The organism is Gillisella vitis, from assembly GCF_021559775.1.
Taxonomy (GTDB): Bacteria; Pseudomonadota; Alphaproteobacteria; order Rhizobiales; family Rhizobiaceae; genus Allorhizobium; species Allorhizobium ampelinum.
Genome location: NZ_CP056047.1, coordinates 689072 through 802761, shown reverse-complemented (window position 1 = coordinate 802761; position 113690 = coordinate 689072). Strand labels below are relative to the sequence as shown.

At 58.3% G+C, this 113690-nt stretch carries 106 protein-coding genes and 1 tRNA gene; 55 read left to right on the top strand and 52 right to left on the bottom strand.

All coding sequences use genetic code 11. The features are described 5' to 3' along the window. Positions 1 to 18 precede the first annotated feature (18 nt). From AVCG78_RS03660 to AVCG78_RS03650, 3 genes are all read left to right on the top strand, one after another. Positions 19 to 717 carry a phosphatidylserine decarboxylase gene (locus AVCG78_RS03660; RefSeq protein ID WP_015915474.1) on the top strand — a complete coding sequence of 233 codons (699 nt, stop codon included), beginning with the start codon at positions 19 to 21 and terminating at the stop codon, positions 715 to 717. Between the two features lie 37 nt (positions 718 to 754). Next, a complete protein-coding gene (locus AVCG78_RS03655) occupies positions 755 to 1663 on the top strand; it encodes a CDP-alcohol phosphatidyltransferase family protein (protein WP_071204719.1) in 909 nt (302 codons plus the stop codon). A gap of 258 nt (positions 1664 to 1921) precedes the next feature. Beyond that, positions 1922 to 2080, top strand: coding sequence for a hypothetical protein (locus AVCG78_RS03650; RefSeq protein WP_174089654.1), 159 nt, complete (start codon positions 1922 to 1924; stop codon positions 2078 to 2080). A gap of 23 nt (positions 2081 to 2103) precedes the next feature. Here the strand turns inward: AVCG78_RS03650 and AVCG78_RS03645 are convergent, their stop codons facing one another. Then, entirely contained in the window at positions 2104 to 2859 is a 756-nt protein-coding gene (locus AVCG78_RS03645) for an SOS response-associated peptidase (protein WP_071204780.1), read from the bottom strand. A gap of 90 nt (positions 2860 to 2949) precedes the next feature. Between AVCG78_RS03645 and AVCG78_RS03640 the strand changes: the two genes are divergently transcribed. The 7 genes from AVCG78_RS03640 to AVCG78_RS03610 all read left to right on the top strand — a co-directional run bounded on the left by AVCG78_RS03640 (position 2950) and on the right by AVCG78_RS03610 (position 7250). Then, positions 2950 to 3390 (top strand): NUDIX hydrolase, encoded by a 441-nt coding sequence (locus tag AVCG78_RS03640; RefSeq protein WP_071204720.1) that lies wholly within the window; start codon positions 2950 to 2952, stop codon positions 3388 to 3390. A gap of 69 nt (positions 3391 to 3459) precedes the next feature. Beyond that, on the top strand, positions 3460 to 3894 hold the full coding sequence (locus AVCG78_RS03635; RefSeq protein ID WP_071204353.1) for a TIGR02301 family protein: 435 nt from the start codon (positions 3460 to 3462) through the stop codon (positions 3892 to 3894). Between the two features lie 99 nt (positions 3895 to 3993). After that, complete coding sequence (locus AVCG78_RS03630; RefSeq protein WP_015915468.1) at positions 3994 to 4251, top strand: hypothetical protein; 258 nt, start codon at positions 3994 to 3996, stop codon at positions 4249 to 4251. 17 nt (positions 4252 to 4268) lie between these two features. Continuing rightward, entirely contained in the window at positions 4269 to 5045 is a 777-nt protein-coding gene (locus AVCG78_RS03625) for a hypothetical protein (RefSeq protein WP_015915467.1), read from the top strand. Between the two features lie 177 nt (positions 5046 to 5222). Next, positions 5223 to 6062 carry a CAF17-like 4Fe-4S cluster assembly/insertion protein YgfZ gene (gene ygfZ / locus AVCG78_RS03620; protein WP_071585318.1) on the top strand — a complete coding sequence of 280 codons (840 nt, stop codon included), beginning with the start codon at positions 5223 to 5225 and terminating at the stop codon, positions 6060 to 6062. Position 6063: 1 nt separating this feature from the next. After that, positions 6064 to 6711, top strand: a complete 648-nt coding sequence (locus AVCG78_RS03615; protein ID WP_071204723.1) for a YfbR-like 5'-deoxynucleotidase — start codon at positions 6064 to 6066, stop codon at positions 6709 to 6711. Further along, complete coding sequence (locus AVCG78_RS03610) at positions 6708 to 7250, top strand: tyrosine phosphatase family protein (RefSeq protein ID WP_071204724.1); 543 nt, start codon at positions 6708 to 6710, stop codon at positions 7248 to 7250. Before AVCG78_RS03615 ends, AVCG78_RS03610 begins: the two co-directional genes overlap by 4 nt. A gap of 249 nt (positions 7251 to 7499) precedes the next feature. On the opposite strand, the gene AVCG78_RS03605 is transcribed toward AVCG78_RS03610, so the two are convergent. Continuing rightward, the gene (locus AVCG78_RS03605; protein ID WP_139191421.1) at positions 7500 to 8120 is read right to left on the bottom strand and encodes an EF-hand domain-containing protein; all 621 of its coding nucleotides are present in this window, start codon (positions 8118 to 8120) and stop codon (positions 7500 to 7502) included. 362 nt (positions 8121 to 8482) lie between these two features. Here AVCG78_RS03605 and AVCG78_RS03600 point away from each other — a divergent pair, with 362 nt between their 5' ends. The 3 genes from AVCG78_RS03600 (at position 8483) to AVCG78_RS03590 (ending at position 10777) form a co-directional block, all read left to right on the top strand. Beyond that, a complete protein-coding gene (locus AVCG78_RS03600; protein WP_071204782.1) occupies positions 8483 to 9127 on the top strand; it encodes an HD domain-containing protein in 645 nt (214 codons plus the stop codon). Between the two features lie 4 nt (positions 9128 to 9131). After that, complete coding sequence (locus AVCG78_RS03595; protein ID WP_071204727.1) at positions 9132 to 9983, top strand: MOSC domain-containing protein; 852 nt, start codon at positions 9132 to 9134, stop codon at positions 9981 to 9983. Positions 9984 to 10513: 530 nt separating this feature from the next. Beyond that, positions 10514 to 10777 (top strand): hypothetical protein, encoded by a 264-nt coding sequence (locus tag AVCG78_RS03590; protein ID WP_071204728.1) that lies wholly within the window; start codon positions 10514 to 10516, stop codon positions 10775 to 10777. Here the strand turns inward: AVCG78_RS03590 and recO are convergent. Beyond that, on the bottom strand, positions 10696 to 11490 hold the full coding sequence (gene recO, locus AVCG78_RS03585; RefSeq protein ID WP_071204729.1) for a DNA repair protein RecO: 795 nt from the start codon (positions 11488 to 11490) through the stop codon (positions 10696 to 10698). The genes AVCG78_RS03590 and recO overlap by 82 nt on opposite strands. Positions 11491 to 11736: 246 nt before the next feature. Here recO and AVCG78_RS03580 point away from each other — a divergent pair, with 246 nt between their 5' ends. Further along, a complete protein-coding gene (locus AVCG78_RS03580) occupies positions 11737 to 12837 on the top strand; it encodes an AbrB family transcriptional regulator (protein ID WP_234665079.1) in 1101 nt (366 codons plus the stop codon). 12 nt (positions 12838 to 12849) lie between these two features. On the opposite strand, the gene era is transcribed toward AVCG78_RS03580, so the two are convergent. From era to rpoZ, 6 genes are all read right to left on the bottom strand, one after another. After that, positions 12850 to 13833 (bottom strand): GTPase Era, encoded by a 984-nt coding sequence (era, locus tag AVCG78_RS03575; protein WP_071204731.1) that lies wholly within the window; start codon positions 13831 to 13833, stop codon positions 12850 to 12852. Positions 13834 to 13843: 10 nt separating this feature from the next. Next, complete coding sequence (gene rnc, locus AVCG78_RS03570) at positions 13844 to 14563, bottom strand: ribonuclease III (protein ID WP_015915456.1); 720 nt, start codon at positions 14561 to 14563, stop codon at positions 13844 to 13846. Next, entirely contained in the window at positions 14560 to 15303 is a 744-nt protein-coding gene (lepB, locus tag AVCG78_RS03565; RefSeq protein WP_015915455.1) for a signal peptidase I, read from the bottom strand. Before lepB ends, rnc begins: the two co-directional genes overlap by 4 nt. A 570-nt stretch (positions 15304 to 15873) precedes the next feature. Continuing rightward, complete coding sequence (locus tag AVCG78_RS03560) at positions 15874 to 16026, bottom strand: DUF3563 family protein (RefSeq protein ID WP_015915454.1); 153 nt, start codon at positions 16024 to 16026, stop codon at positions 15874 to 15876. Positions 16027 to 16327: 301 nt separating this feature from the next. Then, a complete protein-coding gene (locus tag AVCG78_RS03555) occupies positions 16328 to 18568 on the bottom strand; it encodes a RelA/SpoT family protein (protein WP_071204732.1) in 2241 nt (746 codons plus the stop codon). Positions 18569 to 18726: 158 nt separating this feature from the next. Then, positions 18727 to 19125 (bottom strand): DNA-directed RNA polymerase subunit omega, encoded by a 399-nt coding sequence (gene rpoZ / locus AVCG78_RS03550; RefSeq protein WP_015915452.1) that lies wholly within the window; start codon positions 19123 to 19125, stop codon positions 18727 to 18729. A gap of 311 nt (positions 19126 to 19436) precedes the next feature. Between rpoZ and AVCG78_RS03545 the strand changes: the two genes are divergently transcribed. The 4 genes from AVCG78_RS03545 to AVCG78_RS03530 all read left to right on the top strand — a co-directional run bounded on the left by AVCG78_RS03545 (position 19437) and on the right by AVCG78_RS03530 (position 23878). Then, positions 19437 to 20015 (top strand): LabA-like NYN domain-containing protein, encoded by a 579-nt coding sequence (locus AVCG78_RS03545; protein WP_015915451.1) that lies wholly within the window; start codon positions 19437 to 19439, stop codon positions 20013 to 20015. A gap of 653 nt (positions 20016 to 20668) precedes the next feature. After that, positions 20669 to 22183: a methyl-accepting chemotaxis protein gene (locus AVCG78_RS03540; protein WP_071204733.1), complete on the top strand. Its 1515-nt coding sequence runs from the start codon at positions 20669 to 20671 to the stop codon at positions 22181 to 22183. 110 nt (positions 22184 to 22293) lie between these two features. Further along, positions 22294 to 23367, top strand: coding sequence for a bifunctional transcriptional activator/DNA repair enzyme AdaA (locus AVCG78_RS03535; RefSeq protein ID WP_071204734.1), 1074 nt, complete (start codon positions 22294 to 22296; stop codon positions 23365 to 23367). Between the two features lie 232 nt (positions 23368 to 23599). After that, entirely contained in the window at positions 23600 to 23878 is a 279-nt protein-coding gene (locus tag AVCG78_RS03530) for a hypothetical protein (protein ID WP_071204735.1), read from the top strand. A gap of 162 nt (positions 23879 to 24040) precedes the next feature. On the opposite strand, the gene smpB is transcribed toward AVCG78_RS03530, so the two are convergent. Together smpB and dapA are read right to left on the bottom strand one after the other, a co-directional pair. Then, positions 24041 to 24517 (bottom strand): SsrA-binding protein SmpB, encoded by a 477-nt coding sequence (smpB, locus tag AVCG78_RS03525; RefSeq protein WP_015915448.1) that lies wholly within the window; start codon positions 24515 to 24517, stop codon positions 24041 to 24043. Positions 24518 to 24669: 152 nt separating this feature from the next. Then, positions 24670 to 25554, bottom strand: a complete 885-nt coding sequence (gene dapA, locus AVCG78_RS03520; RefSeq protein ID WP_071204736.1) for a 4-hydroxy-tetrahydrodipicolinate synthase — start codon at positions 25552 to 25554, stop codon at positions 24670 to 24672. A gap of 223 nt (positions 25555 to 25777) precedes the next feature. On the opposite strand from dapA, the gene AVCG78_RS03515 reads away from it, so the two are divergent. Both AVCG78_RS03515 and AVCG78_RS03510 read left to right on the top strand, forming a co-directional pair. Beyond that, entirely contained in the window at positions 25778 to 27871 is a 2094-nt protein-coding gene (locus tag AVCG78_RS03515) for a lytic transglycosylase domain-containing protein (protein ID WP_071585353.1), read from the top strand. Between the two features lie 42 nt (positions 27872 to 27913). Continuing rightward, on the top strand, positions 27914 to 28801 hold the full coding sequence (locus AVCG78_RS03510) for an alpha/beta fold hydrolase (protein ID WP_071204737.1): 888 nt from the start codon (positions 27914 to 27916) through the stop codon (positions 28799 to 28801). Positions 28802 to 28874: 73 nt separating this feature from the next. On the opposite strand, the gene AVCG78_RS03505 is transcribed toward AVCG78_RS03510, so the two are convergent. Next, a tRNA-Ser gene (locus tag AVCG78_RS03505) sits at positions 28875 to 28964 on the bottom strand. 776 nt (positions 28965 to 29740) lie between these two features. Here AVCG78_RS03505 and AVCG78_RS03500 point away from each other — a divergent pair. Together AVCG78_RS03500 and AVCG78_RS03495 are read left to right on the top strand one after the other, a co-directional pair. After that, a complete protein-coding gene (locus tag AVCG78_RS03500) occupies positions 29741 to 30787 on the top strand; it encodes a porin (RefSeq protein ID WP_071585321.1) in 1047 nt (348 codons plus the stop codon). Between the two features lie 136 nt (positions 30788 to 30923). Further along, positions 30924 to 31958, top strand: a complete 1035-nt coding sequence (locus tag AVCG78_RS03495; RefSeq protein ID WP_071204739.1) for a porin — start codon at positions 30924 to 30926, stop codon at positions 31956 to 31958. Between the two features lie 395 nt (positions 31959 to 32353). Here AVCG78_RS03495 and AVCG78_RS03490 read toward each other — a convergent pair whose 3' ends face one another. Further along, complete coding sequence (locus AVCG78_RS03490) at positions 32354 to 33571, bottom strand: NAD(P)/FAD-dependent oxidoreductase (RefSeq protein ID WP_071204740.1); 1218 nt, start codon at positions 33569 to 33571, stop codon at positions 32354 to 32356. 287 nt (positions 33572 to 33858) lie between these two features. Between AVCG78_RS03490 and AVCG78_RS03485 the strand changes: the two genes are divergently transcribed. From AVCG78_RS03485 to AVCG78_RS03475, 3 genes are all read left to right on the top strand, one after another. Next, positions 33859 to 34212, top strand: a complete 354-nt coding sequence (locus AVCG78_RS03485; protein WP_060715919.1) for a hypothetical protein — start codon at positions 33859 to 33861, stop codon at positions 34210 to 34212. A 170-nt stretch (positions 34213 to 34382) separates the two neighbouring features. Then, positions 34383 to 34796, top strand: coding sequence for a PilZ domain-containing protein (locus AVCG78_RS03480; protein WP_070149443.1), 414 nt, complete (start codon positions 34383 to 34385; stop codon positions 34794 to 34796). Positions 34797 to 34953: 157 nt separating this feature from the next. Further along, positions 34954 to 36066, top strand: coding sequence for a pyridoxal phosphate-dependent aminotransferase (locus AVCG78_RS03475; protein WP_071585322.1), 1113 nt, complete (start codon positions 34954 to 34956; stop codon positions 36064 to 36066). A 115-nt stretch (positions 36067 to 36181) separates the two neighbouring features. On the opposite strand, the gene AVCG78_RS03470 is transcribed toward AVCG78_RS03475, so the two are convergent. Beyond that, positions 36182 to 36448 (bottom strand): SEL1-like repeat protein, encoded by a 267-nt coding sequence (locus AVCG78_RS03470; RefSeq protein WP_015915438.1) that lies wholly within the window; start codon positions 36446 to 36448, stop codon positions 36182 to 36184. 530 nt (positions 36449 to 36978) lie between these two features. On the opposite strand from AVCG78_RS03470, the gene AVCG78_RS03465 reads away from it, so the two are divergent. Continuing rightward, positions 36979 to 37317, top strand: coding sequence for a DUF2147 domain-containing protein (locus tag AVCG78_RS03465; protein WP_015915437.1), 339 nt, complete (start codon positions 36979 to 36981; stop codon positions 37315 to 37317). A gap of 57 nt (positions 37318 to 37374) precedes the next feature. Here AVCG78_RS03465 and AVCG78_RS03460 read toward each other — a convergent pair whose 3' ends face one another. Continuing rightward, the gene (locus AVCG78_RS03460; RefSeq protein WP_071585323.1) at positions 37375 to 38067 is read right to left on the bottom strand and encodes a glutathione S-transferase N-terminal domain-containing protein; all 693 of its coding nucleotides are present in this window, start codon (positions 38065 to 38067) and stop codon (positions 37375 to 37377) included. A 160-nt stretch (positions 38068 to 38227) separates the two neighbouring features. Between AVCG78_RS03460 and AVCG78_RS03455 the strand changes: the two genes are divergently transcribed. Together AVCG78_RS03455 and AVCG78_RS03450 are read left to right on the top strand one after the other, a co-directional pair. Further along, on the top strand, positions 38228 to 38422 hold the full coding sequence (locus AVCG78_RS03455; protein WP_071204743.1) for a hypothetical protein: 195 nt from the start codon (positions 38228 to 38230) through the stop codon (positions 38420 to 38422). A gap of 59 nt (positions 38423 to 38481) precedes the next feature. Next, positions 38482 to 39996: an AMP nucleosidase gene (locus AVCG78_RS03450; protein ID WP_015915435.1), complete on the top strand. Its 1515-nt coding sequence runs from the start codon at positions 38482 to 38484 to the stop codon at positions 39994 to 39996. A 37-nt stretch (positions 39997 to 40033) separates the two neighbouring features. On the opposite strand, the gene AVCG78_RS03445 is transcribed toward AVCG78_RS03450, so the two are convergent. Next, entirely contained in the window at positions 40034 to 41005 is a 972-nt protein-coding gene (locus AVCG78_RS03445; protein WP_071585324.1) for a lysylphosphatidylglycerol synthase domain-containing protein, read from the bottom strand. 176 nt (positions 41006 to 41181) lie between these two features. On the opposite strand from AVCG78_RS03445, the gene AVCG78_RS03440 reads away from it, so the two are divergent. From AVCG78_RS03440 to AVCG78_RS03425, 4 genes are all read left to right on the top strand, one after another. Beyond that, entirely contained in the window at positions 41182 to 42117 is a 936-nt protein-coding gene (locus tag AVCG78_RS03440) for a glycosyltransferase family 2 protein (protein ID WP_234626834.1), read from the top strand. A gap of 1 nt (position 42118) precedes the next feature. Beyond that, a complete protein-coding gene (locus tag AVCG78_RS03435) occupies positions 42119 to 43645 on the top strand; it encodes a glycosyltransferase family 39 protein (RefSeq protein ID WP_071204745.1) in 1527 nt (508 codons plus the stop codon). A 92-nt stretch (positions 43646 to 43737) separates the two neighbouring features. Beyond that, positions 43738 to 44352 (top strand): PadR family transcriptional regulator, encoded by a 615-nt coding sequence (locus AVCG78_RS03430; RefSeq protein WP_071204746.1) that lies wholly within the window; start codon positions 43738 to 43740, stop codon positions 44350 to 44352. A gap of 2 nt (positions 44353 to 44354) precedes the next feature. Then, complete coding sequence (locus AVCG78_RS03425; RefSeq protein ID WP_071204747.1) at positions 44355 to 44642, top strand: DUF2218 domain-containing protein; 288 nt, start codon at positions 44355 to 44357, stop codon at positions 44640 to 44642. A gap of 130 nt (positions 44643 to 44772) precedes the next feature. Here the strand turns inward: AVCG78_RS03425 and AVCG78_RS03420 are convergent, their stop codons facing one another. Continuing rightward, positions 44773 to 46143, bottom strand: a complete 1371-nt coding sequence (locus AVCG78_RS03420) for an aspartate aminotransferase family protein (protein WP_071585325.1) — start codon at positions 46141 to 46143, stop codon at positions 44773 to 44775. A gap of 125 nt (positions 46144 to 46268) precedes the next feature. Between AVCG78_RS03420 and AVCG78_RS03415 the strand changes: the two genes are divergently transcribed. From AVCG78_RS03415 to AVCG78_RS03395, 5 genes are all read left to right on the top strand, one after another. Further along, complete coding sequence (locus AVCG78_RS03415) at positions 46269 to 47624, top strand: glutamine synthetase family protein (protein WP_071204785.1); 1356 nt, start codon at positions 46269 to 46271, stop codon at positions 47622 to 47624. Between the two features lie 304 nt (positions 47625 to 47928). Next, positions 47929 to 49527 carry a peptide ABC transporter substrate-binding protein gene (locus tag AVCG78_RS03410; protein ID WP_071204749.1) on the top strand — a complete coding sequence of 533 codons (1599 nt, stop codon included), beginning with the start codon at positions 47929 to 47931 and terminating at the stop codon, positions 49525 to 49527. 60 nt (positions 49528 to 49587) lie between these two features. Continuing rightward, entirely contained in the window at positions 49588 to 50511 is a 924-nt protein-coding gene (gene oppB / locus AVCG78_RS03405; protein WP_060715931.1) for an oligopeptide ABC transporter permease OppB, read from the top strand. After that, positions 50504 to 51625, top strand: a complete 1122-nt coding sequence (locus AVCG78_RS03400; protein ID WP_071204750.1) for an ABC transporter permease — start codon at positions 50504 to 50506, stop codon at positions 51623 to 51625. Before oppB ends, AVCG78_RS03400 begins: the two co-directional genes overlap by 8 nt. A gap of 2 nt (positions 51626 to 51627) precedes the next feature. Then, positions 51628 to 53232: an ABC transporter ATP-binding protein gene (locus tag AVCG78_RS03395; protein WP_071204751.1), complete on the top strand. Its 1605-nt coding sequence runs from the start codon at positions 51628 to 51630 to the stop codon at positions 53230 to 53232. Positions 53233 to 53294: 62 nt separating this feature from the next. Here the strand turns inward: AVCG78_RS03395 and AVCG78_RS03390 are convergent, their stop codons facing one another. Then, positions 53295 to 54203: a diacylglycerol/lipid kinase family protein gene (locus AVCG78_RS03390; protein WP_071204752.1), complete on the bottom strand. Its 909-nt coding sequence runs from the start codon at positions 54201 to 54203 to the stop codon at positions 53295 to 53297. Between the two features lie 390 nt (positions 54204 to 54593). Here AVCG78_RS03390 and AVCG78_RS03385 point away from each other — a divergent pair, with 390 nt between their 5' ends. The 4 genes from AVCG78_RS03385 (at position 54594) to AVCG78_RS03370 (ending at position 59262) form a co-directional block, all read left to right on the top strand. Then, positions 54594 to 55823 carry an MFS transporter gene (locus tag AVCG78_RS03385; RefSeq protein WP_139191424.1) on the top strand — a complete coding sequence of 410 codons (1230 nt, stop codon included), beginning with the start codon at positions 54594 to 54596 and terminating at the stop codon, positions 55821 to 55823. A gap of 506 nt (positions 55824 to 56329) precedes the next feature. Then, a complete protein-coding gene (gene mgtE, locus AVCG78_RS03380) occupies positions 56330 to 57706 on the top strand; it encodes a magnesium transporter (RefSeq protein ID WP_071204753.1) in 1377 nt (458 codons plus the stop codon). A 548-nt stretch (positions 57707 to 58254) separates the two neighbouring features. After that, positions 58255 to 58917 carry an RNase A-like domain-containing protein gene (locus AVCG78_RS03375; RefSeq protein WP_143049433.1) on the top strand — a complete coding sequence of 221 codons (663 nt, stop codon included), beginning with the start codon at positions 58255 to 58257 and terminating at the stop codon, positions 58915 to 58917. 15 nt (positions 58918 to 58932) lie between these two features. Next, positions 58933 to 59262, top strand: a complete 330-nt coding sequence (locus tag AVCG78_RS03370; protein WP_071208118.1) for a contact-dependent growth inhibition system immunity protein — start codon at positions 58933 to 58935, stop codon at positions 59260 to 59262. 12 nt (positions 59263 to 59274) lie between these two features. On the opposite strand, the gene AVCG78_RS03365 is transcribed toward AVCG78_RS03370, so the two are convergent. The 3 genes from AVCG78_RS03365 to AVCG78_RS03355 all read right to left on the bottom strand — a co-directional run bounded on the left by AVCG78_RS03365 (position 59275) and on the right by AVCG78_RS03355 (position 63954). Further along, complete coding sequence (locus tag AVCG78_RS03365; RefSeq protein WP_071204754.1) at positions 59275 to 60567, bottom strand: SAM-dependent methyltransferase; 1293 nt, start codon at positions 60565 to 60567, stop codon at positions 59275 to 59277. A gap of 296 nt (positions 60568 to 60863) precedes the next feature. Beyond that, positions 60864 to 61967, bottom strand: coding sequence for a branched-chain amino acid aminotransferase (locus tag AVCG78_RS03360; protein WP_071204755.1), 1104 nt, complete (start codon positions 61965 to 61967; stop codon positions 60864 to 60866). A 325-nt stretch (positions 61968 to 62292) separates the two neighbouring features. Beyond that, on the bottom strand, positions 62293 to 63954 hold the full coding sequence (locus tag AVCG78_RS03355; RefSeq protein WP_156582634.1) for an electron transfer flavoprotein-ubiquinone oxidoreductase: 1662 nt from the start codon (positions 63952 to 63954) through the stop codon (positions 62293 to 62295). A 283-nt stretch (positions 63955 to 64237) separates the two neighbouring features. Here AVCG78_RS03355 and AVCG78_RS03350 point away from each other — a divergent pair, with 283 nt between their 5' ends. The 8 genes from AVCG78_RS03350 to AVCG78_RS03315 all read left to right on the top strand — a co-directional run bounded on the left by AVCG78_RS03350 (position 64238) and on the right by AVCG78_RS03315 (position 72857). Beyond that, a complete protein-coding gene (locus AVCG78_RS03350) occupies positions 64238 to 65023 on the top strand; it encodes an SDR family oxidoreductase (protein WP_071204788.1) in 786 nt (261 codons plus the stop codon). Between the two features lie 190 nt (positions 65024 to 65213). After that, entirely contained in the window at positions 65214 to 66509 is a 1296-nt protein-coding gene (locus AVCG78_RS03345; protein WP_071585329.1) for an efflux RND transporter periplasmic adaptor subunit, read from the top strand. Further along, positions 66506 to 69637, top strand: coding sequence for an efflux RND transporter permease subunit (locus tag AVCG78_RS03340; protein ID WP_015915413.1), 3132 nt, complete (start codon positions 66506 to 66508; stop codon positions 69635 to 69637). The genes AVCG78_RS03345 and AVCG78_RS03340 overlap by 4 nt, the downstream gene beginning before the upstream one ends. A 14-nt stretch (positions 69638 to 69651) precedes the next feature. Continuing rightward, on the top strand, positions 69652 to 69855 hold the full coding sequence (locus AVCG78_RS03335; RefSeq protein WP_015915412.1) for a hypothetical protein: 204 nt from the start codon (positions 69652 to 69654) through the stop codon (positions 69853 to 69855). A gap of 234 nt (positions 69856 to 70089) precedes the next feature. Continuing rightward, on the top strand, positions 70090 to 71382 hold the full coding sequence (locus AVCG78_RS03330; protein WP_071204758.1) for an Hsp70 family protein: 1293 nt from the start codon (positions 70090 to 70092) through the stop codon (positions 71380 to 71382). 58 nt (positions 71383 to 71440) lie between these two features. Then, entirely contained in the window at positions 71441 to 72337 is an 897-nt protein-coding gene (locus AVCG78_RS03325) for a uracil-DNA glycosylase (RefSeq protein ID WP_071204759.1), read from the top strand. Between the two features lie 197 nt (positions 72338 to 72534). Then, positions 72535 to 72699 carry a hypothetical protein gene (locus tag AVCG78_RS03320; protein ID WP_156535192.1) on the top strand — a complete coding sequence of 55 codons (165 nt, stop codon included), beginning with the start codon at positions 72535 to 72537 and terminating at the stop codon, positions 72697 to 72699. Next, positions 72696 to 72857 (top strand): hypothetical protein, encoded by a 162-nt coding sequence (locus AVCG78_RS03315; RefSeq protein ID WP_156582633.1) that lies wholly within the window; start codon positions 72696 to 72698, stop codon positions 72855 to 72857. The genes AVCG78_RS03320 and AVCG78_RS03315 overlap by 4 nt, the downstream gene beginning before the upstream one ends. An 81-nt stretch (positions 72858 to 72938) precedes the next feature. On the opposite strand, the gene AVCG78_RS03310 is transcribed toward AVCG78_RS03315, so the two are convergent. Continuing rightward, entirely contained in the window at positions 72939 to 73868 is a 930-nt protein-coding gene (locus tag AVCG78_RS03310) for a hypothetical protein (protein ID WP_071204760.1), read from the bottom strand. Between the two features lie 638 nt (positions 73869 to 74506). Between AVCG78_RS03310 and AVCG78_RS03305 the strand changes: the two genes are divergently transcribed. Continuing rightward, complete coding sequence (locus AVCG78_RS03305) at positions 74507 to 75739, top strand: MFS transporter (RefSeq protein ID WP_015915408.1); 1233 nt, start codon at positions 74507 to 74509, stop codon at positions 75737 to 75739. An 11-nt stretch (positions 75740 to 75750) separates the two neighbouring features. On the opposite strand, the gene AVCG78_RS03300 is transcribed toward AVCG78_RS03305, so the two are convergent. Further along, positions 75751 to 76704, bottom strand: a complete 954-nt coding sequence (locus AVCG78_RS03300; RefSeq protein ID WP_071204761.1) for a DMT family transporter — start codon at positions 76702 to 76704, stop codon at positions 75751 to 75753. 424 nt (positions 76705 to 77128) lie between these two features. Between AVCG78_RS03300 and AVCG78_RS03295 the strand changes: the two genes are divergently transcribed. From AVCG78_RS03295 to AVCG78_RS03285, 3 genes are all read left to right on the top strand, one after another. Beyond that, positions 77129 to 78241 carry a methyl-accepting chemotaxis protein gene (locus AVCG78_RS03295; protein WP_015915406.1) on the top strand — a complete coding sequence of 371 codons (1113 nt, stop codon included), beginning with the start codon at positions 77129 to 77131 and terminating at the stop codon, positions 78239 to 78241. Positions 78242 to 78565: 324 nt separating this feature from the next. Next, complete coding sequence (gene pepN / locus AVCG78_RS03290; RefSeq protein ID WP_071585331.1) at positions 78566 to 81244, top strand: aminopeptidase N; 2679 nt, start codon at positions 78566 to 78568, stop codon at positions 81242 to 81244. A gap of 285 nt (positions 81245 to 81529) precedes the next feature. Beyond that, a complete protein-coding gene (locus tag AVCG78_RS03285; protein WP_071585332.1) occupies positions 81530 to 83902 on the top strand; it encodes a PAS domain-containing sensor histidine kinase in 2373 nt (790 codons plus the stop codon). Here AVCG78_RS03285 and AVCG78_RS03280 read toward each other — a convergent pair. From AVCG78_RS03280 to AVCG78_RS03265, 4 genes are all read right to left on the bottom strand, one after another. After that, positions 83875 to 86886, bottom strand: coding sequence for a bifunctional [glutamine synthetase] adenylyltransferase/[glutamine synthetase]-adenylyl-L-tyrosine phosphorylase (locus AVCG78_RS03280; protein ID WP_409065470.1), 3012 nt, complete (start codon positions 86884 to 86886; stop codon positions 83875 to 83877). The two genes, AVCG78_RS03285 and AVCG78_RS03280, sit on opposite strands and share 28 nt — an antisense overlap. Positions 86887 to 86952: 66 nt before the next feature. Next, on the bottom strand, positions 86953 to 88359 hold the full coding sequence (locus AVCG78_RS03275) for a sensor histidine kinase (RefSeq protein ID WP_071204560.1): 1407 nt from the start codon (positions 88357 to 88359) through the stop codon (positions 86953 to 86955). A gap of 9 nt (positions 88360 to 88368) precedes the next feature. Further along, on the bottom strand, positions 88369 to 89103 hold the full coding sequence (locus tag AVCG78_RS03270) for a response regulator transcription factor (protein ID WP_085946615.1): 735 nt from the start codon (positions 89101 to 89103) through the stop codon (positions 88369 to 88371). A 113-nt stretch (positions 89104 to 89216) separates the two neighbouring features. Further along, entirely contained in the window at positions 89217 to 90767 is a 1551-nt protein-coding gene (locus tag AVCG78_RS03265; RefSeq protein ID WP_071204561.1) for a Do family serine endopeptidase, read from the bottom strand. Positions 90768 to 91007: 240 nt separating this feature from the next. Here AVCG78_RS03265 and AVCG78_RS03260 point away from each other — a divergent pair, with 240 nt between their 5' ends. Beyond that, the gene (locus AVCG78_RS03260; protein WP_139191411.1) at positions 91008 to 91298 is read left to right on the top strand and encodes a hypothetical protein; all 291 of its coding nucleotides are present in this window, start codon (positions 91008 to 91010) and stop codon (positions 91296 to 91298) included. A 57-nt stretch (positions 91299 to 91355) separates the two neighbouring features. On the opposite strand, the gene AVCG78_RS03255 is transcribed toward AVCG78_RS03260, so the two are convergent. The 17 genes from AVCG78_RS03255 to AVCG78_RS03175 all read right to left on the bottom strand — a co-directional run bounded on the left by AVCG78_RS03255 (position 91356) and on the right by AVCG78_RS03175 (position 106857). Continuing rightward, complete coding sequence (locus AVCG78_RS03255; protein WP_071204562.1) at positions 91356 to 91814, bottom strand: cytochrome c-type biogenesis protein; 459 nt, start codon at positions 91812 to 91814, stop codon at positions 91356 to 91358. Further along, complete coding sequence (locus AVCG78_RS03250) at positions 91811 to 93814, bottom strand: heme lyase CcmF/NrfE family subunit (protein ID WP_071204563.1); 2004 nt, start codon at positions 93812 to 93814, stop codon at positions 91811 to 91813. Before AVCG78_RS03250 ends, AVCG78_RS03255 begins: the two co-directional genes overlap by 4 nt. Continuing rightward, complete coding sequence (ccmE, locus tag AVCG78_RS03245; protein WP_015915397.1) at positions 93811 to 94260, bottom strand: cytochrome c maturation protein CcmE; 450 nt, start codon at positions 94258 to 94260, stop codon at positions 93811 to 93813. The genes AVCG78_RS03250 and ccmE overlap by 4 nt, the downstream gene beginning before the upstream one ends. Beyond that, entirely contained in the window at positions 94257 to 95405 is a 1149-nt protein-coding gene (gene ccmI, locus AVCG78_RS03240; protein WP_071585334.1) for a c-type cytochrome biogenesis protein CcmI, read from the bottom strand. Before ccmI ends, ccmE begins: the two co-directional genes overlap by 4 nt. Positions 95406 to 95642: 237 nt before the next feature. Further along, positions 95643 to 96062 (bottom strand): hypothetical protein, encoded by a 420-nt coding sequence (locus tag AVCG78_RS03235; protein ID WP_071204565.1) that lies wholly within the window; start codon positions 96060 to 96062, stop codon positions 95643 to 95645. Between the two features lie 231 nt (positions 96063 to 96293). Beyond that, on the bottom strand, positions 96294 to 97709 hold the full coding sequence (locus AVCG78_RS03230; protein WP_015915394.1) for a sensor histidine kinase: 1416 nt from the start codon (positions 97707 to 97709) through the stop codon (positions 96294 to 96296). Further along, positions 97710 to 98384, bottom strand: a complete 675-nt coding sequence (locus AVCG78_RS03225; RefSeq protein ID WP_060715959.1) for a response regulator transcription factor — start codon at positions 98382 to 98384, stop codon at positions 97710 to 97712. Between the two features lie 133 nt (positions 98385 to 98517). Further along, on the bottom strand, positions 98518 to 98886 hold the full coding sequence (locus tag AVCG78_RS03220) for a hypothetical protein (protein ID WP_015915392.1): 369 nt from the start codon (positions 98884 to 98886) through the stop codon (positions 98518 to 98520). Between the two features lie 179 nt (positions 98887 to 99065). Continuing rightward, positions 99066 to 99305 carry a hypothetical protein gene (locus AVCG78_RS03215; protein WP_071204566.1) on the bottom strand — a complete coding sequence of 80 codons (240 nt, stop codon included), beginning with the start codon at positions 99303 to 99305 and terminating at the stop codon, positions 99066 to 99068. A gap of 42 nt (positions 99306 to 99347) precedes the next feature. Next, positions 99348 to 103205 (bottom strand): baseplate multidomain protein megatron, encoded by a 3858-nt coding sequence (locus AVCG78_RS03210; protein WP_071204567.1) that lies wholly within the window; start codon positions 103203 to 103205, stop codon positions 99348 to 99350. A 3-nt stretch (positions 103206 to 103208) separates the two neighbouring features. Continuing rightward, positions 103209 to 103643 carry an NlpC/P60 family protein gene (locus tag AVCG78_RS03205; protein WP_071204568.1) on the bottom strand — a complete coding sequence of 145 codons (435 nt, stop codon included), beginning with the start codon at positions 103641 to 103643 and terminating at the stop codon, positions 103209 to 103211. A 10-nt stretch (positions 103644 to 103653) separates the two neighbouring features. Continuing rightward, positions 103654 to 104544: a DUF2163 domain-containing protein gene (locus tag AVCG78_RS03200; protein ID WP_071204569.1), complete on the bottom strand. Its 891-nt coding sequence runs from the start codon at positions 104542 to 104544 to the stop codon at positions 103654 to 103656. After that, positions 104541 to 105176: a DUF2460 domain-containing protein gene (locus tag AVCG78_RS03195; protein ID WP_071585337.1), complete on the bottom strand. Its 636-nt coding sequence runs from the start codon at positions 105174 to 105176 to the stop codon at positions 104541 to 104543. The genes AVCG78_RS03200 and AVCG78_RS03195 overlap by 4 nt, the downstream gene beginning before the upstream one ends. Positions 105177 to 105185: 9 nt before the next feature. Beyond that, positions 105186 to 105785 carry a phage tail tape measure protein gene (locus tag AVCG78_RS03190; protein WP_071585338.1) on the bottom strand — a complete coding sequence of 200 codons (600 nt, stop codon included), beginning with the start codon at positions 105783 to 105785 and terminating at the stop codon, positions 105186 to 105188. Between the two features lie 12 nt (positions 105786 to 105797). Next, positions 105798 to 105983, bottom strand: a complete 186-nt coding sequence (locus tag AVCG78_RS03185) for a rcc01693 family protein (protein ID WP_071204572.1) — start codon at positions 105981 to 105983, stop codon at positions 105798 to 105800. Positions 105984 to 106042: 59 nt separating this feature from the next. Continuing rightward, on the bottom strand, positions 106043 to 106450 hold the full coding sequence (locus AVCG78_RS03180) for a gene transfer agent family protein (protein ID WP_071204573.1): 408 nt from the start codon (positions 106448 to 106450) through the stop codon (positions 106043 to 106045). Then, positions 106447 to 106857, bottom strand: coding sequence for a phage major tail protein, TP901-1 family (locus tag AVCG78_RS03175; RefSeq protein ID WP_070149403.1), 411 nt, complete (start codon positions 106855 to 106857; stop codon positions 106447 to 106449). Before AVCG78_RS03175 ends, AVCG78_RS03180 begins: the two co-directional genes overlap by 4 nt. 352 nt (positions 106858 to 107209) lie before the next feature. On the opposite strand from AVCG78_RS03175, the gene AVCG78_RS03170 reads away from it, so the two are divergent. Then, positions 107210 to 108454, top strand: a complete 1245-nt coding sequence (locus AVCG78_RS03170; RefSeq protein ID WP_081355520.1) for an MFS transporter — start codon at positions 107210 to 107212, stop codon at positions 108452 to 108454. On the opposite strand, the gene AVCG78_RS03165 is transcribed toward AVCG78_RS03170, so the two are convergent. From AVCG78_RS03165 to AVCG78_RS03130, 8 genes are all read right to left on the bottom strand, one after another. Further along, positions 108444 to 108842, bottom strand: a complete 399-nt coding sequence (locus AVCG78_RS03165) for a DUF3168 domain-containing protein (protein WP_015915381.1) — start codon at positions 108840 to 108842, stop codon at positions 108444 to 108446. The two genes, AVCG78_RS03170 and AVCG78_RS03165, sit on opposite strands and share 11 nt — an antisense overlap. After that, positions 108823 to 108999: a hypothetical protein gene (locus tag AVCG78_RS03160; protein ID WP_156582631.1), complete on the bottom strand. Its 177-nt coding sequence runs from the start codon at positions 108997 to 108999 to the stop codon at positions 108823 to 108825. Before AVCG78_RS03160 ends, AVCG78_RS03165 begins: the two co-directional genes overlap by 20 nt. Next, entirely contained in the window at positions 108996 to 109334 is a 339-nt protein-coding gene (locus AVCG78_RS03155; protein WP_234665080.1) for a phage head closure protein, read from the bottom strand. The genes AVCG78_RS03160 and AVCG78_RS03155 overlap by 4 nt, the downstream gene beginning before the upstream one ends. Further along, positions 109334 to 109903 (bottom strand): head-tail connector protein, encoded by a 570-nt coding sequence (locus tag AVCG78_RS03150; protein ID WP_071204574.1) that lies wholly within the window; start codon positions 109901 to 109903, stop codon positions 109334 to 109336. The genes AVCG78_RS03155 and AVCG78_RS03150 overlap by 1 nt, the downstream gene beginning before the upstream one ends. A 102-nt stretch (positions 109904 to 110005) precedes the next feature. After that, positions 110006 to 111268, bottom strand: a complete 1263-nt coding sequence (locus AVCG78_RS03145) for a phage major capsid protein (RefSeq protein WP_015915378.1) — start codon at positions 111266 to 111268, stop codon at positions 110006 to 110008. A gap of 11 nt (positions 111269 to 111279) precedes the next feature. After that, positions 111280 to 111849 (bottom strand): HK97 family phage prohead protease, encoded by a 570-nt coding sequence (locus AVCG78_RS03140; protein ID WP_071204575.1) that lies wholly within the window; start codon positions 111847 to 111849, stop codon positions 111280 to 111282. A gap of 48 nt (positions 111850 to 111897) precedes the next feature. Continuing rightward, entirely contained in the window at positions 111898 to 112215 is a 318-nt protein-coding gene (locus tag AVCG78_RS03135) for a DUF6107 family protein (RefSeq protein ID WP_071585339.1), read from the bottom strand. Between the two features lie 189 nt (positions 112216 to 112404). Continuing rightward, positions 112405 to 113607: a phage portal protein gene (locus AVCG78_RS03130; protein ID WP_071585340.1), complete on the bottom strand. Its 1203-nt coding sequence runs from the start codon at positions 113605 to 113607 to the stop codon at positions 112405 to 112407. Between the last annotated feature and the right edge of the window lie 83 nt (positions 113608 to 113690).

Here is a 113690-nt window from a genome sequence, read left to right as displayed (position 1 = left end):
TCAGGAGAAGTCCTACCGATGTCCTTGTTCGATACGATCCGCAATACCCTCGTCCCCGTGCATAAGGAAGGCTATATTTTTGTCGGCGCTTTCTTCGTCGGGTCGCTGGTGCTCGGATGGATCTGGGAGCCGCTGTTCTGGGTCGGCCTGCTGCTGACACTATGGTGCGCCTATTTCTTCCGCGACCCGGAGCGCCTCACCCCGCAGGATGACGATCTGGTGGTCAGCCCTGCTGATGGCCGCGTGTCGATGATCCAGATGGTCATCCCGCCGGAAGAATTGCAGCTGTCGAGCGACCCGATGTTGCGCATCTCGATCTTCATGAATGTCTTCGATGTCCATATCAATCGCGCCCCGGTACGCGGCGCAATCCGCCAGGTTGTCTACCGCGAAGGCAGTTTCCTGAATGCCGAACTGGACAAGGCCAGCACCGACAATGAGCGCAATTCGCTGGTCATCGACGGCCCGCGCGGCGCTATCGGCGTGGTGCAGATCGCAGGCCTTGTCGCCCGCCGCATCCTGTGCTGGTCGGTGCCGGGCCAGGCACTCGGCGTGGGCGAGCGTTTCGGTCTGATCCGCTTCGGTTCGCGCCTGGATGTCTACCTCCCAGCCGGCGCCGAGCCCCGCGTTGCGGTTGGCCAGCGCTCAATTGGTGGTGAAACCGTGATCGCGGAATATGGTTCGGCAAAGGGCCCGGTCATCAGCCGCCGCAGCTGAGACGATTTTTGCAAGCCATAACGGAGACAGGTCAGCCATGAACAGCGACACGCCGCAGCATCAGGCACACCCTTCGCAAGAGCATGAGGGACCGAAAACTCAGGCGGATGAGAATCAGCCGGGCCAGCAGGAGGTCAACGAGGCTTCACGCGGGCCTCGGCTGCGGGAAATCCCCCTGCGGTTGATGATTCCGAACCTGATTACCGTTTTGGCCATATGCGCCGGTCTGACTGGCGTCCGCCTGGCCTTCGAAGGACGTTTCGAGCTTGCGGTCGGCATGGTGCTGGTCGCCGCTTTTCTTGATGGCATCGACGGACGTATCGCCCGCCTGATGAAAGCCACATCGAAATTCGGCGCACAGATGGATTCGCTCGCCGATATCGTCAATTTCGGCGTGGCGCCCGGTCTGGTTCTCTATGTCTATATTCTGGATCAGGCCCGATCCTTCGGCTGGATCGCGGCGCTGATCTTTGCGATATCAGCAGGCCTGCGGCTTGCCCGTTTCAATGTCATGGACGAACGTGCCATCAAGGCCCCTTGGCAAAACGCCTATTTCGTCGGCGTTCCCGCGCCTGCTGGTGCGCTTCTGGTCATGCTGCCGATCTATCTCGGCTTTCTGGGTGTGGAAGCTACGCCAGGTTTTGCCTTTGCGTCCTCAGCCTATACGATGCTGATCGCCTTCCTGCTGATCAGCCGCTTGCCGGTCTGGTCCGGCAAATCTGAAAAGAAAGTCCGCCGCGATCTGGTTCTGCCACTGACGATCGCCGTGGTGCTTTATGTCGCCCTGCTGATGAGCTTCACCTGGGAAGTGCTGTCGGTGACGGTCATTGTCTATGTGCTCTCCCTGCCCTTCGGCGCCCACGCCTGGAAGCGGAAATACGGCACCTTGACCGTCATGGAAGACCACGACGACCATCACGGCGCCGGAATGGATCGAGGCCTTTGAAACAGGCCTTTAAAACCGGAAATTGTAAAACAGACTCACGAAAAGTAGCAGTCTTTGATTTAAATTAATTTGCATTGTTCACGAAAGTGTCATGATCTCTCAACCTGAGCAGTCAGAAAAACGACTGTTCGGGAGTTTGTCACGGGAAAAACGCAATCCGTTTTTCTCGATAAGGACAGACTGAAACAAGGGAAATGCGTGTCCCTCAGGTTGCAAGCAAACCTGACAGGCCGCAATGGAAACACTTTGGAGAACATCATGCCCGCCCCCCTGCAAGCCCCCGCCTTCCTGCAAGCAAAAGAAGCGCCGCAACCGGCCAAGCCGGAATTGAGCGACAATTACCGCCCGATCGGTCTGAAAGCGGTGATTGCCGCCGCTCTGATGTTGAAGCGAGCGCCGATCAAGAAAGTCGCTTGAGGACGTCCTTTTTCCAATACCGTTCAAAACAGCGATAGCTGTTCCGAAGGCGATTGTGTCTCGGCTTTCGGCATCGGGTTTTCGACGCGGACCTGCACATCCGGGCCGGTATTGGCGACCTTATTGACCTTGTCGGAAACCGGAATGGCTTCGAACATGTCCTCGCCTGCCGGTTTCAACAGGTCAGCCACGTGGCGTGGCTCCTGGCGCTTGCAATCCAGCCAACGCTCGAAATCCTCCGGGCCGATCACGACAGGCATGCGGTCATGGATCGCTCGAATGGAGCGATTGGCACTGGTGGTCAGGATGGCGCCGGTATCGATTTCAGATCCATCAGCGGCGGCAAAGGTTTCGACCAGACCACCGAACGCGACAATACCGCCCTGGGTGGGGCGGATCCAGTAAGCCTGCGGTTTTTCACCGCTTTCCTTTGCTGGCCGATACCATTCGTAAAAGCCGGAGGCCGGGATCAAAACACGGCGATGGCGCATGGCACCGCGAAACGACGCCTTCGTTTGCGCCGTTTCAGAGCGCGCATTGATCAGCAGTGGAAAATCACTCGGGTCTTTCACCCAGCCGGGCAGAAAACCCCAGCGCACCAGCAGCGCCCGCCTGGTCGGCAGGTTGCTGCCCACCATCGGCACCTCCCCATTGCCAACCGTCAGAATCGGCTGGGTCGGAGCAATGTTGAACCGCGGCGGAAAGGCTTCAAGTTCGTGCAGACCAAAGGCCTCCACGATCTCGTCCGGTGTCACGGTCAGGGCAAAACGTCCACACATGGTCTTGTCTTCGCAGTCACAGAGCCTATCGTCAAGCGACCTTACAACGACTGCCTGGCGCGTCAGATCAGCAAACAGAACGAGCACCGCATGACCGAGCAACCCGTCCCGGTTTTTTTCGCCCCCGCCTCCTCTGCCATCGTCATCCGCCAGGGCAAGCTGCTGCTGGTCAAGCGGTCGAAGCCGCCAGCCGCCGATCTCTACGCTTTTCCTGGCGGACGGGGCGAACCCGGCGAAACACCGGAAGAGACTGCATTGCGCGAACTGAAAGAGGAGACCGGGCTATCGGCCCATGCACCCAGTCTGTTTGCCAGCTACGACCTCTACCCGGACCCGGGCGGCCCCAGTCACCATCACTTCCGGCTTTCCGTTTTCCTCGTCACCCTGGACGATCCGGCGGCGGCAGCGGTCGCCCAAAGCGACGCCGCTGCGCTGGGCTGGTACAGCCCGGCAGAAATCCTGGATCTGCCCGCGCCACCCAGCGTGCGTGACTGCGTGGAAAAGCTGGTGGCTTGCGGTAAAGCAGCGTAAACGAAGGCGGGAATAGTGATAACGTTGACGTTAATCCCGGCGACCCCGCCACATATGCCACGGATATGCATGACCCGACCAATCCTGCTTTTTCCTGCCCTCTGTACCGTGTCCGTCCTTATGGCGGGACTTGCGGCAGCGGCAAATGTCGCACCTCCAGCAAAGCTGCCCGGCGAGGCTGCAACGCCTGCGCAACAGGCAACACCCTATGACGGACAGTTAAACCGGCTCTCGGAAATCCTGGGAACCGTGACCTATCTGCGCAATCTCTGCGCGGGCCAGCCGGAGCAGCAATGGCGGGCTGTCGCCGAAAAGCTCATCGCACTCGATGCAGGCACTGAACCGGTCCGCAAGCAGATGCTGACAGCGGCCTATAACCGTGGTTATCGGGCCTTTGCCGCAGTCCATCCCTCTTGCACTTCCGCCGCTCGGGTGGCAGAAAGCCAGTATCGTGCTGAAGGCGCAACACTTGTTCGGGAAATGACGGCGCGCTTTGGAAATTAACCAATAATTCATCCGATTTAGCATTCGCCCGTGTCGTTTTGATAAAACACTGATAGAGTCGTTAACAACTGAGTAAGTACCGCTTCGAGGACATGCAGAATGGAACCACGCCGCAACGAGATTGACGACATGATCGTTCATGAAAAGATGCAGGCTGCCCTCGAATATCAGAACGAGGCATGGGCCGATGGCATGGCTGACGGTATCGAACCGGAAATCATTGCCGATGCGGCCATTGCACTGGCCATGCGCGAAACCATCCGCATTCATGGTGAAGATGGTGCGGAAGCCATGTTGGAGTCTTTGCGTGCCCGCATGCTGGCCGGTGAGTTTTCTCCCAAGCGAAGTGTTCAGTAAGTTTCAGAGGCAATAAGATGCGCAAGGCATGCCAGACCGGAGCAAAGGCGACCGGTCTCAAGAACAATGTAAAAACAATGTTGGTCTGCGGCTGGATGGCAAGCATTGCCGTTATCGCTCTGCCGGGCAGCAGTTTCGCTCTGTCAGAATTGCAGGGCGGCGCCAAGGATGCGGCGCAGCAGGGGCAGCAACCGCAAACCGGCCAGCAGCCGGGCCTGCCAACCGACAGCACCTCCGATCCGAAGAGCGCGCCCAGCGCCGAACCACAGCAGGCAACACCCGCCGACAAGGCGAAGGGTGCGGCTGCCGAAGCGGCCCCGCACACACCTGTTGAGGTGATCTACGATATCAGCAAAGCGCCTGAACCGGTGCGCAAACTGCGCGAAAAGCTGGTGGAAGCCGCAGCCTCCGGCGATCCGGAACGGTTGCGCGCGCTTCTGGCGGGCGGCAACGATCCGACGGCGCTGGCACTTGGCAATGACAATGGCGACCCGATCCAGACGATCAAGAGCGTTTCAGGCGACCCCGACGGGCTTGAAGTCTTGGCCATCATGCTGGACGTGCTGTCGACCGGCTTCGTCCATGTCAATGCCGGCACCCCGGAGGAAGCCTATGTCTGGCCCTATTTCGCCGAAAAGCCGCTGACAACGCTGACCCCACCGGAAAAGGTGGAATTGCTGCGGCTGGTGACAGCGGGCGATTTTGAAAACATGCTGGAAGTTGGCAATTACAATTTCTTCCGCATCGGCATTGCACCCGACGGCAAATGGAAATTCTTCACGGCAGGCGATTGATGGCCGAATGTTTGCCTTAAAGTTGTCAGGGAAAAGCCCAACCCGCTTTTCCCGACAAGGCAAACGGCGTCAAGGTATCTCACCTCGCGGCAATCGATTTTGCTGAAGAGAAAAATGTGCAATCCACGGCTTCGCCCAATGCCGCCGTGGTTTCGTAAGATGTGATTGGATCGTCTCATGCCAGCCGTTTTTCTTGAAAACCGGGCTTTTCTAAAGGTCACTGGAGCCGAGGCCGCGCATTTTCTCAACAATTTGCTGACAGCGGATCTCGGCCTTATCGAACCTGGGCAAGCCGCGCCCTCGGCCTTGCTGACACCCCAGGGCAAGATCCTGTTTGACATGCTGGTCTATCCGCTGGCCGATGGCTATCTGCTGGAGGTGCCATCTGACGAGCAGGAGGCCCTGCTGCGCCGCCTAACGCTCTACAAGCTGCGCGCCGCCGTGACCCTAACTCCCGCTGAATTTTCCGGAGTAACGGTTATCTGGGACAACGCGCCGACCGGAGCTTTTCAGGATCGTCGTTTCGCTGCTGCCGGTGAAACGGTCTGGCGCGTGCCGGGTCGCGTCAACTCGGCTGTGGATGATATCAGGCTTTATACAGCGTTGCGAATCAAGGCCGGGGTGGCCGAAGCGGGGCTCGACTATCCGCTTCAGGATGCCTATCCGCACGACATATTGTTTGACCTCAATGGCGGCGTCTCCTTCAAGAAAGGCTGCTATGTCGGCCAGGAAGTGGTGTCGCGTATGCATCACCGCAAGATGGCCCGCCGCCGGATCGCCATCGTTTCTGCTGACACAGCCCTGCCCGCAACCGGCACCGAGCTTCGTGCCGATGGTAAGCCGCTTGGCACACTCGGCACGGTTTTGGACACCATCGGATTGGCGATCCTGCGTATTGACCGCACTGGCGATGCGATGGCAAACGGCACGCCTATTCTGGCCGGTGATCAAGCCGTGCGTCTGCACCTGCCCGCCTGGACCGGCCTGGATTTTCCTGCCGCGTCAGACGAGGACTGACATGCCCGCCGCCCCTCCTCCGATATCGGCGCGGGCTTGGCAGCGGATGCTGTCGGGCCGTCGCCTCGATCTTCTCGATCCATCACCGCTTGATGTCGAGCTTTCCGATATTGCCCATGGCCTGGCCCGCGTCGCCCGCTGGAATGGCCAGACGGTTGGCGACCATGCCTTTTCCGTGGCCCAGCACAGCCTTGTGGTCGAAGAGATCTTTCGCCGCTGCAATAGCAAATACAATGCCAACGACCTACAAATGGCCTTGCTGCACGATGCCCCGGAATATGTGATCGGTGACATGATCTCGCCCTTCAAGGCGGTGGTAGGCGGCGGCTATAAGCTGGTCGAAAAGCGGCTGGAGGCGGCCATCCATCTGCGGTTTGGGTTGCCCTCGCATCCCACGGCCAGCCTGAAAAGCCTGATCAAGAAAGCCGATAGCATCGCCGCCTATTTCGAGGCCACCGAGCTTGCCGGATTTACCAGCGCGGAAGCCGTGCGGATCTTCGGCCAGCCGCGCCATATAACCGCCGACATGCTGCCGCTCAGCCCTATGCCAGCCATTGAAGCGCAGCGGCAGTTTGCGGAGCGTTTCGACGCCATCGAGCGGCTGCGGGAGGCTGAAAAGCACCCCAGGTCCAGCACGGTGACGCCATGAGCTATTTCGTGGTCAGCCCGCTGGCCCGCCTTGCTGAGATGGCGGTGCGCCACAAGGCGAAAGAAATGATCAGCCTGCTGGCCAAGGGGCAGGATTTTCATCGCCCCGCAGTGATTTCACCGGACCGCCACCTGACGCTTGCGCTGAACGATATTACCTTTGCCGGTAGAGGCGATCTCATCGCCCCGCAAGATGTGCATGTGGAACAGATCATCGATTTCGTGAAGGACTGGGACCAGACTGCGCCGCTGCTGATCCATTGCTGGATGGGGGTATCACGCTCTCCAGCTGCGGCCTTGATTGCCAGTCTCGCATTGCATCCCGAACAGGACGAGGAAGCCCTGGCGCTAGGCTTGCGGGCCGCGTCGCCTTTTGCGACGCCCAATATCCGGATGGTGGAGATTGCCGATACCTTGCTTTCACGCGGAGGACGCTTCGTTGCGGCGATGAAAAAACTAGGCCGTGGCCAGGATGCCGATGGCAATGCGCCGTTTGTGCTGCCAATTCTAGCAGCCGATCCGGTCTCCAGCTCCGCTTGATACGGACAGGCGCTCGATCCGAGGGATCAGTAAATCAGCGTTGAGGTTGAGAAATAAGGGATAGATTGGTAAAGTTTGATGCGGGTTCAATCGGCATAGGCATCATGTCTCCATGCCGTTTGTTTGCAAATAGCGGCCCTTCAGGGCAGCATTCAGCCTCATGGCTGATATAATGTTCTCCCAGTCTCAGTACTAGAACGATGAGCTCCAAAGTCCTGCACCGGGATGGCCGGGTGCCGTAGCAACCCGTCAGGCAGCGGCGGTTTGTCCGGTCGTATCGGTTTCGTCGGCAGTGCCGCCAGCGGAACGATAGGCATTGATAACCGAGCTCATCTGGCTGAACACATCATCCATGGACATGCTGTCTTCACTGCCACTGCTGTCACCGGACATCATACTGCTAAGGCTCTGCATGTCGCCCATACCACCCATACCGCCCATCATCATCGGAGGAGGCATTTTAGTCTCGGACTGCAGCTGGTCTTCGGTCACATAGCCAGCATCATCCGAGTCGATGGCCTCGAACATCTTGGTCGAATCTTCTTCCGACGCACCCTCTGGACGTGCGTTGACAAATTCTTCCTTGGTTACTTTTCCATCGCTATCAGTGTCGATGGACTTGGGTGAATTCTGGTCGGTAGAAGAGCTGTCGCCACGGGCCAGAACCATGGCCATCATATCACTGGAAAGCTGCGAGGATGTGCTGTTGGCGGCACTATCGCTCAAAACGGTTGGATCCTGGGTCCGGGTAGATCCCGCGGATTGTTCTTCCGCAGAAACGACACCATCACTATTGGTGTCCAGGCTGGATGTCGAGCCGACGTTGTAAGACGACACCGACGAAAGAGACGCTGAAGAAACGCTCGTCATTGAAAACCCCTGTCTAGGTTGTTTCTATTTTTATAGCGCCATTTAAACGCGAGACAGGTCGGCGCTACGCGATGCCTATCGTGATTTGGGGTCATTCGTCAAAAGGCAATTGTTATAGGTGATAATTTGTATGGGCTGGATGATTTCCCTAGAAATCCAGGGTTTTCTGGAGGTTGAGTTGAAAAACGCTCAGCTGTTGCCGCGCGGGATCACGGAAATATGCGTCCTTGCGTACCGCTTTTCCACCCTGCGAAGGCCAGGGCAAAATCATGCGATTTTGAGGGTGGATTTATCCTTCAATCTCAGTGGATTTGGGCAATGATACAGCAGAACCAAGTGATTCCCTGCAAGAAGATGCCCCGATGATCACCACAGCCTTCGCCCCTCATGACGACCTTGCCAAATGGCTCCTGCCGCATGCCACTGAGGGCAATGACGGTTCGCATGACGCTGCCCATATTTTGCGGGTGTTCAAAAATGCCATGCGCATTCACGCCGTCGAAGGCGGCGACAGTCAGGTTCTCGCCGCTGCGGTTCTACTGCACGATTGCGTTTCCATGGAAAAGAACGCGCCCAACCGAGCGGATGCGTCCCGCCTTGCCGCAAAGAAAGCTGAAGCAATCCTGGCTGACGACAGACAATGGCCAACGAGCAGCATCCAATCGGTCTCCCACGCAATCCTCACTCATAGTTTTTCGGCCAATCTTGCGCCCGAAACGCTGGAAGCAAAAATCCTGCAAGATGCCGACCGGCTGGATGCCATCGGAGTGGTCGGGGCAGCGCGTTGTTTTTATATTGCCGGGCGGCTCGGCTCCGGCCTTTACGATCCAGCCGATCCGAAGGCTTTGCATCGCCCACTGGACGACAAGCGCTTTGCCATCGACCATTTTCAGACCAAGCTTTTCAAGCTGGCGGATGGCTTCCAGACCCCGACCGGGCAACATATGGCGCACGAGCGCCATGCCCGCCTACAGGCAATTTTCAGCGATTTTCTTGAGGAGATCTGATTCGATGTTTCTCTCCGACCTTTGCATCTATCCTTTAAAAAGCGCGCGGGGCATCGCCCTGGGCCAAGCCGACATTCGTCCCGAGGGTATCAGCCGCGACCGCCAGTTGATGCTGGTGGAGCCCTCAGGGCATTTCGTCACCCAACGAGAGCTGCCGGAACTGGCGCAGTTGGACGTTCAGCTAGATGACACATTTTTACACCTGCGACTCGATGATAGCAGCAACATCAGCATGCCCCTGGAAAATTTTAGCACCCGCAAGCCGGTCACGGTCTGGCGGTCATTGGTTGATTCGGCCTTGGCTGATCCCACCGTCAACGACACCTTGTCGCAATGGTTCGGCAGGCCGCTCGAACTGGTGTTCTTCGATGAGCGGGCCTCGCGCCTGGCCAATGCAGACTGGGCCGGACCAGACACGCCCGTCACCTTTGCCGATGGCTATCAGGTGTTGATCACCACGACAGCCTCGCTCGACGCGCTGAATGCCGATATGGAATCCCATGGGGAAGGCATGGTTGCCATGGACCGCTTCCGGCCCAATATCGTCATCGACGGCGCACTGCCCTGGGAGGAAGACCAATGGGCCAGCATCGCCATCGGCGGATTACGCTTCGATCTCGTCAAGCCCTGCGCCCGCTGTATCATGACAACACAAGATCAAAAGACCGGATCGCGGTCCGGCCCTTCGCCGCTTGCTGCCATGGGACGGCTTCGAATGTCAGGCGATAAGCGCGTTCCCGGTCCGCTGTTCGGCTGGAACGCTGTTCCCCGCGCTATCGGCACACTGCGCCTTGGCGATATTGTCGAGGTGCTGGAAAGGCGACCGGAAGGCATTGAACTTAGGAAACGCCGGTAAACGGTTCTCTTAACCGACAGATATTTTGCATAAAAATCCAATATTTCAATTTTAACGGGAATTTTTTCTGACTTTTTGCGACTGCGCAGATTTTGCCGCAATGCGAACGCTATTTTCCGAAATGGGGCATGTGGGATTCATTTTGCCATGAAACCTTCATATTCAATCGATCACAAAAATATATTTTGTTTTTGATTGGAGCGCCATTGACGGATCGACCCATTGATCTTACCTTCAACGCTGTCGACAAGGTGGCAATACACGCTACCAGGATCTGTCAATCGGACAGGACATCCATCGACACGTGTTCAATCTAGAGCCGGTTCCATAACCGGCTCCCTGGCAAGGAGGTAAAGCATATGCGCAGACTATCGCACCATGCGGCGCGCTCCTCGCATCTATGCCCGCTTGGCGTGAGAGGCGTTATGATGATGTCTTTCATTTGCTGTCGAATGTGACGCGTTCTTAAAACAAGACACCACAATTGATCGACTATTGGCCTGCGTATCAAAGCGGGCGGGGATATGACTATGGAAAAACAAGTTATTGAATATGCCGGTGTTCCGGTTGGAATCAGCGTCCCGGAAGGCAACCGGGTCAAGTTTATCGCCGTGAAATTTCCAGTCATTGATCTGGATGGCGGCGTTTATAGCAATGTCACCGAACTGCAACGCGCCATCCGCACGCATATGAAAAAATCCGACGAGAATGCCTATGGCACCCTCACCGGTTTCGGGGCAGCTCCACCCAGCACACTCTCATCCGGCGTCTCCAAGGCTTTCAGCGCCGCCTGACAGAACGCATCGCGCGCGGCTCCAGCCGTGAGCCCGCGCGGTTCATAGACATGTCTTTGTAGAAAATAACCGGTCAGCCGGAAGGCCTGTTGCAGGGCCTGCGCATCGGCTTGTTTGTCTTTGCCGACGCACGGCTCCGGTTGCAGGAAAACCGGAAGAGTAAGAAGGCGATCCGCATAGGGCAGACCGGCGGCGTGGGAAACCGCCCTTCCCGTTTTCGGCGAAACGAAAACCAGATCCTGACGCCCACCGGTGGCCGCGCAGGCTGTCAAGTCCAAGCCGAAACCAAGATCGTTCAGGATTGCCAGTTCAAAGCGGATGAACAATTCACCTGCCGACGCGGGTTCATGCAGGTGATCGAGAATAATGTTCATCGCCTCATACAGATGCCCATGCGGCTCGCGCTCCGGCAGCAGCCGCAGCAGAGACGCAAGCGCCTGCACGCCATAGACCGCCGTGGCCGAACTCATCAGATGACCAGCCCGCAATTGCAAAGGCTCGACGCGGAAATCGCCCAGATGCTCTTCCAGCCGCGCCCGCCAGGTGACTTCCACGACATTGCCCGGCTGCAACACCGGCTGCATGGTGCGTGATCGCCCGCCCCGCACCAGACCGAGATGGCGGCCCCGCGCCAATGTCATCATTTCGGCAATGACGCTGGTTTCGCCATGCCTGCGCACACCCAACACAATTGCCTGATCGGTCCATTCCATAGATTGTTTTTATACCAGAGCGATGATGTTCGCCCGTAAAAAATCGGGATATTCCCCTTGATCTGGTTCCAAGCGCGCTATTCTTATGGCCGATGGAAGCATAGCAGCCATGCGATAGTCTTCGTGCCAGAATTTCACATGGCGCTGAGAAGAAGATCGCCCTATACAAAACCCGCCCTTTTCAACCTGCGGCATGCTTCACTTCAGCGCCGTATCCCTGGTTCAGATCCCGCAAGACGGCATGACATGACCCCAATGGACACGAAAAACACCGAACCCGCCTTGGGCGATGGCCGGCTGACAGCGCTTCCATCCGCGCTCAAATGGATACTGCTGCTGCTCTTGTCGCTGCTGGTCGCCGGGGCTTTGGAATATGTCCGCTTCCCGGCAGCGCTTCTGCTTGGGCCGATGATCGCCGCTATCGTGTTTGCCACCAATGGCGCAAGACTTTCTCTCCCGCGCCCGCCCTATATCGCCGCCCAGGCTCTGGTGGGCTGCATGATCGCCGAGTCGCTGAATGGCGATATCCTGCGACGGTTCCTGGAGGATTGGCCGCTGTTTATCGGCGCGACGCTGTCGGTAATCGCGCTCAGTTCACTGCTCGGCTATATCATGGCGAAGCGCCAGGTTCTGCCGGGGACCACAGCGGTTTGGGGCAGTTCCGCCGGAGCCGCCTCGGCCATGGTGCTGATGGCGGAGGCTTACGGCGCCGACACAAGGCTGGTTGCCTTCATGCAATATCTGCGGGTGGTCTGCGTGGCCTCGGCAGCTGCGGCCATGGCGGCCTTCGTTTTCAATATCGCCGGTGCCGAGCCGCCGCCCCTGGTATTTTTTCCTGAAACTGATTGGCAAGCGCTGGCCCTGACGCTGGCGATGACCGCTGCGGCCACTGCCGCTGGTCACCATCTGAAAATCCCCGCAGGCACGATGCTGGTGCCCATGCTGGTTATGGCTGTGCTCAATTCTTTCGGGCTGGTGAAGATCGAACTGCCGCTCTGGCTGCTCGCCGTGGCCTATGCCATGGTCGGATGGCGCATCGGGCTGGCCTTCAGCCGCCGTCTTTTGCTGCATGCAGCCAAGGCGGCACCACAGGTTGCCCTGTCGATCCTGATCCTGATTTCCTTTGGCGGCTGTTTGGCTTTTCTGCTGTGGTATCTTCTCGGCGTCGATCCGCTGACCGCCTATCTCGCCACCAGCCCGGGCGGGCTGGATTCGGTGGCGATCATTGCCGCCACCACCCATGTGGACCTGCCCTTCGTGCTGGCCCTGCAAACGGCACGCTTCCTGATGATCCTGGCGCTCGGCCCGTCGATTTCAAAGTTCATCGCCAACCGGATCAAGCAATAACCCGAAAAGCGGTCAGTCCCTCGGAAATTCCAGGCCCATTTCGCGGAATCGTTCGGGATCGTTGCCCCAGTTTTCACGGACTTTCACGAACAGGAACAGGTGAACCGTCTGTTCGAGAATTTCCGACATTTCCTTGCGCGAACTGGTGGAGATCGACTTGATGGCATCGCCATTCTTGCCAAGCACGATCTTCTTCTGGCTGTCGCGCTCGACATAGATCACCTGCTCGATCCTGACCGAGCCATCCTTGCGTTCTTCCCATTTCTCGGTTTCGACATGAGAAGAATAGGGCAATTCCTGATGCAGGCGCAGGAAGAGTTTTTCACGGGTGATTTCCGCCGCCAGCTGGCGCATCGGCAGATCGGAAATCTGATCCTCGGGATAGTACCAGGGGCCTTCCGGTAGGTAATCGGCCAGATAATCCATCACGTCCTGGCAACCGGAACCGTTGGTGGCGGAGATCATGAAGGTGCGCTCGAACTTCACTGCCTCGTTGGCCGTCGAGGCCAGTTTCAGCAGATCCTCGTGACGCACCTGGTCGATCTTGTTCAGCACCAGGATTTTCGGCTGATGCACATCTTTCAATGCTTCCAGAATGGCTTCGCCATCGCCGCGCAATCCGCGTTCACTGTCGATCAGCAACAGGATCACGTCAGCATCCTTGGCCCCGCCCCAGGCGGATGTCACCATGGCGCGGTCCAGCTTGCGGCGTGGCTTGAAAATGCCGGGCGTGTCCATGAAGACGATCTGTGCATTGTTATGGATCGCAATGCCGCGCATGACGGCGCGCGTCGTCTGCACTTTGTGGCTGACGATCGACACCTTGGCACCAACAAACCGGTTCACCAGGGTCGACTTGCCGGCATTGGTGGGACCGATCAAGGCAACGAAGCCAGAATGGGTCGGCCGAACCACAGCCGCATCTTCGGCCACGGTGCCAGCGACGGTGTCTGCGATCTGGCCATCGCCAGCCGGTTGGTTTTCATGCTCGGTCATTGTCATCCAATCAATCTGAGGCGGTGGATCTCGTCCACACGCCTTCTCTTTCCAGCAACCGGGTCGCCGCCGCTTGTTCTGCGGCGCGCTTCGACCGGTCAATTCCGGTTTCCGGCTCCAGCTTGCCGATTTCAACCGTGACCGTGAAGCTGGGATCATGATCCGGTCCAGAGCGGTCCGCAACCCGATAGACGGGTGTCACGGCAAATTTTGCGTGTGCCCATTCCTGTAGCTCGGTCTTTGCGTCACGCCGACCGGCATCCTGCCGGGAGGCACGCTCAGCCCAAAACTTCAACACGAAGGCACGCGCCGCTTCCAGCCCAGCATCAAGATAAATGGCGGCAATCAGGCTTTCCACCACATCGGCCCGCACATTCAGCATATTCTTGTCTGTCAGCTTTTTGACGTCGGCACCGGTGCGGATATAGCGATGCAGCTGAATTTCATCGGCCACCGCCGCACAGGTCTCCGCGCTGACCAATTGGTTCAACCGCACCGACAACTCGCCTTCGGTGGCAGCGCGAAACACCTTGAACAAATGCTCGGCCACGCAAAGGCCAAGCACCCGGTCGCCCAGGAATTCCAGGCGCTCATAATCGCTACCTTTAGCAGGCCTGGCACTGGAATGGGTCAGCGCCTTATCCAGCCGTTCCTTGCCGATAAAGTGGTAGCCGATCACGGCCTCCACTTTTTCGCGTTCTTCAGCAGTCAGGGCCTTGGGAGCCTTCATTGAACAACCTTGAACAAACGGTCCCACCGCATATTGGACGGCCATTTCCAAATTTCACGGAAGGACGTGTTGTTGCCAAGCGAGAAGAAGATCACCGACGCACGGCCGACCAGGTTTTCAGCTGGAACCATGCCCACGTCGAAGCGACTATCAGCGGAATTATCGCGGTTGTCGCCCATCATGAAGTAATGACCGGCGGGAACGGTGAATTCACGCGTATTATCGCCAGCCGAATTCTGGATTTCATCCAGCGTGTCGTAATTGACGCCATTATCCAGCGTTTCGCGGAAGACCGGCACGTCGCGCCCGGCATCCATCCGGTAATCGGAGGTGAAGGTTCCGTCCGGCACTTTCGGTATCGGCTTGCCGTTTACCAGCAACACGCCATCGGTCACCTGGATACGGTCGCCCGGCAGGCCAACAAGGCGCTTGATATAATCGATGTCAGGATTGGGCGGAAAGCGGAAGACAACGACATCGCCGCGCTTGGGCTCACTCGCCAGAATACGGCCGGAGAACAGATCGAGGGAAAAAGGCAGCGAATATTTCGAATAGCCGTAGGAGAACTTGTTGACGAAGATATAATCACCCACCAGCAGCGTCGGCATCATCGAGCCGGACGGAATGGTGAAAGGCTGGAACAGCACGGTGCGGATCACCATGGCAAGCACCAGCGCCTGAATGATGACCTTGATGTTCTCCCAAAGGGCATTCTGCTTCTTTTCGACTTTATCCGTCACGCCGGTCTCTTTCATAATTCGTCAGTCTGACGTTTCTCTAGTCGTTTCAGGCCGAACCGGCAACGGCAAAACCGTTGCATCACGCGCTTGCGTCCCGATAACACGACAGGAGCGCACACGGATCAGACAATTATCGTTGAGAAACGAGCCTTACGAGAAAAAGGCGGCATAGGTCGGGGTCGTCGGTCTTCATCACAGTGCTGCCGATGCGCAGCCGATAAACCAAGCAATCCAAGTTAAACACCTGGCCAAGTTAAACACCTGGCTAAGTGAAACACTTGGCCAAGATATATAACGGTTACGGAGGCGAGCCTATTCCCGGAAAAACATCAGGAATAAAAAATTTGATATGAGCTGATTTGATATCAAGCAGCACCCGAACGCATCTCGTTCGTCGGCGAGACCACCCAAAGATGATGGTCCCGTATCAGGAAACACGACGTGGCTGGATTTGCCTCGTCTTTCATTCACAAGCCCCGGCAAGACCGCGACCATCTTTTTCATTACCCAATTCCGCTTCACCCGGCATAGCTGATTTCACAGGTCAGCCATGCGCCCGGCGTATAGCGATTAACGGATGCGACGGAACAGGCCACCATCGATTTCGCGCTGGCGATATTCCAGGTCAAGGCGGTCATGGGCAGCGTTCAGGTAAGCCATTTCACGTTCCTGGGCAGTCGGGACGCGCAGGGCGCGGGCAAATTTGCGAATAGGACCAAACATTGTCTTATCTCTCTGTGTTTGTTTCGATGACCTCAATATACGAGTGCACTGCACAAAGAACCAGAGACAAGGCGCGTTGCCAGCCATGCGCATAATGCATGGCATCGTTAAAAACCGCGGAATTTAGCCAGAATCTGCACGAAATTTGATCAGAAACAAGGCTCCGATGTCAAAACATTGGCAGCACCGCCGAAGCGGACAGTAAGCATTTACAGCGCCGTGCGTGTTATAAAACGCAGCGATGACGCTGTACCGCTTTGTATCGGCAGCATAATTTCAATCGAAGTTGGCAATCCAAGCCTCAGTCATAGACCCGTTTGGCGGTTGCCACGCAATCCAGCTCCTTCAGCTGCGACAAAAGCTGGTTGAGCTGTCGTAGATCCCAGACATCCAGATCGAAGGCCATTTCGGTGAAATCGGCAGCGACGCGCATCATGGACAGGAGCCGGATATTGATGTCCAGCCCGGCAATCAGTTGCGCCACCTTGGCCAGAGTACCCGGCTCGTTGATGGCATTGATCAGAATGCGGGAATGGAAGCGCGATTTGTTGGCCTCATCCAGATCCCAGCGGACGTCGATCCAGCGTTCCGGCTCATCATCGTATTTCTGCAAGGCAGACGCCTGGATCGGATAGATGATGATCCCCTTGCCGTCTTCCATGATGCCGACAATCCGGTCGCCGGGAACGGCACCGGCTGCGGAGAAATGCACTTCGAGATTACCAGCGAGCCCTCGGATCGGCAGTGGATCCAACTCCTCCGCAATACTGCCATCGGCAGGCTTTGCGGCGTCAGTTGCCTTCTTGCCTTGCGGCAGCTTGAACATCATGCCGCTGGCCGAGCGCATATTGAACCAGCCATCGTCCATGGCAGGCTTTACCGTAACACGCTCGTCCTGGTAATCAGGGAATACGGCGCGCAGCACATCAAGCGAAGACACTTCGCCGCGACCGACTGCCGCGATGGCGTCCTCGACATCCTTATGGCCCAGTCGGTGCAGAACGGGTTTCAGGATCTCGCGGGAAAAGGTCTTAGCGGCACGCTCGAACGTGCGCTCGAGGATTCGGTAGCCGAGGCCGGAATATTGCTTGCGGATCGCCATGCGGGTGGCCCGGCGGATGGCGGCGCGGGCCTTGCCGGTGACGACGATCTCTTCCCAGGCCGCCGGCGGCACCTGCACGCCGGAGCGAATGATCTCCACCTCGTCGCCATTGGCCAGACGGGTGACCAGCGGCATGATCCGGCCATTGATCTTGGCGCCAACAGTGGTATCGCCGATATTGGTATGAACGGCATAGGCAAAGTCGATCGGGGTGGCGCCGCGCGGCAGGGCGATCAACTTGCCCTTCGGAGTGAAACAGAAGACCTGGTCCTGGAACAGTTCCAGCTTGGTGTGCTCAAGAAACTCTTCCGGATTGTTGGCTTCCGCCAGAGCCTCGATGGTATGACGCAGCCAGGAATAAGCATTGCTTTCGCGCGACAGCAGCTCGCCTTCGCCCCCCCCCTCGCCATCCTTGTAGAGCGCGTGGGCGGCGATGCCGTACTCGGCGATTTCATGCATGCGGTGGGTGCGGATCTGCAACTCGATACGCTGGCGCGACGGGCCGACGATGGTGGTGTGCAGCGACCGGTAATCGTTCTGCTTCGGCGTCGAGATATAGTCCTTGAACCGGCCAGGCACCACCCGCCAGCGGGTATGGACAATGCCGAGCGCCCGATAGCAGGCCGCAACGCCATCGACCAGAATGCGAAAGCCGTAGACATCCGAAAGCTGCTCGAAGGACAGCGATTTGGACTGCATCTTGCGAAACACCGAATAGGGTTTCTTCTGGCGCCCCTTCACCGAGGCCTGGAGCAGACCATTGGCGACCAGCAGGTCGCTCAATTCGTCTTCGATCTTCTTGATCAGCCCTTCATTGCGCCGGGAAAGCTCTTCCAGCCGCTTGGTAACAGTCTCGTAAGCTTCGGGATTGATATAGCGGAAGGACAGATCCTCCAGCTCGTCGCGCATGTCCTGCATGCCCATGCGGCCGGCCAGCGGCGCATAGATTTCCATGGTTTCCTCGGAAATCCGGGCGCGCTTGTCGGGGCGCATATGCTCCAGCGTGCGCATATTGTGCAGGCGGTCAGCCAGCTTGACCAGCAGAACCCGCACATCGTCGGAAATCGCCAGCAGCAGCTTGCGCAGGTTTTCGGCCTGCTTAGCTTTCTTGGTAACAAGGTCGAGTTTCTTGAGCTTGGTCAGGCCCTCGACGAGCCGGCCGATATCCTCGCCGAACAATTCGTCGATTTCGGCCCTGGTCGCCGTGGTATCCTCGATCGTGTCATGCAGGAGGGCAACCGCGATAGTCGACTCGTCCAGATGCATTTCGGTGAGGATGGCGGCCACTTCCAGCGGATGTGAAATATAGGGATCGCCGCTGGCTCGCTTCTGCTGGCCATGTTTCTGCATGGCGTAGACATAGGCCTTGTTGAGCAATGCTTCGTTGGCGTCGGGCTTGTACTTCTGTACCCGCTCCACGAGCTCATACTGCCGCATCATGCCAAGGCTACTCCATCAATCGAAAATCAGGCCACAACAACGCTGGTCGAAGACACACTCTCAAAAGAAAAAGCGCGCCAACCTTCCGATTGACGCACAGAGAGTTTGAAAGATCGGACCACCTCAAGACCGGTACGCCGATCTTGAGACTTCGGCAATCAGTAATCGTCGCTCTTTTCCGGCGGGACAAGGCCCTCGATGCCGGCCAGCAGCTCTTCTTCCGACATCTGGTCGAAGGCTACGGTTTCCGGCATTTCGTCCTCGTCTTGCGAGCCGCTGGTCAGCTGGCCTTCGGCAATGGAGGCAGCATCCTGTTCCGGCTCGTCGACTTCGACATGCTTTTGCAGGGAATGGATCAGATCTTCCTTCAGATCATCCGGCGACAGGGTCTCATCAGCGATTTCGCGCAGGGCAACGACGGGATTCTTGTCATTGTCGCGGTCGATGGTGATCTGGGCTCCCTGGGAGATCTGACGGGCGCGATGGCTTGCCAGCAGAACCAGTTCGAAACGGTTATCGACCTTGTCGATGCAATCTTCCACGGTGACGCGTGCCATGGTCTGTCCTTCTTTTTACTATTTAGTCCTGGGGCTTTTAATATTTATTCCTGAGGGATTGACAGACCGGATACATGTATTATCGCCGGAGTTCAAGTTTTTCCTGAGCGTCGTTTCAGCCAGACTCAACCTAGAAATTGTAAAAAAAATTGGAAACTCATAAAGATTCAATCAACAGGCGGTTGGAATATGCTCTATCGCTGGATACATAATTCATATATGATTAAATCATAATACATTGAGTCGGGTTGGAACCCGAGGCTGGCCATACATGATGCCGCGCTAATGTATATAACAAAGGATGTTGAAGGATGTTTGATCCGAGAGAAAAAATAGCGCTTTTCATAGATGGCGCAAATTTATATGCGGCTTCCAAAAGCCTTGGTTTCGATATCGACTACCGCAAGCTGCTCAAAGCATTTCAGAAGCGTGGCTATCTGCTGCGCGCTTACTATTACACCGCGTTGATCGAAGACCAGGAATATTCGTCGATCCGTCCGCTGATCGATTGGCTGGACTATAACGGCTACAAGGTCATTACCAAGCCGGCCAAGGAATTCACCGATTCCATGGGCCGCCGCAAGGTCAAGGGCAACATGGATATCGAACTGGCCATCGATGCGATGGAACAGTCCGAAACTGTGGATCATCTGGTGATCTTCTCCGGCGACGGCGATTTTACCACGCTGGTCGAAGCCCTTCAGCGCAAGGGCCGCAAGGTTTCCGTGGTTTCGACTATGTCGACCCAGCCGCCGATGATTGCCGATGACCTTCGCCGCCAAGCCGATCATTTCATCGATCTCGTATCGTTGAAGGCTGAAATCGGTCGCGATCCAAGCGAACGGCCGATGCGCCAGGTCGAACCCATGCTAGCAGAGCCGCAGATCTGATCGCCGATAGCGCCGTGCCAAATGTGGCGCACTCAGCTCCGCTGTAGCGCTTTTATTTGTTGCACAATGAGACGACCCTGGGTCAGCCAGGGTCCCCTCAACCACGGTCGGGCACATGTCTTTTCCTGCATTATTCAGGGACATAAACTGATGGTTGCCACGCAACCGCCCTGCCGTTTGCTTTCTTGATAAAAAATATTCCGGCTCAAATAAGACGCGATACACGCATAACGGATCGCGACACGACTGTATCTATTGGATATTCAGCAACGTAAGCTCTATGTATTTTAAGGGTTTTCGCGATAATATCTTGGTTTACCCACTCCTGCGGATAGACGCTGGCGACCGCCTTATTATCCTATTGTTAAATTTCTGGGCGTTAACATTTCCATGCGAGGTGAGATCCCAACAGATCCACACCCGGGAGAATGATGACCGACAACACAACCATAGCGCGCTTCTAGGCTGAGTATTTTTCCTCGGATAGCGACAGAAGGCTCGAGGCGCCACCTCTTGCATCCTGTCTTCAACACCTTGGACAAAATGGGATGTAGCGGAGACCTCGCGTTATGGCAAAGCGCAGCGCCGATCTCCGTGTTGAATGGCTGACGATCGTGCATTTGTAAAACAGGATAAGTGAACCAGGGTGTTTCATGACTAATGCAACCGATGACAATGGCGAACTTCACAAGCGAATGGCTTTCCTCAAGCTGACGGCAAGCGATCTGCAGGTCGTCGCCGGCTTGCAGCCGATCATTGCCCATTCCATCGGTCCGACGCTGGACATCTTCTACCAAACCGCCAAACAGCATCCGGAAGCGGCGAAGTTCTTTTCCAGCGACAGCCATATCGAACATGCCAAACAGAAACAGATCAAGCATTGGAGCCATCTGCTTTCCGGCCATCTGGATGGCGCTTATGTTGCCTCGGCAACCACGATTGGCCGCACCCATGCAAAGCTGGGCCTTGACCCGCGCTGGTATATCGACGGCTATGGCCTGATTCTCTCAGGCCTGGTCACCGGCGTGCTGGAAGCAGAGATGCGTGGAACGCTGTTCGGCAGCCGCATGAAAGGCGCCATTCCAAAAATCTCCGCGCTGATCCGCGCCACGATGCTGGATATGGATTTCGCCATTTCCACCTATGGTGAAGCATTGAGCGAGGAGCGCAGCAAAATTGCCGCGGAGCGCGCCAGAATCGAAGAAGAACAGCAACAGGCTCTGAGCGCCCTGGACAATGCATTGGCAGCGCTCAGCAACGGCAATTTGACCGCACAGATCACCACGCCGCTTGCGCCACAATACGAGGCCTTGCGCGGCAATTTCAACAAGGCCGTGGCCACCCTGGCGGGCGCTTTCGACGAAATCAGCCACGAGGCAGGCCAGGTCAATGCCAATACCCGTGAACTGACCCGGGCGACCGACGACATGGCCAAGCGCACCGAACAACAGGCCGCCGCCCTCGAAGAGACGGCTGCGGCGCTGGAGGAAATCAGCGTGATTGCCAAGCAATCGGCGCAGCGCAGCCGCGAAGCCCAGACGGTGGCCAGCCATGCCGCAGAGGCCGCCGGCAAATCCGGCGAGATCGTCGGCAATGCGGTCGCGGCCATGAGCGCCATCGAGGACAGCTCGACCAAGATTTCCTCGATCATCAGCGTCATCGACGAAATTTCCTTCCAGACCAACCTGCTGGCGCTGAATGCCGGGGTGGAAGCCGCACGGGCGGGCGAGGCAGGCAAGGGTTTCGCAGTCGTGGCCCAGGAAGTGCGTGAACTGGCACAGCGCTCCGCCAATGCCGCCAAGGAAATCAAAACGCTGATCGACCGCTCGTCGAAAGACGTCGCCAATGGCGTGGCTCTGGTCAACCAGACCGGCGACGTCTTGCGCACCATCAGCGATCAGGTTCGTGAAGTGGACGGACATATTGCAGCCATAGCCCAGGCCGCCCAGGAACAGGCATCCGGCATGAATGAAATCAATGCTGCTATCTCGAGCATGGATCAGTTGACCCAGCAGAATGCCTCGATGGTGGAGGAAACCAACGCCTCAACCCATACGCTGCAAGGCGTATCCGACCATCTGGCATCACTGCTGGCCCGTTTCCAGACGCAAGGGACGAAGGCGCATACGCCACGGTCCGGGGCCTATCACCAGAGCTACGCGGCCTGATGAACGGATAAAAATGAACCGAGTTATTCAGCCAGAACATTTTTGAAAACGGGCATATCCATGCCCGTTTTTCGGCGGCGGAGTCCGGTGGAATGACGTAAAACCTGTTCATGCTGTTCAAACAACCTTCCGAAGATATCCTTTACGCCGCGCTGGTCGCCAAAGATGCGTCCTATGACGGCTTCGCCTATGTCTGCGTCACCTCGACACGGATTTTCTGCCGTTTCACCTGCACGGCGCGCAAACCCAAACCGGAAAATTGCCGGTTCACAGACACCATCGCCGCCTGCCTTGAAGGCGGCTTTCGCCCTTGCAAGCGCTGCCGCCCGCTTCTTGCCTATGGCCACGCCGATCCACTGGTGAAAACCCTGCTAGATCTTCTGGATGCCGATCCTGGCCGCCGCTGGCAGGAAGCAGACGTCGTTGCACTCGGTCATGATCCATCCACGGTCCGGCGCGCGTTCAAGCGTCGGTTTGGGATCAGCTTTATCGAAATGGCGCGATTGCGCCGGATCAGTCTTGGCACCGAAGTCCTCGCCGCTGGCGAGACTGTGATCGAAGCGCAGATGGAGGCTGGATATGAATCCGGCAGCGGCTTTCGTGCCGCCATCACCCAATTGCTCGGCAATGCTCCGGCAAGGATGAAGGACCTCGACCTGCTCAAGGCTGACTGGATCGACACACCGATCGGGCCGATGCTGGCGATTGCCGACGATCACGCGCTGCATCTGCTCGAGTTTGCCGACCGGCCTGCCCTGCCCACGGAACTGAACCGTCTGAAGGAACGACAAGGCTGCGGAGTAACAATTGGGCGAACCGCCGTGACCGAACAGATCGCGGCTGAACTGGCTCGCTATTTCAGCGGTGATCCCAATGGATTCGAAACTCGGGGATTCCAAACCCGGCTTGCCGGACATGGAACGCCATTCGAGCGCGATGTGTGGCAAGCGCTGCGGCACATTCCGGTGGGGGAGACCTGTAGCTATTCAAAGCTGGCCACATCCCTTGGTCGTCCAAGCGCCGTGCGGGCTGTGGCGCGGGCAAATGGAGCAAACCAGATCGCTATCGTCATACCATGCCACCGCGTCATTGGCGCGGATGGCAGCCTCACCGGCTATGGCGGAGGGCTGTGGCGCAAACAGTGGTTGCTCAATCACGAACGACGCATAAAACACAACCCATAAGCGTTGCTGATCGTTGTCATTCAAAACATTCGCTGGACGATTTGACGCATCTCGGTCATTTTTCGCGCGTCCACTGGCAGCCAGAGTATTTCCAGGAAAAGGGAAAACCTCCCTGTTTCCATGATGGATAACAAGGTTCTCGGCCTGCCACCTTTTCACCCCTCACCCATCGCTTGTCTGCGTCGTCGAGACGTAGGCTCCTGTCCTCGTGCCCGCTTGAAAGGAAAAGATCATGCGCACGACAGAACCGACGAAAAACAGTGTTGTCCTGGCCCCCAGAGGCGGTTTCACCCGTCGCTTTGCGATGGCCTATCGCTGGATCGCTTCGGGACTGGCGCGCTATGCCTTACGCCGGGGCAATGGAAAGCCGAGCAACCACATAAGTGAGTTGAATGCGCATCAATTGCGCGATATCGGCCTCGACGAAAGGGACATCTCGTCCCGGGAGGAGCAGGAGCGGCACGCCCGGCTGGCGGCCTATGCCTTCCTGATCGGGATGCACGGGCGGTAAAACTCATGCCATGCCTGCCAAAACGCCGTACGAGAGTCTGTCAGGTTCAAATTGAACCAGACAGACTCTCGATTCTTTTGTTTTCGTTTGTCTTTTCGGGAAAACCGGGTTCCACTTTTCCCTGGCAAACTCTATGCGGCGCTTTGACAACTTACACGCATCTCAGCCCGTCTTCAGCAACCGGCTTTTCTGCCGGTTCCAGTCGCGTTCCTTCTCGGTCTCGCGCTTGTCATGCAATTTTTTGCCCTTGGCCAAGGCCAGTTCCAGCTTGGCGCGGCCTTTTTCGTTGAAATAGATTTTCAACGGCACCAGCGTCATGCCTTCGCGATTGATGGCCACGCGCAGCCGGTTGATCTCGCGCTTGTTGAGCAGCAATTTGCGGCGACGGCGCGGTTCATGGTTGAAACGGTTGGCCTGAAGATATTCCGGCAGATGCGAATTGATCAGCCAGATTTCCTCACCCTCGTCCGAAGCATAGGATTCGGCAATATTGGCCTTGCCTTCACGCAGAGACTTGACCTCCGTGCCGGTCAGCATGATGCCAGCCTCGTAGGTATCGATGATCTCATAGTTAAACCGCGCCTTGCGGTTTTCCGCGACGATCTTGTTTACGGTGCGCTGGCTGCCTCTGGGTGCCATGAACTCTGTCCAATCCGACCTATGCTTTTTGTTTTTTCTTACCGCCGGCGGGTTACTGCTCCGGTCTGTCAGGCCTTATGTAATACAGCAGTACCCGTAATGGAAGAAGCCGGAGCCAATGTGTACTCCGGCCCAGCCCCCAATTGATGATCTCAGTTCATCAGTCCCGCATGCTGAAGGGCCGCGTCGATTGCGGCTTCGGTAGAGGCTTCCAGCGTCGACAGCAGCGGCAGACGGGCGGTCCGGCCCATCCGACCAAGCCGCGACAGGGCATATTTCGCCCCGCAAAGACCTGGCTCCAGGAAGATCGCCTTATGCAGCGGCATCAGCCGGTCCTGATAATCAAGCGCCTTAGCGAAATCCCCGGCCAGCGTCGCTGCCTGGAACTCGGCGCACAGGCGCGGCGCGACATTGGCCGTCACCGATATGCAGCCAACCCCACCATGGGCGTTGAAGCCCAGCGCGGTCGCGTCCTCGCCGGACAGCTGGATGAACTCACGCCCGCAGGTGATCCGCTGTTCGGAAACCCGCTCCAGCTTGCCGGTAGCGTCCTTGACGCCGACAATAGTTTTATGGGCCTGGGCCAGCTTGCCCATGGTTTCCGGGCTCATGTCGATCACCGAGCGCGGCGGAATATTGTAGATGATGATCGGCAGGGAGACCGCCTGCGCAATCGCCGAGAAATGTGCGATCAGCCCCTTTTGAGTCGGCTTGTTATAATAGGGTGTCACCACCAGCACGGCATCAGCCCCGGCCTTTTCAGCGTGCTGGGCGAGATCGATGGCTTCCATCGTATTATTGGAGCCAGCGCCGGCAATCACCGGAACCCGCTTGGCGGCCACTTCGATGCACAGTTCCACCACCCGTTTGTGCTCGGCATGGGTCAGGGTTGGCGATTCGCCTGTGGTGCCGACCGGCACCAGGCCGGAACTGCCTTCGGCGATCTGCCATTCGACATGAGCGGCAAAGGCTTTCTCGTCAATCGCCCCGGTTTCGGTAAACGGCGTGACAAGCGCGGGCATGGAACCCTGGAACATGCATAGAACTCCCAACAGCCGCCAATCCCTGGTCAGCCGTAAATGTGCAATCAAACGCGGGCACATTACTGCTAGGCCCGCACCGGTACAAGCACGGTTCGGCCGGTTTTATGACAGTTTTTCAATGCGGAATTTTCGTCGCATTGACGCCATTTCATTAAGCATTCATTAATCGGGGTCAGAGTTAATGGGAGCTATGCGCATTTTCCGGACGAGTTTGCCGATGAAACGGACCATTTTGCTCAAGCTTGCCCTGTCCATAGGTGTGACGGCGCTGGCCCCTGCCGGTGTGTCATGGTCCCAGCCGATCCTGGGTGGCGGGGATGTACCAGCACCCGCCAACCGCCCGGCAGCGCTTTCGGCCTCTTCGGCCTCTTCCGCATCCTCTGTTTCTGGCGACATTACCGGCTCCATCCCGGTTGTCACGCCCATGCCGGTCGAACGGTCGCCGCTAAAATCCGGCCTCGACGCGCTGTCGGACCGCAACGGGGCGCTGGCGCTGTCGATTCGCGATGCCATGCCCCAGGGGCTGGACCGGCATATGCTGACATGGTCGATTGCCATGTCCGGCCTTGCCGGTATCCCTTCCTCAGAAATTGCCAATGCCCAGCGCGAGCTGAAAGGCTGGCCGGGGCTTTCCGCCTTCCGCGCCAATTCGGAAAAAGCGCTGTTGCGCGAAAACCCGCCAGCCCCGGATGTATTGGCAGCCTTCGGAGAGACCAAGCCGGAAACGGCAGAAGGCACGATCATCCTGACCCGAGCCCTGGTGGCAAGCGGCAACCGCAGCCGCGCCGTTTTTATCCTGAAAGACCTGTGGCGCAGCCAGCCGCTGGAGATCGCCACCGAAGACCGCATCCTGAGCGAATTCGGCGGCCTGCTGACCCGCGCCGATCACAAGCTGCGGATGGATTATCTGATGTATCGCGGCCGCACCGCCCAGGCCAAGCGCTTCGCCTCGCTTGGCGATGCGCAGGCTCTTTATACTGCATGGATGGCGGTAAACAGCCGTTCGCCCAAGGCCGTGACGCTGGTTCAGGCCGCCAGCGCACGGTTTGGCAATGATCCCGCATTGCTTTTCGTAAAAATCGAGTATCAGCGCCGTCAGGACAATTACCAGGAAGCGGCAAAGCTGCTGGCGCTTGTGCCCAGAGACGCGTCACGATTGGTCAATCCGGGCGAATGGTGGAATGAACGGCGCATCGTGGCGCGCGGCCTTGCCGATGACGGCAAATACCGGCTGGCCTATCAGGTTGCCGCTGGCTATACCGCCACCGACCCGGTCGATATCGTCGATGCCGAGTTTCATGCGGGCTGGTATGCCCTGCGCGGCCTCAATGATCCAAAAACCGCAGCCCAGCATTTTCGCCGGATTGTCGAGGCATCGAACCGGCCCCTCTCGGCCTCGCGCGCCTATTATTGGCTGGGACGTGCCGATGAAGCGCAAGGCAATCCGACCGCAGCCAGGCAGGATTTCGTCCGGGCCGCCGATTATCCCGGCACCTTCTATGGACAATTGGCAGGCGCCCGCCTGAAGCAGACACGGCTCGACATTCGCTATCCGACACCAACGGAGGAAGACCGCCGCCGTTTCGCCAGCCGGGAAGCCATTATCGCTATCGATCGCTACAAGGCCGCCGGCCACGAATGGCGCGGCGCAAGCCTTTACCGGGCCTTGGCCGAACAATTGCAAAGCCCTGGAGAACTGGCGCTTCTCGCCTCCAAAGCCGAACGCGCTGGCAATCACCAATTGTCGTTGCAAGTGGGCAAGACCGCCTATGGCCGCGGCATAAACGTGCCTGCCCTGGCCTTTCCCATCGGCGTCATTCCGGCTTCCGCCAATATTGCCGGCTCCGGCAAGGCCCTGGCCTATGCCATTGCCCGTCAGGAAAGCGCGTTCAACCCGGCCGCCGTGTCCGCCGCCAATGCCAAAGGCTTGCTGCAATTGATGCCCGCCACGGCAAAGGCCGTCGCCAAGCGTCATGACATGGCATTTTCACCGGACCGGTTGACCCAGGACGCCGCTTATAACGCCACGCTCGGCGCCCATTATCTGGGCGAGCAGATCGATGCTTTCGGCGGCTCCTATATATTGACGTTCATTGCCTATAATGCCGGACCGAAGCGGGTGCCGGAATGGATCAACCGCTATGGCGATCCCCGTGGCATGCCAATTGATGACGTGGTCGACTGGATCGAGCGCATCCCCTTCCCCGAAACGCGCGGCTATGTGCAGCGGGTCATGGAAAACTACCAGATCTACAAGACCCGGCTGGGGCAGACCGCAGATATCGAGCACGATCTTCGTTATGGCCGCTGACGGCCGATCGCGGATCAGGTGACGACAACAGGAGTTCACGGCATGCAACACCTGGAGAATGGGACCTTTCAAGACCGGACGATTACAGCCGCCGACGGCATCCAACTGTTCGTGCGCGATTACCAAGCCAGCTGCGATTCTCATCTGGCTTCCCTGCCCCCGGTCGTCTGCCTGCCCGGCCTGACCCGCAATCACCGTGATTTCACGCAACTGGCGCAGCGGCTTGCTGCGGGCGGAAGACGGGTGATCTGCATCGATTCGCGCGGTCGTGGCGGCTCCGGGCGAGATCCGGACCCGAAGAACTACAATCTTTTGACGGAAATGGGCGATGTGGTCGCAGCGCTGGATGAGCTGGCCATCGCTCAGGCGGATTTTATCGGCACATCCAGAGGCGGGCTTCTGCTGCATTTCCTGGCCGTCATGCACTCCAGCCGTATTCGCCGAGTGATTCTCAACGATGTGGGACCGGTTCTCGAAAAAGAGGGCCTGATCGCCATCAGGGATTACTTGGGCAGTGGTGGCGGACCAAAGACCTGGGCCGATTGCCCCGCCTATCTCAAATCCGTGCATGGTGTGACGTTTCCGGTGTTGGATCAGCAGGACTGGGAAGACATGGCGCAGGCACTCTACCGGGACGAGAACGGCATTCCCGTCGCCGACTACGATCCCGCGATTGCCGCGCAAATCTCCAGCATCGATTTCAGCAAGCACATCCCGGATCTATGGGTGCAATACGAGGCGCTGGCAGCCTTCCCCCTGCTGATCATTCGCGGTGAGCATTCGCAACTGCTATCGAAGCAGGCAAGCGAATCAATGATCGCTCGCCATCCATCGGCCAGCTTGGTCATCGCCAAGGGCCAGGGCCACGCGCCCTTGCTGCACCTCATGCCGCTTGCAGACGAGATCGAGCGGTTCCTGAGCGGCAGGTAAAACAATAACGCGTTCAACGACAACAGCACGCCGTTGCGATTGTTATGACATGACTGAATGGAAGTTTGTTTGATGGCGGAGAGGATGGGATTCGAACCCACGATACCATCTCTGGTATACTCCCTTAGCAGGGGAGCGCCTTCGACCACTCGGCCACCTCTCCGGTGCGGTCTGATTATGTCGTCGTAGATTCGATTGCAAGCGCTTTTCGCCAACTTCCACGATAAAGGCGCCATTTCCTCATGACAAACAAAGCAAACCGCGCACCACTGTGCCTGCCTGGACAATTCCGGCATGCTCGTCTCGTGCGGCCACGCTGCTCTGTCTCGTTTTGATCGCCTTTAATTGCCCTTATAAGAAGACGGGCATAACTCTCCCTGTAAGAAGTGGACTCATGCGCGAACCTCGCCAGGTAAAGAGCGACACCGCGATTGGTTGAGAGAATCGCTAGGCTCTAAAATAGAATCGCTATCGATTCTGGCTGTCCTCAGTCCGATTTTGCTACACTGCCTGCCGGAGAGGCTGTTGAAAACATCGTCTCACCTTGAAGCGACTCTGCTGCAGATCGCCTCCAAATAGCACTCGTGGGCATCGAATCGCCCGAATTTGCCGCATTTCGGATGAGGTCGGAATTCAAGCCGGTTTTCAGGTGGTTGGCGTTAGCCTTTGTTTTTCAAAGCGTTTCTTAACAAAGAGTAAACAAATGCCCCGGTTCAGCCATAGCTTTGTGTCCTTTCAGCAACATCAAACGGGGAAGGCTATGGCGAAACCGCCCCGTTTGCCGTTTGTCGATTGCAAGCGCGGCAGCGTTTTGTATTTTCAAATCCAGAAGCGAGGCGGTGGATCGTCCGTTTCATACGTTAACGGGAATGGGGGCAGGAAATGCTGTCCTTCAGCCAAACAAGCCCAGACCCTAATGAAACTTGACTGGAGGTCATTATGAACATCAAGAGCCTTCTTCTCGGCTCCGCTGCGGCTCTCGCAGCAGTATCCGGCGCCCAGGCAGCAGACGCTATCGTTGCTGCTGCTCCGGAACCAGCTGAATACGTCCGCGTTTGCGACGCCTTCGGCACTGGCTACTTCTACATCCCCGGCACCGAAACCTGCCTTCGCGTTAAGGGCTATGTCCGTTTCGAAGTTCAGGGAAACAGCAATGACGGCGACTCGTCCTGGTCGGGTAACCGCGACTGGAACGCTCGTACTCGTGGCCTCGTCACTTTCGACGCCAAGAACGACTCTGAAATCGGCACGATCGGTTCCACCATCACTGTCCGCACCTGGGCTGATGAAAACGGCGGCAGCCTCGAGCTCGACGAAGCCTTCATCACTGTTGCTGGCTTCCAGGTTGGTTCGTTCTACAACTACTTCGATACGGGTCTCTCCGGCGAAACCGATGACCTCGGCTCGAACCGTCTGAACTCGATCGCTTACAACTACAAGTCCGACACCTTCTTCGCTGGCATCGCTGTCGACGAACTGACCGGCTACTACAGCCGTTCGCGTGACCTCAGCCAGGCTGATGCTTACGGCCAGAACAAGCGCGTTGGCATTGAAGGCCAGGTTGGCGGTTCTTTCGGTCCAGTAACAGCAACCCTGCTGGGTGGCTGGGACGCAGTTGCTAACGACGGCGCTGTTCGTCTGCTCGCAACCGCAAACCTCGGTCCTGGCGTCCTCGGCGTCGCTGGCCTGTACTCGACCGGCGTTTCCGCTTACTACGACAAGGCTGAGTGGACTGTTGCTGCCGAATACGCAGCAAAGATCACTGACAAGCTGACCCTGACTCCTGGCGTTCAGTACTTCGCTAACACCCAGGTTGACGGCAGCGGCGATTACACCGGCCGTGACATCTGGAAGGGTGGCTTGACGCTGGACTATAAGCTGGCTGAAGGCTTGACAACCAAGGTTTCCGCTCAGTACCAGGATCATGCCTGGAGCAACAGCGACGACGTATGGTCTGGCTTCGTTCGCTTGCAGCGTTCGTTCTAATTATCTCTTAGGAGATAAGACTAAGACTAGGCCCCGTTGGAATTCGGGGCCTAGTCAGTATGCCGGGGGGCAAACAACAAGAGCGGTTCATAGAGAGCATATCTCTATTTCCTAAACGACAAACTGGAGATCAAAAATGAATATTAAGGGCCTTCTTCTCGGCTCCGCTGCGGCTCTCGCAGCAGTATCTGGCGCACAGGCTGCTGACGCCATTGTTGCCGCTGCCCCCGAACCTGCTGAATACGTCCGCGTTTGCGATGCTTTCGGCACTGGCTACTTCTACATCCCCGGCACTGAAACCTGCTTGAAAATGAGCGGCTACGTTCGTTTTGAAGTTCAGGGCGCAAGCAACAACAGCCTGGGCGATGATCGTAACTGGAACGCTCGTACGCGTGGCCTCGTTACTTTTGATGCCAAGAACGACTCCGAACTCGGCACGATCGGCTCCACCATCACGGTCCGCACCTGGGCTGATGAAAACGGCGGCAGCCTCGAACTCGACGAAGCCTTCATCACTGTTGCTGGCTTCCAGGTTGGTTCGTTCTACAATCCTTGGGATAGCGATCTGTCCGGCGAAACCGACGATATCGGTTCGAACCGTCTGAACTCGATTGCTTACAAGTACAAGGCTGACAATTTCTTCGTATACGGTTCGGTTGACGAACTGACGGGTTACTACAGCCGTACTCCGGCTGCTGGCTCGGATCCGTACAGCAAGAACAACCGCGTTGGTCTTGAAGCTCAGATCGGCACGACCTACGGTCCGGTCACCGCAAACCTGCTCGGTTCTTGGGACTTCGCAACCAGCAACGGTGCTGTCCGCGGCTTGGCAACAGCTGAAGTTGGTCCTGGCGAATTCGGTATCGCTGCGATCTACTCGACCGGCGCAAGCACCTATTACGACCTCAGCAAGTGGACTGTTGCTGCTCAGTACGCTGCAAAGATCACTGACAAGTTGAGCCTGACTCCTGGCGTTCAGTACTGGGGCGAAACTCAGGTTGACGCCGATGGCGATTACTTCGGTCGCGACATCTGGAGAGCTGGTCTGACGGTTGACTACAAGCTGGCTGAAGGCCTGACCACTAAGGTTTCGGCTCAGTACCAGGACCACGATTGGGATGGCAACGACGACGTTTGGACGGGCTTTGTTCGTCTGGAACGCAAGTTCTGATCTGATTGTTGATCTTCAGTTGACAATTGCCTCCGGGTTTACGCCCGGAGGTTTTTTATTGCCTTGATGCGAGGCGCAATCTCGCAAGCAGTGTTGGATATAAAGCGCGATTGCGCTTATTGCCTATAATCCCCTCTTATAGGACTGGGTTCGAAGGATTGGGTTCTAGGATTGTCTGGGGTCTTTCGGCTGAACCATACAAACTCTCCCGTCTTGTGTAGTCGTTTGTCTTTTCGGGAAAACCGGGTTCACTCTTCCTGAGAGAATTTGGCTTGCCTTCTATCAAGGCGCGGATACTCACGCATTGTCGCTTTGAACGAGATGCAGATGCTTCCACGCCTCAAGGGCCTGAGGTGCTTTAAAATGGCCCCGAGAGCTATTTCGTCAGCGCTGGATCAGGCCAGCAACTGCTTTAAATCTTCCTGCGGATTACCAATGATTGCCTTATCGGCGGACCGGCCGGCTTCCAGAAGCTTCTTGGCTGTCACATAGGCCTTGGCATCATTGATGGCATCGACCGCAAGGAAACGGTCCTGGCGATAATACCAGACGGAAAGGCTACCCTCGCGCGTGCCCGGTCTTATAATCGTCTCGTCATAGCCCAAGTTAAGCCCGGCGATTTGCAGTTTCAGATCGTATTGATCCGACCAGAACCATGGTTTTGGCATGTAGGGCGTTGTCCCACCTGCGAGCACCATGGCGATGGCTTCCCCTTGATCGACGGCATTCTGAACTGATTCCAGCCGGACAGTTCCCTCACCCCAAGGAAGCAGCGCGCAATCGCCAGCAGCGAATATGTCAGGATCAGATGTCCTGGCATAGCCGTCGACAATAATGCCATTCTGCACATGCAGTCCGGCGTTGCGCGCCAATCCGTCATTGGCGGTAGCGCCGATACCGACGATCACCAGATCGACATCGAGCCTGCTGCCATCTGAAAGCTCGGCAGCGGTCACGATATCATTTGTGCCGAGAAGGCGTTTCAAGCCCATATTTTCGCGAATCATCACGCCATGGCCCTGGTGAACGGCACGAATGAAATCGGCAGTCTCCTTTGCAGCAACACGCGCAAGAATGCGGTCGGCCATTTCGATCACAGTGACCTCAAGGCCGAGATGGCGCGCCACGGCAGCAGCCTCCAGGCCAATATAGCCGCCCCCTATGATCAACAGCCGCCGCCCTGGTTTCATCACCTCAGCCAGGCGGTCAGCATCGGCCTTGTTGCGGATCGTGTAGACACCAGCAAGATTGCCGCCAATTTCCTGCGGCAATCCGCGCGGCGTCGAACCGGTGGCAAGCACGAGCGTGTCATAGGAAAGTGATGAACCGTCCTGAAGCCGAAGCAGCTTTTTCGGTCGATCAATTTCCTCCACCCAACTGGAAAGGCGCATTGTGATCGCGTTTTCATCGTACCATTGGGCGGGCCGCAACAGCAGTCGATCAAAACTCATTTCACCGATCAGATATTTTTTTGAAAGCGGTGGGCGCTGATAGGGTAATTCCGGCGCAAGGCCAATCATGGTAATCGGTCGTTGGTCGTTCAGTGCCCGTAGTTTTGACGCAACAGAAAAACCGGCCTGCCCTGCGCCGACAATCACCAATGAATTTTCCACGCCATCCCTCCAGAAAAATCGCGAATTCTTTGCCGGAAAATGCGGCGGTCAGCGCGATAACCATTCTCATCAACGGGTAAATACCGGATGCCAACCCGTCAAGTTCGGTTGCCACGCCTGGATGTAATAATGCCGGATTCAGAAGTTCGGCCATATCCTCACCTTGGACGGATCAGAAGAGAGTTCGCAGTTCGTCAGGCTCGAAAATTTTACCGACAAGATGAGGCAAACAATTAGGAAAACTGCGTTAAACTGGGATACCAAGAAGGAGAAGAAGGACTGGTGTCATGCCCCTGCAGAACATTCCCGATGCAAAAAAGGACATTCCGCGGGACCTTGTCTATAAGAAGTTCGGCATTGACCGACCTGGCAAAATCATCTTTGTCGGCCACCATCTCAGCACCAAAACCACGGTACGCTGCCTGATCCGCAAAATCTCTCTGCAAGGTGCGGAACTCGAAGTCAGCCGCATGCTACCCGTGCCGAAAAACTTCTTTCTGGAAATTCTAGGCATTCGCGACGAGATCGGCTGCACCTTGATGCGCAGGGAGCAAGAGACCGCAGTGGTGAGCTTCAACATGCTGATCGATCCCGAATTCCTTCATCACGTCGTAAAGCTCTCATTCGAATTTGGGCCGTAATGGCACAGACTAACATAGGTTGAACTTGAGATTGAGTTGCGTTTCTTGATGTATTCTCGTTTTGGTTTTAAAATTAGTCCAATCGCTCAAATTTGATGGAATAGATTCAACGCTCTGAAATGCCATTGCGGCAAACTTCTCCTGACAACAAGGACAACCGAGGAGAGATCATGCTGCAAGGAACCCATTTAGCAACCGTCACTTCTGAAATGTATGAGCGGCGCTGGGACCGTTATCAGGTCCGTCGGCCGGCTCGTATCATGGCGGTCCGCGCTGGTTTGAGCGGCGTGACCATGCGCAGCGCCACGGTGCTGGATATTTCCCGCGGTGGCGCCGGTATAGAATTGGATACCGGGATCGGCCTTGGCAGTCACTATTATCTGGAGGTTTTAGGGATTGCCACACGTATCGGCTGTGCCGAAGCTTATCGAAACGGCACAAGGGCTGGCGTCAAATTCCTGATGCCGATTTCAGAAGTCTTGTTGCAACGGATTATCCGTACCGACTTCGTCATGAGCGCCGACCGCACCAAGGACAATGCTGGAAAGACCGTTGAGCCAGGAACAGGCAGACTTGCCCGGTGAGCAGGCGCTCAAACCTCATTGCGCACCATTTATTTTCAATCAACTGCCGTCGGCTGCAATAAAGAGGGCTAGCCGCTGTTGTTTGATCTAATGCCCCTTGGCGGCTCCTTACAGCCTTTCTATTCTCAGCGACACCGATTCGCCAGGAATAGCGTTCATGTCATCCTTTTCGCGGTTTACGCCGCTTATCTCCCGCCTGCCCGCCACCGTTCCCTTTGTCGGCCCCGAGGCTATCGAGCGCCAGCGTAGTCTGCCAGTCAAGGCCAGGATCGGCGCCAATGAAAGCGGCTTCGGCCCCTCGCCCAAAGTTCACCTGGCGTTGCAGGCCGCGTCATCCGACATCTGGAAATATGCCGATCCCGAAAATTTCGATCTGAAGGCCGCCCTGGCCGCCCATTATGGCCTTGCCGCCGATAATTTTGCGGTTGGCGAAGGCGTCGATGATCTTCTAGGCCTGACCGTGCGGCTGGTGATTGAACAGGGTTTGCCAGTCGTCACTTCGCTTGGCGGTTATCCGACCTTCAATTTTCACGTCAATGGCTTTGGCGGGCGACTGGTGACGGTGCCCTATCGGCAGGACCGCGAGGATCTCGACGGTTTGCTGGAGGCCGTGCGCCGCGAAAATGCGCCGCTGGCCTATCTCGCCAATCCCGACAATCCGATGGGAAGCTGGCATGAAAGCCACGACGTGGTTGCCTTTGCCCGCGCCTTGCCGGAGACATGCCTGCTCATTCTGGACGAAGCCTATAGCGAAACTGCCCCGGTTGGCAGCATCCCTGCTGTCGATGCGCTTATCGATCTGCCGAATGTGCTGCGGATGCGGACATTTTCCAAGGCTTACGGCCTGGCCGGGGCACGGATCGGCTATGCGATCGGCACGCCTGGAACGGTGTCTGCCTTCGACAAGATCCGCAATCATTTCGGCATGGTGCGAACATCCGTCGCCGCAGCTCTTGCCGCCCTCGCCGACCAGGATTATCTGACCGCAACCGTCGCGCGGATCATCGCGGCACGGGAGAGAATTTCGTCGATTGCGCGCCAGAATGGCCTGCAACCATTGGCCTCAGCGACAAATTTCGTGGCGGTGGACTGCGGTCGCGACCCGGCCTATGCCCGCGCTATTGTCGATGGATTGATGCAGCATGGCGTGTTTATCCGCATGCCGGGCGTGGCGCCGCTCAATCGCTGTATCCGCATCAGCGCTGGCTTGCCGGAGGATCTCGATTTGCTGGAACAGGCGCTGCCAGTCGTGCTGCGCGATATCGGCTAACACGGCGACAATACCGTTTGAAAACAAAAACCGCGCCAGCCTTGTTCCTGCTGGTCGCGGTTGAGTAGTTTGGTATTACCCTGTTTCGTTGATGCCCTGTTTGGATGGCGGTGGATCAGTGGGAGGTCATCCATTCACGGGCGTCACGCAACGCTTCGGCCAACTGGCTTTTGGTCATGGTCGAGGCCAGATCGGAGCGGAGGCCGACGGAGCGGTCACAGCCTTTGATCGCGGCGATATTCAGCCATTTATGGGCAGACACCAGATCCTGCTCGCAGCCACGACCGGTGGCATACATCAGGCCCATGATCCGAAAGATATCAGCCTGGGGCTGGCCACCAATCGTGGCCATATCGTCTGCCTGCATATCGAAACGTGCCATGGTCTAGTCCCTGTCCAATTTGGTTTCGGTTGGTCTTTTTTCAGTGTCATGGCGGGTTTCCGGCTTATCATTGCGCCGGAATACCCCACCAGGCTAAGTCCCTGTTTTCATGTCTGAACCGTCAACATCTTGGCGATCTTGCGTCGCTTTTCGGTGCTTGCGGTGCGGCAGGTTTTCCCTGCTCGTTTGATGGGTTCATTATGTCGGACGGGTTTCAAAATGCGCTTAAAATGCTTGCTTAACGGGTGGCAAACGGGCTCGAAACCCTTTGTCAACTTGTCTTTCCGTTAAGCATTACAGCGGCTGGTTTACCGGCAAATAGAGGTTAATTTTACCGATCTTTTACAGTTGTGATTTTACTCTTTGTTCACCATGATCAAGAGAGGCGCAGAAATGTTTCGAAATGTCAGCCTCGTCATGGCGCCCTTCACATCGCATCAGAGCCCTATTTACGTTTACGTGCGCGTCATTTAATTTGATGGTCTTGCTACCCGAAACCATATCGGGGGCGGAGGATCGTGGAGGAACGGATGAAAACTATTCTACTCGCAGCCGGACTACTGGCCTTAAGCCTGACAAGCGTCAGCGCGGCAGAGCCGATCGAAGGCAAATGGAAGACGGCGAGCGGTGAAACTGCCGAGATCGCCAGCTGTGGCACAGCCTTTTGCATCACCCTGAAGACGGGCAAGCATGCAGGCAAGCAAATCGGCAAGCTGAGTGGCGCAAGTGCCAGCTATACCGGCGAAGTCACCGATCCGGATAATGACAAGACCTATTCCGGCTCGGCAAATGTCCAGGGCAAATCCCTCAATTTGAAGGGCTGCGTGCTGGCCGTACTGTGCAAGAGCCAGACCTGGACCAGACTGTAATATTTCGCCGCGCCGGATCATACCGGCGCGGTATTGACCATTTTTGAAGACGCCCGCTTATCGCGCCTTTTGGCCAAACAGGACTTTCTTGGCTTCCTCATCGGTGGCGACATTGCTGCGCCGCTCGGCGCCAACAGCAATACCGGCCTTGACCGCCGGGCGTTCCATCATCGCCTCAAACCAGCGCTTCAGATGGGGGAAATCGTTGAGGTCCTGTCCCTGATTGGCATGGGGTACGACCCAGCCGATGCAGGCCATGTCGGCAATGGAATAATCGCCCGCCAGAAATTCCCGATCCGCCAGCCGCTTGTTCATCACGCCATAGAGCCGATTGACTTCATTGGTATAGCGATTGATGCCGTATTCGATCTTTTCCGGCGCATATTGGCGGAAATGATGCGCTTGTCCGGCCATCGGACCGAGGCCGCCCATCTGCCAGAACAGCCATTGATCCACCTCGACGCGCGCGCGCTCGTCCTTGGGATAAAATTTGCCGGTCTTGCGTCCGAGATATTGCAGGATGGCGCCGGATTCGAACACAGATATCGGCTCCCCGCCAGGACCATCCGGATCGATGATCGCTGGCATACGGTTATTGGGCGAAATTTTCAGGAAATCCGGCGCGAATTGCTCGCCCTTGCCGATATTGATGTAGGTCACCTCATAGGGCAGGCCGAGTTCTTCCAGCATAATGGAAATCTTCCAGCCATTCGGGGTAGGCCAGTAAAAAAGCTCGATAGGCGCTGTCATGGGCTCTCTCCTTTGAAGCATCACGCAATGTCTGCCTGCCCCTGAGGTAAAGATCATGGCGCCAAGTTCAAGGGACAAACGCAAAAGCGTCAGCCAGAATTCCAGCCTCGCGATAGCTTGATCGTTTCATATCAAAACCATCAAGCTATCGGGGGATATCATGAGAGACATTACACTACGGCTGACGGCAGTGACGGTTATCATGGCGGTGTTCGCGGCGCTGTTTTCCATACTGGTAATCAATTCTAACCGGATACCGCAAAACCTGCGCACGGGCCTGACGGGAGAGCGGCTCTATTCGCTGCAAAACGGGTCGGCGCCGACCATCCAAAGCATCGCGGCGCGCAGGGGATAAATTCAGCGGAAATGCATGGCTGTCGTTTGCTTGTTATTCAGACCGATATATAACGTCTCATGAGCAATAGAATCGTCAATTCCATCCCTGGGCCTATCCCTGTCACCATCATCAGCCCACCCGCTTACGAGGCAAGGCTGTTTGCCGACGCCCGCGAGGCCGTCGATGCGATTACAGAGATTTATGAGCGCAATACGGCGTTTCTCATCGATGCGTTTACAGCCCTTGCCAATGGCGCACCGATAGAGGGCCGTTATCGGGCCTTCTATCCGCAGGTCAGTATCGAGACCAATAGTTTCGGCCATCTGGATACCCGACTTTCCTATGGCCATGTCACCTCGCCGGGCATCTATACGACGACGCTGACCAATCCGAAATTGTTTCGCCATTACCTGAAGGAACAGCTGTCTCTGCTGATGCGCAATCATCAGGTGCCGGTCAAGGTCAGTGAATCGACAACGCCGATCCCGTTGCATTTTGCCTTCGGCGAAGGCGCCCATGTCGAGGCCTCGGCCACCGGCTTTTCCGATATCCAGTTGCGCGATATTTTCGACACGCCTGATCTGTCGACCACAGACGATGAAATCGCCAATGGCGAATATGAGCCGCCAGCCGGTGAACCGTTTCCACTGGCGCCTTTCACGGCGCAGCGGATCGATTATTCGCTGGCGCGGCTGTCGCATTATACCGCGACCAGCGCCAAGCATTTTCAGAACTTCGTGCTGTTCACCAACTACCAGTTTTACGTCGATGAATTCTGCGCCTATGCCCGCACCCTGATGGCCAATGGCGGCGAAGGCTATACGGCCTTTGTCGAGCCGGGCAATATCACTACTCTGGCCGGTGAAAATGCGCCCTCCTCCGGCGCGCCGCTTGGCCGCCTGCCACAAATGCCAGCCTATCACCTGAAAATGAAGGGTCATGCTGGCATTACCATGGTCAATATCGGCGTTGGCCCGTCCAACGCCAAGACAATCACCGACCACGTGGCCGTGCTGCGCCCACATGCCTGGCTGATGCTTGGCCACTGCGCCGGTCTGCGCAACAGCCAGCGGCTGGGTGATTATGTGTTGGCCCATGCCTATATGCGCGAAGACCACGTGCTGGACGACGACCTTCCGGTCTGGGTACCGATCCCGGCGCTGGCCGAAGTGCAGCTGGCACTGGAAGATGCGGTAGAGGAAATCACCGGTTATGAGGGCTTCGAGCTGAAGCGGATTATGCGCACTGGCACGGTAGCCACCATTGATAATCGCAATTGGGAACTGCGCGACCAGCGCGGTCCGGTGAAGCGCCTGTCACAATCGCGCGCCATTGCGCTCGACATGGAATCGGCAACGATTGCCGCCAATGGCTTCCGCTTCCGCGTTCCCTACGGCACCTTGCTCTGCGTGTCCGACAAGCCGCTGCATGGTGAATTGAAACTGCCGGGCATGGCGACGGCCTTCTACAAGACCCAGGTCAGCCAGCATTTGCAGATCGGTATTCGTGCCTTGCAGAAGCTCGGTGCGATGCCGACAGAAAAGCTGCATTCGCGCAAGCTGAGAAGCTTTTTCGAGACGGCCTTCCAGTAAGGCATCTTCGATGCCTTGCCGTTGATGCCTTGCCGTTTCAGGGCTTTCGCACAGGCGACGGGAAAACCGCGTGCAGCGCCAGCGAGAGCGCTGCACTGAGCAAAGCCGAGACAATGACGATCAGATGCAGGTTGACGGCGGCCTTGGCCAATCCGTCCATATCCTGCACGGCCGCTCCCAGAGCGGCTGCACCGGCGACGATGCCAGCCGGATAGGTACCGACACCAGCGGGCGCATGAAAGGGCAGGACGGAGGAAAGCTCTCCGCCCAGTGCTCCGCCAAAAGCCGCCGATAGCGGCGTTACCTGCATCAGGCTCAACACCCAGGCAAACACCAGAACCTTTGTACCCCAGGTGATGATGGTCATGGCCCAGGCCCGGAAAAACGCCCCTTTATGCGCAGGCAGGCCTGCCTCCACGCCTTCGACAATCTTCAGCAACCTGCCGGAAAATCGCGCCTTGGCAAACAGGATTGCCGGGCGTTTCAACACAAAACCGATCAGCGGCAGAATCAGAAACAGCAGCCAAGCCATTCCCCACACTTGCGGCTGCGGCCTTCCCAGCACCAGGCCGAGACCTGCGGCAGCCAGAAGCGCATGCAGATCCAGGAGCCGCATCACCAGTAGCGCCGAGGTACCTGACAACAGCGGCACGGAAAATTCCGAGCGCATCAGCAGCGGAAAGCTGGTCTCACCACTTCGAAACGGCAAAAGGATATTGAGGAGATTATGGACCTGTGCCAGATGAAACAGCGCGGTGAACCGGCCCGAGGTTTGGCGTGGGAAATAATCGTAGATCCGCCATGCCCGCACCAGAGAGGTGGACACCAACAGCCCCAGCGCCAGACTAACCGTTGACACGCCCAACGCCTGCCACTCTTGCAGCACCATGGACCAGCCCCAGACGGCTTCGACAAAAACCACGTAAGCGGCAATGGCGATAAAGGCGATGAGGGAAACGCCATGGCGCTTTATCCACGATTTGCGGTGACTTTGATCGATTGAGGTCATTGCCCTGACAGTTCCGAATTGCGTGGCCGCGCCGGTTCCTATAACACCCGGACTTATAAAGGCCAGCAATTTTCGGAGTTCCTCCCTTGCCGACAGACCGTTTCGCCGCCGTGACCGGCCCTGCTTCCTCTGATAATGCCGCATCCGCGATCGAACTGTCGGTCGTCGTGCCCTTCATGAACGAAGAAGACAATATTGGTCGCATGATCGAGCGGGTGATGGAAGCGCTGAAGGATTTCGGCAAGCCCTGGGAACTGATCGTCATCGATGACGGCTCCACCGACCGGACATTGAGCCGGGCGCAGGCCTATATCGGTCGGGAGGGCCTGGACCTGAAAATCATCGAATTCCAGCGCAATTTCGGCCAGGCAGCGGGCCTTCAGGCCGGTTTCGACGCCGCACGCGGACGGCTGATTGCCTCGCTGGACGGCGACCTGCAAAACGATCCGCATGACATTCCCGGCATGATCGTCGAGTTGGAAAGCCGTGATCTCGACCTGCTCTGCGGCTGGCGCAAGGCAAGGCAGGATGCCCTGGTGCTGCGCAAGATCCCCTCCTGGTGCGCCAACCGGCTAATCGGCAAGGTCACCGGCGTGCGCATCCATGATTATGGCTGCGGGCTGAAGCTGTACCGCGCCCATATCATCAAACAGATCAGCATCATGGGCGGCATGCACCGCTTCATCCCGGCCTGGGTCGCCAGCGTCATTCCATCGTCACGGATCGGCGAAACTGTGGTCAATCACCACGCCCGCCAGTTCGGCACCTCGAAATACGGCATTTCCCGCACCGCCCGCGTCGTGCTCGATCTGCTGGCCGTGCTGTTCTTCATGCGGTTTCGCCAGAGGCCCGGCCATTTCTTCGGGATGATCGGCTTCTTCATCGGCACGATCAGCGCGCTGATCCTGTTCTATCTGTTCGTCATCAAGCTGATGGGCGAGGATATCGGCACGCGCCCGCTGCTGCTGGTCGGCGTCATGCTGTTCCTGGCATCGATCCAGATGATCACCACTGGCATTGTCGCGGAAATGCTGACCCGTTCCTATGACGCGCCCCGCGCCTATGTGATCCGCAAGACCTACGACCAGGCACCGGATACCAAGGATATCTGAGATGATTTTGACGCTCCGGCAGAAGCCCGCTTCGCTCTTCCTTCTCCTGGGCGTCTATTTCATCGTTCAGGTGCTGGTGCGTCTGGCCTTACCCGCGTCGCTGGAACTGGACGAAGGCCAGCAGCTCTATTATGCGCAATGGCTTTCAATCGGCTACGACAGCCAGCCGCCGTTCTACAACTGGATCCAGTATGGCGTGGTGGAGCTACTCGGCCCCAACCGGTTGGCGCTGGCGCTATTGAAAAACCTGATGCTGTTTGCCAGCTACGTGTTGATCGCGCTGGCCGCAGCACAGGTGCTGAAAAGCCGGGATCTCGTCATCATCGCCTGCCTCAGCCTGTTGACCATGCCGCAGATCAGCTTTGAGGCACAGCGAGACCTGACCCATACCGTCGCGCTGATTTTCTGTACCGCGCTGCTGCTGTTCGGGGTGTTGCGGACCCTGAAATCTCCCTGTCTCTGGAGCTATGCCCTGACCGGGGCTGCCATCGGCTGCGGGTTTATTTCCAAATACAACTTCGTCCTACTGGTCAGCGCCGCCTTCCTCGCCATCCTGGCGGAGCCGAAATTCCGTCGTCGCCTGCTGGATTGGCGCATCCTGCTGACGGCTGGCGTGGCGCTGGCCATCGTGCTGCCACATGCCCTGTGGTTTTTCCAGCATATGCAGGAAGCGACGCGCAATACGCTGGGTAAAATGACCGATGACAATATTACCAGCCTACCGCAGCAAATCTTCAAGGGGCTGACCTCGCTCAGCACTGCGGTTCTGGCCAGCGCCGCGCCCACCATGGCGCTGCTATTGATACCCTTCGCTCGGACCTTGCCCTTCCCGCATCTGCCGCGTCCAGCCGCTTCCGTTTTGTCCGCCAGCAATGAATGGACCCGGTTGCTGGGTCGGATGATGCTGCTTGTGGTCGCGGTTTTGGCGTTGATGGTGATCTTCGGCGGGGTCAGCGCCATCAAGGACCGCTGGCTTGCGCCCTGTTTTCTGATGCTGCCGCTCTATCTCTGCCTGAAAGTCGAAGCGGCTGGCCTGGGCGAAGATGGCCAGTTGCGCCGCTTTCTGGTGGTAGCGCTTACCATCATGGTGCTGGTGCCTGTCATCCTCTATGGCCGCGTGGTTGGTGCCGGCATTATCGGCCATTATCAGAAGCAGAATGTACCCTATGGCCAAGCCGTTTCCACAGCACTCGCCTCTGCGCCAAACCGCCCGGTTCTGGTGCTGACCAGCGATCAGCAGATGGCTGGCAACATTCGCCTGCATGCACCCGATATTGCTGTCACCGTTCCCCCGACCAGCGGCGTACCTGTACCAGCACGTTTCGATGCGCAGCATCCGCTGCTGGTGATTTGGCGCAATTTCGGCAGGCCCAATCCGGAAATGCCGAAGGCAATGAAGGACTGGATCGCCACCTATCCCGGCCTTCAGGCGCAATCGGTCGGCGAAATCGCCCTGCCCTTCCTGCATGGACGGCCGCATTCGCTCTATTCCTTCGGCTACGCCCTCTATTATTCCACCACACCCTGACATTTCGATTTGGCAAAAAAAATCGCAATGCCTCTTGATAGATTTTATCTAAGATATATCTTAGACCTATAAAAACTTATCGGAGATACACAATGCGGTTTTCTCATTCACACGAATACCAAGGGGAACATGGTGGCAGACATGGCGGTCGAGGGGGCCATCCACTTGCCGACCTGATGCACGCGATGCGTGGCGGTCCTTTTGGACACAAGGGACCAGGCGGCAAGCACGGACGCGATGGCGAACGCCGCCGAATGTTTGAAACCGGCGAATTGCGGCTGGTGCTGCTAAAGCTGATTTCGGAACTGCCGCGCCATGGCTATGACCTGATCCGCGAAATCGAGCGGCTGTCGGGCGGCGCCTATGCGCCCAGCCCCGGCGTGATCTATCCGACCATGACCCTGTTGTTGGATATGGGGCTGGCCGAGGAACAACAGACCGAGGGTGCCCGCAAATTGCTGGGTATTACCGAGGCTGGAAAAATCCACCTCGACGACAATGCCGAAGCGGTAGAGATTGCCATCGCCCGGCTGACCGCCCTTGCCAAATTGACCGAACGCACCGATGCCGGGCCAGTGCGCCGAGCAATCCATAATCTGCGCGCCGTGATCCATGACCGGCTCGCCCAGGACGACGTATCGCGCGAGACACAATTGGACGTCGCCCGCATTCTCGATGAAGCAGCCAGCAAAATTGAAAGGCTTTGATCATGACCAAAACCATTGCCACCGTCCCAACCGAACACGGTTGGAAATATGTCCAGCAGCTCTGCAAGCATTGGAGCCATAAACTGGAGGTCGATCTCGGCGACCAAAAAGGTACCGTCAAATTCGACAATGCCATCGCTGTGATGACTTGCGACGAAGCAGGACTGACTGTCACCATCGAAGCCGCAAGCGATGACCTGCTGGAGCGCTTCAAAGGCGTGGTCTCCAGCCATCTCGACCGCTTCGCTTTCCGCGAAGCGCCCCTGCCCTTTGATTGGAAGCCTGCGTGATACCAAGGTCATTGAAAATGACCTTGTATTCCCTTTGCAAATATCTCAAGCCGTGCAAGCATTTGAGATATTTACAACGCCTTCAAGGCGAGGATGCGTGAGCATGTCAGAGACTTGGCAATAAAGTGACCTATTCGCGATAATTGTCGCGCAGCCAGTCCAGCGCCTTGCCCAAAACCTCCACCGCCTGATCGACCTCGGCGCGGGAGATAATAAATGGCGGTGAAAACAGCATGCGGTCGCCGGTGGCGCGGACAATCACGCCACTGGCAACGCACTGATTACGCACTTGCGCGCCAACATCGTCGGGCTTGGCGAAACGACGGCGCGACGCCTTGTCCGCCGTCAATTGCACCGCGCCGATCAGGCCAAGGCTGACCACTTCGCCCACGCACGGATGATCGGCAAGCGACGCCAGCGCCGTGGCGAAATAGGGGCCGATATCGTCGCGCACCCGCTCCACCAGCTTTTCCTCTTCGAGGATACGGATGTTTTCCAATGCCGCCGCCGCACAGACCGGATGGCCGGAATAGGTATAGCCGTGATTGAAATCGCCGACTTCATTGATCAGCACCTCGGCCACCCGATCCGAGACCAGCACGCCACCAACCGGCAGATAGCCTGACGATAGGCCCTTGGCAATCGGGGCCAGATCCGGCTCGAAACCGAAATGCTGATAGCCGAACCAGCTGCCCAACCGGCCAAAGCCACAGATCACTTCGTCGGAGACCAGCAGAACGTCATAGTGCTGGCAGATCCGGACGATCTCCGGCCAATAGGTCTGCGGCGGAATGATTACGCCGCCCGCCCCTTGCACTGGCTCGGCGACAAAGGCCGCGACGTTTTCCGCACCCAATTCCAAAATTTTCGCTTCCAGCTCCTGCGCGGCCTTCAGGCCAAACTCGTCAGGTGACAGGGTGCCACCCTCGCCATACCAATAGGGCTGGTTGATGTGGTGAATACCCTCAATCGGCAGATTGCCCTGTTCATGCATGTATTTCATGCCGCCCAGCGAAGCGCCCGCAACAGTCGAGCCATGATAGCCATTCTTGCGGGCAATCACCTGGGTTTTGGTGGGATGGCCGAGTGCCTTCCAATAGACCCGCGCCAGTCGAAACCATGTATCAGTCGCTTCCGAGCCTGAATTGGTGAAGAACACATGGTTCATCTGCTGCCCGGCCAGACTTGTGACCTTCTGGGCCAAGAGTGTCGCCGGTGGCGTGGTGGAGCCGAAAAACGTGTTGTAGTAGGGTAGTTCCTGCATTTGCGCATAGGCCGCATCCGCAATCGACTTGCGGCCATAGCCGACATTGACGCACCACAACCCGCCAAACGCATCCAGATATTTCTTGCCCGTCGCATCCCAGATATGGACGCCTTCAGCACGCTCAATAATGCGCACACCTGCCTCGTTCAGCTTTTTTGTGTCGTTGAACGGGTGCAGATGATGGGCGGCATCGATGGCGGCAAGATTGGAAAGGACGGCAGGTTTCTCGTTCATGGCAGGCATCCTCAGGCGGCGGAGTCGCATTGAAAGGCGGCAATTTATCCGCTACGACCATGACGATATGCACCAGCTTTGGCAAGAACCGCCAAGGGCTGGCAGACCTCTTTCGAAAGCCCGCCATGACCCAGATTGACGCCTCCACCAGCACCGCTCTCGACCCGCAGGCCCGGATCGAAATCCTGCTGGTCGGCATGAATGGCGATCTGCGCGGCAAGATGATCCCGCTCAACGCCGAGGACAAGGTCTGGAAAAACAGCGTCCGCCTGCCCGCCTCCACCCAGTCGCTGGATATCTGGGGTGATGACAATGACGACCTGACCGGCATTTCGCTGACCTTGGGCGATCCAGATGGCCTGTGCATTCCCGACAAGCGTTCGCTGTCCGCCATGCCCTGGGCTCCATCAGGCTCCAAACAGGTGCTTGCCACTATGCATACACTTGAGGGCCAGCCGCATTTCGTCTGCCCGCGCGCCATTCTGGCCCGGGTGCTGGAGCGGTTTGCGGCCTTGGGCCTGACGCCGGTCGTGGCGACCGAGCTGGAATTTTACGTGATGGAAGATGATTGGCGCGAGACCGGAAGGCCCATGCCGCCTAGGGCGCTGACCTATCGGGGCGAGCCGAACGGTTTCCAACTGTATGACATGCGGGCAACCGGAGCGATGGAGGATTACCTCGCCACCGTGCGCGCCTATGCCGATGCCATGGGCCTGCCCGCCGATGCGACGACGGCGGAATTCGGCCCCGGCCAGTTCGAGGTCAATCTTCTGCACCGGCCCGACGCTATGGCGGCGGCGGATGACTGCATCTACCTGAAGCGCGTCGCCGAATTTGCCGCCCGTCGCCATGGGCTGAAATCCACCTGCATGGCCAAGCCCTATGGCGACCAGGCCGGTTCCGGCCTGCATGTGCATGTCAGCATTATCGATGCTGAGGGCCGCAATATTCTTGATGCCAAAGGCGGCGAACCGGTCAAACTGAAATCGGTAACGGCGGGCCTGTTGCAGACCATGCGGGAAGCGCAGCTGATTTTTGCGCCCTTTGCCAATTCCTATCGCCGTTTCCAGCCCGGCTCCTTTGCACCGGACCGGATCGACTGGGGTTTCGGCCATCGCGGCACCGCGATCCGCATTCCGGACAAGGACGGCCCGGCAGCACGGATCGAGCACCGGGTGGCGGGTGCCGACGCCAATCCGCATCTGCTGCTCGCCGCCATTCTCGGCGGCATGTTGAAGGGGTTGGAGGCCGATCTCGATCCCGGCCCTGTAACGACGCCTGATGCGCCAGCCGCCAGCCCGGACCTGCTGACCCATGACTTCCTGACCGCCGTCGATGCCTTTCGCACGTCTGATTTCATCGCCGATGTTTTCGGAAAACAATATCGCCAACTCTACGGTGATACCAAGCGCAAGGAAGCGATCACCTATCTGCGCACCGTGTCGGATTTCGATTATCGGACCTATCTGCCGCGCTTGTAAACGCGCCTGCCATGTCCAGAACTGCCGCAGCATGAGAACCGTTCAGCGGAATGCGATCCCACGGACATCGCAATTTGAATAATAAAATACTAAAATAACTCCGATAGGCAGAATGGAGCACCAACTTTCCCTGAAATCATGGGGACGCGGGACCAAACTGTGGAAAACATTTTGCCTTTTGAGCACAAAGTGCCTGTTGTCAGAAACCGACAATGTTTTTTTGAAGGCAGGGCTTGTTTTTTGGGCAGTTTTACCATTTGGTCAACACCCGAACGAATTCCTTACGGGCGCGGAGACAACAAGAATGACCCAGATGAAAATCCGATTGGCAACGGCAGTGCTGGCAGGTTCCCTGCTGTTTGGTGCAAGCAGTGCATTGGCGGAAGCGGTGCTTCGGCGCGGCAATGGCGCAGAGCCCAAGTCGCTCGATCCGGCCCATATCTCGATCGACATTGAAGGTCATATCATGCAGGACCTCTACGAAGGTCTCGTGGTGTTCGACAATGCTGGCAAGATCCAGCCAGGCGTGGCCGAAAGCTGGAAAATCTCCACGGATGGCACGGTCTACACGTTCAACCTTCGCAAGGATGCCAAGTGGTCTGATGGCACACCTCTGACGGCAGGCGACTTCGTCTTCTCCCTTCAGCGTGAGGAAAATCCGAAGACAGCCGCCGAATACGCCAATATTCTTTATCCGATCAAAAATGCCCAGAAGGTCAACAAGGGTGAATTGCCGCCCGAACAGCTTGGTGTGAAGGCTGTGGATGACCACACGCTGGAAATCACCCTGGAACAGGCAACGCCATTCTTCCTGCAATTGATGACCCATTATACGTCCTTGCCAATCAGCAAGGCCAATTATGAAAAATTCGGCGACCAATTCGTCAAGCCGGGCAATATGGTCTCCAACGGTGCCTTCAAGCTGCAAGCCCATGTGCCGAATGACAGCCTGACCGTCGTTAAAAATGAAAACTACTGGGATGCGAAAAACGTCAAGCTCGACAAGGTGATCTTCTACCCGATCGACGATCAGGCCGCTGCCCAGCGCCGCTATGAAGCCAAGGAACTGGATGTCAGCTATGGTCTGCCGCTCGACCAGTTGAAGCGCCTCAAGGCGTCCTTCGGCGCACAGGTTCACGCAACGCCTGCACTCTCGACCGAATATTACGCTTTCGACACCCGCGAAGCACCCTATAGCGACGTGCGCGTCCGTCAGGCGCTGTCCATGGCCGTTGATCGTGATTTCGTCGCCAATGACATTCGCTCCGGCGCGGTGATCCCAGCCTATAGCTTCGTGCCGCCGGGCATGGAAGGCTACGGCACCGGCCCGCAGCCTGAATTCGCCAAGCTCTCGCAGATCGACCGCGAGGACAAGGCCATTGAATTGATGAAAGAGGCCGGTTACGGCAAGGGCGCTAAGCCGCTCAACATCGAAATCCGCTATAACACCAATGCCGACCACGAACGGCTGGCGACCGCCATTGCCGACATGTGGAAGACCACCTTTGGTGCTACGGTCAAGCTGACCAATCTCGATGTGGCCTCGCATTACTCCTACTTGCAGGAAGGCGGCAAGTTCAACGTTGCCCGTGCGGCCTGGGCCGCCGACTATGCCGACCCGGAAAATTTCCTGGCGCTGCAAATCAGCGACAACAAGACCTTCAATTATCCGCATTGGAATAACCCGGAATTCGACGCCTTGATGGCGAAATCCTACAAGGAAACCGATCCGGCCAAGCGCATGGAGCTGATGAAGCAGGCTGAAGCTATTCAGGTGAAGGACCAGCCGATCATGCCGCTGTATTTCCGGTCCAATCTGTGGATGGTCTCTGAAAACGTGCAGGGCTGGGGCGACAGTGGCGTTGATTGGCACCTCTCCAAGTATCTGAGCCTGTCCAAGTAACCTCAAAGGAGAGCGACGCGCGGGGACCGAAAGGTCTGGCCGCGCGTCTGCTATTTGACCATGATCAACTTTGTTCTGCGCCGACTGATGAGCGCGATACCGACGATCTTTATCGTCGTGACCATTTCATTTTTCCTGATGCGCTTTGCGCCGGGTGGTCCGTTCAGCCTTGAACGGCCATTGCCGCCGCAAACCATGGAAAACATCATCGCGACATTCCATCTCAACGATCCCTTGTGGAAGCAATATCTGCATTACCTCGCCAATGCCTTCCAAGGGGATTTTGGTCCGAGCTTCGTCTACAAGGACAATACCGTTGCGCAGTTGATTTCGCAGGCGCTCCCCTATTCCATCAAGCTTGGCGGCACGGCGCTGATTATCGCGCTGATTTTAGGTGTCATTCTGGGGACAATCGCAGCGCTTCGGCAAAACGGTTGGATCGATTTTACCGTCATGTCGTTTGCGACAATTGGCATTACCGTGCCGAATTTCGTAGTCGGGCCGGTGTTGACGCTAATTTTTGCCTTGATGCTGTCATGGCTTCCCGCCGGTGGCTGGGGTGATGGATCGCTCTATTATCTGGCGCTGCCAATTACCGTGCTGGCCCTGCCGCAGGTCGCGATTATCGCCCGCCTCACCCGCGGCTCGATGATCGAGGCCCTGCATACTGACCATATCCGCACGGCCCGCGCCTATGGTCTGCCTTCGCGCACGGTCATCATAACCCATGCCATGCGCGGAGCGCTGCTGCCGGTTATTTCCTATCTCGCTCCAGCAGCTGCGGCTCTTTTGACCGGATCTGCCGTGGTCGAGAGCATTTTCACCATTCCAGGCGTCGGACGTTTCTTTGTCATCGGTGCCCTGAACCGGGACTATCCGCTGGTGATGGCAACCGTTTTGCTGGTTTCGATCTTCGTGATCGTCTTCAATCTGCTTGTCGATATCGCCTACGGCCTGCTCGATCCGAGGGTCCGCCATGACTGATACCACCATCACCTCCCCTTCGATTGAAGGCCGCAGCCTGGGCCAATTGGCGCTCCTGCGGTTCCGCCGGAACAAGGCAGCCATGGGCGGCTGTGTGATCCTGCTGCTCATAGCCCTGTTCTCGTTTGTCGGACCTTTGTTCAGCAGCCACAGCTATGACCAGGTGTTTTCCTCCTATGTTTCTGTGCCACCAAGCCTGAAACCCTTTCCCGACCCTGCATCACTTCAGCAGGTCGCGGAAAGCGCTGCCACACGGGCGCGGCTGAAGCTGGACAGCTTTTCGGTGGAAAACGGCACGTTTACCGTCAAGATTTCCTCCGACAAGCCCGTCGATCCCCGCAGTATTCGCTATTTCGACCGGGTCAATGAGTTTCATGACACCCGGGTCAGCGAGACCACACCCGACCAGCTTTCCATGACGTTGAGCGGTCGTGTCAGCCAAGAATATTTCTTCTTCGGCACGGACAGCAATGGCCGCGATCTGATGGTTCGCGTCATGCTGGGCGGACAGATCTCGATTGCCGTCGGTATTGCCGCCAGCCTCGTTTCTCTCGGTATCGGGGTGATCTATGGAGCAACCTCCGGCTATCTTGGCGGACGGGTCGATAATGTGATGATGCGCATCGTCGAAATCCTCTACTCGCTGCCCTTCGTGTTTCTCGTTGTGGTCATGGTGGTGTTTTTCGGCCGCTCTATCCTGTTGATGTTCCTGGTGATCGGTGCCGTACAATGGCTGGAAATGGCCCGGATCGTCCGCGGTCAGACCTTGTCGTTGAAACGGCGTGAATTCGTCGGCGCGGCAGAGGCTTTGGGCTTGACGGATTGGCAGATCATTCGCCGCCATATCATTCCCAACACCATCGGCCCGGTCATCGTCTTCGTCACCGTCGTGGTGCCGCAGGTCATCCTTACCGAAAGCTTCCTTTCCTTCCTCGGTCTTGGCGTACAGGCACCGCTGGCCAGCTGGGGAACATTGATTTCGGATGGCGCGCAAAATATTCAAAACACGCCATGGCTGCTGATCTTCCCGGCCACTTTCTTCGTCGTCACCCTGTTTTCGCTCAATTTCGTGGGCGACGGGCTGCGCGATGCGCTTGATCCCAAGGACCGATAAGCATGGACAAGACCGAAAACCAGACGGTGCTGACCGTCAAGGACCTGAAGGTCACATTCACCACGCCCGATGGCGAGGTGAATGCCGTCAAAGGCATCTCCTTCGATGTCAAGAAAGGTGAGACGCTGGCCATTGTCGGTGAATCCGGCTCCGGCAAAAGCCAAACGATGATGGGCATTATGGGGCTGCTGGCCTCGAATGGACAGGTGGCAGGCTCGGCCCGCTACGGCGAAACCGAACTGGCAGGTGCCAGCATCTCGACGCTGAACGACGTGCGCGGCTCGAAGATCACCATGATTTTTCAGGAGCCCATGACCTCGCTCGATCCGCTTTATACGGTTGGCAAGCAGATTTCCGAGCCGTTGATTTTTCACCGCCGCATGAGCCGGTCGAAGGCGCGCGCCCGCGTGCTGGAATTGCTCAAGCTGGTCGGCATCACGGAACCGGAGCGGCGGATCGACAGCTACCCGCATGAATTGTCCGGCGGCCAGCGCCAGCGCGTGATGATCGCCATGGCGCTCGCCAACGAGCCGGACCTGCTGATCGCCGACGAGCCGACCACGGCGCTGGACGTGACGATCCAGGCGCAGATCCTCGATCTTCTCGCCGATCTGCAAAAGCGCTTCGGCATGGCCATCGTACTAATCACCCACGATCTCGGCGTGGTCCGCCACGTCGCCGACCGCGTGGCAGTGATGCGGCGCGGCGAGATAGTCGAACAGGGCAGCCGGGACGATATTTTTGAGCGCCCGCAGGCCGATTACACCAAAATGCTGCTGGCCGCCGAACCATCAGGCTCCAAAGTGGCACCGCCTTCGGATGCGCCAGTCATTCTCGAAGGCCGCAATGTCGTGGTGGATTTCAACATCAGCTCCGGCATCCTGTTCAAGGGCAATCGAAAATTCCGGGCCGTCGATCATGTCAATCTGAAGCTCCGAAAGGGCCAGACCATCGGCATTGTCGGCGAATCCGGTTCGGGTAAATCGACGCTGGGACGGGCGCTGCTGAAACTGCTTTCCGCCGATGGCCGGTTCAGCTTCGAAACCACGGATATTTCCGGCCTCGACCGCGCCGGAATGCGGCCGTTCCGCCGGCAATTGCAGCTGGTGTTTCAGGACCCCTACGGCTCGCTCTCGCCACGCCAGACGGTTGGCGAGATCATCACCGAAGGGCTTTACGTGCATGAGCCTGACCTGAGCAAGGCGGAGCGCGACAAGCGCGCCATTGCCGCCTTGAAGGAAGTCGGCCTCGATCCGGCCTCGCGCAATCGCTATCCGCATGAATTTTCCGGCGGCCAGCGTCAGCGTATCGCCATCGCCCGCTCGATGATCCTCAAGCCGAAAGTGGTGATCCTCGATGAACCAACCTCGGCGCTGGACCGTTCCGTGCAGCGGCAGGTGATCGAGTTGCTACGCGACCTGCAACAGAAACACGACCTGTCCTACGTGTTCATCAGCCACGATCTGTCGGTGATCAAGGCGATTTCCGACCATGTGATCGTGATGAAGAACGGAAAGATCGTTGAAGAAGGGCCGACGGAAGACATTTTCGAAAGCCCCGCCGAGGACTATACCAAGGCCCTGATTGCGGCTGCGTTTACGCATTGAAGCTTTTAGGAAAATGTCGCAGTTTAAACGCCCGGCTCGTCCGGGCGTTTTCATGACATGCTCTATGCTGAAAGGGCGGGCGCCAAGACTTTTAATTCGCCTGGATGGATTCTGATCTCCACATCGCGCGGCATCCGCAGCAGTTCTCCATCAATCACGCAGGCAACACCGTGGCGATGTTTTGGGAAATGGAGCTTGACGATTTGTGAGGTGGCCGACGTGACGGCCTGGTTTTCCGTGAGCTTGCCGCGCAGAATATCAATCGCCAACCCTGCCAATCCGACCGAATCGAGTGGGGCTGCAAGATAAATCCCAAGTTGGCCGGTGGTAATATCATCGGCATAAAACAACGGGTTGGTTCCAACCGGGTTGTTGCAAACCGAAACGGCTGACACTTCCTTGCTATCCTGCCGCCCATCGGCGTCGATATCGAAAACGACGTCAAAGCGGGGCGGATTGAACATCACGCTGATCGCAGCGCTGGTGCTGGCCCGCATCTTGCCGAAGCGCGAAGCATAGTCCATCCGGTTGCGCAGACGGACCATCCGGGCGTGCAGGCCAGCGGAAAACTGGTGCACATAAGGCTGACCATTGGCAGTGGCGATGTCAACAGACTGGACCTGCGCCGATGCCAGCACCTCCAGAACCTGCCAGATATCGAGCGGCAGTTTCAGTGAGCGTGCAAACAGGTTCATCGTCCCGGCGGGGACGACGCCGAGCGGCAGACCGGCTTTCCAGGCAATGCCGGCGGCTGTCGATATGGTTCCATCGCCGCCACCGGCGATCAGCGCGTCATATCCCTGCTTTGCAGCGGTCTCGAGGGTCTTGACGATATCACGGCCATCAACAGCCATAGTTTCGATCTCATGACCGGCATCGCGGAAGATTTGCTCGGCACGTGCGCAATAGGCATCCATGTCGGTGGTGCGAAAGGTCCCGCCCTCCCGGTTGAAAACGGCCATGATTTTCATTCCCGCGCTGCTCCTTTTGACCGCCGCCCAGCTCCAAGCTGGTGTGCCTTACGTTGAAACCGCACGACAACGCATTTTAACGATTCACCACCGATTATGTTGCATGCGTCTGCTGCAAATCGGGTTTGCAGCCGAAAAGATCAAGATCATCATTATCATTCTACCGCAACGCACACATGCATGCTAAGGGTAACGGCATCACGTTTGACCATCCCCGTCCGCAGGTTTGCGACTTTGACTGTCTTGCCTTGCGCATGACCGCACAAGGTTAGCGGCGGCATTGTGGATGCGCCAAATGGGTTATTTCGCGATTCAGCTGCGTCGAGCAGTTTTCCCTGCTGCATTTTCTATTGAACAGCACCAGCCTTGCTACGGTGCCGGGATGATTTTATGAACGATACGATCCGCTTCGCACCCTCGCCCGTCAGACCCAGTTCAGACCGGATCGAAGCCGCCCTGTCGCCGCGCACCGTCCTGTTAATTGAATTTGCGCTGGCCGTCGGTGGGTTTGGCATCGGCACCGGCGAATTCGCCATCATGGGCCTGTTGCCGGAGGTGGCGCAGACCTATTCCGTCAGCGTACCCGAAGCGGGCCGGGTTATCAGCGCCTATGCTTTGGGCGTGGTCGTCGGAGCACCGATCATTGCCGCGCTGGCGGCAAAGCTGCCACGCAAGACATTGCTGCTGATGCTGATGGGTCTGTTTGCTCTTGGCAATATCACCAGTGCCATGGCCCCAGGCTTTCTGAGTTTCACCGTCCTGCGTTTCATCACCGGTCTGCCGCATGGCGCCTATTTTGGCGTTGCCGCCCTTGTGGCGGCATCGATGGTGGAGCCACACAAGCGGGCGCGCGCCGTTGGCCGCGTCATGCTGGGCCTGACCATTGCGACGCTGATCGGCACGCCATTTGCCACCTTCCTTGGCCAGATGATGAGCTGGCGGGCCGCCTTCATGCTCGTCGGAGCAATTGCCGCGCTGACGGCTGTGCTGATTGCGTTCAACCTGCGCAAAGACACGGTAGCAGAAGGCGCCAGCATTCGCCGCGAACTCGGCGCTTTCGGCCGGTTACAAGTGTGGTTGGCGCTTGCCGTGGCTGCGGTTGGCTTTGGAGGCATGTTCTCAATCTTCAGCTATATCGCCAAGACCACCACCGACACCGCCGGGATGCCCGCATCGATGATTGCCGTGGTGCTGGCGCTGTTCGGCATCGGCATGAATGTCGGCAATGTAGTTGGCTCCCGCATGGCCGATTACTCGCTGAACGGCACAATCGGCGGCATGCTGGCCTTCAACGTTGTGCTGATGACGATCTTTTCGCTGACTGCCGCCAATCCGGTCATGCTGTGTATCTGCGTCTTTCTGACCGGCTGCGGTTTCGCCGCCTGTCCCGCCGTGCAGACGAGACTGATGGATGTCGCAGCCGACGCCCAGACACTGGCTGCCGCTTCCAATCATTCAGCCTTCAACATTGCCAATGCGCTCGGTGCCTGGCTGGGTGGCATGGTGATTTCCGCCGGCTATGGCTATGGCGCGACGGGCTATGTCGGTGCAGTCCTGTCGCTCCTCGGCCTCGTGGTCTTCCTGATCTCGGTTGCGCTACAGCGCCGATCAGCATCCTGAGCGGTCCTTAAACAAGCAAAAAAACACGTTACCGGCCCGCGTCAGCAGCGGACCTTGAGTGTGTTTTGTATGCATGGTTAACCGACCGTGAGTGCTGCGCCCACCGTTTTGCCACCTTTCCGACCGAGAAAGTCACGGTGGAATTTATTGAGCAAGTCCTTGCATAACCTCGGAAATTTCTGCGCGCGCCGGACAACGGGATAGCAAAATAACCATCGAGATGACGCCCACATCCAGACAGAGCCGGCAATCACCGATTTGTGTAGTGCGCCGCACGCTTTCGCCCTGGTTTGAGCCACCATCCCCCTCTTGACTTTGCGCAGGCAGAAGCGCAGCTAATATGAACGGGCGGGAGATTTCCGCACGGATATCAACGGAGTCATCGATAAGATGCCAAGCGACAGTAGCAGTCGATTGTCCATGCCGTACGTGGTCGCCCTGCTCTGACGGTTCCGTCAGCTTGCCGGTCGGTTGCGCTACGGCGGATCGACGGAAAGGCAAGCACAATGAACATCCAACGCCTTCCTCTGCGGGCCGGTCATGCTGCCCGCCACCTTCTCAACGACAGCCTCAATGTCGTTACCGTTACGGACCGGATCGAACAGCTAAATGCGCTGGACACCTCCGAGGCCGCCGCCATGCTGGCAAGCCTGCCGCAGCCAAAGGCGCTGCGCGTCATTGCCCGCCCCGAACTGGTGCATGCTGCCGACATTATTGCAGCTCTTCCGGTCGATACAGCCGTGCGCCTGCTAAAAGCCACTGCCCACGACCGGGTCGCCGACATTTTCCAGGCGATGGACGACCGCTGCCGGATGGTGATTTTTTCGCGGCTCGATGCGGCCACGGCCCATGCCGTCGAACATCTGATGGCCTATCCGCAGCGCACCGCCGGATCAATCATGACGACAGAATTCGTCAGCGTTCCCGATGATTTCACCGTGGCCGAAACACTGGCCCATGTGCGGATGGTGGAAAACGCCAGTGAGACCGTCTATGCGATTTATGTGCTGGATCGTATCACCCGGACGCTTATTGCCGTGGTCACGCTGCGTCGGCTGATCACCGTGGAGCCGGAGGCCTCCATCCTGTCCGTTGCCCAATGTCATGGCGTCGTGCATGCAAGCCCGTTGATGACACAGGAAGAAGTGGCTCGCCTGATCCGCCGCAACAACCTGCTGGCCCTGCCCGTCACCAACGATACCGGTCAGATGCTGGGCATTGTCACGGTTGATGACGTGATCGACACGATGATTGCAGATACGACTGAAGACGCCCAGAAATTCGGCGGCATGGAAGCGCTCGGCAAGCCCTATATGCAGATCGGCTTTGCCGGCATGATCAAGAAGCGGGCCGGCTGGCTCGCCGCCCTGTTCCTCGGCGAAATGCTGACCGCCAGCGCCATGCAATATTTTGAAGGCGAGCTGGAGAAGGCCGTGGTGCTGACCCTGTTCATCCCGCTGATCATGAGCTCAGGCGGCAATTCCGGCTCGCAGGCGACCTCGCTGATCATCCGGGCGCTGGCAGTCGGCGAATTGAAGCTTTCCGACTGGTGGCGGGTTGCCATCCGTGAATTGCCCACGGGCATGACGCTGGGGACCATTCTCGGCCTGGTTGGTTTCGTTCGCATCGCGCTGTGGCAGCATATGGGTCTCTATAATTACGGCGACCATTGGTTGCTGGTTGGCTTCACCGTGTTTGCCGCCCTTATCGGCATCGTCACCTTCGGCTCGATGGCAGGCTCAATGCTGCCCTTCCTGCTGCAACGCCTGCGCCTCGACCCCGCCAGCGCCTCGGCTCCTGCCGTGGCGACGCTGGTGGATGTGTCAGGGCTGGTGATCTATTTTACGGTTGCGCTGGTGATCTTGAGCGGGACGCTGTTGTAAACTTGGCATCGAGTGAGTGGCGGCTTGAATGGCGCACTCGTCCCTTACACTGCTATGTCTTATGCGAAGAGTAATTTTCAATGACTCTTCGCATTCCGTTTTCGAATATCTCAAGCCCTTCATGCATTTGAAATATTCGAAATCTCTTTAAAGTGAGGATGTTTCAGCATCTTCGAGCTTTGGTATTACAGTGGACATGGCTCTGTTGCGATTGAACGGAACATGAGTTCCATGTTTCAGCATAGGGTCTCCGGCAACCTTCTGGTTTATCCCTTGCGAGGGTTGTAAAATTTCACGAAAAATGAAACCTTCCCAACGCCGGAATGTTTGGGAGGTTATCCATGCCAACAGAAAATGAAAGCAATGCTCCGATAGACGGGGGATTGGTTATCGCAGTATCTGCCGTTCAGTTGGCGGCGGTCCTTGAAGGGGAAACGGTCGAACAAGGCGGAACGCTGGGCAACAGGGTCATAGGTGGATTACGCTTGCTCGGCTGCGCTGCGGAAGGCCTGACGGCCGGAGCACTTCTTGCCACACCAGAACCGACAATGTTGACCAAGGTCGGTGGAGGAGCTTTGGCGCTTCATGCCGCAGACCAATGCGCCACGGGCGGACGACAATTATGGACCGGGCAAAACGAACGCTCCTGGACGGAGACAGGTACGTCGTCCCTCGCAAAATCTCTTGGCGCATCGCCCCAGGCGGCAGACAACATCGGCATGGCGATGGACTTTGTGGTGCCAATTGGTGGGGCTGCAATGGCTGGCGCAGTTCGTGCGGCCGCCATTAGATCCGGACGTATCTCTTTGATGCAGCATGAAGCGCAGGCGGGAAGCCGCCTTGGCGGCCATACGATAGAGAGGCATATTGCCAAGGATGAGGCATTCCTACGCCAACGGATCGCACAAACAGCAACCAATCGCGCGCCCCCTCCCGTTATCTCGTCCTTCAGCAGTCTGCGCATCGCTGAAGATCAAATTTCCAGAGCATTGAGGTTGAACCAGGCACGGATCATGCAATGGTCACAGAATGCCGCCATTGGCTCCAAGCTGGAACCACCCATTGTGTTTGATGCAGGACGGGTGATCGGACAAGGTGTGGTCCGAGCATCAGGGCAGGTTCAACAAATGACGAGGCTCCGAATTATTTTGAAGAAAGAGACTTATAATGGAATGACCCATTATATTCTCACCTCCTATCCCGTTCCGTAAGAGTAACGATTGACCATGCAATCAATGACTGACGATTTCGACGCACTTTCAGGCCTGATTGGCAGCTATCTTCATCAGGATATGGATCTGGAATATCAAAGCGTGCCCGAGGCGATTGCTGGCTATGCCCGATTGACCGAGGACATCAGAAAGCAACAATTAGTGCAGGAAATGCACGAGTTCTTGCACCGTTACCACAATGATGTCGAAGGCGAATTTTCCAAACGGTACTGGTTTGATTTTTCACCCCAGACACTGGGCCAGACAGTTCCCGAATTCTTTGATATGGTGCGCGACATCGTCACCGACCCCGATAGCTATCACCGATTCTTGCCGACAAATTGATCACCGTGCGCCTTATACGGCGGCGACATGCTTTTCGTGATCGGTCAGAATATAATCCCGAGTCAGCGGTAAGACGTTGTTTTTCTTGGCTATCTGAATCTGAAAGACCACGAGATCCTCGTGATAGAATGCGGCTTCGGCGGTTGATAGATAATAGTCCCACATCCGGCAGAAGCGCTCGTCATAGAGGGCAGCCGCCTCTGCCCAGCGGGCGGTGAAGCGGTCTCGCCAGTGGCGCAAGGTCTTGGCATAGTGGATGCGCAGCACCTCGACATCCGTGATCGTCAGGCCAGCCTTTTCGATTTCAGGAACGATTTCAGACAGCGCCGGAATATAGCCGCCTGGGAAGATATATTTGTCGAGCCAAGGCGTGGTAAAGCCCGGCGTTGCGGAACAGCCGATCGTGTGCAGCACCATCACGCCATCATCGGCCAGCAGCGCGCTGCATTTGCTGAAAAACGTCCTGTAGGCCGCAAGACCGACATGCTCGAACATGCCGACCGAGACGATGCGGTCGAATTTGCCGTCCAGACTGCGATAATCCATCAGCCGGAAATCGACATTGGCTGCTTCTGTCGCAGGCTTGCGGGGCCGCTTGACCGCGTAGGCTAGCTGCTCTTCAGACAAGGTGACGCCCACCACCTCTCCGCCAACAGCCCTATTGGCCAGATGAAGGGCGAGACCGCCCCAGCCGCAGCCAATATCCAGCACACGGTTTCCCGGCTTGAGGCGCAGCTTGGCGGCAAGATGGTCTTTCTTGGCGCGCTGTGCGTCGTCCAGGCTCTGGGTGTCATGCTCGAAATAAGCGCAGGAATACTGTCGGTCTTCATCCAGAAACAGTTCGTAAAGCCGTGCATCCAGATCATAATGGTGCGCGACATTCTGCTTGGATCTGGCGGGAAGATTGCGGTGTCGAAAGATCCTGAACCGGGTCCTCACATCGTCGATGATCCGGGCGATCAGTGGATGGGTGGCGTTTTGCGCCTCCCGCAGGACCATAGAGACGAAATCGAACATGGTTCCCTGATCGACAAAGAACCGTTCATCCATATAAAGTTCGCCCAGCCGCATATCGGCATCAATCAGAAAAGCCCATTGCGCGCGCGTATCGGCGAAGCGAACCGTGACAGGTTCGCCCGTGCGGTCACCAAATGACAGCGTCTTGCCGCTGGCAGTGACAATGTCCAGCCATCCAACGGTGACGATGCGCGACAACGCCGAGGCCAAGGCCCAATCCGAAATGGCGTTAAAAATGGATCTTGGTGGTTGTTTCAAGCGGTCTGCATTTCCGGGATGCACAGCCATGATCTTCAACAGCCCTTACAGTCTGTCGGGGAAAAGTTAATACGATTTTCCCGAAAGACGAACGAGAATAAAGGAAGCGTGAGTTTGCTTGGCTTGCAAGGGAAACCTGCGTACCTAACCAGGCAATACATAAGAACAAATTATGCGCAAAATGTGAAATTCCCAGACAACCGTAGAATGCGTAGTTTTTTATATTACACGTCAGGCAGTAAATCACGCCGAAACATAGAAAAGAAAATCATATTTACTATTGAGAATATAATTAAAAAGGCCGGGATCACTCCCGGCCTTTTGTATCAGACGCCTTCGATCCGGCGGACCCAGCCATGCGGGTCATTGCTCTTGCCGCGCTGGATATTGACCAGTTGCTCGCGGATTTTCAGGGTGGCTGGCCCGGTTTCGCTATTGCCGATCACAAAGCCACCATCGGTGAATTTGACCTCGCCGATGCCAGCCACCACAGCGGCCGTGCCGCAGGCGAAGGCTTCTTTCAGCTTGCCGCTTTTGGCATCCGCCTGCCATTCCTCGAAAGAATACGGGCGTTCATGCACTGTCATGCCTTGGTCTTTGATGAGCGAGATCAACGAATTACGGGTAATGCCCGGCAGGATGGTACCGCCTAGAGGCGGCGTCACCAGTGAACCGTCGTCCATGACGAAAAACACGTTCATGCCACCCAGCTCTTCCAGCCACTTGTGCTCGGCGGCATCCAGGAAGGCCACCTGATCGCAGCCATGCTCAACCGCTTCCTGCTGGGCAATCAGGCTTGCCGCATAATTGCCGCCGCATTTGGCGGCACCGGTGCCGCCGGGAGCGGCGCGTGTGTAGTTTTCCGAAACCCAGATCTTCACCGCCTTGGCGCCGCCCTTGAAATAGGGGCCGACCGGCGAGGCGATGACGCAGAAAATATAATCTCGTGCCGGGCGCACCCCCAGAAAAGCTTCGCTGGCAAACATGAAAGGCCGCAGGTAAAGGCTACCCTCACCGTCTGGAATCCACTTCGCATCGGCCTTGACCAATTTATCGATGGCTTCGAGAAACAGCTCCTCGGGAATTTCCGGCATCGCCATGCGTCGTGCAGACTCGTTGAAACGGCGGGCATTTTCGTCCGGGCGAAACAGCACGACGCGACCTTCCGCCGTGCGGTAAGCTTTCATCCCCTCAAAAATTTCCTGGGCGTAATGCAGCACCGCGGCTGCCGGATCGATGGCAAATGGCCCACGCGCGGTAATCTCCGCCGAATGCCAGCCCTTCACCACATTCCACTGGATCACCGCCATATGGTCGCTGAACAGCGTACCAAAGCCCAGGCTCTGGAACGCTTCGAGGCGCTCTGCTTCCGGCATGGGGTTCGCATTCGGCTTGACGATGAATTCCGGCTTTGCAGTTGCGGCAGACATGACAGGTGATCTCCTCAAATCAGTCAATAGGTCAATATTACTGACCTATTGACGTTTCGTATAGACGATCACCAGCTTTCGCAAGTCATTTCAAGTGCAAACCGGTACGGTTGATAAAAATATCCAACCAACGGCCTTATGCAGGCAGTAAGGACGTGCGGACCGCCTTACCCGAACATTACATGTTCGGATAAACCGGCCCTTCGCCTGCTCCCCTTGACGGAGGTCCGTGCGGACCGCCTTACCCGAACATTACATGTTCGGGTAAACCGGTCCTTCGCCGCTCCCCTTGACGGAGGTCCGTGCGGACCGCCCTACCCGAACATTACATGTTCGGGTAAACCGGTCCTTCGCCTCCTTGTGGCGGCACCCAGGTGATGTTCTGGTTCGGGTCCTTGATGTCGCAGGTCTTGCAGTGGACGCAGTTCTGGGCGTTGATGACGAAACTCGGCTCGCCCTCCTTCTCCACCCATTCATAAACCCCGGCGGGACAGTAGCGGCTGGAAGGTCCGGCATAGACGCCAAGCTCGGAGGACTTTTGCAGCGCCATGTCCTTGACCTTCAGATGCACCGGCTGGTCTTCCTCGTGATTGGTGTTGGACAGAAACACCGAGGACAGGCGGTCGAAGGTCAGCACGCCATCCGGCTTGGGATAATCGATCTTCTTATGCTGTGCAGCCGGTTCAAGGCTCTCAGCATCGGTCTTGCCATGTTTCAGCGTGCCTAATACGGAAAAACCGAAAAGCTGGTTGGTCCACATATCCAGCCCACCCAGCGCCACGCCGAGCACCGTGCCAAGTTTCGACCACAGCGGCTTGACGTTTCGCACCCGCCGCAAATCCGTGCCGATTTCACTGCCGCGCCAGCTGTTTTCGATCTCAACCGGCTCATCATTGGCGCGACCCGCCGCAATTGCCTCGGCAATCTTTTCCGCCGCCATCATCCCCGACAAAACGGCATTATGGCTGCCCTTGATGCGCGGCACATTGACCATGCCCGCCGAACAGCCGAGCAGCGCCCCACCGGGGAAGGACAATTTCGGCACCGACTGATAACCGCCTTCGGTAATCGCCCGCGCTCCATAGGAAATCCGCTTAGCACCCTCAAAGGTTTCACGGATCGCCGGATGGGTCTTGAAGCGCTGGAACTCCTCGAACGGATAGAGATAGGGGTTCTTGTAGTTCAGATGCACGACGAAGCCGACCGCGACCTGATTATCCTCGAGATGATAGAGGAAGGAGCCGCCACCGGTTTTCATGTCCAGTGGCCAGCCGAACGAATGCTGCACCAGGCCGGGCTTATGGTGCTCAGGCTTGACCTGCCACAGTTCCTTGATGCCGAGGCCGAATTTCTGCACATCGCTCTCGCGTGACAGATCGAATTTGGCGATTAACTGCTTGGCAAGCGAGCCACGCACGCCTTCACCGATCAGCACATATTTGCCCAACAATTCCATGCCGCGCGTGTAACTGGAACCGGGTTCGCCGTTCTTTTCGACGCCCATATCACCGGTGGCAACACCAATCACCGCGCCAGCCTCGTTATAAAGCAGTTCGGTGGCGGCAAAGCCCGGGTAGATCTCGACACCCAGCGCCTCGGCATGGCCCGCCAGCCAGCGACAGACATTGCCGAGCGAGACGATATAATTGCCGTGATTGTTCATCAGCGGCGGCATCAGCGCGTTGGGCAGGCGAATGGAGCCTGCGGGACCGAGAAACAGGAAATGGTCGGCGGTGACTTCGGTCTTGAACGGATGATCGGCTTCCTGGCGCCAATCCGGGAGAAGCTTATCGACGCCGACCGGATCGACCACAGCCCCGGAGAGGATATGGGCGCCGACTTCCGCACCCTTTTCCAGCACGACAACCGTCAGATCGGGATTGACCTGCTTGAGGCGAATGGCAGCCGATAGGCCCGCAGGCCCTGCCCCAACAATCACCACGTCAAATTCCATGCTCTCGCGCTCGGGCAGCTCTTGTTCGCTCATCGTTGTTCTCCGCTCGGCTTTTTCCCCAGATGGACCTCTTCCTTGTCAAATCAAACCGGGCTTGTCGAGCCAGGTTGCGACAGGGCAAGGCGTGAAATCCCTGCTGGGTGCTATGAGGCGCAAGAATATCTTCCGTTTACGTGCACGTCAATTACTGCAAGAGCAGGAAATGTGTAACATCCTTGATCACCGAAGCTTATCGCTTTCTGCGCCTTTGATTTTGCATCCCCGCTTGTTAGGTTCGCGTGAAAATCGCATCGTCATTCACAAAAAGGAAGTCACAATGGATCTTGGCATTTCCGGCAAGCGGGCGGTTGTTCTCGCCGCATCTCGCGGACTTGGGCAAGGCATCGCCAATGCACTGGCCGCCGAAGGCGCGCACGTGCTGATCTGCGGACGCACAAAAGACAAGCTCGAGGCCAATTGCGCTGACATCGCCAAGGCTGGCGGCAAGGCGGACTATGTGTTGGCGGATCTCTCGGATACTGATTTCGTCGCCACCCTCGTTGAAGCGATCGCCGCAAAACTCGGCGGCATCGACATCCTCGTCAACAATACGGGTGGGCCGACCCCAGGCACGGTGGAAGACATGGACGATGAAAAGCTCCACACCTTCTTTCAGTCCATGGTAGTCCGGATCATCACGCTGACCAACGCGCTGGTTCCCCAGATGAAGGCACAGGGCTTCGGACGCATTCTCACCGTTGCTTCGTCTGGCGTGATTGAGCCAATCGCCAATCTGGCACTGTCCAACACGTTGCGCGGCGCGTTGGTCGGCTGGAACAAGACGCTGTCTTCCGAAATAGCCTCCTTCGGCATCACCGCCAATCTTCTCCTGCCCGGAAGGATCCATACCGACCGGATTGATGAACTGGACGGCGCCAATGCCAAACGCCAAGGTAAAACGCTGGAAGAGGTTCGCGAAAGCTCGATCAAAACCATCCCGATAGGACGGCTTGGCAAGGTGGAAGAATTTGCCGCCGCAGGTGCTTTTCTCTGCTCGGTCCCTGCCGCATACATCACCGGCACAATGCTGCGGGTCGATGGCGGCGCCGCCAAATCTCTTTGAACACAGTAGCCCAACCGCCGTATTTAGTGACGAACGCATGTTACTGTCACTAAATACGAGTTTATTACAAGAATTTAAGGATAACTCACCGCGAGTTGATCGATAGTGTGCTTCACTGTTATTTTCGCGGTGCATTAATTCAATAATGATAGGATGAACGACCAGCTCAAGCTTTATCAGGCCCTGACACATGAAAAAATTCTGGACCGCCTCCAGCATCATCGCAATCCTTGCCGTCGGCGGGTGGATCTATCGCGACCAAATTCCTTATCTCGACAAGGTTCCGTTTCTGAGCCAAGCCAGCCAGACGGCGGGCCACAAACCGGGTGCCGAACAGGCGACGGCCCAAGCCAATGGGCAGCCAGCAGGACAGGAAGCCGGCAAACCGGCTGGCCAAGGGAGCGGCCAGGGGAACGGAAAGAGTGGTGGCCGGCGCAATGGCGGGCCAGCATCGGTCAAGACCGTTGCGGTCAGCATGGGCAATCTGCCAATGGATGCCACGGCGACTGGCTGGGCCGAAGCCGAGGATACCACGACACTGGCGGCCCTCAAGAGCGGTCTGCTTCAGGACGTGATCGCCAAGGACGGACAGGAAGTAAAGGCCGGAGATCTGATTGCCCGGCTGGATGACCGGATCGCAAAGGCGACAGTGGACAAGGACCAGGCCAATATCGTTTCCGATCAGGCCAGCCTGGCCGAATACGAGGCTGCCTTGACGCGCGCGGAAAGCTTGCTCAAGCAGAATGCGCAATCACAGCAGGCCTACGAACAGGCAAAGGCCTCGCGGGATTCGGCCGCCGCCAAGGTTGACGCCGATAAGGCCACACTGGCCTCCGATATGGTCGACCTGGAGCATATGAAAATCCGGGCACCCTTCGATGGCCGGCTCGGAAGTATCCAGCTTAGCATCGGCGCCTATGTCAGCGCCGGAACCGCCATCGTCAGCATCACCCGTTACAACCCGATCTATGTGAAGTTCCAGATGGCGGAACGCTACCTGCCGCAATTGCATCAGGCGTTTGCCGGCAAGGATGTTGTGGTCGATGTCGATCCAGCCTCGACCGGCGGCGTGCCGGTTCAAGGCAAGCTGTCCTTCTTCGACAATAGCGTGGACACCTCCTCGGGGACTATTCTCGTCAAGGCAGAGTTTCAAAACGACAAGGGCATTCTTTGGCCCGGACAGAGCGCCAATGTTACTGTTCGCTTCCAGACCGAAGACCGCAACATTATCGTGCCAACTGTCGCGGTTCGCCCCGGCGCCGAAGGCTTCTTCGTCTATACGGTCAACAGCGACAGCAAGGTCAAGGCAACCAAGGTTTCCGTCCTGCGCGCTAATGGCGATATGACGGCGATTGCCTCGGGTCTCAAGGAAGGCGATCACGTCGTGGTCGAAGGCCAGGTGCAGCTTGCCGACGGCCAGACTGTTCTGGAACAGTTTGCCAGCCAGAAAGTGGCTGAAAACGAGCCGAAGGATATCACCCGATGATCCCTGCATTTTGCATCAATCGGCCTGTTGCCACCATTCTGCTTGCCATCGGCCTGGTCCTGGCCGGATTGGCCGGTTATCGGCTTTTGCCGGTGGCCGCTCTGCCCAAGGTGGATTTTCCCACCATCAACGTGACGGCGACCCTGTCAGGCGCATCGCCGGAAACCATGGCGACGTCGGTTTCCACCCCGCTGATCAAGCAGTTCGAGACCATCCCTGGGATCAGCGAAATCAGCGCGACCAACTCGCTGGGCAATTCCTCCGTCGTTCTCCAGTTCGATCTGAACCGTGATATCGATGCCGCCGCCGCTGACGTTCAGGCGGCAATTTCCCGCGCCAGCCGTCAGTTGCCCAGCAACATGACGTCGGATCCGAGCTATCGCAAGACCAATCCAGCCGACTCGCCGGTACTGCTCCTGGCCATCAACAGCGATGAAATGCCGCGTAGTCAGGTGGATTCGATTGCCGAAAATATCATTTCCCCGCTGCTGTCGACACTGAACGGCGTGGCGCAGGTCAGTATCTATGGTTCGCAGACCTACGCGGTGCGGATCGGTGTCGATCCCGCCAAGCTGCAAGCGCGCGGGCTTGGCGTCGACACGCTGACCTCGGCGATTGCCGATGCCAATAGCCAGGTGCCAATCGGCACCTTGCAGATGGCAAATCAGTCGCTAACCATCAATGCCAATACTCAGCGCACCAATGCCGAGGAATTCAAGTCACTGGTGATCTCCACCAGCAATGGCGCCCCAATCCACCTTTCCGATGTCGCCAATGTGCGCGACAGTGTCGACAATCTCGACGCGGGCAGTTGGTTCGATGGCAAACAGGCGATCATCCTCGCCATTCAGCGACAGCCGGACGCCAATACCGTCGAGGTGGTCGACGAGATCATGGCAAAGCTGCCTGCCCTGCAAAAGCAGCTGCCGCCTTCGTTGAAGATCAATGTGATGAACGATTCGTCGAACTCGATCCGCGAGGCGATCCATGACGTTCAGTTCACGTTGTTCCTCACCATCGCCCTTGTCATCCTGGTCATCTATCTGTTCACCGGCCATCTGACCGCGACCCTTATTCCCGGTCTTGCCGTGCCACTTTCGCTGATTGCCACCTTTGGCGGCATGTACGTGCTTGGCTACAGTATTGACAATATCTCACTGCTCGGCCTGACGCTGGCGGTGGGTCTGGTGGTGGATGACGCCATCGTCATGCTGGAAAATATCCTGCGCCATGTCGAAGAAGGCATGCCGCCGCTTCAGGCCGCCCTTAAAGGCGCCGGCGAGGTCAGCTACACGATTATTTCCATGTCGATCTCACTGGTCGCGGTATTCATTCCTATTCTTTTGATGGGTGGTGTTGTCGGACGCTTGTTCAATGAGTTCGGCATGGTCGTCACCATGGCCATTCTGTCTTCCGCCCTGGTGTCCCTGACGGTCACGCCAATGCTGGCAGCCCGCATTTCCTCCCACAGCAGCCGCCCACCGCTGATCGTGCGCTGGTTCGACGCCGGTTTTGCCAAGACGCAGAGCGGCTATGACAAGTCTGTGCGCTGGTGTCTCAACCACCGTTTTGTGGTGATGATGGTCTTTGTGGCCTCCATCGCAGGCTCAGGCTGGCTGTTCCACACGCTGCCATCCAGCTTCTTCCCACAGGAAGATATTGGCCGGCTGACGGTCAGCACGCAGGCCCGTGAGGATATTTCCTATGCGGCCATGCGCGATCTTCAGCAAAAGGTCGCCGACGAATTAAAGACCAATCCGGCTGTCGATCATGTCACCTCCATCGTCGGTGGCTCAAGCCGCAGCCCGCTCAACAACGGCACGATCTTCGTCCAGCTGAAACCGAAGGACGACCGTCCGCCTCTCGCTCAAACCCTCAACGAGATGCGACAGAAGCTGTCCAAGATCGCCGGTATCCGTAGCTATATCACCCCACAGCAGAATCTGCGTTTCGGCGGCCGCAGCACCGCCAGCCAGTATCAGCTCGTCGTCCAGGCACTGAGCACGACAGCAACCGATGAATGGTCATCGAAGATCCAGGCCGCTATGCGCCAGGACCCGTTGTTTACCGATGTGACCAGCGATGCGCAGAACAATGCCATTGCTGCCGATATCAACATCGACAACGGCAAGGCCGCCGCTTTCGGCATTACCAACGACCAGCTTCGCAAGACCCTGGAAATGGCGTTCAGCGGCTATAATGCTGCCCAGATCCAGTCGACCGGCGACAGCTACGATGTCATCGTCGAGTTCGACAGGAACAAACCATGGGACGACGAGTTCCTGCGCGATATCCTGGTGCGGTCTTCTTCCACGGGAACGCTGGTGCCGCTGTCAAACTTCGCCACCGTCAAGCGTCATAACGCGCCTGTCACTGTCAACCAGACCGGCCAGCTGGTCTCGACCACGGTGTCGTTCAACCTGCCCGACGGCATATCGCTGAGCGACGCTACCGCCCGGATCGATCAGATCAAGACCGAGATTGGCGTGCCCAATGACGTCTTCACCTCCTATGGCGGTACGGCGGCGATTTTCCAGCAGTCGCAAAGCAATACCGGCCTGCTGATCCTGGCTGCCGTGCTGACGATCTATGTGGTGCTGGGCGTGTTGTATGAGAGCTTCATTCATCCGCTCACCATTCTCTCCGGCCTGCCAGCGGCGGCTTTCGGGGCGCTTCTGGCCTTGAAACTGCTGAATTTCGACATGTCGGTCATCGCACTGATCGGCCTGCTGATGCTGATCGGCATCGTCAAGAAAAATGCGATCATGATGATCGACGTGGCGGTGGAATTGATCCGCGAGCATGGCGAGACACCGGCAAAGGCCATTCACGAGGCCTGTGTGCGGCGTTTCAGGCCGATCATGATGACCACTTTCTGCGCACTTCTCGGAGCACTGCCCATTGCGCTTGGCCATGGCGCCAGTTCCGAACTCCGCCAGCCACTTGGCATCGCCGTTGTCGGCGGCCTGATCGTCTCACAATTGCTCACACTGTTCATCACACCTGTCATCTTCGTGGAAATGGACCGGTTCGGCAAATTCCTGACCCGGCTCGTTCGCCGCGACAAGGGTCACCACGCGGCAAACAGCGAAGATGGGCCATCCAAACCAGCCATGGCGGCTGAATAGCGGGAGCAAGTCAAATGATTGTCGTGCGTTGGGCTTTAACAATTGTCGGCTTGCTGGCCATCGCCATGGGCATTCTGTGGATGGCGCAGGGTGCCGGGATTTTCCCCTACCCACAATCCAGTTTCATGATCAACCAAAGCCCCTGGATCATCTGGGGGGGCTTGCTGGCCCTGTTCGGCCTTGTCCTGACCTGGGGGTCGGGCCGGATTTTGCGATAACCTCGCGCAGTTCATAATTGCCGCTTCAAAGCGCCGCGTTTGACCGAACGCGGCGCTTTCATCTGTCAAGCCGTAGACGCGCTGGCAGCGGCTCTTTCTGGAAATCGATCCTTGCATCCTGCCCCAGCCTGTGTCATCAGGCCCGCTCGTTAAGCAAAGCCCCTCTCAGGCAGAGGCGCGCCCGCAACCGTCCAATCATTCACGCCAATAGACAGGCATCAGGGAGCAGCAGCCATGGCAAACGCGCTTGGGCTTGATTTCGGCACGACCAACACGGTCCTGGCACAGAGCATCGACGAGACCACCACCCATTCGGTGCAGTTCACCTCCATGGCCGGAACCACCGACAGCATGCGCACGGCGCTGTCCTTCATGAAGGATGCCCAGCTTGGCGCACGCGCCCTGAAGGTGGAGGCCGGGCAAGCCGCCATTCGCCAGTTCATCGACAATCCCGGCGATTGCCGTTTCCTGCAATCGATCAAGACCTTTGCCGCCTCGGCACTGTTTCAGGGTACGTTGGTCCATGCGCGACGGTTTCAGTTCGAAGACCTGATGGAAGTGTTCCTGAAACGGCTGGAAGCCTATGCTGGCAATGGCTGGCCTGCGAATGCCAGCCGCATCGTCGCGGGCCGGCCCGTGCATTTCGCCGGCGCCTCCCCCGATCCCGAGCTTGCCATGCGCCGCTACAACGAAGCGCTGACCCGGCTCGGCTTTCCGGAAATCCATTATGTCTATGAGCCGGTGGCCGCGGCCTTCTATTTCGCCCAGCACCTGACGACAGATGCCACCGTGCTGGTCGCCGACTTCGGCGGCGGCACCACCGACTATTCGCTGATCCGGTTCGAGCGCAAGGCAGGCGTATTGTCGGCAGTGCCAGTCGGCTATTCCGGCGTTGGATTGGCCGGTGACCAGTTCGATGCGCGGATCATCGAGCATCTGGTCGCACCGGAAATCGGCAAGGGCAGCCAGTTCAAGAGTTTCGACAAGATCCTGGATATTCCAAGCAATTATTACACCAGCTTCTCGCGCTGGAACCAGCTGTCGGTGTTCAAGTCCTCAAAGGAATTCGCCGATCTGAAACAATTGGTACGTCAGAGCCTCGCCCCCGACAAACTGGAGCTGTTTATCGATCTGGTCGAGCATGACGAAGGCTATCCGCTCTACCAGGCGGTATCCTCCACGAAAATGGCACTGTCTGCGGCGGATGAAGCGGAGTTCAACTTCTCGCCACTTGGCGCGGCTGGCCGCAAGACCGTCAAGCGCCAGGATTTCGAGAGCTGGATTGCCGACGATCTCACACGCATCGAATCGGCACTCGATGATGTTCTCACACGGACAAACACCGAGGCAGGCGCCGTGGACAAGGTGTTTCTGACCGGCGGCACATCCTTCGTTCCGGCAGTGCGACGTATCTTCACTGAGCGCTTCAGCCAGGACAGCATCGAGAGCGGCGGCGAAATGGTATCGATTGCCCACGGACTGGCGCTGATTGGCGATCGCGACGATATTGCTCTTTGGACCGCATAACCGGGAGAAAATACGGTTTTCTGTTCCTTTCTGCCAATTGCTTGTCTAGAACAGACCAATGATTGCCGCTCAGGACATGACTGCCGCCGAACTTGCCGCCCTTCTGGCTTTTCACGCCGAAGCCGGGGTCGATTGGCTTGTGGAAGATGCGCCTGTTGATCGAATCGCACAATTTGCAGCAGAACGGCAGGCGCGGACCAGGGGTGCGCCACAACAGGCCCCAGTTCAGGCCCGGGACCAACGGACCTCAGATCAGCGGACTGCGACCGCCCCTGTCGGTTCGCAGAATGGCCCTACACTCAACCGCGACCGCCCTGCGCCTCGGCCTGCTGCATCGACACCGCTTGCCATTCCCGATGAAACGGCAATCAACGACGCCCGGTTTGCCGCCGAGAGCGCTCGTTCGCTGGCTGAGTTGAAAGCGGCTCTGGAAGGATTTTCCAGCTGCAATCTGAGGACCAGTGCCCGCTCCACCATCTTTGCAGAAGGCCCCGCTGAGGCAGGCATCATGGTGATCGGCCCCATTCCGTCAGCCGATGACGATCGCGAAGGTCTGGCCTTTTCCGGCCGGACTGGCGCGCTTCTCGACCGGATGCTTGCCGCCATTGGCCTTCGTCGCGACGCGCTGCTATTGACCACCGCCATTCCCTGGCGCGGCCCTGGTGACCGCATGCCGACCCCGGCTGAAGCCGCCATCTGCCGACCCTTCATAGAGAGACAAATCGCACTGGCTGAACCGAAAGCCGTTCTCCTGCTCGGCAATTTCACCGCCCGGTTCTTCTTCGGTGGAACGGCGACAATCCATTCGATGCGCGGAGAGTGGCGTGACGTGGCCGCAGGCGGTCACGGCGTTGCGGCCATGGCAACTTTTCATCCGCAGGAATTGCTGCAAGCCCCGGCCACCAAGGCTCTAGCCTGGCGAGATCTTCTCGCCTTCCGGCAGCGATTGGCTTGACACGCAGCTTGCGACGATTGCGGGTTGTTCGCTTTCTCAACGAACCCATGCGCAAACCGCATGGCAGTCATCATTTTAGAGCCATTGAATTTTCGATATTGCAGTGCAATATATTCACTGTTGCAGGTGTTTGTCGGACATGAATGGTCGGCAATAACCGCACAGTCTTGGGAGGACCCTTTACAGGAACCAGGACGATGAACCGGAAACGCATTACACGGCCAATCCATAGCAAGTTCGAAACGGTGCGCGGGCAAATCCGTTCGCTTAAGGGCCTGCATAGCTATTACCGCATGGGCTATGTCGCCTGCGAACAATTGGCCTCTACGGCCTGGATACGATTGGAAAGAGACATTCGATGACCCACAGTTTCGACGGGACAAAGGCCAGACGCCTCGCAATCCGCCCGATGCGGGCTATTCAACAGATCCACGCGGCGGTCAGCGCATCGCGCGATTTCAGCCGTTCCGCCCGCACCGACGGGGGTGACACCGTGCTGCAAGCAGCCATTCCATTTTAAAATGATCCCGCTTGAAAGCGGGACGGCGGTTTTCATCTGGAATGGATTTTGACTGAAACATCCTTGGTTGCGGCGTCTCGTTCAGCATCCTCTGCGTGATACCGAACGCGCTACCGCAATAGGTTCGTTTTGCGGATGTGCTTGTTCCACTCCTGCGGCCAGCATCACCTCTTTTTCAAAGACCGCATCGAGAATAGCTGATTTGCGCGCCAGCCAATCGCGATATTCCTGATAGAAGTCTGCCGCCAGCCAGATGTGGCTGGCCCGGCCCGATCCGTTACGGCGAATGCAACCGTGCTGTTCGGCCTTTCTCAAGGCTCTTTGCAGATGGGTGCGTGACATCACGAAACGTTCTGCCATGGCCGGGATGTCAATTGTCCCCAAATCGTAGAAATCATCCTCAAGGATTGCATTGGGTGTGAGGGATATGAACCTATCCATCACCAAGGCACCACTTTCCGTCCAAAGAAACAGACCGATACGCTCACCTGGCTCACGCCATTGCCGATCATCAAGGCACAGGCGCGCAAATTCCGGCTGAACCAGGAAAAGCAATTCTGGACGCTGCCGAAAGTGCTGCAATCGCTCACCACCATCGACATGATCGAGCACGGCGAGATTAACGCCAAGCCATCGCTGCATGGCGTCAATGCTGGCCTCGCTTGCCTCAAAACTGCGCGGGCGCTTGGCGCTGGCGGGGTGAAGGCGGATGAAGCGATAGGATAGCAATTGATCGACATAGGTCAGAACCGTATTGCGGCTGGCAATTTCGGTCTGGCAAATCCAGTCCACCAAGCCGCTGGCCGTCATTCCAGGACCGCTACTGCGTCCCGCCAGGTGATCCGCATAGAGCGCAAAGGCGGCTTGGGTCATCATCCAGCGCTGGTGCGAAACAAGCGCACGCGCCAATCGTGGCGTCTCATCGAACTGATCGCCGAACTGTGCCGCCATGACAGCTATCGCCTCGGCGAAGCGCCAGGAGGATGCAAGCGTTGCAACAGAAAGCGCCATGGACAATCCCAAGTTCAGCAATACATGAATAAGGAAAGCAGCAAAAGCCTACACCCAGCGAGCCATCGCCACCTACATCATTAATTTTTTATTGATCATAACAACAAAACCCGCCCTATTACCAATCAATTCTTGTGAGACCCATCACAATTGCCAGGAATACAAGGAGATGCTTAACCTAAAAATGATTGATACGGTCATGCCATTTGAAATAGTGTCATTTTTACAAAACCAACATTATCCAAGCTACGTCATCCTCATCCAAACGGCGCGTGTCCGTCGTAGAGAGGCGATATTATACCATGTCACAGTCGACTTTGGAGCATCTTTTCACTACAGCGTCCTTTATGGCTCCCTATCGCACGTATCCCAGCGTTCCGAGCAAGGACCTTTCCACGACGCGTAACACGGAAAACCACTGAAAATGGCTCTTCGTATTCCACTTTTGCGTATCTTAAGCCTTCGGTGCGTTTGAGGGATTCAAAATTCATACAAGGCGAGGATGCGTCAGCGTCTTCGATGCCTTGTTCTATAAAACATGCTGTTGCCTGTCATATCTGCGGCATAATCTTCGCCGTAAGTGGGTCCCAGTTAGAGTCGCTTCCCAGTCGCAGCCCCATTCCTGTTCGGACCATGCCATGATTGCCAGTCTCGCCTCCATCGGCGCCCTCATGCTCTCAACCCTGCTGATGATGGCTGGATTCGGGTTGATGAATTACATGCTGCCAATCCGGGCGATTGCCGAGGGATGGTCAACATTCACCATTTCAATCATTGCTACCGGTTATACATTTGGCTTTACCACATCCTGCGTCGTCACGCCTCGCCTGGTGCAGAAGGTGGGACATGTCCGGGTTTTTTCCGCCCTGATCACTCTCCTGACCATGTCTGTCCTACTCTGCGCCATCGTTGTCGACTGGCGGGCCTGGACCTTGTTCCGAGGCATTGCTGGCTTTGCCATTGCCGGCAGCTACCTGATCATCGAAAGCTGGCTGAATGAGCGCAGCAACAATGAAAACCGTGGCGGATTGTTTTCCATCTATATGATTTCCTGCCTGGTTGGCTCGATTGGCGGTCAGTATATCGTGCCGCTTGGCGATCCAAGCCAGGTGACACTGTTCGTCGTCTGCGGGCTGATTTTTTCCGCAGCCCTGTTTCCCACCGCTCTCTCCACCGCCCAATCGCCCGCACCTCTGGCCCAGGCACGGTTCGACCTGAAGAAGCTCTATATCCGCTCGCCCATTGCGTTTGTCGGTTCACTGCTGTCAGGCGCTCTATCGGGAACCTGGAGCAGTCTCGGCGCGGTTTACAGCCAGCGGGTCGGTCTTTCGACAGCGGAAGGCGCTACCTTTCTGGCAGCCGTGCTGGCCGGAGGCGCCATTGCGCAGATGCCGCTCGGGCGACTGTCCGATCGCATGGACCGCCGCCGCGTTATGGTCGGCGCTGGCTTGTTCGGGGTGTTTTGCTGCGCCGTGATGATCGTGCTGGGCGGAATTTCACCATTGGCACTCTATATCTGCGGCTTCTTTGTCGGCACCGTGCTTTATCCGGTCTATTCACTCAATGTCGCTCATGCCAATGATATGGCCGACCCCGATGAATATGTGACGATTTCCAGTGCCATCATGATTCTCTACGGCTTCGGCACCGTCACCGGTCCGCTGGTGACAGGCGCAATCATGCAGGGCGTCGGTCCCAACGGACTGCTATTTAGCCTCGCCATCAGCTTTCTTCTCTACGCAGGCTATGCAGCATGGCGGATGCGGCAGCGCAGCGCCGTCCCTGACCAGCCCGGCAAGACCGAGTTTCAGGCCTCCTCCATCCCGCTCCAGGGCACGGAAGCCGTCTCCAGCAAGATCACCGATCTCTAACCCAATGCGACTCAGGCGCCAGGCGTGGATGCTTTGCGTGCCGCACGGCGCTCCAGCCCCAATTGATGCTCGCGCAGGATGATGAAAATTCCCGCACCCGCCACGATCAGCGTGCCAACCAGGGTGTGAATGCTCGGAAGGTCGTCAAACAGCAGATAGCCGATCAACGATCCAAACAGGATGGAACTGTATTCGAACGGCGCGATTGTCGAAATATCGGCATGGCGGTAGCTTTCCGTCAGCAAAATCTGGGCGAGGCCGCCGCAGATCCCCGCAAAGGCCAGGAGACCTAGCTGGCGGGCAGAAAGATCGTTCCAGCCGAATGGCAGACTGACAAGCGATATCAGCGCCGCAATGATCGAGAAATACAACACGATCGTGGCCGTTTTTTCTTCACGAACGAGTTGGCGGACCTGCAACATCGCTGCGGCTCCAAGCGTAGCGGAGGCGAGCACGGCAAGCGTCCCCATGCCAACCTCGGAACCATAAAACCCGTCCTGCAACAGGGTCAGCTTCGGCCAGGAAATAATCACCACACCGACAAGGCCGATGGCAACCGCCGACCAGCGATAGAGCCTGACGGTCTCGCCCAGGAAAACCGCAGCAAACACCACGGCGATCAGCGGCATGGCATAACCGATGGCAATAGCATCCGGCATCGGCAGATGCACGAGGCCGTAAAAGCCGCAGGCCATGGCGGCGATGCCAATCAGCCCGCGCTTCACATGCCCGAACACATTAGCCGTCCTCAAGCCGGTCCTGATCTGTCCCAGGTAGGCAAGATAGGCCAGGATGGGGATTAGCGCGAAGGCGGAGCGATAGAAAGTGATCTGTCCTGCGGGCACGTCATCACCTGCCAGTTTAATCGCTGTCTGCATGGCAACAAAGACCGTAACAGAAGCGACCTTGAACACAATGCCTCTGATCGGGCCTCTGATCGGACCCGCCGATACTTCACTGTTCATGACGCTGGACTCACAAGGCCGGCTGATATGCGGGCCATGACATCAGGGAGACGACCGGCCATGGGGTATCAGCCAGCACGTCAGATAACTCGACCATTGCCGATTCGGACCAACCGCGCAAGAACAAGGTCAGCATTCACGAACATTACCGCCTCGCAAACATGCGAAGCGCACTGTTGTTGGACAACCAAGAATACTGTCGCAACCATGAATAAAAAATTACAAAATTATGTTTTATAAATCATACACTTAACTCAAATCGACAAAAATCATTAATCTATCCTCGACAACAAATCGCACCCAAAAACAATAGATTTTAATTTATTCTTACTTAACCAAGTCATGCGTTACTTTGTTGCAAAGCAATATATTATTTTTCTTCCCACTTTGGGTCATCGCGCCCCTGGCTTCAGGATTTATCGCCATGTCAAATTCGCCAGCACCCCTCCGCCAGAACCGGGTCGTGAACGCAACGCCTCGCTCCATGCGGCTGATCACCGAAAGCATTGGCGGTGATCTCGAAACATTCAGCATGAACAATACATTGGTGGTCAAGCAGATCCGCCTGCTGGCGATCAATGCCCTGATTGAAGCCGCGCGCGCCGGTGACACGGGCAAAGGCTTCGCGGTCGTGGCCAATGAAGTTCAGCGCCTGGCTCAAAGTGCAGCCGACATCGCCAAACAGTTCGAGGACAATGTCCTGAGCCGCATAAAGCTTGGCAGGGCCATGGCCGATGGTTTGGTTCAAGAAATGGAAGGTGTGCGGCTGACCGATCTCTGCCTGACGCTGGTGCAGTTCATCGTCCGCAATCTGTTCGAACGCACCGCCGATGTCCGTTGGTGGGCGACAGACACCGCCCTGTGGTCGGCGTTGCAAAATCCAAACATCGAAAACTTCAACCATGCCTCGGAAAGGCTGGGCGTCATCAATCGGTTCTACACGGTCTATCTCGACCTCGTGATGACGGATGCCAGTGGCCGTGTCGTCGCCTCTGCCAATCCGCGCTACCGAAACAATCTTCAAAACAAGAATTTTGCCCAGGAAACATGGGTCAAGGCAGCCGGTCAAACGAAAAGCGGCGACGACTATATCGTTGACGAGGTCAAAAAAAGCCCTCTGCATGACAACCGAGACACGCTGGTCTATGCAACCGGCATTCGGGCGGGAGGCCGTTCGGACGGCGAACTGCTGGGAATGCTTGGCGTCTATTTCGACTGGCAGGCCCAGGGTCAAGCCATTGTCGAAAAAGAAGCCAATCTGCCGCCGCATCTCGTCGACAAGACCCAGGTCATGCTGCTCGATGGTTCGATGAGGGTGATTGCCAGCTCCCATCCGAGCCGGATCTACACCCATTTCCCGCTGCACAATAGCCAAGCAAACCAAAAAGGCAGTTACTATGATGACAGCGGAAACATCATCGCCTTTGCCAAAACTCTTGGTTACGAAGACTATGACGGTCTTGGTTGGTACGGCGTGATTATTCAACAAACCGAGGCGGATAAGGATATTCGCGCAAAGCTTGATATCGGTCTGTGACCCAGGGCAATACCCCGGTGGTTCCAGCTGAGACCTGCCGGCACACCCAAAGCCAGACCGCGGCCCAGGATATTTCTCGAGCATTTCCAACAAAAGTACAATGCGGCTTTGGCAAACGGAAATCTTTGAAAACAATGAGATAGCTCATTTTTTTGTTTTCGTGAGACAGGGAAATGATCTGGTGCCATCAAGAATAGACAATAATAGATCGGATTTTAGCAATCGTTCAGAAATTGATGTCATCATACCCATGAATTGCGCTGGCCCGTTCCATCGAAACGCTTGCGTATAGTCGATTTGCAATAGGACGATCAGGATATATTGATGCGTACAGAAACGGGCCAGGTTGTCAGCCTGGCGGATTATCGCCCGACCGAGTTTGTCCTGGAGCGAGTGGACCTGACTTTCGAGCTTGATCCAACAGACACAAAGGTCGAGGCCCGCCTGATCTTCCATCGTCGTGAAGGTGCCGATGTCGCCGCACCGCTGGTGCTGGACGGCGATGATCTGGTTCTCTCCAGCGTGCTGTTCGACCAGATCGAACTGGAGCCGGAGCGCTACAGCGCCACCGCGCGCTCATTAACGATCCGCGACCTTCCTGCTGCCGAACCCTTTGAGATCACCATTACCACGCTGATCAATCCTGAGGCTAATACCCAGTTGATGGGGCTTTACCGCTCGAACGGCATCTATTGCACCCAGTGCGAGGCCGAGGGCTTCCGCCGCATCACCTATTTCCCGGATCGACCGGACGTGCTGTCGGTCTATACCGTCAATATCATCGCTGACAAGCAAGCCAATCCGCTGCTGTTGTCGAATGGTAATTTCCTGGGTGGCGCGGGCTATGGCGAGGGCAAGCATTTTGCCGCATGGTTTGATCCCCATCCCAAGCCCAGCTACCTGTTTGCACTGGTGGCAGGCGATCTCGGCCTGATCGAGGACACGTTCACCACGGTGTCGGGCCGCGAGGTAGCGTTGAAAATCTATGTGGAGCACGGTAAGGAACCATGCGCCGCCTATGCCATGGATGCGCTGAAGCGCTCGATGAAATGGGATGAGGATGTATTCGGGCGCGAATACGATCTGGATATTTTCATGATCGTCGCCGTGTCGGATTTCAACATGGGGGCCATGGAAAACAAGGGCCTGAATGTCTTCAACGATAAATATGTGCTGGCCGACCCGCAAACCGCCACCGATGCCGACTATGCCAATATCGAGGCGATCATTGCCCACGAATATTTCCATAACTGGACCGGCAACCGCATCACTTGCCGCGACTGGTTCCAACTCTGCCTGAAGGAAGGGCTGACAGTCTATCGCGATCACCAGTTTTCCGCCGATCAGCGCTCACGCGCCGTCAAGCGCATCGCCGAAGTCCGGCATTTGCGCGCCGAACAGTTTGTGGAGGATTCCGGACCGCTCGCGCATCCGGTACGCCCGAATACCTACAAGGAAATCAATAACTTCTACACAACCACCGTCTATGAAAAAGGCTCTGAAGTCACCGGGATGATCGCCACCATCCTCGGGCCGGACCTGTTCAAGGCTGGGATGGATCTCTACTTCGAGCGTCATGACGGCGATGCGGCAACGGTCGAGGATTTCGTTGCCTGTTTTGCGGAGGTCTCCGGGCGCGACCTTACCCAGTTCTCTCTCTGGTATAATCAGGCCGGTACGCCGAATGTGACGGTATCCTGCGACTACGATGCTGGCACGAGCCTGTTTACTGTCGAGTTGGAACAAGTGATCCCGCCGACACCCGGCCAGCCAAACAAGCAGCCGATGCATATTCCGCTGCGCTTTGGGCTTCTGGCGGCAGATGGCACACCACTCGATACAGCAACCGTGGACGGTGGTGAAATCAGCGGCGACGTGCTGCATCTGACCGAACGTCGGCAGGTATTCCAATTTTCAGGCGTGAAGGAACGTCCTGTCCTGTCGCTCAACCGGGGCTTTTCGGCACCCGTCATCCTGCATTTCAGCCAGGCAAGTGCGGATCTGGCGCTGATCGCCCGCCACGATAGCGACCTGTTCTCCCGCTGGCAGGCGCTGACCGACCTCGCCTTGCCGGTTCTATGCGACAACGCGCGCCAACTCTCCACCAAGAGCGGCACAGACAAGAGCGCAACCGATAAAGCATCCATCGCGGCAAGCGATGCCCTGAAACAAAGCCTGCTTGCCATCATCGCCAACGATGCGCTTGAGCCTGCCTTCCGCGCGCAGGCGCTGGCGCTACCGAGCGAAGCCGATATCGCCCGAGAACTGGGCAGCGACATCGACCCGGACGCCATCCATCAGGCACGCCAGGCGGTGCTGGCTGATATCGCCATTGAGGGCGCGGATCTATTTGCCCGCCTCTACGATAACATGGCGACTGAGACCCCCTACAGTCCGGATGCTACTGCCGCAGGCAAAAGAGCGCTGAAAAATGCCGCGCTTGGCTATCTCGTTCAGGCTAAAGGCGAGCCGGCCAAGGCCGCCGAGGCCTATGGCAAAGCCGACAATATGACCGACCTGTCGCATGCGCTCGGCGTTCTCGCCTATCACTTCGGCGATACGGAAGAGGCGCAGGCTGCACTGGCCAATTTCCAGACCCGGTTTGCCCAGAACGCATTGGTACTGGACAAGTGGTTTTCCATCCAGGCCACCATTCCGGGACACGGTGCGCTGGAACGGATTGAAGCGCTCATGCAAAATCCGCTGTTCAACGCCAGCAATCCGAACCGCGTTCGCGCGCTGATCGGCAGCTTTGCCTTTTCCAACCCGACCGGCTTCCACCGCGCCGATGGCAAGGCCTATGACTTTCTTGCCGAGGAAATTCTGGCCATCGACAAGCGCAATCCGCAGCTTGCCGCCCGCCTGCTGACCTCGATGCGCACCTGGCAAAAGCTTGAGCCCGTTCGTGCAGCCAAGGCCAGGGCGGCCCTTGCCCTTATCGAAAGCTCAAACGGCCTGTCCAACGATGTCCGAGATATTGTTGAGCGGATGCTGAAAGGCTGAATGCCTCCCGTTTTTGGTCTTCCCAAAGGGGCGGTCGCACATGCGTCCGCCCCTTTTTTCTGCGCAAGCCTGGAGTGAATGCTCATGTGCTGGCAGCGCAGGCCTGATTCGAGGCCTGATATGTGCGGCTGCAACAGTCACGCGATCATGAAAAGCTGATTCTTCGCAAGAGGTTAACAAGCGGTTAGTTTTTTCGACTGGACAGGAAGAATCCCTGATGATTCATTAGGTTAGATTTGGAGCGAGCGGCGCGCCGAATCAGGACGAGGGATCAAGGCAGGGACAATGGCAAACGTGCAGCGGGCGACCGCAGCCGATGATCGGTTGCGACCGGAATTTCCCGGATATCTGTCATTTCTGGATGCGGTCAAGAACCACGGAGGCGTTGCATACGTCGTCCGAAGCCTTTCGATTTCCAATACTGATGCGGCCCTTCGCCAAGTCATTCCTATTCTGGTGGTTGCTTTTCTGATCGTCATAGCCATGGCGCGCGGCATGGGGCTTGTCTCGGAATATGCGCGAATGGAAAGCGCCATCCGCCACTCCACCGCGATGATGGCCTCTGCGGCGGCGGCCGCCTTATCATCCGGCCCCGAGCTTCCGGCAGAACTTGGCAGGGATAAGGCCGAAGCACTGATCAAGCGCTTCTTGCCACCCAATCTTCTTGATGACGAAAGCTTCGTTCTCTTGCTCGATCCTGAAGGCAGGGTGGTCGCCAGTTCCGGCAATGGCAGCAGTTTTGTCGGCATGCAGATCATGGCGCTGTTTCCGCAAGTCGCGGTGCTCCGCAATTTCGGAGACCAGACGGGCGCGGTAGAGACCGACATCAACGGCTTTCGCCATATCGCCGTGCTGACACCAACCGGCACGGACGGCGCCCTGGTATTGGCCGCCCATTCGCTGAAATCCGCCGCCGATTACTGGCGGGCGGAACTCGCTCTCAACGTCACACTGTTTTCCGCCATCTCGCTGATCCTGATGGGCATTCTCTATGCCTATTTCGCCCAGGCAAAACGGGCGCGGGAAACCTCTGACGTGTTTGTCGATTCCAACCGCCGGGTCGAAACCGCTTTGTCGCGTGGTCGCTGCGGATTGTGGGATTTCGATCTCGCCAGCCGAAAACTGGTCTGGTCGCGCTCGATGTTTGACATTCTCGGCCTACCGCCGTCCAACGAACCGCTCGGCTTTGCCGACGCTGCCCGGCTGATGCACCCCGATGACGGCAATCTTTATGCGCTGGCCCGCACCATTGGCCGGGATGGCGACCGCCATATCGACCAGGTGTTTCGCATGCGACACGCCAATGGCCATTATGTCTGGCTGCGCGCCCGCGCCCAGGTGATCCGCACCAGTTCCGGCAGCCCGCATGTGATCGGCATCGCGATGGACGTGACGGAGCAGCACCGGCTGGCACAGCGCTATGCCGAGGCCGACCAGCGGCTGGCCGATGCCATCGAATGCACCTCGGAAGCCTTCGTGCTCTGGGACAAAAACGACCGGCTGGTGATGTGCAATGCCCATTTCCAGCATGTCTACGGCCTGCCCGATAGCGTGCTGGTGCCAGGCGTCGAGCGCGCCGTGGTCGATGCGGCGGCTGCCCGACCCATCATTCAACGGCGCATTGCCGATCCCTCAGCCAAGGGAAGCTCGCGGACTACCGAATTGCAACTGGCCGACGAGCGTTGGCTGCAAATCAACGAGCGGCGCACCCGCGATGGTGGCCTGGTCTCGGTTGGTACCGATATTACTCTGCTGAAGCGCCATCAGGAGCGGCTGCGCGAGCAAGAGCGCCGGCTGATGGCGACCATTGGCGACCTGTCTTCGTCGCAGAAAAAGCTGGAACGGCAAAAGGCGGAACTGTCGGAAGCCAACGAGAAATATCTGGCCGAAAAGCAACGCGCCGAAGCGGCCAACAAGGCCAAGTCGGAGTTCCTCGCCAATATGTCGCATGAGTTGCGCACGCCGCTCAACGCCATCCTCGGCTTTTCCGAAATCCTCTCCACCGGCATGTTCGGGCCGATCGGCTCGCCGAAATACGGCGAATATGCGCGCGATATCCACGATAGCGGCAAGCACCTTCTCAACGTCATCAACGACATTCTCGACATGTCGAAGATTGAGGCAGGCCATATGCTGCTGAGATGCGAAAATGTCGATTTCGCCTCGCTGATTGATGAGACCCTGCGGCTGACGACGATTTCCGCCAAGGACAAGAATATCGCCATTGAGCAACGCATCGCGTCGGGCCTGGCCATGACCGCCGACCGGCGCGCCCTGAAGCAAATCCTGCTCAACATCCTGTCGAACGCAGTGAAATTCACCAATGAAGGCGGACGGATTTCCGTGCGCGCCCACAAGATCGATGGTGCCGTGCGGCTTCTGGTGTCGGATACCGGCATCGGCATTCCAAAACAGGCCATCAGCAAGATCGGCCAGCCCTTCGAGCAGGTGCAGAGCCAATATGCCAAGAGCAAGGGCGGATCGGGCCTGGGTCTGGCGATTTCCCGCTCGCTGATCATGCTGCATGGCGGCAGCCTGCGGATTCGCTCACGCGAGGGCAAGGGGACGGTCGTTTCGATCAACGTGCCGGATAGCCCCTCACCACTTCCCCCCTGCCGCAAATCCGCCGCTCAGGGCCGGGTGCTGACAACCGTCTGAAAAATCCGCCGAACCGCCTTGGACAGTCGTTTCAACTCGGCCTCCAGTACTTTCAGGTCCGGGCAATCGGCAACCCGCAGGACGACATCGATCAGGCCCGCTGGCGCATCCTGCGGCCTGAATCCTCCCTCGACACAGGCCCTGATTGCCTGCGACAGTTCCGTGTAGAGCGTGAGGGCTGCAACGCAGAGATCGAGATCACCCGCATCCATCGCCCGCTCACCACCCTGCTTCAAACGCTGGGCGGTGGTGATATCCGCCTGCGAAAATCCCGGCCCGTCCTGTGTCTTCAATCCAAGGTTCGGAGCCACCAGGGCCAGATATTGGGCGAGAAATTCCAGATCCACCAATCCGCCCGGCATGAGCTTCAAGTCCCATCCGTCCTTCGGCGGTTTTTCGCTATCGATCATGCCGCGCATCTCGCTGACATCGGCAGCAATGGCGGCGCGGTCGCGTTTCAGTGCCAGAACATCGGCAATGATGGTTTCAGCCCTTGCAACCAGTGGGCCATCGCCGGTGATCAGCCGGGCGCGGGTCAGTGCCATATGCTCCCAGGTCCAGGCCTCCTCACGCTGATAGCGCTCGAACGCTCGAAGCCGCGTTGCCACTGGCCCCTTATTGCCGGAAGGACGCAGCCGCATATCCACTTCATAGAGCACACCTTCGGCGGTCGGCGCGGATAACGCGGCAATCAACCGCTGGGTCAGGCGGGTATAATAGCGCACGGGATCGAGTGGCTTTACGCCATCGCCCTCCCTGCCACTGTCTCCTGCATCCTCGTCATACTCATAAAGCACGATCAGATCGACGTCAGAGCCTGCCGTCAGCTCACCCGAGCCGAGCTTGCCCATGCCCACCAGTGCCAGTTGGCCACCTTTGATCCGGCCATGGACCCGTTCCATTTCGCGGCACACTGCGTGGAAGGCCTGCTCGATCACCAGATCGGCGAGATCGGTAAAGGCATGACCTGCCACCGTCCCGGAAATCGCCCCAGTCATCAGGCGAATGCCGATCAGGAAACGCTGTTCGGCAGCAAAGATCCGCAGGCGGTCCAGCAATTCCTCGTGGTTCGAAACACCGCCAATAAAGGCCTTGAGCCGCATGGCGAGATAATCGCGCGTCGGCAGATCGGCCATCAGACCAGGATCGAGCATGCCATCAAAAACATGCGGCCGGCTGGCAATGGTGGCTGCAAGCCGGGGCGCGGCGGCCATGATGGTAACGATCAGTTCCAGTAGTGCCGGGTTGTTGCCAAGCAGCGAAAACAGCTGGATACCGGCGGGAAGGCCCGACAGAAACGCATCGAACCGCAACAGCGCCTCATCGGCGCGACGGCTTTCGCCAAATGCCTTAAGGAGACGCGGGGTCAGTTCCGTCAACCGTTCACGCGCCTCCACCGACTGCGTGGCCCGGTAGCGTCCGTAATGCCAGGTGCGGATCACTCGCGAAATGTCTTCAGGTCGCTGAAAACCGAGCTTTTCCAGGGTCTTCAGCGTATCGGGATCATCCTTCTGACCGGTAAACACCAGATTGCCGCCGACAGAAAGATCATCTTCCTGTTCAAACAACTGACCGTAACGCCGCTCCACCAGCCGCAGCCGTTTTTCCAGGGCCTGCGAAAAGCCCGCCGGTGTGTCGAAACCGCACATCAGCGCGATGCGCTTCAACTCGGCCTCGGTGGTCGGCAGCGTATGGCTCTGCTCGTCATGCACCATCTGAATGCGATGCTCGACATCGCGCAAAAACCAATAGGCCTCCGTCAACTCATCGCGGGTAGTCGCATCGATCCAGCGGGCCTGCTCCAGCGCGGCCAGCGCTGCCTCGGTGCCGCGCACCCGCAGATCCGGCATCCGTCCACCAGCGATCAATTGCTGTGTCTGGGCGAAGAACTCGATCTCGCGAATGCCGCCGCGCCCAAGCTTGATATTGTGGCCCTTGACCGCAATCGCACCGTGGCCCCGGTGGCTATGGATCTGCCGCTTGATCGAGTGAATATCGGCAATCGCCGCATAATCGAGATATTTTCGAAACACGAAAGGTGCCAATTCCTTGAGAAAGGCCTGACCTGCGACAAGATCCCCTGCCAGCGCCCGGGCCTTGATAAAGGCGGCCCGCTCCCAGTTTTGCCCACGTCCCTCATAATAAATCAGCGCTGCCTCAACCGGCATGGCAAGCGGTGTGGCCCCCGGATCGGGCCTCAGCCTCAAATCGGTGCGGAACACATAGCCATCACCGGTGCGCTCCTGCAGAATGCGGATCAACCGGCGCATCATCCGGCCATAGGTTTCGGTTGCCTCGTCGGGCGCAACCAGGATTGCCGCATCCGGCTCGAAAAACACCACGAGATCAATGTCCGACGAATAGTTCAGCTCAAACGCGCCAAGCTTGCCCATGCCCAGCACGATCAGGCCGCTGTGTTTCGATGGCGCGTCGCGGTCGGCAAGCTGCAACTTGCCCGCCTCATGGCCCGCCAGCAGAAGATGGTCGATGGCGCAGGCGATTGCCGCATCCGCCATTCGCGACAGCCATAGCGTCGTCTGGCGGGGATGAAACAATCGGCCCAGATCGGCCAGCGCCAACAGGAAGGACAGGCCCCGCTTGGCCTGGCGCAACCGGCTCATCACCATGGCCTCCGTTGGCGGCACTCCTCCCTGCTCCGGTCGCCAGGCATGGCGCGCGTGCTCCACCAACCCATTCAGGCTCTCCTCCAAAGGGGCATGCAGCGCGCGCACAAGCAAATCAGGACGCAGCGCCGCCGTCTCACGCAGATAGGGAGACAGCGCCAAGGCAGCGATAATGAAGGATTTGAGCGGCGTCTCATCCGAAAGCAAGGCTGCGATCTCAGGCGTGTCCCTGCCAAGCTCCTTCAGCACAGCAAGGATAGCCTTGGTCTCGACCTTGTTCAGCGGTTTGACGACATCTTCGGCGACATCGCGCAGAAACACGGTTTCCGGCGAAACGGGCTGGTCCTTGGGCATGCACATCCTCCATCCCGCCTGTTTATGTCGGTCCTGCCTTTTGCAAAGCGGCCATAGCGGGTTGGGAGAAGTTTATGCGGTTACACGCGGAAAGACCATGGTGGCCGTCAGTCCGGGACACTCGGAATTGGCGGTATCGGTATCGCTCAACTCCAGTCTGCCGCCATGCAGTGCCATCACCGCCTCGACCAGCGACAGGCCAAGACCGGTGCCGGGTTTGCTGCGGCTTTCATCCAGCCGCACGAAACGCTTGACGACATCTTCCCGGCGCTCCGCCGCGATGCCGGGGCCATGGTCGCAGACGCTGAGTCGGGCCTCGCCGTTCGCTGCCTTCACCAGTTCGACGCGGATTTCGCTGCCGCCTTCACCCGCATATTTGATGGCATTGTCGAGCAGGTTGAAAATCGCCTGGCCGATCAGTTCGCGATTGCCCCGCACAGTGATGCCGGGGACAATAGCGCTTGCCAGCACATAGCCCGCCTCCTCGGCCACCGGCTCGTAAAGCTCGGCGGTATCAGCGGCAATGCCGGAGGCATCAAGATCGGAAAGCTCGGCGGCAATCGAGCCTGCCTCAACGCGAGAAATCATCAACAGCGCGTTGAACGTGCGGATCAACTGATCCGATTCGCCGATAATCCCTTCCAGCGCCTGACGGCGCAGCAGGTCATCATCCTCGGCCAGCGCATCGGCGGCCTTGTTGCGCAGCCGGGTCAGCGGCGTCTTCAGATCATGCGCTATATTGTCGGAGACTTGGCGAAGGCCCTCATTGAGCTTTTCAATCCGCTCCAGCATGTCGTTCAGTGAGCGCGACAGCCGGTCGAATTCATCGCCGGAACCGGAGACCGGCAGACGCTGGCCAAGATCGCCCGCCATGATCTTCTTGCTGGCGGCAGAGACCCGATCGATGCGCTTTAGGGCATTGCGGCCAATGGCAAACCAGATCACCAAAGCCCCTGCCCCCATGATCGCCAGCGCCACCATCAGCGCCTTGCGCACCAGAATGCGGAATTTGGTCGGCTCACCCAGATCCCGCCCGACCAGAATGCGCAGCCCATTGTCCAGCGCCAGCACATTGGCAATCGCCAGATGCGGGCGGGCAGGCCCTGTTTCGGCATAGCGGTTATAAGCGAAGGGAAAATTCGTCCAGCCCTCGCGATCCAGCACGCCCGGCTCGACGGAGCTGACATTGCCCGCCAGAAACTCGCCATTTGGCCCGGCAATGACATAGAGATTGGCACCGGGCTGGCGCATGCGCCGTTCCATCAGCCGCAGCAGATTTTCGACGCCACCTTTTTCATAAGCGCGCTCGATTTCGGTCACTTCCTGTTGCAGGCTCTCTCGCGTCTGCTGATTGAGCAGCCGTTCCGAAAGCGCCGTGACATAGATCACCAGAAGAGCGGCGCAAAGCGCGAAAAGAATGATGTAAAGCGCCGAAAGCCTGACGGCGGTAGACTTGAACAGAAATCCGGCACGCGACATCAGGGTTCGTCAGCTTTCGTCTTTGATCATATAGCCGGCACCGCGCACCGTCTTCAGCAGCGGCCGGTCGAAATCCTTTTCGATCTTGGAGCGCAGCCGCGACACATGCACGTCGATGACATTGGTCTGCGGATCGAAATGATAGTCCCAGACATGTTCCAGTAGCATGGTGCGTGTCACCACCTGCCCGGCATTCTTCATCAGATATTCCAGCAGGCGGAATTCGCGGGGCTGGAGCAGGATTTCCTTGCCCGCCCGGCGCACTTCGTGGGACAGGCGGTCCAGCTCCAGATCACCGACCCGGTAAATCATGTCCTGTTCCGGCGTCCCCTTGCGTCGCCCCAGCACTTCGACCCGGGCCAGAAGCTCGGAAAAAGCATAGGGCTTGGGCAGGTAATCGTCGCCACCAGCGCGAAGGCCGGTCACCCGGTCATCCACCTGGCCAAGCGCCGACAGGATCAGCACCGGCGTATTGATACTGCGCTTGCGCAATTCTGATATCACCGACAAGCCATCGCGGCGCGGCAGCATCCGGTCGATGATCATCACATCATAGGTATTTTCGCAACCCATGAACAGGCCCGCCTCGCCATCGCTGGCGTGGTCGGCCATGATCCCCGCCTCGCGGAAGGCCTTGGTCATGTAAGCGGCGGCTTCAAGATCGTCTTCGATCACAAGTATTTTCATGCGTGCGACATTAGTGCCCGCATTGCCCGATGCACAGCCTGTTTTACCGGTTTCCATGCTTTGTCCCGTCCCGAATGCCATGATCTGCGCCTCTTCGTTCACGAAAACACATCCTGCCGGAAGATTTGGCGGCGACTGAAATGGTCCAGCCGCCGCCAGAGGCCTGATCATCAGCCCTGGTTGATCGGCAGGGCGATGAAGCGGCTGCCATTGTCGGTTTCCACCTGGAAGAGCGCCTTGGTGCGACCGTCCTTCTTGGCCTGATCAAGGATCTTCTTGACCTCGGCGGCGCTGGAGACCTGCTGGTTGTTAACGGACGTGATCTTCTGGCCGGTCTTCAGCCCCTTGTCGGCAGCGTCGGAATCCGGATCGACATTGGTGATCGTCAGGCCTTTGCCGTCATCGGCACGCTGGACAGTGACTCCGAGATTGGCAAGCGCCTGCTCGGTGGCCGGTGCGTTCTGCTCGGGCGCGCCCTGATCCTCATCACTGCTGGCCGTATCCTTTTCAGCAGGCAAGGTGCCGAGATCGACCTTGACGGCAGTCGGCTTGCCATTGCGCCAGATAGAAATATCGACCTTGGTATTGGGCGGGAAGGCAGCAATGCGCTTGGCGAGGTCACGCGGGTCCTTGACCGGATCGCCATTCACAGCGGTAATCACGTCGCCCTGCTTGATACCGGCCTTTTCACCGGGAGAACCGGTTTGCGGCTCAGCCACCAGTGCGCCCTTGGCATCGGCCAGACCGAGCGATTCGGCGATATCCTTGGTGACGGGCTGGATCTGCACGCCAAGCCAGCCGCGCTGCACTGAGCCATGCTTGATCAATTCAGCAACGACATCCTTGGCAGTCGCCGCCGGAATAGCGAAGGCGATGCCGACGCTACCGCCCGACGGCGAGAAGATCGCCGTGTTGATCCCGACCACCTTGCCGCTGAGGTTGAAGTCCGGTCCACCCGAATTACCTCGGTTTACCGGTGCGTCGATCTGGATGTAATCGTCATAAGGACCGGAGCCGATATCGCGGCCAAAGGCCGAGACGATGCCCGAGGTCACGGTTCCGCCGAGACCGAAGGGATTGCCGACGGCCACGACCCAGTCACCAACGCGGATCTTCTCGTCTTGCGCCCATTCGACATAGGTGAATTTCTTGGTCGGCTGATCGACCTTCAAAACGGCGAGGTCAGTGCGCGGGTCCTTACCGACCAGTTTGGCATCATATTCGGTGCCGTCATTCATCACCACCGTATAGGCCTGGCCATCGGAAACCACGTGATTGTTGGTCACGACATAACCGTCCTCGGAGATGAAAAAGCCCGACCCTTGGGCAATCGGACGAAGCTTGCCATGACGCTCGGCATGCGGGCCACCCTTGGGGCTTCCTGGACCACCCGGACCGCCGGGGCCTGGCATGCCCCATTCCTTAAAGAAGCGCTTCAGCGGATCGGGAAGCTGGTCGAAGTCACGACCATTGAAGGAGAAATTGCTGCCGTCCTCGGAGGCCTGCTGCACATCCGATTTGACGCGGATGGAGACGACGGCGGGCGAAACGGCACTGACCAGATCGGCAAAGCTTGGCACCTGCGGCGCCTGAACCTCGACGGGCGCGGCCAGCGCAGGCGTTACCGTCACGGCACCCGCCAGCATCAGGGCCGCCAGCCCTGCCGCGGTACCTGCCCGCAGCCTGGAGGTAACGGAGCGATTATGGAAGGATTTCGACATGGATCTCTACCTTATCTTGTTCTGGTTGGCATCGTATCGTGCGAAGACCGGAGCGACCCGGCTTCAGGCGGTGGATGACACAGATATAGGATGGATCACGTTACAACGAACTGTCCGGAACATGAAAAGTTGGTAATGCGGAAATTTACGCGCCGGAAAGGTTTTTCAATAGGTTCGATGACGGGCGCTTGATAAAGTTTGGACGGCCTTTACTCATCCTGAGCCGATCCGGGGATTTCTATGCATCGTATTCCACTCTGTTTATTCGCGGCAATACTGACCGGCTGCGCAGCCGCCCCGCACAAGGAGATTGGCGCCATTCGTTTGGTAACAGACGCCAAAGGACGTCCCGCAAAGATCTATATGGAAAAATCAACCGGTAACGCGATAACCGATCGTCGAGTCATGCTTTTCATGCGCACAACTTTCGCCAAGCGCGTGCCAGCCCCGCTTCCCAACCATGTTTATCGTCAAGGCGTGAGTGGCGTGGCGAGCGATCACCCCACAACGATCGAGATCCCGCTTTTCTGATGGGGACATATCCTTGCGTTCTGCGGCTAAACCCTGCCGGTTTTCGTGGGAACCGCCCTAGTCTTCCAAGAGCCTCTTCAATCGCGCCTCTTCATCCGCACTCAACGGCTCTGCCGCAGCCACGCGCCTGCGGCGGCGGCTATAGGCAAAGGCTACCCCTGCGCCTACCACCAAAAGCAAGCCCGGTGCGCCCCACAGAAGCAAGGTCTCTGACGTCAATCGTGGTTTCAGCAGCACGAATTCACCATAGCGCGACACCAGATAGCGGATGACATCATCATCGCTATCGCCCTTGACGATCCGTTCACGCACCAGAATCCTGAGGTCGCGGGCCAGTTCGGCATTGCTGTCATCGATGGACTGGTTCTGGCAGACCATACAACGCAATTGCGCCGACAGGTGACGGGCGCGGGCCTCCAAGGCCGGGTCTTTCAGCATTTCATCGGGATTGACGGCAAAGGCGGGCTGGACCAACAATAGCCAGAAGCCGAGGAAGATGGCAAAAAGCTCCCTCATTCCGCCGCCTCCAGGCCCTTGACGGCACCATTGGCCGCCACTGCCTTTGCCTTGCGGTTTGGAGCACCGACGCGCAAACGCCGGTCGGAGAGCGAGACGAAGCCGCCGATCATCATCACCAGCGCCCCGCCCCAGATGCAGAGAATCCAAGGCTTCCACCAGATTCGCACCACCATGCCGCCGTCGGCCATGGCATCGCCGAGCGAGACGTAGAGCTGGCTGAAGCCGAAACTGCGGATACCCGCCTCGGTGGTCGGCATGCGTCTTGCCGTATAAAGCCGCTTCGACGACCACACATCCCCCTCGGAGACCCCACCGCGCCGGATGGTGAAATGACCACGATCCTCGGTATAATTCGGTCCCTTGGCAGAACGCAGCCCGTCATAGGTCAGGGAAAAGCCCCCGGCCTCCACGGTCTGACCGGGCTTCATCTCCACCACCATTTCACTCTCAAACGTGGTGACAGCAACAATGCCCAACACAGTGACGCCGAGGCCAAAATGCGCGAGCGCCGTGCCGAAAGCCGAGCGCGGCAGACCGATCAACCGGCGGAAGGCGACGCTTGCCGTCTGCTTGCCGAAAGCCGAACGAAAAGCAAGATCGGCCAGCGCACCGAACATCAGGAAAAAGCCTGCAGCAAGCCCCAGCACGGACAGAACCGGGCCGCCATTCTGGAGATAATAGAACACAAGTCCGGCCAGAAAGGCCAGTGCCGCTGCCAGATAGAGCCGTTGCAGCGCCCCCAGCAGATCACCGCGCTTCCAGGCCAGCATCGGCCCGAATGGAACAGCGACGAGGAGCGGGATCATCAATAGGCCGAAGGTCAGGTTAAAGAAGGGTGCGCCGACCGAGATCTTCTCACCGGTCAGGGTTTCCAGCAACAGCGGATAGAGCGTGCCGATCAGCACCGTCGCGGTAGACACTGTCAGGATCAGATTGTTCAGCACCAGCGCGCCTTCGCGCGAAATCGGTTGAAACAATCCGCCCGCCTTCAGATGCGGAGCCCGCAGCATGAACAGGAACAGCGCGCCGCCGATAAACAGGATAAGGATGGCGAGAATGAAAATTCCCCGGCTTGGATCGGTGGCAAAAGCATGCACCGAGGTCAATACGCCGGATCGCACCAGGAATGTGCCAAGCAGCGACAGCGAGAAGGTGAGGATGGCGAGCAGCACCGTCCAGATTTTCAGGGCATCACGCTTTTCCATCACCAGCGCCGAATGCAACAGCGCAGTGCCTGCCAGCCAGGGCATGAAGGAGGCGTTCTCAACCGGGTCCCAGAACCACCAGCCGCCCCAACCCAGCTCGTAATAGGCCCAGTAGGAGCCCATGGCGATGCCCGCCGTCAGGAAGGTCCAGGCCGCCAGCGTCCAGGGCCTGACCCAGCGCGCCCAGGCGGCATCGATCCGCCCGTCGATCAGGGCGGCGATGGCAAAGGAAAAACAGACGGAGAAGCCGACATAGCCGAGATAAAGCAGCGGCGGATGAATGGCGAGGCCGGGGTCCTGCAAAACCGGATTGAGATCCTGCCCCTCAGCAGGGGCCGGATTGAGGCGGATGAAGGGATTGGAGGTGATCAGGATGAACAGGATGAAGGCCGTGGAAATCCAGGCCTGAACGCCGAGCACATTGGCTTTCAGCCGGTCGGGCAGATTGCTGCCGAACAGGGCGACCAGCGCCGAAAACAGCGTCAGGATCAACAGCCACAGCATCATCGATCCCTCGTGATTGCCCCAGACCGCCGAGAAACGATAGATGGCGGGCATCAGCGAATGGGAATTCTGATAGGCATTCAGCAGCGAGAAATCCGAGACCAGATAGGCATAAGCCAGCACCCCAAAGGCAAACAGCACCAGCGCAAACAGCGCATAGGTACCGGTAACCGCCGTCTGCATCATGGCGGTATCGCCTCTGCGGGCGCCCAGCATCGGCAGGACCGAGAGCAGGAGTGCGGCGGCCAGCGCCAGCACCAGCGCATAATGGCCGATCTCAATGATCATTTCGCCTCTCCCTCGCCCTTCCAGACGCCGTCCTTCTTCATCCGGTCGGCAACTTCCTTCGGCATGTAATTCTCGTCGTGCTTGGCCAGAACCGTATCGGCATCAAACAGCGTGCCGCCAGCGCCAAACACGCCCTCCGTCACCACGCCCTGCCCTTCACGAAACAGATCCGGCAGAATGCCGGTATAGGTCACCGGCACCGTGGCCGTGCCATCGGTCACGGCAAAACTGACAGTGGAGCCGGTGTCGCGTTTGACCGAGCCTTCCGCCACCAGTCCGCCCAGCCGGATGCGGGTGCCAGGACCAACCGGCGTCTTGGCGAGATCGGAGGGCATATAGAAATAGGCGATCGACTGGCCGAAAGCGAACAGAACCAGCAACACGGCCACCATGATGAAACCGACGCCCCCGGCGATGACGGCCAGACGTTTCTGCTTGCGGGTCATTTCAGCGCCTCCTCAACCGGCAATCCCAATTGCTGCGCCATGGCGATCAGCTGCTTGCCTTGCTCCCCCTCGGCTGGGAATGTCTTTAACCCGGCTTTCAAAGCTTCGAGCGCCCGCTGGTTGTCCTTCAACACCGTATAGGAGCGCACCAGCCGCACCCAGCCTTCAAAATTATTCGGATCGGCTTTCAGCTTGGCATCCAGGCTTTCAACCATGCCCTTTATCATCGCCTGACGGTCGCCGTCCGGCAAGCCCTGGGCTGCGGCCACGGTGGCAGCATCCGGATTTCCAAGGGGTGCAGGCATTGCAGCAGCATCCGCACCATTACGGGCGATATGGCGGGCGACCAGCGGCAGCCACGGCGCATTGGGCGGGGATTGGGCCGCAATCGCCTTAAAGGCGGCCAGCGCCTCGTCGCGTTTGCCGGATTGCTCCAACGCCAGCGCCAGATAATAGGCGGCACGCGGATTGTCGCGGTTCAGCGCCACGGATTGCGAAAACAGATCGCGGGCCGCATCCGTCACCACGCCGTCGCTCTGGGCAATCAGCGCTTCGCCAAGCCCGTTGAGCCGCTCGGGGCTGGCGCCCTTCAACCGGATAGCGTTGCGAAAGGCCAGTTCCGCCTCGCCCATGCGGTTTTGTTGCAGATAGATCGGGGCCAGCACATCCCAACCCGCGCCGTCTTCAGGCTTTTGCATCAGATGGCGCTCAGCCTGGGCAATCAACAGGCTCATGTCATTGCCGGGATTTTCCAACCGGGCCTGCAAAGGCTGTGATGGCAGGCCGGGACTGCCGAGCGCAAGATAAAGCCCAAGGCCGACTGCTGGCACCAGCAGAACAACGAGGGCCTGCGCCAGACCATTGCGCGAGGTTTTGCGAGGCGCACTTTTGACCGCCTGAGTTTCATCACCCTTATCGGCGGCCAGAAGGCGGCGGGCAATCTCGGCGCGGGCATAGTCCACCTGCTCGGCGGAAATCAACCCGCCCGCCCGGTCACGCTCCAGTTCCTGCAATTGATCACGATAGACGGCCATCGCACCATCGCGGGTCTCGCGCTCGCCACGCTGCTGCGCTCGCGTCAGTGGCAACAGAAAGGCTGCCGCAACGGCAAAGGTCAGAACAGCAATTTCAACCCAGAACAGCATAAGGCTCCCTAGAGTCTTTCAGCGAAACGCTGAAATGCTCTATCTCTTTTTTGTACGCATTTCCGGACGGAAAACCGTTTTACACTTTTCCTGGAAATGCTCCGAACCCGAAGGGTTCCATGACGTTTTGGAACGCCGTCCATACTATCGTGCAACTGATGACGTTTTAAACAACCGACCTTCCATCAGCCTTGACTTAAGTCAAGGGGAAGCTGCATCGACCCGCGATGATGTGATTCAGGTCAGAGGTGTCCATGTCCCGTCTTCATTGCGGCAGGCGACGCCGCGTGCCTCCACCGTCTTGCCATCGACCGTTACCTTGTGGCGATATTGGCGGCAGTTCTGATTGCCCACCTGATAAGGGGCTGCGGCCACCACTTCGCCGGAAACATCGTCATCGCGCCATGTCACGGTCTGGCCGCCGGGGGCCACTTCCAGGGCCTGATATTCGGCCGCCAGTGCCCGCTGCTTCTGGCTGTTGTCCAGTTCAGCACCGGTCCGCGACACAATGCCGCCCTGCAGCGCGTTGAGATAGAGCGAGCTTGAAGTGGTGGATTTGCCAAGCAAGCCGGTGCTGCCACCGGTCGTCTTGCAGGAGGTCAGTGCCAAGGCGCAGCCCAGCAGGCCAAATGCAAAACCGGTGCTGATCTTCCTCATAGCCTGCAATTCCAAATTCTGTTTTTCATGACATTTTGTGGGCAAACCACACGTTGCTGTAGTTTCTTATGATAAGCCCGACACCGCACGACTTTGCAAGCCGCCATTTCGATCCCTGCCATAGAGTTTGCCAACTTGACATTTGTTAAACTGGAGCGTGTCAGGAAAAATCCGAATTCGGCTTTTCAATCCGACATCCACTGGCAGACATCATCTGGCGCCAAAGCCACCTCACGCTCCGTCCCGCGACAGGGCCGGTAAAACCAGCCTGGCCAGCAGCCCCCCATTGACGCCGCGCGACAGGCCAAGCTTGCCCTGGTATTCCGAGGTTATTTCCTTGACAATCGACAGGCCTAGCCCGGTCCCGGGCTTGCTTTCGTCCAGCCGGCGACCGCGCTTCAGCGCCTCGCCGATCTGGTCCGGGTCAAGGCCCGGGCCGTCATCCTCGACGATGATTTCCAGCCAGGCCCTACGACCCGGATCGAGCCCAACCTCGCCGGTCGGCGCGATCCGGGCCGTCACCGTAACAGTGGTTTCTGAGTGCCGGGCAGCATTTTCCAGGAGATTGCCAAGGATTTCCTCGAGATCCTGGCTTTCCATCGCCAGAACCAGGCCTTGCCCCGAGGCTTGGCTCTCCAGGTGAACCTCGAACTGCTTGTCCGGATTGAGCTTGCGCATCACCCGTACCAGGCGCTCCAGAACGGGTTCCACCTCAGCGCGAGACAGCACCGATTCGCGCTGGGCAGCAATGCGGGCACGGTTGAGATAGGTGCCGACCTGGCTCTGCATGGCGGACGCCTGAGCCTTGATGACCTCGCCATGCGGTGGATCAAGCACCCGCGCCTCATTGAGCAGCACGGCAATCGGGGTCTTCAGCGAGTGGGCGAGATTGCCGACCTGCATGCGGGCGCGCTCGACAATGCGGTGGTTGCTATCGATCAGAGCGTTGATTTCATTGGCCAATGGCTCGATTTCGCGGGGGAACTCTCCCTCGATCCGCTCAGCCTCGCCGCCCCTGATGCGCTCAAGCGCCCGACGCGCCCGATCCAGCGGCTTCAGGCCGAAGATAATGGTAACGGCATTGACCAACAGGCCGCCGACCCCGAACATCGCCAGAACGGCGTAAAGCCGGTGGGAAAATCCGGTGATTTCGTCTTCCACCACTTTCAGATTGCCCGACACCCGGAACCGCGCCGCACGGCCGGATTCGTCCAGGATAACCTCGGTCTCGGCGATCCGCAGCCGGTTGCCGAAACTGTCGGTCATGCCGTAAAAACGCTCGTAATTCTGGTCGAACGGGCTTTCCTCGAAGCTCGGCACCGGCAGATTGGTCAGCCCCAGCGAGGTGGAGGCCAGCGGCGCTGCGTTGAAGGAACCGAGCGGTTCGACCAGCCAGTACCAGCCGGTTCCGGGCTGCGAAAACCTGAGATCACCGAGCGCCGGACTGCCAGACAGGCTTTCACCATCGCCGACCGTGACGGAATTGACGACATTATAGAGCTGGGCGCGCAACAGATCGTTGAAGGAGCGCTCTGCCCCCTGTCGATACAGCGCCGAAATCACCACAGCCATGGTGACCAGCGCGATGATATACCAGAGAGTGGCTGACAGCAGGACGCGAAGGGTGAGAGAGTTGACCCGGAACACCTAGCCCTCGACGCTGTCAGGCGCTTTAATCCGGTAGCCGAGACCGCGCACGGTCTCAATCATGTCCAGACCGATCTTCTTGCGCAGCCGCCCGACAAACACTTCGATCGTGTTGGAATCGCGGTCGAAATCCTGGTCATACATATGCTCGACCAGCTCGGTGCGCGACACGACCTCCCCCATGTGATGCATGAGATAAGACAGCAGCCGGAATTCATGCGAGGTGAGTTTCAGCGCCTTGCCCGAAACGGTGACCTTGGAACTCTTGGTGTCGAGCCGCACCGGCCCGCAGGCGATTTCCGACGAGGCATGGCCGGCGGCGCGGCGAATCAGCGCCCGGATGCGCGCCAGCACCTCTTCGACGTGGAAAGGCTTGGTGACATAGTCGTCGGCACCAGCGTCGATACCGGATACCTTGTCGCTCCAGCGGTCGCGGGCCGTGAGGATCAGCACCGGCATGACACGTCCGGCAGAGCGCCACTTTTCCAGAACCGTAATGCCGTCCATGGTCGGCAGACCGATATCGAGGATCACGGCGTCATAAGGCTCGGTATCACCTAGATAATGACCTTCCTCGCCATCCATGGCCTGGTCGACCACATAGCCTGCCTCCTGAAGCGCCTCGACCAGCTGGCGGTTCAGATTGACATCGTCCTCGACGACGAGAATGCGCATTCTTCACTTCTCCGTTTTGCCATGCTGGCGCCAGCCGGGCGATCCCGCGGGCAGGTCCCGAAAACCAGACCGCATGAGAAAAAATAACCAACAGATAGAAAGCCTTACACTACCCCTTGGCTCAAAACCAGCCTCAGCGGGACACCTGGACCGTCATCTTGCGAGGCCGAGCATTGTCGCCGGTGCCCGGCACGAGGATGGTAATCACGCATTGGCCGCCCGACAGCCGCACCGAGAGCAATTGCCCGCCCGCCTGCTCAACGGCCCTGAGCGCCGCCGAACGGCAATCGACCCTGCCATTGGATTTGCTGTCGTTACTGTCGGAATTGTCGTTGTTCTGATTCTGGTTCTGCGCCTGGACGATGACAGGTGCAGACGACCCGCTGGGGCCAGACAACATCTGCGACATAGGCACGGCATCGGGGACCGGCGTTGTGGTCGCCGGTACCGTCCAGGCAATAAGCCCGGCTGCGATACTGCCTATGATCGATTTGGATGCCATCAACTGCCACTCTGCCGCATTCGGTTATCGTGGTGTCAGTGTTACCGAAGAGCGGCTGAATGGCAAATGAATGCATGGTAATCTTGGCCTGTGGCACGATCTGCATGACAGATCTGCGACAGGCCAAGCATTTCAATTTATGAGATTATTGGCAGATTAGGAGCGATATCCATTGCCGTTCAGGGTTTTTCCGGGGGCGGCCGGTTCGCCTGGGGGACGATGGCGTGGCTTGCCACCAGCCGGCCATAGAGCGCAACGAGCCCGCCCACCGATCCGGCCAGCGCCACCAGTCCATCGGTCAACTGACCCTGTTCCAGAACACCAAGCTCGAACCCGCCAAGTTGCAGGCCGGACGCCAGGATAGCGACCAGCGCACCCCAGACAGTCTTGGAGAGATACCATGGTTTGCTATCATTCATGTCGATTTCCCTTGTTTTCGGTGGAGATTTTCGGGTTGAAGATCAGAAAATGAACTGTGCTTCAGCCGCGATGCCGCTGGCATGGCGGCCAATCTGGCGGACCCGGATGGAAAGCGTCGAGGGTGCCACGCCAAAATCTGTGGCCTGCAACTCGGCGCTGTAGGCATAGGCCGCAGAGGTCAGGGTGACGCTGCGCAGCACCGCCTTTCCAGCGTCGAGAATATCGAGTTGGTAGCGTTCGCTTTCCTCATCGAGCGGAATATCGGATGGCGTCCAATTATCGGCATCGGTGCGGCCGCGCCGGACCCAGCTCAGCGCAATATCGCCGCTGGGCGCGCGGCTGGCGCGCAGATGCACCGGGGAAAGCGGCGTCAACGCCCGCACGCCGCCGGAAAAGCTGACCGGCCCCTTGGCCGCAAGGCTGGTGCCTGCGGCCTCGGCGATCCAGTTCAGCGTCAGGCCGATTTCGCTATCGGCAAGGTCAAGCGCAGTCACCGCACTGTTGAGCAGAACCACCTGCGCGCCGGAGACCGCGCCTGCGGCCATGGCGTCCTCCGTGCCATAGAGGCCGCGCAACAGGCCGGACAATTGCCAGACGCCACTTTCCACCTCCTCCGCCGTCAGAAAGCCAATCACCTCCCAGACATCATTGGCGGCCTTGATCGCAAGGCGGTTATCGCCATTCAGCACCGACAGCCGCGAACCAGAGGAAAAGCTGCCATGCGACAGAGTAACGGTCAGACGATTGGCCTTATCGAACCGGCCCGACACACCCGCAGCCAATGCCGATGACAGGCTGCCGAGGGTTGCTGGGCCATCCACCACGACACGGGTCGCATAGTTCTCGGTCTCGGCGGATGACGACAGTACGATCTTGCGCCAAGGACTGGCATAGGCAGCCGCGCGCGCAAAACTGCCGTCCTCGCCATCGTCAAGGCGTGGCAGGTCCATCAGCCGCCACAGCGGCGCAAACCCGTCCGAGGCCCGCCCGCTCTGCACCCGCCCGCTGCTGGCAACCGTAATCGCGCTGGAGACCGGCGCTGCCACTTCGGTCAGTTCCAACGACAGCGTGCTGCTGTCCTCAATGCGGGTGATCAGGAACCGGCCAGATGGCCCTTCCGGCAAGGTCAGCACGTCACCGGGCTGAAGCGCCAGTTGCGAGGGCGATAGCGACAGGGTCAGGCTGCGCCGCCCGATCCGGTGATCGCGCAATTGCGTTTCAACCACGGCCAAAGCGCTCGCCTCATCCAGCACCGCCGGCAAATCACTGGACAAAAGCTTCGCGGATGTCCCCACCACGCGGCGTGAGCGGACGCTGGCATCCTCGTAATCATTGGCGGGATCGTAAAAATCCAATACGGCCTGACCGGCATAATCGGTGCTATCGCCCCGGGTCTCGGTCCAGAACGGTTCGTCTTCGGTATCGACGAAAACCCGGGTCTCGACCGCCTTCAAACTGGCGGCCTGGCGTGAGCGGAACCGCAGCACGGCACCATCCTCGATCACGTCGATCAGGAAGGCCTCGGTCAATGGCTCGATCAGGCTGCGGGCCGAGGATATATCGCCCTGCACATAGCCCGAGAGATCGCCGGTGACGGCAGAGACATCGTAATCGGTAAAGCCGCAATCTTCCAATATCGCGGCAATCACCTCAGCCAGCGTGCCGCCGCCCAGCCGCCCGTTCAGCCAATGGCCACTGCGCCAATTGTCGCCATCAGCAAACAGATCAGTATCATAGGGAAAGGCCGGAAAGGGTCGGCTGTCCCAGGTCCAGAGAAAGATATGATCGGCATCGACCATGCCAGCGGGTGCCGCCTCCCCCTGCCAATACCCCAGATGCGCTTCAAGAAACCGCCGCTGCATGGCATCCGAACGCATGCCGGAAGAGAAATACGGCAGCGCATTTTCCGAGGATTTCGGATCGGGAAACACGTTCGGCTGGTTGGCGCCACGCTCCACCGCCGGGCAGCCCAGTTCAGTAAACCAGATCGGCTTCATCTTTGGTTCCCAGGCGCTTGGCGTGGAAAGCTCAACCCCGCCGACCCTGTTGTAATGGTGGTTTTCCCACCAGGACTGAATGTCCTTGTAGCGATAGACCCAGGGCTTGCCCGCCAAACCGTCGGTAATGGCTGCGCGCTCGCGTTTCTTGCGGGCGGCAAGGCTCGGGTAATACCAGTCATAGCCCTCCCCGGCGGCGATCTGCGCCTGCATGGCGGCACAGTCATCCGCAATGGTAAACCCATCCGGATTATCGGCGGTGAAATCCGCGTCGTTCCAGTCCGAAAGCGGCATGTAATTGTCGATGCCTACAGCGTCGATGGCCGCGCAGGCCCAGAGCGGATCAAGATGGAAGAACACATCGCCGGACCCGTCATCAGGGTGATAGCCGAAATACTCGCTCCAATCGGCCCCGTAGGTCAGCTTGGTCTGGCTCCCCAGAATGGCGCGCACATCCTCAGCCAACCGCATCAAGGCGGCAACGAAGGGAAAGCTGTTGCCCGCACCGCGCAGGGTGGTCAGGCCCTTCAGCTCCGAGCCGATCACGAAACTGTCCACCCCGCCCGCGGCCTTGGCCAGCAGCGCAGAATGCAGCACCAGACGCCGATAGCCGCTGTCACGACCGTTCTTGTTGCCGGTATAAAGGATGGTGGTGCCGAGTACGAAGAAATCATCAACCGTGGTCTTGCCCATGAAGGCCTCGATAATGCCGTCCACTGCGTCCGTGCCGTCAGGCGATCCGGTAAGATCAGGGGCCGGAAAACAGGTGATACGACCGCGCCACGGATAGGCCGCCTGTTCGGTTCCGCCATAGGGATCGGCCAAGCCGTTGCCGGAGGGAATATCCATCATCACGAAGGGATAGAGGCAGGTGGCAATGCCCCGGCTGTTGAGATCCTTGATCGCTTCGATAACGCTTTTATCACTGGGCGTGCCGCCATAGGCCGGGCCACCGCCGCTCTGGCTGACCAGCCGGGCCTGTGAGCGCCCGATGCCGGCCACGCTCCAGCCCCGACTTTCATCGCGCCGTGTCGCCACTTCGACGCCCGGCAGGACGGCACATTGATCGGCCCGCAGATCGGTGCCGAACCAGCTGACAACAAGCGCGGCACGGACGAGATTGGGACATACCGCCTGCAACTCATCCAGCGAAGCTTGCCAGTCAGTGGCGGCCACCAGCGTATTGCGGTTGATGATCCGCTCTTCGCCATCGCCGGTTTCCTCGGTAATGGCTGTGGTGGCATAGCCATGTTCGGTAGCGCCGGGAATGATGGTCACGGCCCTGACCTGGCTTTCCAGCGCGCCCAACGGGCGGATTATCTCAAATTGCAGCACGGGGAGACGGTTGCCGTAATCGTCAAGCGGCAGGCGCTCGAACACCACATAGGCGACGCCGCGATAGGCGGGCGCATTGCCCTCGCCCTGCTTGGCGGCAATCAGCGGATCGACGCCCTGATCCTCACTGCCCGGATAAAAGCGCATCTCAACCTCGGTCAGATCCACTTCCTCGCCATCGGCCCAGACCCGGCGGATGGCCGCCACCGGTCCCTCGCACAAAGCCAGCGCCAGATTGCCGTAATAATCGTAACTCTTGGTCTTGTTGCCGGTGGATTTACTGCCGGAGGTCTCGGTGGTGGTCTTTTCCTCAAACCGCGTCGCCCAGATCAGCGTGCCGCCGATGCGCACCGTGCCATAGGCCCGGTTCAGCGCCGTGCCTTCGCTGGCCCCGCCGATCCGCGCCGACGACAGATGCGAACCTGTCGTGGTGGAGCTGCCGTTGATCAGCGCCTGATCGACCATATTGCCGGCCAGCGACCCCACGGCGCGGCCCAACATGGTGCCAACAGGCCCGAATATGCTACCGATGGCCGCACCGGCTGCCTGAAAAACAAGAGTTGCCATCGATCACTTCTCCGGAAAACGATAGACGCCCGCGACACGCCGCCGCCAGGCGGGCACTAGGGCGGAGCGGACCACCGCCGCCTGCTCATAGGCGTGAATAAACTGCTGGTCCGCCGCCAAAAGCCCCAGATGCTTGGCGGCGTAATGAGCGCGAAACCGGAAGACCAGGAGATCACCGGGCAAAGCCTCGCCAAGACTGTCGATCAGGGTGAAATGCCGCCCCGCCGCCTCGATCAACCGGTCCTCTCCCGACCGCTCGGCCCAGTCAGGCGCATAGGCAGGCGTCACTTCCGGCTCCTGCCCATAAAGCTCCCGCCAGATGCCTCGGACCAAGCCAAGACAATCGCAACCGACGCCCTTGGTGGAGGCCTGATGGCGATAGGGCGTACCAATCCACCCCTCGGCCAAGGAAAGGACCTGCGTGTTGATCGAGGACATGCAATCCCCCTCACTCAAACAGCACCGACCCATCATGGGTCGTCTGGCCACTGACATAGGAATAGGCGAAATCGCTGCCGGGCATATGCGGGAAGCCGCGGAAGTTGGCGGCGTTGGCGAAGCTGTCGCGGCAGGTGGCGAAGCGTTTGTCGCAGCCGATGGCGATGCTAAGTGTGTCGCCAGGTGACAATGTCACCTCCAAGGGCAGCCACAGTGTCAGCTCCGTGCCGCCCTCTCCGGGGCGGCTGGTTTCAATCTCGGCGGTCAGGCCGGTCTCTGCCCCTGATGTGGCGGTGATCCGGCCATAGCGGAAATGATCGTCATCATAGGCATCCAGCCCCGAAACCGTGAGCCGGTCGGAGGCCGCCATCGTCACCAAAACGACGCTGACGGTGCGACCCTCAATGCTCAAATCGATACCGCAGCGGCTGTCGCCCAGGCTGGCATCGCAGCGGCGACCCAGCGTGCGGCCCTGATCCTGGGAGAGCTTGGCGGCAAAGCTGCGTAATTCGGCGGTAAACTGCCCCGTCTGGCGCTTGACCTCGCCAACATCCTGCACCTTGAGCAGAACATGCTGGTCCGGCACCTGCCAGTTGACACGGTAGACCTCAATGCGCGCACCGTCATAGCGCCCGGCAATCAGATCGGCCTCGGTGATCACCTCGCTGGAAAAACCACCGGCAACTTCGGAGGTCGGAGCCGACAAGCTGTTTTCCGCCTCACCATCGCTGGCGGAAAAACCGCTTGCGGCATGAAACAGTGTGCCGCGCAGGGTCAGGTCCCGATCATGATCGGTAAAGCCCAAAACCAGCCCATCGCTGCGGGTGACGCGCCAGCAGGTGCACAGCGTCGTGGCGTCGCCCGCCAGATGACGCGCCAAAGCGGCATCAATTGTCCTCATGGAATGATCTCCGTCAGCGAAATGGAGGGAATGCTACCCGCATTGAAGGCTTCGAGATTGATCTCGATCCGGTCAGTGTCGAAACGCACCGGCACATCGAACTGGAAGCCCGCCCGGATGACGGCACCGGAGGCAGGAATAAAATCCTGATTGAAGGACACCAGCCCGGTGGTGCTATCGCAGTTGAACCCGTTGACCGGCTCGCCATCCACCGAAATCAGCACGGTGCCATCAACTGGCTTGGCAATGCTGCGGCTCCAGCCGCCACCGGCATCGCCATAGGTCTTGACCAGTTGAAAGCTGGCGGTCACGCCATCGCCGGTGCCGATCTTTTGGTCTTCAGCACTCACGGCCCGGCCCGGCCCGGCGGAATTGGAATCCAGCGGATCTCGAAACCGGAACCCGGCCATCTGGCCGCCACGCGCCTCGAAAAACTCCAGCACCGTGTAGAGATCGGCAAGCGATTTCACCCCCGACCCGGCATCATAGCTGCGGCGCGAATTGGCCCAGCGCTGGTTGCGCACTTCGCGGCCATTCGACAGGTTGACAATATCCGTGCGCCGCACCGGCCCGCCGCTGGTTGAAAGCGACACGCGCAGCGGAAAGCGCACCTCGTGAAAGGCGGTTGCCATGGTTTCACCTCACAAATTGCGCTGACCGCGCTTGACGGAACGGGCCAGCAGGCTGGAAATCTGCGACTGGCTCTTGGTGAAGCTCGACGCATCCTGGGTAGTGACGTTGACATTGACCTGCGTGCCGGAGGAGCCGCCGCCCTGGGTGGCAACCCCCAGCGAACCATCCGAGCCGCGTTTCAGCGGCAGGATCGCCTCGCTGCCCGCCTCACCCATCAGCCCGGTATTGCCGCCATCCATGCCGAAATAGGTGGGGCTGGACACCACCCCACCAGAGGCAAAAGGCTTGATCGAGCCAGGCACGCCGCCCTTCTCAAAGGCAAACAGCGAGCTGATCCCCGATGACAGGCTGGAGGTGGCACTGGAGGCCAGCGACGACAGACTGCTTTGCAACGGTTGCAGCCCGGACGACAGGGTAATGCTGGACAATTGGCTCGCCAGCGATTTCAGCGTGTCTTCCAGATCGCCACCGCCGCTCGTGGCGGATTTCAGCGCCGATGTCAGCGCGCTGCCAAAGCTTTTCGAGCGGCTTTCCAGATCGTCGAGGGTCTTGGTCGCCCCGGAAGCGTCGAGATCAATCCCGAAGGACAGGGTTTCGTCATCGGCCATGGTCTACCTCTTCTATATTGCGGTCAGGAAGGCACGGTCGGGATAGCGGGCCATCAGCGCCTCCAGGTCGGCACGGGCAAGCTCAGTGCGAGCGGTGGCGACGGGGCGAAACGCCCCGCTCATGGCGGCGAATTCACGTGGGGTCAGCGCCCAGAAGGCCTGCGGGGTCAGCCGCAGCAGGTGAAATCCGGCATGCATCACCGCCTCCCATGGAAAGGGAGGCGGCTTTGCCGTGTCGGATCGCCCCGCTGCGGCACTCAAGGGCGGGCGAGATCACCTTCCCCTATCGAAGCGGCCTGCCCGGCTGAGGCGGACTGATCGGACGTTCCAAACGTGACGAGCAGCAATTCGCGGACAATGGCGACGCAGGCCGCAAGCCCACCCTCGACGCACATGTCGGCGACATCCTCATCGGCGCAACAATTGCCGCCGCCCCGCAAACCGACCGCCAGAATGCGGATCAGGTCGCGGCTGGAAAGCTTGCCGCTGGAAAACCGCAGGGCAAGATCCGCCAGACTGTCGGCGGCAAAGGCGGTTTCCAGTTCGGCCAGTGCGCCCAGCGTCAGGCACAGAATCCGCCGCTCGCCATCAATCACCGCTTCCACTTCGCCGCGCCTGCGGTTGGCGCGCACGCCCATACTAACATTCCCCGTCCCCCCGTTCATGCCGTCACCTCAAAGGCAATCGCCCCTGCCGATTCCAGCGCGATGTCGAATTTCAACTCGCCATCATGCTCACCGGAATAGTCCAGCGCCGTCACCTGAAACAGGCCGGTCACCGTGCCAAAAGCCGGGATCACCACCTGCCAGCTCAACACCGAACCGGCAAAAAAAGCCGCCCGGACCAGTTCATCGGAGGACTGGTCCTTGAACAGCCCGGCCCCCGATAGCGAGGCGCGTTTGGCACCGGCACCAGCCAAAAGCTCGCGCCAGCGCCCGGCGCTGTCGGCATCGGTCACATCGACGGTTTCGGTATTGAAGGCCAGTTTGCGCGAACGCAGTCCTGCAACGGTTACATAATCGCTGCCGCTGATAATCTTCAGCAGCAGGTCCTTACCCCTCTGGGCCACCATAAAAAATCTCCTTGAAAATAACTAGAAATCCGCAATCCGGCCGCCAACCACGCCAGGGCGACATCCACCCCCTCCCCGTTTTCAGGGGTCTCTCCCACGCGCGGACCCAGCCAAGCCGGCACGACCGCCCGTCCCTTTTTCAGAGAGAAAACCCAGGACGAAGGTAAGGAGACCAAGAGGCCCGCAGGGGAAGCACCAAAACTGGTGTGACCGCGAAAACTCGCGTAAAAAGACAGTAAAGGTTGTCCGCACCGGTGCTGCAAACAGATGTAAATGTCTGGACCAGACACAGCCGTGTCTTGAAACTTACACAGATGCGGCACTATGCTGATCTACCGATTAGGTTGCTTGCATGTCCGCTCTCCCCGCCGATTCTCCCAGTCCCGTTCCCCACAATGCCGCATCGCTGGCACGCTTGCGGCTGCTGAGCGTGCTGTCCATCAGCCAGATTGTCGGCTGGGGCACGAGTTTCGACCTGTTTGGCGTTCTCGGCCGCACCATCGCCACCGATATCGGCATCAGCAACGAGACCGGCTTTCTCGGCGCCACGGTGATGCTGCTGATCATGGGTTTTGCCGGACCGGCCAGCGGCCGCCTGCTGGAAAGGCACGGGGCCGCCAAGGTCATGGCGGCGGGTTCGGTTGTGTTTGCTTTCGGCCTCGCACTGCTCTCGCAAGCCCAAGGCATGGCTTCCTATTTCGCCGCCTGGTTCACCATCGGCATTGCTGGCACCCTGGCGCTCAGCGTGGCCTGCTATACGGCGGTCGTCGAGCGCGAAGGCTCGTCGGCGAAAAGCGTGATCGGCCTGCTGATGATTTTCACCGGCCTTTCAACGGCGATTTTCTGGCCGCTGCTCAGCTGGTTGAATGGCCTGTTGGGCTGGCGCGATACCTTGCTGATTGCAGCAGCCTGCCATCTTCTGGTGCTGGTTCCCCTGCATCGCTTCGCCCTGCCGCCCATCAAAGCCCGGTCGCAAACGGCGCAGGCCGCAGCAGACCGCGAACCAATGCCGCTGACGATGCGCCAGCAAAAGCAGGCGATGATCGCGCTTGCCGTCATCAGCATCGGCTTCAGCAGCGTCACTTTCGGCGTCTCGTCATCGCTGATCGAAATGCTCACACAGGCTGGCGCCACACCGGCGCTGGCCCTGCAACTGGGGTCACTGCGCTCGGTGCTCGGCATTTCCGCCCGTGCCGCCGATACCCTTGCCGGAAAACACGCCTCGCCCGTCACATCAGGCCTTGTGGCCACCGGGCTGATCGTCATCGGCTTCCTGGCACTGGCATTCGGCCATGGCTCCGTATGGATGCTCGGCCTGTTTATCGGTGCCTACGGCATCGGCTCCGGCCTGTCGGCCATTTCGCGCACCGTGCTGCCGCTCGGCTTCTTTTCCGCCAGCCGCTACGCCGGGATATCAGCCAAACTGGCACTGCCCGGCAATATCTCCCAGGCGCTGTCGCCGGTGGTGATCGCCGGTCTGCTGGATCGCGGCGGCCTGCCGCTGCTTCTAACCTTCACCCTGGCCGTCAGCGCTTTGGTGCTGGCAGCACTGATCTTTCTCGCCATGCTGGCGCGCCAGACCAAAATCATTCAATAACAGCGCGAAATTGCAGCTCGGCCAGAAACAGGCCGGTCTTTGCCTCGCGGCGGCTGACGGTCTTGATATGGCGCAAGGCGATCAGGCGGGCATGGGCCAGCGACAGCGCCGCATCCTGCAACACGGCACGCACCATCGCCGCCAGGCTTTCCGCCTCGCGGCGGCTGAGCGAGGACCAGGACTGCAAGCTGACCAGCGCTTCGATCAACCCGTCATCATCGGTGGAGATATCCGTGACCGTCACCTCGCCTACCATCAGGTAAGGCTGGGCGGAGCGCAGCAACCGCCGATCCTTCACCCCATCAGCACCGATGATCGCCGCAATGCTGGCATCGGCAAGCGCCGCCGCCGTCATTGCGGTCAGCAAGTCATTGACCGGACTGGTCATCAGCCGCCTCCCCGATACGCTCGCCCTTCGGCTCTTCGCTCGCGCTTTGCCTTTTGGCAGCCGCCCGGCTGGCGGCCTCTTCCACCCTGCGCCGCAGCGCAGCGGTAAAATCCGTCACCGCACCCTGCTGCCCATTTGTTGAAAATTGCAGGCTCATCTCACCTCCTCCTCACAATCCAGCAGCAGAAACCGCTTGGTCTCATCCGGGTCGCGCAGCGCCCGGACCGCCAGGATTCGCGTTCCCTTCACCAGCCGATGGCCGCGCGCCACATCGGTGCGAAAGCGGATGGTGACGGTCTGGTCTATGGTGGCGATTTCCGCTTCGCCTCGCTCTTCACGGGTGAAGGATTGCGGCTCGATCAGCGCCCAGAGCGTGGCAATCGCCTGCCAACCCTGGCTCACCCCGCCCTGACCGTCAGGCTCATTGACCGGCTGTTCCAGCGTGAGGCGCGCCGTCATCCGGCCCGGATCGGGCATGGTGAAGGCACCCATCACAGGCCCTTTCGGCAGAAGGGCGCGATCAGCCGCTCATAGCCGAGCGGCAGGGCAGCAGGCTGATCGGCCAGCGCCACTACACCACGAAACGCATACATGGCCGCAACATGCAGGCTCATCGCCCGGCGCAGCGTATCCGGCACATCGGTGGCCGCCGTGCCAAAGCCTGCGGTAAAATCAATCTCGATGCCGTTGAGCGGCCGTCCCGGCAAAGGCCGGTCGCGCAGCCACAGCCTTGCGGGTCGCGCTTGTCCGTCCAGCAGATGATCTTTCAGTAAAACATGAAGTTCATCGCCATTTTCATCAAAAACCGTCACGGCATCAATGGTTTGCACCGGACCTTTGGGAAGCTGAATCACCTCGCTGTCAGGCCAGTCATCCAGATAGAGCCGCAGCGATTGGCGCATCAGGCAAAGCCCGGTCTCGGCCTCCAGATGCAGGCGGGCAGCGGTGATCAGGCCGGAGAGAAGATCGTCTTCATCATCGGTATCGATCTTCAATTGCGCCTTCACATCGACAAGGGTCAGCGGCTCCGCCTGCGGCGGAGTGAGGGTGGTGATGGTCATGTGTTGGGGTCTCCGGGAGAATGTTGAAGCAAGGATCTACCCCCTCTGCCTTGCCGGACAGAGGGGGTATCTCACGGTAAAGCGCGGCTTTACCGGACCAAATTAACTGGCCGCAAACTTGATCAACTTGAGCGCTTCAAAGTTCTGCATTCCACCGCCAACCCGTTTGGTGGTGTAGAACAGCACATAGGGCTTGGCCGAATAGGGATCGCGCAGCACCCGCACGCCCATGCGATCAACCACCAGATACCCGGCCTTGAAATCGCCAAAGGCAATGGAAAAGGCGTTGGCGGCGATATCGGGCATGTCCTCAGCCTCGGCAATCGGAAAGCCCATCAGCGAGGCTTCAAGGCCAGGGCCTGCGGGCGGCAGCCAGAGGTAATTGCCGTCGGCATCCTTGAACTTGCGGATCTCGCCCTGGGTCTTGCGGTTCATCACAAACGTGCCGTTCTGGCGATGACCGGCCTTCAGCGCGTAGATGGTGTCGAGCAATACGTCGGATGGCCCGCTTGCGGCAAAGCCACCGGCAGCGCCGGTCGCCTTGAAGCCGATCTTGCCCCAGGCCCAGGCGGTGTCGGCCACCGTCTCATAGGCGAGGAAGCCCTTCGGCTTGTTGACACCATCACCCGCCACAAAGGCCGCCCCTTCCTGCTCGGCAAAGGCAATATCCACCTCGCCAGCAATCCAGGCTTCGACATCGACAGCCGCATCATCCAGCAACGACTGGGTGGCGGCGGGCATGGCGTAAATCTCCATGGTCGGAAAGCTGAGTTCCGTCAGCTGCGGCGTATCGGTCTGCGTGCGGGCCGCGGTTTCCGCCACCCAGCCGGAGGCCATGCCGCTTGGGGCAAACGGCTTTTTCAGCACGGCGCCCGATACCTGCCGGACGCTGGCCAATTGCCGGATCGGCGAGATGGAGGCGAGCCTGCGACCAATCTCGCTATCGGTCTCATCCGTCACCAGATAGCCACCATCCGCATCCGAACCAATCGCCATGGATTTGGCATCGAGATCGCGCAGCGCCGTCTCATCGCCGCGCCGGATATAGGCCTCGAAGGCCGCCTTGCGCTCCGTCGCCTCCAGGCTGCCGGAACCGCCGCGATTGCCGTTCGACCCCAGTGCCGGGCGCAGCTTTTTCAGCGCTAGCTGGTCCAGCAACCGAGATTGTTCGTCCATCGCCTTGTTGATCCGCTCCACCTTGTCGCGGGTGACGACATCGGCGGTCAGCTTCTGCTCGATTTCGCCAAGCCGCTGGTCATTGGCCTGCTTGAAGCCCTCGAAGGCTTCCATAAAGTCGTCGAAGGCGGCGGCCATGGTTTCCGGGATCGCCTTGATTTCGGGGGCTGTCATCTGATGATCGCTCATAAATCCATCCTTTATTTGAAATTGCTGTTGGCCATCGTCCGGGCTGCCCGGCGCATCGCCCGGATCAGCTCGGTATCCTTGTCGCGGTAAAACCGCTGATGCTTGACATTGGAAACCCTGGCCGAAGGGGCCATGGGAAAGGTGACGACGGAAATTTCCCAGAGATCGGCCTCCAGAATGCGGCGAATGCCGGTCTTGGCGTCCTGACGGGATTTCACCGTCTGGAAACCAATCGACAGCCCGTCCAGCGCGCCTGATTTCATCAGGGCACGCACCTCCTCGGCGCGCTTGACGCCGGGGGAAAGCCGTCCCTCGACATAAAGGCCCCGCGCGTCTTCCTTGAGCAGCGTCCAGCTGCCAATCGGCTGGTTGGGATCGTGCTGGTAAAGCATGCGGATGCCGCCTGCGCCGCGCCCCTGCAAACTGGTGCGAAACGCTCCCGGCTCGATCACATCGCGCCCCAGATCCACCTCGCCGAACACGCTGGCATAGCCGCTGAACGTGCCGTCGCCGCTGAGATCCGACAGGGTCAGATCGGCAAATTTGCGCACCAGCTTTCCTGGCCCGCGATAAGCGTGCATGAATTTCTCCTTTAATCTGGCCTTTAATCTGGAATGAGATCGACGGCTTCAGCCGTCCTTGCGCCCATAGCGGCCTGCAAACCGCGCCAGCGCACCCAGCGCCCACCAGGCCGAAAGGCTGGCAAGCGTCGCCCCGGCCAGCATGATTTCGGCACCGGACAGGCTTTGCAGAATGTCCAGCTTGCGGGCCAGCCATTGGCCGGTGGCACCGCCGAAGATCAGCCCGATGGCCAGCCCGGTGAAAAACCGGGTCGCCGCCTCGCGCCGCCCTCTTGGCAGAAGATAGACCAGCGAGATGGCGGACCCCGCCAATGCGCCCGCCAGCCGCGCACCCCATAAGGGCGTGTCGGGTGTAAAATCGGTCATTTTATTAATCTTTTCGTCTTATGATTGTGGATACAGGCGCAAATCCGCCGCAGTTCATCCGGAAATTCTAATCTTTAGAATCGCTTATGTGCGTCTGCTCAGAAACAGGGTGCAGATGTTCACACTCTGAATCACCCTCCTGCGGAACAGAGTCCGGATCAGACATCAACCGATTGAAAATGATAGCTTTTACGGGTCATATCCAACCGCCTGCCGCTTTTCCTCGTCGGTGAGGAAGCTGGCAGACCCGACCCGCGACCACAGCGCGTCACGCTCGCTGGACAGGCCCTCGACCTGATCGAGATCAGGCTTCAGGCACAAGACCTCGCCAAACCCGTCGGATAAAAAGCCTGATAGACTGGCGGCGGTACGGCGGATCAGCGGCAGCACCGTCAGCCGGTAGAAGGCTCGGTTGGCCTCCTGGTAATTGGCATAGGTATTGTCGCCGGGAATGCCCAGCAGCATCGGCGGCACGCCGAGCGAGAGCGCAATATCGCGGGCCGCGCCATTGCGGGCATCGGTAAAATCCATGTCGCGGGGGGTCAGGCTCATCGCCTTCCAGTCCAGCCCGCCCTCCAGCAGCATCGGGCGGCCCGCCTGCATTGGCCCGGAATAGCCCTGTTCCAGCTCGTCCTTCAGCCGCTGATATTGTTCCGGTGGCAGGTTACCACCCTCCTTGGGCTGATAGACCAGCGCCCCGGAGGGACGGGCGGAATTGTCGAGTAGCGCCTTGTTCCAGGTGGCGGCGGCATTGTGCAGATCCAGCGCGTTATGGGCCGAAGCGAGCGGCGCATAACCGCTGATATCGTCGAGCGGGTGAAACAGCTTGAAATGCAGGATCGGCTGCGGCTCGCCTTCGGCGGCAACCCGGCGCGTCACCCCGGCGGCACGATAATCATAAGCCACCGGCCAGCCATCGGGACCCTCGACGACGCTGACCCGGTCGGGGCGCAGCAGATGCAGTTCCATCAGCCGCCCGCCAAGCCAGAGCGGCTCCAGATAGGCATTGCCCGACAGCAGCAGATGGCCATAGAGCATTTCAAAAAAATCCGCCCCCGTTGCCCGCCCGTTGGGCCGGGCCAGAAGCGCCAGCGCCGGATGCTCGCTCAACTCGCCCGCCCCTTCCTGCGGCAGGCCCTGATAAAGCAGAAGCGGCACAGCGGCTGCTGCCTCCGACACCAGCCGCACCGCCCGATGCGCCACCGGATTGCCGAGAAAGCCAGCGCGTGACAAGGCTGCATAAGACCGCCCCGTGCCGCGCCCGGCACCGGTGGAGAGCAGCATTTCCAACCCCGCCCTGGGTCGTATCCCCGCTTTTGTCTGTGTTGGCGTCGCCGACGACACAGCAGCACGATTGGCCCGCCGAAACGGCAGGCGAAAGGAAGACAGCATAATGTTCTCCTGAAATTGAAAGGGTCCCGTCGGGCATTTGCGCAGATGTGCCCATCAACAGAGAGAAAGGCACGACACATGCG

Bases quoted from the DNA above. Each gene is read 5' to 3' on its own strand.
- AVCG78_RS03250 (WP_071204563.1), bottom strand. From the start codon at position 93,814: ATGATCATTGAGATCGGCCATTATGCGCTGGTGCTGGCGCTGGCCGCC.
- AVCG78_RS03335 (WP_015915412.1), top strand. From the start codon at position 69,652: ATGATTGTCGTGCGTTGGGCTTTAACAATTGTCGGCTTGCTGGCCATC.
- AVCG78_RS03425 (WP_071204747.1), top strand. From the start codon at position 44,355: ATGACCAAAACCATTGCCACCGTCCCAACCGAACACGGTTGGAAATAT.
- AVCG78_RS03640 (WP_071204720.1), top strand. From the start codon at position 2,950: ATGACCGAGCAACCCGTCCCGGTTTTTTTCGCCCCCGCCTCCTCTGCC.
- dapA (WP_071204736.1), bottom strand. From the start codon at position 25,554: ATGTTCCAGGGTTCCATGCCCGCGCTTGTCACGCCGTTTACCGAAACC.
- AVCG78_RS03140 (WP_071204575.1), bottom strand. From the start codon at position 111,849: ATGCACGCTTATCGCGGGCCAGGAAAGCTGGTGCGCAAATTTGCCGAT.
- AVCG78_RS03610 (WP_071204724.1), top strand. From the start codon at position 6,708: ATGAGCTATTTCGTGGTCAGCCCGCTGGCCCGCCTTGCTGAGATGGCG.
- AVCG78_RS03310 (WP_071204760.1), bottom strand. From the start codon at position 73,868: ATGGCGCTTTCTGTTGCAACGCTTGCATCCTCCTGGCGCTTCGCCGAG.
- AVCG78_RS03555 (WP_071204732.1), bottom strand. From the start codon at position 18,568: ATGATGCGGCAGTATGAGCTCGTGGAGCGGGTACAGAAGTACAAGCCC.
- AVCG78_RS03150 (WP_071204574.1), bottom strand. From the start codon at position 109,903: ATGACCATCACCACCCTCACTCCGCCGCAGGCGGAGCCGCTGACCCTT.
- AVCG78_RS03395 (WP_071204751.1), top strand. From the start codon at position 51,628: ATGGACAAGACCGAAAACCAGACGGTGCTGACCGTCAAGGACCTGAAG.
- AVCG78_RS03645 (WP_071204780.1), bottom strand. From the start codon at position 2,859: ATGTGTGGACGTTTTGCCCTGACCGTGACACCGGACGAGATCGTGGAG.
- AVCG78_RS03340 (WP_015915413.1), top strand. From the start codon at position 66,506: ATGATCCCTGCATTTTGCATCAATCGGCCTGTTGCCACCATTCTGCTT.
- rpoZ (WP_015915452.1), bottom strand. From the start codon at position 19,125: ATGGCACGCGTCACCGTGGAAGATTGCATCGACAAGGTCGATAACCGT.
- AVCG78_RS03195 (WP_071585337.1), bottom strand. From the start codon at position 105,176: ATGGCAACCGCCTTTCACGAGGTGCGCTTTCCGCTGCGCGTGTCGCTT.
- AVCG78_RS03285 (WP_071585332.1), top strand. From the start codon at position 81,530: ATGGCAAACGTGCAGCGGGCGACCGCAGCCGATGATCGGTTGCGACCG.
- AVCG78_RS03545 (WP_015915451.1), top strand. From the start codon at position 19,437: ATGTTTGATCCGAGAGAAAAAATAGCGCTTTTCATAGATGGCGCAAAT.
- AVCG78_RS03330 (WP_071204758.1), top strand. From the start codon at position 70,090: ATGGCAAACGCGCTTGGGCTTGATTTCGGCACGACCAACACGGTCCTG.
- AVCG78_RS03480 (WP_070149443.1), top strand. From the start codon at position 34,383: ATGCTGCAAGGAACCCATTTAGCAACCGTCACTTCTGAAATGTATGAG.
- AVCG78_RS03165 (WP_015915381.1), bottom strand. From the start codon at position 108,842: ATGACCAGTCCGGTCAATGACTTGCTGACCGCAATGACGGCGGCGGCG.
- AVCG78_RS03630 (WP_015915468.1), top strand. From the start codon at position 3,994: ATGGAACCACGCCGCAACGAGATTGACGACATGATCGTTCATGAAAAG.
- AVCG78_RS03220 (WP_015915392.1), bottom strand. From the start codon at position 98,886: ATGGCATCCAAATCGATCATAGGCAGTATCGCAGCCGGGCTTATTGCC.
- AVCG78_RS03265 (WP_071204561.1), bottom strand. From the start codon at position 90,767: ATGTCGAAATCCTTCCATAATCGCTCCGTTACCTCCAGGCTGCGGGCA.
- AVCG78_RS03180 (WP_071204573.1), bottom strand. From the start codon at position 106,450: ATGAACGGGGGGACGGGGAATGTTAGTATGGGCGTGCGCGCCAACCGC.
- AVCG78_RS03275 (WP_071204560.1), bottom strand. From the start codon at position 88,359: ATGTCGCGTGCCGGATTTCTGTTCAAGTCTACCGCCGTCAGGCTTTCG.
- AVCG78_RS03660 (WP_015915474.1), top strand. From the start codon at position 19: ATGTCCTTGTTCGATACGATCCGCAATACCCTCGTCCCCGTGCATAAG.
- oppB (WP_060715931.1), top strand. From the start codon at position 49,588: ATGATCAACTTTGTTCTGCGCCGACTGATGAGCGCGATACCGACGATC.
- recO (WP_071204729.1), bottom strand. From the start codon at position 11,490: ATGGAATGGACCGATCAGGCAATTGTGTTGGGTGTGCGCAGGCATGGC.
- AVCG78_RS03225 (WP_060715959.1), bottom strand. From the start codon at position 98,384: ATGCGCATTCTCGTCGTCGAGGACGATGTCAATCTGAACCGCCAGCTG.
- AVCG78_RS03300 (WP_071204761.1), bottom strand. From the start codon at position 76,704: ATGAACAGTGAAGTATCGGCGGGTCCGATCAGAGGCCCGATCAGAGGC.
- AVCG78_RS03465 (WP_015915437.1), top strand. From the start codon at position 36,979: ATGAAAACTATTCTACTCGCAGCCGGACTACTGGCCTTAAGCCTGACA.
- AVCG78_RS03455 (WP_071204743.1), top strand. From the start codon at position 38,228: ATGAGAGACATTACACTACGGCTGACGGCAGTGACGGTTATCATGGCG.
- AVCG78_RS03510 (WP_071204737.1), top strand. From the start codon at position 27,914: ATGCAACACCTGGAGAATGGGACCTTTCAAGACCGGACGATTACAGCC.
- AVCG78_RS03415 (WP_071204785.1), top strand. From the start codon at position 46,269: ATGACCCAGATTGACGCCTCCACCAGCACCGCTCTCGACCCGCAGGCC.
- AVCG78_RS03190 (WP_071585338.1), bottom strand. From the start codon at position 105,785: ATGGCCGATGACGAAACCCTGTCCTTCGGGATTGATCTCGACGCTTCC.
- ygfZ (WP_071585318.1), top strand. From the start codon at position 5,223: ATGCCAGCCGTTTTTCTTGAAAACCGGGCTTTTCTAAAGGTCACTGGA.
- AVCG78_RS03320 (WP_156535192.1), top strand. From the start codon at position 72,535: ATGAACCGGAAACGCATTACACGGCCAATCCATAGCAAGTTCGAAACG.
- AVCG78_RS03315 (WP_156582633.1), top strand. From the start codon at position 72,696: ATGACCCACAGTTTCGACGGGACAAAGGCCAGACGCCTCGCAATCCGC.
- AVCG78_RS03130 (WP_071585340.1), bottom strand. From the start codon at position 113,607: ATGCTGTCTTCCTTTCGCCTGCCGTTTCGGCGGGCCAATCGTGCTGCT.
- AVCG78_RS03470 (WP_015915438.1), bottom strand. From the start codon at position 36,448: ATGGCACGTTTCGATATGCAGGCAGACGATATGGCCACGATTGGTGGC.
- AVCG78_RS03605 (WP_139191421.1), bottom strand. From the start codon at position 8,120: ATGACGAGCGTTTCTTCAGCGTCTCTTTCGTCGGTGTCGTCTTACAAC.
- AVCG78_RS03400 (WP_071204750.1), top strand. From the start codon at position 50,504: ATGACTGATACCACCATCACCTCCCCTTCGATTGAAGGCCGCAGCCTG.
- AVCG78_RS03655 (WP_071204719.1), top strand. From the start codon at position 755: ATGAACAGCGACACGCCGCAGCATCAGGCACACCCTTCGCAAGAGCAT.
- AVCG78_RS03495 (WP_071204739.1), top strand. From the start codon at position 30,924: ATGAATATTAAGGGCCTTCTTCTCGGCTCCGCTGCGGCTCTCGCAGCA.
- AVCG78_RS03500 (WP_071585321.1), top strand. From the start codon at position 29,741: ATGAACATCAAGAGCCTTCTTCTCGGCTCCGCTGCGGCTCTCGCAGCA.
- AVCG78_RS03625 (WP_015915467.1), top strand. From the start codon at position 4,269: ATGCGCAAGGCATGCCAGACCGGAGCAAAGGCGACCGGTCTCAAGAAC.
- AVCG78_RS03160 (WP_156582631.1), bottom strand. From the start codon at position 108,999: ATGAGCCTGCAATTTTCAACAAATGGGCAGCAGGGTGCGGTGACGGAT.
- AVCG78_RS03440 (WP_234626834.1), top strand. From the start codon at position 41,182: ATGAACGAAGAAGACAATATTGGTCGCATGATCGAGCGGGTGATGGAA.
- AVCG78_RS03305 (WP_015915408.1), top strand. From the start codon at position 74,507: ATGATTGCCAGTCTCGCCTCCATCGGCGCCCTCATGCTCTCAACCCTG.
- AVCG78_RS03185 (WP_071204572.1), bottom strand. From the start codon at position 105,983: ATGCATGCCGGATTTCACCTGCTGCGGCTGACCCCGCAGGCCTTCTGG.
- AVCG78_RS03365 (WP_071204754.1), bottom strand. From the start codon at position 60,567: ATGGCTGTGCATCCCGGAAATGCAGACCGCTTGAAACAACCACCAAGA.
- AVCG78_RS03430 (WP_071204746.1), top strand. From the start codon at position 43,738: ATGCGGTTTTCTCATTCACACGAATACCAAGGGGAACATGGTGGCAGA.
- AVCG78_RS03350 (WP_071204788.1), top strand. From the start codon at position 64,238: ATGGATCTTGGCATTTCCGGCAAGCGGGCGGTTGTTCTCGCCGCATCT.
- AVCG78_RS03360 (WP_071204755.1), bottom strand. From the start codon at position 61,967: ATGTCTGCCGCAACTGCAAAGCCGGAATTCATCGTCAAGCCGAATGCG.
- AVCG78_RS03530 (WP_071204735.1), top strand. From the start codon at position 23,600: ATGCGCACGACAGAACCGACGAAAAACAGTGTTGTCCTGGCCCCCAGA.
- AVCG78_RS03460 (WP_071585323.1), bottom strand. From the start codon at position 38,067: ATGACAGCGCCTATCGAGCTTTTTTACTGGCCTACCCCGAATGGCTGG.
- AVCG78_RS03615 (WP_071204723.1), top strand. From the start codon at position 6,064: ATGCCCGCCGCCCCTCCTCCGATATCGGCGCGGGCTTGGCAGCGGATG.
- AVCG78_RS03635 (WP_071204353.1), top strand. From the start codon at position 3,460: ATGACCCGACCAATCCTGCTTTTTCCTGCCCTCTGTACCGTGTCCGTC.
- AVCG78_RS03205 (WP_071204568.1), bottom strand. From the start codon at position 103,643: ATGTCCTCGATCAACACGCAGGTCCTTTCCTTGGCCGAGGGGTGGATT.
- AVCG78_RS03385 (WP_139191424.1), top strand. From the start codon at position 54,594: ATGAACGATACGATCCGCTTCGCACCCTCGCCCGTCAGACCCAGTTCA.
- AVCG78_RS03390 (WP_071204752.1), bottom strand. From the start codon at position 54,203: ATGAAAATCATGGCCGTTTTCAACCGGGAGGGCGGGACCTTTCGCACC.
- AVCG78_RS03540 (WP_071204733.1), top strand. From the start codon at position 20,669: ATGACTAATGCAACCGATGACAATGGCGAACTTCACAAGCGAATGGCT.
- AVCG78_RS03515 (WP_071585353.1), top strand. From the start codon at position 25,778: ATGAAACGGACCATTTTGCTCAAGCTTGCCCTGTCCATAGGTGTGACG.
- AVCG78_RS03200 (WP_071204569.1), bottom strand. From the start codon at position 104,544: ATGAGGACAATTGATGCCGCTTTGGCGCGTCATCTGGCGGGCGACGCC.
- AVCG78_RS03295 (WP_015915406.1), top strand. From the start codon at position 77,129: ATGTCAAATTCGCCAGCACCCCTCCGCCAGAACCGGGTCGTGAACGCA.
- AVCG78_RS03155 (WP_234665080.1), bottom strand. From the start codon at position 109,334: ATGGGTGCCTTCACCATGCCCGATCCGGGCCGGATGACGGCGCGCCTC.
- AVCG78_RS03375 (WP_143049433.1), top strand. From the start codon at position 58,255: ATGTTGACCAAGGTCGGTGGAGGAGCTTTGGCGCTTCATGCCGCAGAC.
- AVCG78_RS03600 (WP_071204782.1), top strand. From the start codon at position 8,483: ATGATCACCACAGCCTTCGCCCCTCATGACGACCTTGCCAAATGGCTC.
- AVCG78_RS03215 (WP_071204566.1), bottom strand. From the start codon at position 99,305: ATGAATGATAGCAAACCATGGTATCTCTCCAAGACTGTCTGGGGTGCG.
- ccmE (WP_015915397.1), bottom strand. From the start codon at position 94,260: ATGACCCGCAAGCAGAAACGTCTGGCCGTCATCGCCGGGGGCGTCGGT.
- AVCG78_RS03170 (WP_081355520.1), top strand. From the start codon at position 107,210: ATGTCCGCTCTCCCCGCCGATTCTCCCAGTCCCGTTCCCCACAATGCC.
- AVCG78_RS03355 (WP_156582634.1), bottom strand. From the start codon at position 63,954: ATGAGCGAACAAGAGCTGCCCGAGCGCGAGAGCATGGAATTTGACGTG.
- AVCG78_RS03560 (WP_015915454.1), bottom strand. From the start codon at position 16,026: ATGTTTGGTCCTATTCGCAAATTTGCCCGCGCCCTGCGCGTCCCGACT.
- AVCG78_RS03435 (WP_071204745.1), top strand. From the start codon at position 42,119: ATGATTTTGACGCTCCGGCAGAAGCCCGCTTCGCTCTTCCTTCTCCTG.
- AVCG78_RS03580 (WP_234665079.1), top strand. From the start codon at position 11,737: ATGACCCCAATGGACACGAAAAACACCGAACCCGCCTTGGGCGATGGC.
- AVCG78_RS03475 (WP_071585322.1), top strand. From the start codon at position 34,954: ATGTCATCCTTTTCGCGGTTTACGCCGCTTATCTCCCGCCTGCCCGCC.
- ccmI (WP_071585334.1), bottom strand. From the start codon at position 95,405: ATGCTGTTCTGGGTTGAAATTGCTGTTCTGACCTTTGCCGTTGCGGCA.
- era (WP_071204731.1), bottom strand. From the start codon at position 13,833: ATGACCGAGCATGAAAACCAACCGGCTGGCGATGGCCAGATCGCAGAC.
- AVCG78_RS03590 (WP_071204728.1), top strand. From the start codon at position 10,514: ATGGAAAAACAAGTTATTGAATATGCCGGTGTTCCGGTTGGAATCAGC.
- pepN (WP_071585331.1), top strand. From the start codon at position 78,566: ATGCGTACAGAAACGGGCCAGGTTGTCAGCCTGGCGGATTATCGCCCG.
- AVCG78_RS03145 (WP_015915378.1), bottom strand. From the start codon at position 111,268: ATGAGCGATCATCAGATGACAGCCCCCGAAATCAAGGCGATCCCGGAA.
- AVCG78_RS03255 (WP_071204562.1), bottom strand. From the start codon at position 91,814: ATGAGGGAGCTTTTTGCCATCTTCCTCGGCTTCTGGCTATTGTTGGTC.
- AVCG78_RS03175 (WP_070149403.1), bottom strand. From the start codon at position 106,857: ATGGTGGCCCAGAGGGGTAAGGACCTGCTGCTGAAGATTATCAGCGGC.
- AVCG78_RS03535 (WP_071204734.1), top strand. From the start codon at position 22,294: ATGCTGTTCAAACAACCTTCCGAAGATATCCTTTACGCCGCGCTGGTC.
- AVCG78_RS03280 (WP_409065470.1), bottom strand. From the start codon at position 86,886: ATGTGCATGCCCAAGGACCAGCCCGTTTCGCCGGAAACCGTGTTTCTG.
- AVCG78_RS03370 (WP_071208118.1), top strand. From the start codon at position 58,933: ATGCAATCAATGACTGACGATTTCGACGCACTTTCAGGCCTGATTGGC.
- rnc (WP_015915456.1), bottom strand. From the start codon at position 14,563: ATGAAGGCTCCCAAGGCCCTGACTGCTGAAGAACGCGAAAAAGTGGAG.
- AVCG78_RS03445 (WP_071585324.1), bottom strand. From the start codon at position 41,005: ATGACCTCAATCGATCAAAGTCACCGCAAATCGTGGATAAAGCGCCAT.
- AVCG78_RS03235 (WP_071204565.1), bottom strand. From the start codon at position 96,062: ATGAGGAAGATCAGCACCGGTTTTGCATTTGGCCTGCTGGGCTGCGCC.
- smpB (WP_015915448.1), bottom strand. From the start codon at position 24,517: ATGGCACCCAGAGGCAGCCAGCGCACCGTAAACAAGATCGTCGCGGAA.
- AVCG78_RS03420 (WP_071585325.1), bottom strand. From the start codon at position 46,143: ATGAACGAGAAACCTGCCGTCCTTTCCAATCTTGCCGCCATCGATGCC.
- AVCG78_RS03450 (WP_015915435.1), top strand. From the start codon at position 38,482: ATGAGCAATAGAATCGTCAATTCCATCCCTGGGCCTATCCCTGTCACC.
- AVCG78_RS03135 (WP_071585339.1), bottom strand. From the start codon at position 112,215: ATGACCGATTTTACACCCGACACGCCCTTATGGGGTGCGCGGCTGGCG.
- AVCG78_RS03485 (WP_060715919.1), top strand. From the start codon at position 33,859: ATGCCCCTGCAGAACATTCCCGATGCAAAAAAGGACATTCCGCGGGAC.
- mgtE (WP_071204753.1), top strand. From the start codon at position 56,330: ATGAACATCCAACGCCTTCCTCTGCGGGCCGGTCATGCTGCCCGCCAC.
- AVCG78_RS03325 (WP_071204759.1), top strand. From the start codon at position 71,441: ATGATTGCCGCTCAGGACATGACTGCCGCCGAACTTGCCGCCCTTCTG.
- AVCG78_RS03260 (WP_139191411.1), top strand. From the start codon at position 91,008: ATGCATCGTATTCCACTCTGTTTATTCGCGGCAATACTGACCGGCTGC.
- AVCG78_RS03595 (WP_071204727.1), top strand. From the start codon at position 9,132: ATGTTTCTCTCCGACCTTTGCATCTATCCTTTAAAAAGCGCGCGGGGC.
- AVCG78_RS03345 (WP_071585329.1), top strand. From the start codon at position 65,214: ATGAAAAAATTCTGGACCGCCTCCAGCATCATCGCAATCCTTGCCGTC.
- AVCG78_RS03210 (WP_071204567.1), bottom strand. From the start codon at position 103,205: ATGGCAACTCTTGTTTTTCAGGCAGCCGGTGCGGCCATCGGTAGCATA.
- AVCG78_RS03270 (WP_085946615.1), bottom strand. From the start codon at position 89,103: ATGGAAACCGGTAAAACAGGCTGTGCATCGGGCAATGCGGGCACTAAT.
- AVCG78_RS03650 (WP_174089654.1), top strand. From the start codon at position 1,922: ATGCCCGCCCCCCTGCAAGCCCCCGCCTTCCTGCAAGCAAAAGAAGCG.
- AVCG78_RS03410 (WP_071204749.1), top strand. From the start codon at position 47,929: ATGACCCAGATGAAAATCCGATTGGCAACGGCAGTGCTGGCAGGTTCC.